The following is an 80,800-nucleotide window of genomic DNA, read 5'->3' as shown; positions in this document are numbered from 1 at the left end:
TAAAAACTACTGGCATATACCGTTTTCTCAAAACCGAAGCCATCAGCAAAGGCTACCCAGACTTCCTCTTTCTTTTCCGAAGTAGGCAGTTTTAACTGACCCGTTTGGCGATTGGCGATGAAGTACCTCTTAGGAGCTATATAATGATATATAAAACCAAAAATTGGAAGAACAATACTTCCTAAAAAATAATATAATCCCGCACCTCCTTCCCAGGGCCTCAGTGCAAGAAAAAAGACGAAAATGAGACCTCCCCAGAGCCAATCCAACGACCAGCCTTTTCCTTTTCCTTTATAGGTTCTATTTTCAATATACTCTAAGTCCGTAGCTTTAATGGCAATCATACCTGTGCCTTCACCTACTACATCTTTTCTATTTCTCTTAGGCAACGCAGAAATGCGTTTGGTCATGTGTCCTAACATAGGTTATCAGTAAATATTATCAACTCCATAAAACCTCTACCACCCCCCTATTCTTTTGCGTTCTTTCTGTTGTGCTTCTGTAAATTCAGGGGTAGGAATATTACTTGGGTATAAGGGTTTAGGAAAACCTGCCGCTTTTCTCCGCTCGAAGTCTTGCTCACGATAAGGATCAAAGGCCTTTCCGGGAGGTAAAGGCCTGTTCTTATCCATATACCATACTATAAAATTCCAATAATCTTCTGTTTCAAACAGAGCTAAACTAAACGATAAGCTCGGCTTTATTTCGGGTTTAGTTATAAAATATAAAGTGGTATAAAAACTACTGGCATATACCGTTTTCTCAAAACCGAAGCCATCAGCAAAGGCTACCCAGACTTCCTCTTTCTTTTCCGAAGTAGGCAGTTTTAACTGACCCGTTTGGCGATTGGCGATGAAGTACCTCTTAGGAGCTATATAATGATATATAAAACCAAAAATTGGAAGAACAATACTTCCTAAAAAATAATATAATCCCGCACCTCCTTCCCAGGGCCTCAGTGCAAGAAAAAAGACGAAAATGAGACCTCCCCAGAGCCAATCCAACGACCAGCCTTTTCCTTTTCCTTTATAGGTTCTATTTTCAATATACTCTAAGTCCGTAGCTTTAATGGCAATCATACCTGTGCCTTCACCTACTACATCTTTTCTATTTCTCTTAGGCAACGCAGAAATGCGTTTGGTCATGTGTCCTAACATAGGTTATCAGTAAATATTATCAACTCCATAAAACCTCTACCACCCCCCTATTCTTTTGCGTTCTTTCTGTTGTGCTTCTGTAAATTCATGGGTAGGAATATTACTTGGGTATAAGGGTTTAGGAAAACCTGCCGCTTTTCTCCGCTCGAAGTCTTGCTCACGATAAGGATCAAAGGCCTTTCCGGGAGGTAAAGGCCTGTTCTTATCCATATACCATACTATAAAATTCCAATAGTCTTCTGTTTCAAACAGAGCTAAACTAAACGATAAGCTCGGCTTTATTTCGGGTTTAGTTATAAAATATAAAGTGGTATAAAAACTACTGGCATATACCGTTTTCTCAAAACCGAAGCCATCAGCAAAGGCTACCCAGATTTCTTCTTTCTTTTCCGAAGTGGGAAGTTTTAACATACCCGTTTGGCGATTGGCGATGAAGTACCTCTTAGGAGCTATATAATGATATAAAAATCCAAACATCAATATTGCACAATATCCTAAAAAACAATATAACACCATCCCTCCCCTCCAAGGCCTAAGCACAATTAAAAAAAAGAGAAAACCTCCTCCCCATAACCAATCTAACGACCAGCCTTTTCCTTTTCCTTTATATGTTCTATTCTCAATATACTCTACGTCCGTAGCTTTAATGGCAATCATACCTGTGCCTTCACCTACTACATCTTTTCTATTTCTCTTAGGCAACGCAGAAATGCGTTTGGTCATGTGTCCTAGCATAGGTAACCTGCAAACAACATCAACTCCATAAAATCTCTACCACCCCCCGATTCTTTTACGTTCTTTCTGTTGTGCTTCTGTAAATTCAGGAGTAGGAATACTACTTGGGTATAAGGGTTTAGGAAAACCTGCCGCTTTTCTCCGCTCGAAGTCTTGCTCCCGGTAAGGATCAAAGGCCTTCCCGGGAGGTAAAGGCCTGTTCTTATCCATATACCATACTATAAAATTCCAATAATCTTCTGTTTCAAACAGAGCTAAACTAAACGATAAGCTCGGCTTTATTTCGGGTTTAGTTATAAAATATAAAGTGGTATAAAAACTACTGGCATATACCGTTTTCTCAAAACCGAAGCCATCATCAAAAGCTACCCAGATTGCTTCTTTCTTTTCCGAAGTGGGAAGTTTTAACATACCCGTTTGGCGATTGGCGATGAAGTATCTCTTAGGAGCTATATAATGATATATAAACCCAAAAATTAATACTGCACTCACACCTAAAAACAAATATAGCAGTGGTCCCCCCTCCCATGGCCTGAATACAAGGAATAAGATGAGAATCCCTCCCCCCCAGAGCCAATCTAACGACCAGCCTTTTCCTTTTCCTTTATAGGTTCTATTTTCAATATACTCTAACTCCGTAGCTTTAATGGCAATCATACCTGTGCCTTCACCGACTACATCTTTTCTATTTCTCTTAGGCAACGCAGAAATGCGTTTGGTCATGTGTCCTAGCATAGGTAACCTGCAAACAACATCAACTCCATAAAATCTCTACCACCCCCCGATTCTTTTACGTTCTTTCTGTTGTGCTTCTGTAAATTCAGGAGTAGGAATACTACTTGGGTATAAGGGTTTAGGAAAACCTGCCGCTTTTCTCCGCTCGAAGTCTTGCTCACGGTAAGGATCAAAGGCCTTACCGGGTGGTAAAGGCCTGTTCTTATCCATATACCATACTATAAAGTTCCAATAATCTTCTGTTTCCAGAGTAGTTAATTCAATTACCCGTCCTGGCTTTATTTCTGGTTTAGTTATAAAATATAAAGTGGTATAAAAACTACTGGCATATACCGTTTTCTCAAAACCGAAGCCATCAGCAAAAGCTACCCAAATTGCTTCTTTCTTTTCCGAAGTGGGAAGTTTTAACATACCCGTTTGTCGATTGGCGATAAAGTACCTCTTGGGAGCTATATAATGATATAAAAATCCAAAAATTAATACGGCACTCACACCTAAAAACAAATATAGCAGTGGGCCTCCCTCCCATGGTCTGAATACAAGGAATAAGATGAGAATCCCTCCCCCCCAGATCCAATCAAAATTAAAACCTTTTCCTTTTCCTTTATAAGTTCTATTTTCAATATACTCCACATCCGTGGCTTTTATAGCAAGTACATCTGTGTCTTCACCTACAACATCTTTTCTATTTCTCTTAGGTAACGCAGAAATGCGTTTGGTCATGTGTCCTAGCATAGTTCTTCATTTCCAGGTTTCAGGTAAAACTAGCTCTTCTTCGGTACCTACTCTAACATTTTTACCTAAATAGGCTGATAACAAATCTGAGGACATTATTCCTAGTGAAGTTCCTGCTGTGCTAGGGCTTATGGCTACACCGGCCGTTTTATAATCGGCATCAAATTTATAGGCATGATAACGTGTACCTCCTCTTTGACTGGGCCAGTACTCATGAAACTCTTCATGAATTAAGGTATTACTAAAAAATATAAACTCAGATCCAAATTTTATTGATTTCAAAATTTTCGAATTCAAATTATAGGTAATTTTTAAGGCATATAAACCATTAGAAGTATCCAGCTCTGTTTTTGTATTCAGCAAAAAGGTAGGTTTTTGTTGAGGGTGAGTCTTTATCTCCTCAGGAAAGAAAGCTAAAGCATACCTAAATTCACTCTTATCGTCATAAAATTTACGTAAAGTCACCGAAATAGTAAATGTTTTGGCAGCTTGAAGCAAAAGTCCTGATGTCGACCTTATTAAGTGTTTAATTTTATCTCCATATGAAGGATCCTCCTTTTGTTCAAGATCAACGATATCAGAAAGAGAAGGGGTATCTTCTACCTTATAGCTTATTAAAATATCATATAAATCATCTGAAGCTACTACAAAATCACGCCAACGTGCCACCTCAGTGTCTACCAACTTTTCTCTTTTGCTATAGAGTTCTTTAACATACCTATAGGGTACAGCAGTGTTACTATTCCAAAGATTTTCTTTACTTAATATATTATTTTTTATAAATTTTTCTAATGGGCTATCGGTTAAGTATAAAGCTAAACCTACCCCTGCAAATAAAGCTATAGTTAAAGCAATAGTAATACCACCAGATAAAATACCGGAAGTCCCTGCAGCTGCCGCCAAACCACCTGAAGCCACTGCATTAAACCAAGAGATAGTAAGAAAAACAGAATCAACAACCAATACTGCACTTACTAGGCCAGAAAGCCCTAAAACCACTGACGCATCATTATCATTAACCTTTAAACTATCTACCATATCAGAAAAAATCATGGCTGTAGATATTGCTCCCCCTACCGGACCCGCTACCTTACCCCCTTTACCCAAGCTAATGATAGTCTTTTCCGAACCACTGGCCGCTTTCAAACAGGCTTCTTTGTACGCCAAAACGGCAGCGGTTAAACTGGCAAGCGACCCAACAAAACCAACCCCCTCTTTTAATGACCTATTGGAAGCAGCTTTACCCTTAATAACCGTATTAACAAGCTCTATTCCTGCCATCCATTTTCTAAAGCGTGGGTGATCTATAATATTTTTAACCAGTTTTGATGTATTGCTCCCTAATCCCTGAGTAGTTAATTGTATAGATTTACCTTTAGCCGCCTGCTGTGCCAGGGTTTTAGAAGTTCTAATCTTAAGTATTCTTCCCTTGTTGCCAAATCGCACTCCTTCTTGCTCAAGCAACTGGGGGAATAACCCTTTATTAGCTTTAGACAACGCTTTCTCTAATTGTTTTGTGTTAATTTTTATATTCCAGCCATTACTATCTTTAAATGCTTTAACTGTTTTGTCTATAATCTCCGTATCCTCCACCAAATAAGCATGCCGTGTGTAAGCTGTACTTACATCTTCTAATAATTTAATGGCTCCCACAGTAAGAGAAATCCCACTATTTAATAATCTATTACTAGGGCTAATTTCATCTAAATTAATTTCTTTAGTAAACAGCTGAAAATGTTCATCCTCAGAATTAACAGAATTCGCTATAAAATCATCAAAGTCAGCATCTTCATTTCCCTTATAATCATAATTGGGGTCTATAAACCGATCTTTATGCTGTGGGTGTTCTGTTAATAAAGATAGCTGAGAAGCAATAATAGAGCGATTTTCAAAAGTATCCTGATCGCTACCCCGCTGCCCATCTACAAAAGCAGTTTTGTAGTAATCACTTTTAATAATTTCCAGGTAATCTTTACGTATAGCAGCTATGGTCTCACGCTGTTTAGCCCGGTATTCAAACCCTAAAATTTTATTGATTTTATCAAAGTCTACATGGTCCTCAAACTTATCTTTAATCTCTTCATTGCTCTGATGAATAAATTTGTGTAAAGTAAGCGCATTAGTAAAAAGAGCATTTGCCTGTTGGCCATATTCAGTGCTAATAAAATCGGACATAGTGCCAGGTTTTGTTTGTAGCCTATTGAATATTTCACTTTCACTTTCACCGGTTTGCATACTCTCTACCGTGGCCCTGTGTTTATCATGTGCTATGTTTAAAACATTCGCTACATCTTGAGCCATTCCAATAGGATCATCTAAAACAAAAAACAAGTCTTGGTATTCGTCATTATCACCATTTTTATCTTCTTGTTTTTCTTCCCGATGGATATCATCCCAAGCCTGGAGCATATCTCCTATTCTTGTATCCTCCTTATCTGGAAATACCGCATATATCTGATTATAAGGTACAGGTGCTATTTCATGTTCTTCTGTTGGTTTATTTCCTTCTTCTCCCTTTTTTATAGCTTCACACTTAATGAGTTTCATGCGCTTTTTTCGCAAATCCTCATCATTTATCATCATACTATGGTATTCTCTAGACCATTGTGTAGCGGAGTAAGCCACCCACAGCTCTTTTCCTGGAGGATCTATTCTCTTAGCCCTAACTTCTTTAGCGCTGCTATCAGGCACCCGCACATCCAGCAACTTACCACCCTTACCTTTATTTTTGCTATAGTCCCAGTTAATATGTTGTAAAACACCATCAGGATGTACATATAATTCAAAATATTCATTAAGATTATTTTTGTTTATAAGGTATATGTACCCCTCGTTTAATGAGGTTTTAGCATGATAAAAATTCTTTAGCTCGGGCAATCCTTCCAGCTTATCTCTTTTTCCTTTTACTACTACTTCATCAAGCACTATCGTTTTTGCCACATTGGCTGAATCAATTCCATTATTAGAATTAGGTGCTTGCTGAGAAGGAGTTGCTACGTGAGTATTGTCTTGTTTGACTATACTTTTTTCGATATTTAGTCCTTCTAATTGCAAGAGCAATTGCTCGTCTTTTCTTTGAGCTATTTTTTCTTCTTCACTAATGTCAGTGTCGTATTGAATATATTGCTGTTCAGTATGATCGACCGATTTATCGAACAAGCCAAAGCGTAAAAAATGCAAATAAACACCAGGCTCTTTTATCTTCATTTTAGGCTCCTCCTGCGTTACTATGTCCCCATAGCTACATTCAAAGCTTAACGTAGTCAGGATATTGTCTTTGGAATTTGTCATTGTTGTGTGGTTCAATTTTAGATTTCTTCTTCGCTTTATTAGTAATGTCAACTTCCCAAACCACTTCCACCATTTTATCCTTTACAGTACCTGCAACCTCCACTAATTCTTCATATTCGCCTGAAGAGCTATTTATATCTTCTGCCATTTTTTTAACCTTAAAGGCCACCCTTTCTCCATCTGCTATATTGTTAACAGAAGCTCGCAACGTCACCTCTTTTGAGACTTTAGAAGACGCAACCACTTTTTCCTCTTTAATCCATTGTAAATTGTAGATCTGCGGTGGTCCTTCATTATTTTCAGCGAGCTCTTTTATTTTTTCCTGGTTGGCAATTGCTTCATCAGAATTACCTGTCAACCTGTTTGTAATGGTAATTTCCGGGAAGGGAATTTTTTTGATTGGCATCACTGCAGTAGGAGATGCAGGGGTACTACTGCCTACTATTATATTGGCTTCGCCAGAAACAATTACCCCTCCATGAGCGGTCATATCTCCGACACAAGCAATCGGTTTTCCATTCACTAAAACTGTAGGATTTCCTTGTACCACCATATCAGGAGGCCCTACGCAGGTGCACATACTGCCTATAGTTGCTACAGGCTTACCGTTAAACAAAACATTTGGTTCTCCCTGGGTTATTGGGCCACCTACGTGAGGCGTGGTTCCAGTACACATAGCACAGGTATGATTACTTCCCACTGTTGCCGCTAGTTTTCCTGCCATAATTTTCTTAGAGCTTACGCTCTGCTTCATTTCTTAAGGAGCAATAGCTAGGTATACTTATCTATCACCTATAGTGTATATGCCTGCATCACTCCTATATTTCATTAATAAACCATTGATTATTAGAATCATAAGCGTTCAAAAACGAACATTATCTCAATAATCAAGCCTGAAATTTAATAATTTCAAGTATAAATGTAATACAAAGGCATAAAAAGTTTTATTGAAATGGCCTAAACCAAAATACTGGAGAAGGAAGAAGAAGGTTGATTTAACTTACACTAGCCAGAGGTCTCAGCAATAGTCTTCAGGTAGTAACAGCCGAGAGATTGCGGGAAACCAGAAAGTAACTAAGACTACTGCGCCAGTTCCCCCCGTTCTCGCCATGCTGTGCATGGTGATACTGCTTCATATCATTAGGCTTAAGGTCAACATTCTTGCAGAATCTCTTGACTACGGCCCAGTGAGCAGTATGCTTAAGGCCTCTGCCCGATATTGCAATAAATGTCGAAATCTAAATACTAAAAAGATAGATGATGGCCTGAACTAACCTAATTCTAATCATACTTTTTCAAATTTAACTATACCTAATCGGCCCCAACTGGTCGTAGCATCCGCTACTATCCAATATATTGCTTAAGCGTCGGCTCAAATTCCTTTCTTTAAGCACGAACTTGTATTCATGAAATACTGACAGTGCATTGCAGCCCCAGCAGTCCACTGATCTTATTCCGAGCAAATGCTCTTGCAAATAATAGTTCGTAGGACCGCCTCGCTTAACCTACGACCAGTGGGATGAGTAATGATTCATGAGATGGGCCTGAAGGTGGCTGATGCTATAAATTGACACCTTTTCATTTTAAACCATCACAAACAAGATATCACTAAAATGATGAAGATACTATAATAATGCCGTGTCTGAGGCAATAGTGATCATTAGCTAATCCATAATCATAGACTAACTGAGGTATTTTGTTTTGCCTGCTATTGATTTAGTTAAAAGATTGCCTGAATTCCAGTGGAGAAAGTTTCGTTTTTGTCTTAAACAGTTTACTAAACGACTGAGGTTGTTCAAACCCCAGTTCATAGGCTATTTCACTCACCGTTAAATTTGTAGTTGAAAGCTTTTCTTTGGCTTTTTCAATCAGCTTACTGTGTATATGTTGTTGAGCACTTTGCCCTATTAAAGAGCGTAGAAGGTCGCTTAAATAACTTGGAGAGATGTTGAGTTGTTTGGCAATAAATTGCACGGTTGGTAGACCATTTTTTAAAGCTTGTTCAGTGTTGAAATAATTATCCAGTATTTCTTCCAACTTCTGTAGCAAGTCGTTATTTACCGCTTTCCGAGTTATAAATTGTCTTTTATAAAATCGATTGCTATAATTCAACAATAATTCTATTTGTGAGATAATTACATCCTGACTAAAGTCATCAATTCTATTTCTTAGCTCTTCGTCTATGATCTTAAAAACAGAAAATATGGTGTCCTTTTCCTGCTCTGAAATGTGCAGCGCCTCATTGGCTGAATAACTAAAAAAACCAAATTGTTTTATTTTATGGACCAATGGGTAACCTAAGAAAAAATCGGGATGTATCAGTAATAAATAACCATTGCTAGGATTATGGTTTAATTCGAAAATTTGATTGGGCGCGGTATAAACCAACCCGCCTTCGCCAAAATCATAATAATGCTGCCCGTACTTTGCCTGTCCGCAAAGGTCTGATTTATACGAAATTTTATAAAAGTTGAGTATGTAAGCATTACCCAACTCTTCCGGCAAGACTTTAATGTCTTTCAGGTCTGTGAAACTTATCATCGGGTGCATTGGCTTTGGTAAGCCAAGCACCCGATGCAAGTCCGATAAAGACTGAAATATTTTGAAGCTATTATCTTCTTTATTCATGCTACAAATTTACAATCTGTTTGGCTGAAATTCTACCAAGGGCATTCTCCTGTTTCTGGATTATATTCTTCGCTAAAGAATTTTCCCGTGGGTCCGTCTTTCCCAATGGTGGCGTATTTTGCGATACGCGTTCTTGCTTCCTGAATGGTGCCGGTGCCACGGTGCCCATTAAAATCAGTAGCTACAAATCCCGGACAAACGGCGTTTACCTTAAAGTTGCTGTCTTTTAACTCATAAGCCAATGCAATGGTGTACATATTTAAAGCCGCTTTTGATGGCGCATACACCGCAGATTTATGATCATAGTACTTCCAGGTAGGGTCGCTATGCAACGTCAGCGAGCACCCGCTAGATGATACATTGACTATACGAGGCTGTTCTGATTTCTGCAATAAATCTATAAATGCCTGGGTCACCCTCACCACGCCATACAAATTGGTATTAAACACATTTTGTAGCTGCTCAATACTTGCATTCAACGCCTCCTGAGGCATTCCGCCATTAATGCCCGCATTGTTGATCAATACATCCAGTACATCGGTCTTTTTACCCAATTCTATTCTTGCCGCTTCTACCGAAGCAGAATCGTTTACATCTAACTGAATAAGTTCTGCTTTGGTGAGTCCTTCGTTCTTCAATTTTTCGATGGCCAGCTTTCCTTTTTCAATACTACGGCTACCTAAATAAACATAATATCCTTGTTGCAAAAGTTGCCGCGCTGTTTCAAATCCTATACTTTTATTAGCCCCTGTAATTAGTGCTTTTTTAATCATTAGCTTATTATTTTGAATTCGATTTTGTGAATCATCGATTTCAGGTTTGTTAAATTTAATGATGATAAACTGAGGCGAATTCTTTGGCAAAATCTGTAAGCTTGATTTTACCAAGTGCTGGTTTATTTTTATAGAAATCTTCGTAGAGTGTTCCGTTTCCTTGAGCGGCTTGCATGTTTACAAAACCTTTGGCCACCCATTCATTCATGCCTGCGGCAAGTAAACCATTCAGTAATTCTTCAGACTGAGCTATTTTCCATGTTAAATCCTGGTTTCCTATGGCTTCTCCTAAAATCTCAGCCACTTCATTGGGCGAAACTTCATCACTGGCTATGTAGCGAAACTTTCTACCTTCAAAAGGCTTTTCAAGTTCTTCTACAATGGCATCTGCAATATCTACCGGTGAAACCCAGGGTTCTTTCGTATCGCCACCATAACTTTGCACAATAGCTCCATCGGTTTTCATACTTTGCATAAATCTGAAAAGATTAGGATAAAAGGCAACCGGCCTCATAAATTTGATGGACACATCTTCAGGCAGTTGATTCATGACACCTTCAACACCTTTGTACACAGAGAGACTACCAATGCCTTCATCGGTATGGGCGCCAATACTACTTAAGTGCACCACCTTTTTTACACCCGATTGCTCTACGGCTTGCTTATATTTGCTGGCAATACGACTGAATTCTGTAGGAAAATCTATGTTTTTATCGAAGATGTTGCCAATAGCATCCCAGGCGATCATCAGATACACAGCATCGGCTCCTTTAAATGTGGTGGTTAAAAAATCAACATCCTGCATGCTGCCAATTGCGGCTGTTGCTCCAAGCGCTTCTATCTCATCCTGCCTTTCAGCTTTACTGCTAATTACAGTAACTGAATGACCTTTTTTTACCAAACGCTGAGTGAGCGGCTTTCCAATACGCCCCAAAGAACCCGTCAATACAATTTTCATATTTCAATTTTCTTTAAATTTTGAGATACAAATATCGCTGGGGGGTATTTGGCCTGTGTGTGCTAATTAAGGATTTTTGTAGTCAGATTGAGGATGAAATCAAAATACCAAGAGAGGTTCTAGTTTTTTCTGTATTTTGACTGACATCTACACATTACATTTATTATGAGGTATTTACTATTCCCAATACTTCAATAGTCAACTGGAATTTATCAATTTGTTTTTAATCCGCTTTACTAAACCCAATTTTCTTTTCTGATCCAGATACAAATAGCCGTCTGGATTTTCATAGGGTTTCACCTTTACAACCATATTCCAAATGATCACAGCCAGCTTCCTTGCCGTGGCACTCAATGCTGAGACTTTGCCTTATCTGAAATTGATTATGTTGAAAAAGTCCCTGAGGGGTGTTGAGTCTTTTATATTACTAGTGGAATTGGCTGCATTTCGTAAAGCTATTTTTAGTCGGTTGCTACCTTTAGGTACTTTACTGGATAATAACTTTTCTCCGCTGATTTTATTATTGGAAGCCAATCTCAGCCAACTTGAAAAATGCTTACCCAGCAGCCCCTTAAGGAAATGGAAAGAATATGAATAATCTTCTTTCCACGCTTTAAATACCTTTTTTGAATATAAATAAAAATTTTAACTACCCATTAATTGGTCTCCAGAGAATTCCCTTTGGAAATTGCCTGTATTAATCAATTTATTTTCAATTAACATCCTTGCTTAACGGGTTTCGTCCGTTAAAAAGATTTCCTAAATTCACTAGGAGAAATATTGGTTTTACTCTTAAAAAGATTGCTAAATGACTGCGGATATTCAAAGCCCAATTCATAAGCAATTTGACTTATAGACAAATCTGTGGTAGAGAGCTTTTGTTTAGCGATGTTAATTAATTTAACGTGGATATGCTGTTGTGTAGTCTGCCCGGTTAAGTGCCTCAATAAGGAACTTAAATAGTTAGGGCTTAAATACAATTGATCTGCAATATTCTTGACCGATGGAAGTCCTTGCTCAATATATTTTTCATCCTTAAAATAATCATTAATAATTTCTTCAAACCTTTCCAGAATATGATGGCTCATAGGTATCCTAGTTGCAAATTGACGTTCGTAAAAACGACTTGAATAAGCCAAAAGCGTTTCTAATTGTGTCACAATAATCTGCTGACTGTGCTTGTCTATAACAGATTGATACTCTGCTTCTATATTAGCGATGATGGTATTTAAAAGCTGTTCTTCTTTTTCTGATAAAAAAAGTGCCTCATGAGTGGCATAACTGAAAAACTCATATTTTCTAATTGACTTCGCCAAGGTCGTCCCCAATAAAAAATCAGGATGGATTAGGATCATCCAACCGGATTTTTCGTGTGAAGTTTCCTCATTTACATCGAAACTAAAAAGCTGTCCCGGTGCCATAAAGAACATAATGCCTTCATCGTAATCATATTCTTGCTGACCATAGTTCATTTTGATTGCAGATTCAAAATTCCGCTTCAATGAGATGGTGTAAAAATTGTAGGTCCAACTTTTCAAATTATCCTCTTTAGATACTTTTAATTGGCTATAATCAACAATACTAATGAGGGGATGGAGTGGTTTACCCAAACCACGAACTTTATGATATTGATGAATTGTGTTTATAGGATGAAGTTCTCTTGACATAGTACATAGTAGCTGAAGATAATGAATTTATACCCTAAATTCTTTTAAGTTTTTTCATAAAAGTCTTGACCTCCACAAAAAAATCTTCAAACAGTGAGTGTTGTCTGTTTCTAATCATTACTTCGGCAAATAACTTAATTCCTATAGCAAACTCAACAGCCTGATTTTTACCTCCAAAAGGATTCTTCTCTTTTAGGTTTTCTATAATAGTAAATATTTCATCGTGATTTTCAAATTCAAGCGTAATGGAAGGTTTCTCTATTCCTTCTTCTTTTAGGGAAAGTGCTTCAAGATTAAGCCTGTATGAATTATTTTTCTTTGCCATAATTTAACAAGATTATCAGTTAGGGAATTTTTATGAGGGTTAACGATTCACAAAAATCTATAAATCTGTCTTGTAGTTGGGTATCATTAGCGGCCGACAGGTAGTTTTTCGGTCTCTTATGGTATAAGAATTGACCTGAAATTTGAACATCTTTTTCTTCTGAAGAAGACAACCATATTTGTGTTTCGGGAGCTTTTTCCAAATCATCGGGAGCATGCGCACCACCCATTTTAGTGGCCACCCATCCTGGGGATACGACGTTGCAAAATACATCAGGCCAGCGTTTGGAAACTGCAAATGCCAATAAAATATTATGTAGTTTGGTATCGGAATATGCCTGTGCAGCATTCCATTTCTTTTTGTCCCACAATAAGTCCTCCAACTTTGTATCTCCCTGTTCATGCATACCTGAACTGGTATAGATTAACCGTTTGGGTTTATTAATCAAACACGACAAAATGTAAGGGGCAAGACTATTTATTGCAAATACATGAGGCAGTGCGTCTTCTGTTTCTTGGTATGGTTCCTTAAAACCAACCCCAGCATTATGGATTACGCTATCCATTGTTCCCAGCCGGTTTAGAGCTTCTGCGATTTTATAGGTTTGGGATATGCTGGAAAGATCCCCGGTGACAACAGCTTTTGCGTTGGGAAGTTTTTGATGGACTATTTCCGCCTTGGTTTTATTTCTTGCGTGAAGTACCACCTGATGACCCTGTTCTATAAGTTTTTCGGCAGCCATAAAACCCAGACCGTCCGTTGCTCCCGTAATAAATATTTTTTTCATCTTGATATGGTGCTAATTAGTAAAATAAAACATTTATGTTTTAAAACTGCCCCGTCATATTGGGGCAGTTATTTTAAGACTCCTTACTTAACTTAGTTAAACCCCAATGGGTTTTAGGTCTGTTAAAGCCATACCGTTTTCAAAATCCATGGGTACAGAAATATGATCATGAACGATTAGCCATTCACCATCTATTTTACGCAGTACATTAGATTCCCGAGCCCACATATCAACTTCATTTCCATCCGCGGTTGTTGCCGTAAGTCTTGTAAGGCCACGAATTGCTGCTAGATTTCCCTCCTGAAATACGGTTAGATCTTCTAGAGTTATCTTAATTTCAGCTGGGAAGAATTTAAAAAAGTTGATCCAGTTATCTCTCCACATTTTCTCACCTTCAAACTGAATTGGTGCCATCAAGTCATACGATAAAATGTCATCAACATAATAAGACATAATCGCCTCTACATCTCTGGCCTCAAAAGCCTGTCTCCACTTTTCGCGCTTTTCCAAGATGATTTTCTTTTCCTTTTCACTTTCTACGAAGCCATTAATGCTTGAAGGTTGGGAGATTTTGTTATCCTTAAAATTTGATAATTCATCCGTTGCGTCTTTCATTCTATAAAATTTAGTTTTATTAATTAATTTATTTTGATTTTTCTTGTGGTCAAGAATGATTACTAGTGATTTAAAATTTACAGGTGTTCATCAAACCATTGTAGCATCGGTTCAGGCCTTCTTTGAAATTCTAGGTAACCATCCCAGCGTGCAGTAGTATTATAAATCCATTGAAGTTTTTTATCTTTAATCGGAATGTTATCGTACATTTCCTGTACGTCATAAGGATCAGTGAGCAAATCATCGTGCACCTGATAAATAAAAGTGGGAATACATACATCTTTCGCCCATTTTCCAGCATTTCTATCTTCAATGCTAAAGCCTGTTTTAATTGTGATCTTATTATCTAGATCCTTAATGCGGTTTTTAGGAATATTTACTAGCTCTAATTGTTTAGTTAGAATATATTCTTCGCTTAAAGGTTGTGCCGCCAAAAGACATCGTATTTGTTCAAAATCTCTAGGATTTTGCTTCATTGCGTATAATGTAGCATCAGCACCCAAACAACGACTAAACAGGGCTATTTTCATGAGTTTAGTACCTTGCCTTCCTCGTACATATCGAATTGAACCCAGAACATCTCTAGATTCAAAAATTCCGGTAGAGATGAGTCCTCCATTACCTGTACCGCTATGGCCATGATTTCTCAGGTCATACGCTAGTATATTGAATCCCGCCTCATGAAGTATTTTTAAATCAGGCATAAAATTAACTTCCATATCATTTCCGCTAGCCTGCCAGATTGATTTCCAAGGTTCCAGATGTGAAGGAAGACCTGAACGGGTAAAGCCCATGGGATGATTGATTATAATCATCTTATCTGAACCCTCGGATGGTATAAACCATCCTTCTATCGGAACTCCATCTATAGAAGGGAATGTGACATCTTCGTAAGACAAACCAACTTCAGAAGGTTTGTATAGAATTGGTGAGCGGGGCAGTTTTTTAAATGCATCACTCATATTTTCCAGAATTTCGTCTATTTGAGAATCAGATAGATTTTCTTTTTTTGAATCAGACATATTTTTAATGTTTATAATTAAAGTCTCATTATTGGTTTTGCCAGAGACTGCATTAAAGAGTAAGGCATATTTTCAAGTACCGTGGTGGCCGTAGAAAAATGTTGCATAGGTCAACAAATAATATCTTGAACCTATATTCTAGAGCTCTTTTGTTTCTATGAAGCAAAGGTTGGGATAAATGAAAAGTTAGGCATAATCAAATCTATGATTGTTGTATTCAAAACTTAGATTCAACCTAATAATCAACATTTGTTACTGATTTGCAGGAAAACTTTTAGTAGTAATCCAATGTTGATAACTTAAAGTCAAGAGGGGATATTGGTGCTTCAGAAGGAAATAGTTTTTATATAACCAAAACGAAATGTGAGAATTCAAATTATTTGTATCAATGAAATTTTCATAAATGAAAATGTGTTATCGAATACTAAACTAATGATTGGTTTTCACGACCCAACTGGTTGCAGCATCCGCTACGATCCATATATTGCTTGAGCGTCCGCTCAAATTCCTTTCTTTAAGCACGAACTTGTATTCATAAAATACTGCCATTGAATTGCAGCCTCAGCAGTCCACTGATCTTATTCCGAGCAAATGCTCTTGCAAATAATAGGTCGTAGGACCGCTTCGCTTAACCTACGACCAGTAGGAGTAAACATCTCCGCCCTCATTGCCTGCCATTTTCAGAGCAGCATTTTCTGTCTTAGATAACGGACTATTTGCGTCTCCGATAACACCTTTTACAGTCATTTCTGGTCCACCTGATTTTAGTTGAACAACGTCTCCAATTTTAAAAGCCATTTTATTCGATTTTAGTGTTGATTTTTGTTTTTATTTATCCAGTCTCAAGTTTCGGCCAAAAAGGTTCAACAGAATTTTGAAAAATGGGAACATAATTCACTATGCCCCATTTTTCTTTTAATTCTCACTTTTTGCCTCCTTTGGAACTTCCGCCCTTTGAGGAGCCTCCTTTTGAAGAACCTGATTTTGGAGGATTGTTTCCTCTACCTCCGCCAGACTTGTTACCAGTCGTACTCGGAGCATTTTTTAAACCGCTTGATTTTGCCATGATAATTGATTTTAGTTAACGCCTACTTCTGTTTAAAGTCTATTGTGGGCTTATTCCGACTTTGTTACACATTGTATATAACAAAACCGTTCAATTTGGCTTATTATTTAGTTAAAAGCAAAAAAATGCCTTACCCATATTTTGGGAGGCAACAGCCGCTAAATTGAAAGGTCGGAACGGGGACAGTCTTTGGGATAATTAAAATATTGTATACGGGGTAGCTTATAGCTCCGCCAAATGGTCTTTCACAATGTCCCTATCTCCAGAATTCTGATGGGGTTGATGATTTGCACCTTACACGCCATTTAATTAATCGAGCTTTGATCCGACTTTATAAATTAACTAAATTCTTATGTTATCACTACTGCTACCTTTAGGTACTTTACTGGATAATAACTTTTCTCCGCTGATTTTATTATTGGAAGCCAATCTCAGCACATTTGAAAAATGCTTCACACTAGGAAACTTTCGAATATCTTCTGCTCCTCCCCCAACCGCTTGGTGGCAATTTCATTACAACATCTTATTTAAGGTATTGGTAACGCCACTAAAGCAAGTAATCTATTGAAAATGGCGCACTAAAGGCATTGCAAATGCCCAGGAAGGTTGCGATCGCAATATAATTGCGACCGAGCTGAAATACTTATTTTGTTTCAAGAACAGGTGTATCCAAGGGTTCGATTTCTTTAAGCCTTTCAATCACTTTATCATAAACATCAGGTATATTTTCAAAATATTCATATCCTGGAGATTTACTCAGCTCTTTGTATTGATCAAAAAAACTTTCATGGTATTTACATATATCATCAAACAGTGGATTATTAGTTAGATACGCTAGTATAATTCGTCTAAAAAGAAATCCATCGCTATTAAATATGTATTGTGTCAAATCGGGAGCAACCTCAACACTTCCATTAACTTCGTTATCTAGAATCTTTAAATCCAACAATTCATTAGCCTCAGGAATTAACTTATCCCGAATCAAAAAAGACAATACACTCTCAAACTCCTTCAAACCAGATTCAGAAATAGAAAACTTTATCCAAGGAGATTTTTCATGACTGTATGTTTGTTCAGTTAACTCTGGGAAGCAATAAACACTAGGCAATGTGAAAGTACTATGCTTTATATTTGGTATATTAAGAACACCTGAAAAATCCTCCCAAAGTTCTTCAATAAAGGAGATTCTTCGAACTAAGAAAACCACAAGTCTAAAAGTCCCTTCGAATTGCCTAACATTAATTTGTGAGGTAACAATTTCATCATAGCCCCAACTGAAGCACCGCATGTTATGTCCTTCGACAAATCCAAGTTGGCTTGAAACCCTATTCAATATAAAGCCGATGTCATTTAGGACCTTTTGTTTATTCATAAAACCTTATTGTAACTTTAAACTTAAATTCTGATCAGACGCTAGTTTCCTAGCATTGTGAATTAGAAATGGACTATCTTCTGGAACAACCATATCACCATAAGTATCTCCGATACTTTTAGTATTATCAACACGAATGACCTGAGCCAGACTGCCTTGAGACAATACATCAGCTATCTCTTGTTGCCCCGATGTAAATCTTTACATAATCTAAATATTTTAACATCAATGAATTGGTTATGTATGTTATTTCAAATGCTTTCAATATCTGCTTAGTTCTTAAGCTCTCTAAAATTTCTAACGAATTCAAAATCCATCTTTCCTATATCAGCGTACTTTACCCCTCCCAACTGGTCGTAGCATCCGCTACGATCCATATATTGCTTGAGCGTCCGCTCAAATTACTTTCTTTAAGCTCGAACTTGTATTCATGAAATACTGCCAGTGCATTGCAGCCTCAGAAATGCTCTTGCAAATAATAGGTCGTAGGACCGCTTCGCTTAACCTACGACCAGTGGGATGAGGTAGCATAGGCCATTCGTCTCTATCCAATGTTATGGTCAGTGTTTTTTTGTGTAACCTGATATGTGGTCATTATCCTATTAGCTATGGCTTCAGAATCCTTACCTATTGATAAAGCCTTTATATAGTTTTCTATTTTGGTTTTGTTTCCTGTTTTAGCGGTGAGTAAATATGGCAAAATGTATAGACTCTGTCCTTTTACTATAGAATCAACTCTGTTAAGATATTCAGTAGCAAACTGAATCAATCCCTCTCGATTCTGCTCTAGTATCTCTTGCAACTCTTTAATGTTTTTAATTTCGAAGAAATCTATCATTTCTGAATAAGGAAATTTGGATTCACTTTGATCAATTTTCACATTAATCTGCCGAGCTAGTTCTAAATCGATTTCGTTTAATAATGCGTTGTTCTTGATGAATTCATTTACAGAAGCCCTATCAATCTTTACAGTTTCCGGAGACTCTTGAATAAGCAAAGGTAATGTAGTCTCATATTCAATTAAGCGATCCCTTAAAGCTCTGAACTCTTGGTCTACCATTTCTAAGACAGCAGAGATTCTAGCAAAACTTCTTTTTTCCTGCATAGGTATTTCAGAAGATGCTTTATAGCCTAAATCGTGTTCAATTTCTGCCCATGTATGTTGAAGTATACTCCTGATTTGTACTTCAAATTTATAATTGACATAATTTTTCCACTCGGACAGAGTTAACCGTTGGTTAGATAACTCAACTACAAAATGTAGGGATTTGTATCCAAAGGAAGTTGAGTCGGTATTTCTCTTGTCAGTGGAGTTATTTTCATCAATTTCAAATTCATCTGATATTATATGAGCTATTCGGTCTACATCATCATCAAAATAGGTTATCACCCTAACTCCTAACAAGTCAGTTATTTGATTTAGGTCTGAATACTTCTCTTTTCTCCGAATTTTCTTTTTAAGGCTATCTTCTGTTTTTACTCTTGAGGTAATTTGATGAAACTGGATGGATTCATTTGCTACTAAAGTTTTTAATAGCGCTTCAAGGCGTGTGCTTAAGTCACTGAGCTTTGGTTTAAATTTCCGAAATTCATCTATCAGTTTTTCTTCGCTCATATTGGTTTAACTTCTGATCACTTATTGATCATAACATAGTAATATATTCAATTGCATATATTTGCAATATATCTTTTTCCCTAATCTAGTAAATTTTCAATATTTTTATACTTTTCAAGGCTATGTAAGTATTAATCGCTTTGGTACGAGAAGAATGACCTAATAACGTTTCAATATATCGTAAATCCACCCCTTCCTCTAGCAGGTGGGTGAACCAACTAAGAACGATATATAATGCTCTGAACTCACCTAATTCTAATCATACTTTTTCAAATGTTCAATGGGTACCTAATCAGCCACAGCCCTCAAAAATAAATGTCGTGCGGCAGAGCAAAGCTACTGCACGATTACGACCAATAGTGTTTGCTCATGGGCGATAGTATTAATTAACATAACCTCATGAAAAACATAAACCTCTGAAATAAAGACACTTATTCATATGGCATACATATTGACTATCGCTAGTCAAAATTAGAGACCCTGCTTATGCTAAAGAACTATTTCACAATCGCGCTTAGAAACATGGTAAGAAATAAGCTTTTTACTGCGATCAATATTTTGGGACTTTCTGTAAGTATAGCCTGTTGCCTGCTTTTATTTCTATATGTATCAGAGCAGCTAGGTTATGATAATCATCATGGTGAAAATGTTTATCGTGTTACGGCTTATATAACTCAAAAAGGCGGTAGTGAAATCCACGCAGCTCACTGCTCAGTGCCTGTAGCGCCAGCTATACAAGCGCAGATTCCAGAAGTAGAGGAAGCAGCTAGGGTGCTGAATACAGAGCTTTTTGGTAAGGACATTATCGATCTTGGAGAGGATTCCTATTATATTAAAGGTGGTGCTGCGGCAGATGCATCCATATTCGATATATTAAAATATGATATCATTGCTGGCAATCCTAATACGCCTTTACCCCACCCTAACGCTGTGGTATTAGAGAAAGAATGGGCTGAGAAGCTTTTCGCATCAGATAATGCTGTAGGCAAATCCGTAAAAATTAGTACCGGCATGGGCGTAACAGATTATGAAATTACTGCCGTTTATGATAAAGATTCTTATAACACCCACCTGACCCCTTCCTTCATCATCTCACTAATTAACACAGGCTGGCATGGCTTCATAGAGAATCTGTCATCTCAATGGGTGACAAACAACCTGGCCGCCACTTATGTCAGGCTTCAAAACGGTACTTCTGCAGAAACCGTGGTAGATAAGATAGACCAAATTTTCAGAAAAAATGGTGCGGAAGACATGAAAGCTTATGGAATGGATAAAAAAATGGCTTTACAACCTATTGCAGACATTCACACTAACGACAGCTACTTTGAAAGCAGTGGTCACGGAGTCAGTCTTACCTTCATCCATGTATTAATAGCCATTGGCGTACTTATTCTTACCTTGGCTTGTGTTAACTACATCAACTTATCTACAGCTAAGGCCAGTAATAGAGCTTTAGAGGTGGGCGTGAGAAAGGTAATGGGCATATCCTCAAAAGGATTGATTGGCCAGTTTTTGGGCGAATCATTCATCGTGGTGCTGATCTCGTTAATCATCAGCTTTTGCCTGGCAAGCCTCACCTTACCTATTTTTAATCAGCTTGTAGATCAACCTATTGCGCTTGATACAAAAAACACTATTCCCATCATTCAGTACATGATCATCTTCTTATTTGTAACTTCTTTTGCTGCAGGCATTTATCCGGCTGTATATTTATCATCTTTTAAGCCTACAGTGGTTTTAAAAGGCAAAAACAAAGACAAAGGAAGCGCCGCGGTACTAAGAAAAGTACTAGTAATAGGTCAGTTTGTCATTTCGATTGTGCTTATCAGCGCCATATTGGTTATCTCCGATCAGGTAGATTTTATTAAGAATAAGGACTTAGGTTTTCAGCCCGATTCAAAGATAGTCATACCCTTGGCCAATGATTTAAATAAACAAGCTCAGGTTCTAAAAGACCGATTCAAAACATTAGCGGAAGTTTCTGAGGTAGGTGGTGGAAATAATATCCCCGGAGAATTTATCTTCAGTGACATTTTTCTCTACAAAAGTGGAGAGACTGTAGACGATGCTGTTCGTATTTATCAAAATTGGGTCGACGAGGATTACATTAAGGCGCTGGATATGAATCTCATAGCTGGCAGAAATTTCAAAGCCGGAATGACAGATGACTCCTTATCATTCAGAATAATCATCAACCATGAAGCCGCTGCGCAGTTTGGCTTTACCACGGATGATGCTATAGGACAAACCTTGCACAATGAATGGAACGGCACAGAATACGCCTACCGCATAGTTGGCGTGATAGATGACATCAACCAAACCACTTTGCATAAAAATGTAGAGCCAACCATGTTGGTTTGTGGTAACGGACAAGTACCACAACTGGTAGTAAAAGCAAATACAGAAAATTATGCTACCACCAAGGCTAACTTACAGTCGATCTGGAAAGAGATCATCCCGAACACTCCTTTTGAAGCCTTTTTGCTCAATGATCATATTATAAAGCAGTATCACAGTGATTTCAAGACTTTCAATCTGATTAAATATTTCGCCATTATCTCTATTTTCATCAGTTGCATGGGGCTCTATGCGCTCTCTGTTTTCGTGGCAGAAAGAAGATTTAAAGAGATTGGGGTAAGAAAAGTACTCGGCGCCAACATTAAAAATATTTTAGTGATGGTATCTAAAGACTTATCACTATTGATCATAATAGCCTTTGTACTCTCCGTTCCTATATCCTTTTACGTCATGAACATCTGGCTGTCTAACTTTGCTTATAAGGTAGACCAGCGGCCTGTAACTTATGTAATAGCTGGCTTGGCCACCATTTTAATCGCTTGGATTACCATAGGCTACCAATCAATAAAAGCCGCCAGAACCAACCCGGTAGAGGTTTTGAAAGATGAGTAAGCTTTAACGATGTGTCTTATTTCTCTCATATCAAGGGTTTTATCTTATTGAGACAACACCCTTGATATAATATACACCTATAGTGAAGTATACAAGTCTATTGATTATCCATTTAATGGAATAGTGCCTACTATCTCCCCTTCTTGCAATACAAAAAGCATATTGGCAATTGGGGCATTTCCATAGCTATCATCTTCCCAAGCATTCTGATGCAAGCCAACGAAAGTATTCAAAAGCTCTTGTTCTGAATTTCTAGCTACCACCATCATGCACCTTCTACGTGGAATAGTAACCAATATTTCATCTGCATTGAGCATTTGATGCGCCTTCAGCATATGCTCTTTTGAAAGAATCCTTTCACTAGAAAAATCCAAGCCACTGGAAGTCAAAACCTTATTATCAAGTGCTTGTGAGTACTCAAATTCGGTATGATAATCATCTAAATTTTGATAAGCCTCTTTCAGAATCTGATTAGGATCCCTCTGTTCAAGATCTTTATGAGTAAGGAAAACAAAGTTTTCAGGTGTATCATAACCAAACCCAATAACTACTTCAGGGTTTTGCTCATCTCCCACCAACGTCTGTTTTATGGCTCCCGCCTGAATTCCTACCCAATCGCCAGGTTTAAGAATGGGATAAATTTTATAATTTCCACTTTCTGCCTGCTCCTTCATTTTCTCCACTTCCTCGCTAGACTTCTTCGGTCCAAATAATGTCTTCCACATAATTTATAAACTAATTACACATAACAATACTTCCCAAGTTTACGCATTATTTCAATATTAGACTCAAAAAACCATCTCTCTTATTGCATGAAGATTATATCTATTAAACCCTAATCGACACTCCCAATACACCAAAACCAGCATCGCTATTATGATAATTATAAAAGTAAAAGGAAATGAAGTCCATGAGTTAAAAGTGAACGCATATAGCAAATACCTAAAAGAGCGAATAAGGCTTTACTCGCAATTTTAAATTCAGAATTCATCAAAAAAAGGTTGATTTAGGGCTAATGCCAAATGTATTTTAACCTATTGAAAACCGACTAATATATTAAAAACGCCGTCTTATTCTCTTCTTTGCTTATTGCGTGTTCTAAGTTTTCTAAACAGAAAAATACCACTAACCAGCACAAGAATAAAAGGCCAGATAACTGCTAAGGCAACTAAAAATGAAAGTAAACCTTCCCATCCACTTTTAAAAGCCTTCAGCAACTTTGTACCAAATCCATCCTCTTTATATTCACTGGCTTCGTAAGGTATAATTTCATAGAACTTTAAGTGGATTGTACTATAACTTACCTGCTTGCTCAGGTAGTTAAATTGCCCCTGTAGCTGCTCAATATCTACCCTGGTCTCATTCAATTTCTCCTCTATTTCCATGATGTCTTTAATCTTAGAGGCCTTTTTTAATAATGATACGTACCTCGCTTCAAGAGCCTTTTTATTGGAGATTCTTGCCAGCAAATCATAGTACTTCATGGTAGCATCTTCTACATTAGAGTGTCTATTATCAACCCGATAAGCCAATGATGTTAAACTTGAATATAGCGTATCATAAACTGCTGATGGCACTCTTATAGTTACATCAAAAGTTATTCTATAAGGATCTTTTAACTGAGTTTCGTGCTCTATATAAGCATTGTATTTAGGAAGTAATGCTCGAATCTTCTGGTAATCTTTATCTATATCTTCAGATTGAAAATCAAGACCGCCAGTTTTAATCAGTTTTCGTGTTTTCTCCTCTGCTGGTGCTTGCTGCTGCTGTGCAGGCCGTGTAGCTCGTTCGGTTGCAGGAATTTCAAGAGCATCTTCAAATTCTACTTCAGAGTTTTCGTTCACCTCATATTTAGCAGAATTTTCCGCACTACAAGCAACAAAAAATAGGATTATTGGAATTAAGAGAACTTTCTTCATTATTAAGCTAATGATATCTAAAAAAAAGATTATAGAAAATAAAAAATATAATAAGAAACACCGCGCCTAATTTAATACATTTTCAATATTTTTTATACATAGTTACTTTTTAAAAGACAATGCCCGATGAATTTCAATAAAAACCAACAAATGATTCCGGTGTACGCTGCAACTCCTTCTTAAGAATTAACCATTAATGAGACACTACCTTCAAACCTATAATTGATAAAATTAGAGTAGTAATGAAAAATAAGCGAAGAAATGTTATCGGTTCTTTAAACACGATTATCCCTACAAGAACGGTTCCTACTGCTCCTATTCCTGTCCACACACCATAGGCCGTTCCTATGGGCAAATTCTGAGTAGCTTTTATTAAAAGCGCCATACTCATGATAAGACTAACCAGAAAACCTGCGTACCATAAGTACATCTCATTACCTGTAGCTTCTTTTGCTTTACCCAAACAAAAGGCAAAAGCCACTTCGCACAAACCAGCAATAACCAGTATAATCCAACTCATCTCTCTCTATTTTTAACAAAGATCTCAAAAGGACTGGAAGAATTATTTAAGATAAAGTGAAATCAGACAAGAAATACAAATATCAAACTATACTCTCTACTCCACCCAACGCAGAATTTCATTTTTCAAGCCCTGCAATGCTCCAGCAATAGACTGATTTTTATTGTTCTTTTTGTCTGTCCTCAACTTTTTGAGCTGATCATAAAGCTTATGAAACTCCATGAATGCTTTTAACTGGTAGTGGTCTTTAAAGTATTGGAACAATTTATCTACCGACCTTTGAATTTTATCTTCTCTGAGCAAATGTTCAATTTCAGACTTGAGACTAACTGGCATATTGGCTTCTTCCCAATGTATAATATTAGCCATAAATGATTGAGTATAATCTGCTCTGCATCTTTCTTGCTGCTTCAATAAAAATGAAAGACACTTTACCTTCTCCTGAAATGGCAATTTACTAATAACATCCTCTTGCAGTGCTGTCCTTAATTTCTGTCCGCTTTCATATCCTTCCTCAAACCCAGTTAAGTATCCGCTACGCAAATTATATTCAGATACTTCCCTTTTCTCTTTGCTTAAAACATCAGAGATTGTACCGTCGTTGGAATTATCCAGTCCTGCAATCCGTCCATTTAACCTTCCTTGTGCCTTTGGGTGTAGCATCCCTCCCATTTTAATGTAGTTTGTTTTGCATGAATTTTAGCTGCCTATTCTTTTTACGTTTTCAGGCTCAATAATTATGTTATGATAATTCTTAGTTAACCTCTCTCGAATCAAGGGCTGATCTTGTCTTTTAGTGATTATGCTTATAGAAAACGCTAAATAAACTTAAGTATTTTCATACTAAATCATTGACAGCAAGCCCAAAAAGCCTGGTGAATATTAACCAAAATAACTGAAACAGAAAGTATTAAAGTAATTCTTTCTTTAACAGGCATAATGCTAAGCATAAAAAAAGGTCGCTAAAAGCGACCTTTTAATAGAAAAGTAATGAAACAACTCCCCCTAAATAGCCTTACTAAATAGAGGCATATTGTTCTCTTTTTTACCCTGAAGTTTCTTATCAAATACAGCGCATATATTCCTTAAAAAGGCCATACCAAGATCGGTCAGTCTCATGCCATTATCGTAAAGCTTTATTAAGCCCTCTTTAGCCATTGAGTTTAACTGAAATAATGCATTGAAATCTAAAATATCAGGATTATACCCCCAGAATAGCTCACCTTTACAGGCAATATTGAGAATAAACTCTTTAATTAGTATATCTTCTTCTGTGAGGAAATGTCCTTTTTCTAATGGTAGCTCACCTTGAGCCACTATCTCTTTATATTCTTCCACAGTTTTTACGTTTTGAGCATACGCCGTGCTGGCATCTCCAATGGCACTGGCTCCTAACCCTACCAAAAGATCTGTATGATTAGCTGTATAGCCCATGAAATTTCTGTGTAATGTTTTTAATTGATAAGCCTTATACAGGTCATCTCCAGGCAGTGAAAAATGGTCCATACCTATATCATAATAGCCATTTGCTAACAATAGTGCTTTCCCTGATTCATATAATTTCCTCTTCTCAGCACTATCCGGCAAATCAGCTTCTGTATAAGCTCTTTGTCCTGGTCTTTTCCAGGGCACATGAGCATAACTATAAAAAGCAATACGCTCAGGCTTCAATTCTAGTGTTTTGGCCATGGTGTCTAACACACCTGCTTCGGTCTGAAATGGCAAACCATATATCAAGTCAAAATTAACAGAGGTATACCCTATTTCACGGGCATCTTCCGTGGCCCTTTTCACATTTTCATACGGTTGAACACGGTTTATAGCTTTTTGCACCTTTAAACCCATGTCCTGTACTCCGTAGCTTACTCTTCTAAAGCCCACTTCGTAGAGTGCCTTTAAATGATCATAAGTGGTGTTATTAGGGTGACCTTCAAATGAAAAAGCATAATCTTGGTGGAGTTTTGAGTCAGACAAAATACCTCTTATCAGCCTTTGTAAATTTTCTGGAGTGAAAAAGGTAGGTGTACCTCCTCCCAAATGGATTTCTCTGATTACTGGTGTTTTACCAAAAGTATGGCAATATATTTTCCACTCGGCCAAAACAGCATCTATATAACTATCCTCAACCTTATGGTTTTTTGAAATACGTGTATTACAAGCACAATATGTGCATAGGCTCTCACAATATGGCAAATGGATATACAGACTGATACCATTTTCATCGTTAGAGGCATTAAACGTTTTCTTTACATTCTTCAGCCACTGGGTTCTATCTACATGCTTCTCCTCCCAAAAAGGCACGGTAGGATAGCTAGTGTACCTTGGTACAGGAACATTGTATTTTGATATTAGCGTTTCCGGAATTTTCATTTGTTGTGATGTTTTTTGATTGCCTTTTCCACAAAATAGCCTGATGACTATGTTATAGGTTACAAATGTTGCCTTTTTTGCTGGCCAGCGGAATGACCCCACTCACGTAAAAAACTGACAAATATCATAATCCCTACATTTTCATTATATTTACCTCAAAATCAACTCTCTCACTCTATGAAAGCGTGGTGGATATTTCTGGTATTGCTTAGCGCCTGTGCTTCTCTTAAGGTGGAAACTTCTTATAATAGCAAGCACAATTTTAAAAATGACCGATCATGGTGCTGGCTCAATGGTTGCCAACCGTCTTATGAAGGGCCAAGGGGCCTTGTTGATTCTGCCCACATGAATATGGTGGCTAATGAAATTGCGTACCAAATGCAAGAAAAGGGCTTTATTAAGATAGACGATACCTCTGATTTACTTCTGGACTTTCACATTATACTTGCCCCTGATTCTACCAAAACGGGCTGGGTGCAGGAAGAAGACCTTCAATATCTCGATCCGTATAAAAAAGAAGATTACTACCACTTTTTAAGAGGCTCTCTGGTCATTGATATTACTGAAAGAGCTTCCGAACAAATTGTATGGCAATCTACCAGCAAACAAGTAATCTCTTTAAGAGAAGATATTACCAAGAAAGAAATGAGAAAAGTGATTAAAAAGGCTATGAAGGATTTTCCTCCAAATTAGCCTGCTGCTTCATTTTCTTTTTCTTTTTATCATCAAAGAGCACTCGCATAGATGGCGTCATGGTATCATCAAACTGGCCACTTTTTACGGCCCAGATAAACAATGATAGAAAACCGCCTGCTACCACCATACTTACTAATATCAATACAAAAATTACAGACATACTATAGTTTTAATTTTCTGGCCAGCAAATTACCGGCTATGGTTGTAAAGGCCACTACAGTGATACTACTTAAAGGCATTAATACGGCGGCAAACACCGGAGTAAGCCAGCCCGATACTGCAAAAGATAAGCCCACTACATTATAAAGAAAAGATATTATAAAACTAGCAATTACTATCTTTTTAGCTTCTGTGACGTATTGTAAAAACTCACTCAGTTTAGTTACAGAAGCCCCTTCAATAATCGCATCGCAGGCAGGAGAAAAAGCCGACACGTCTTCTGCCACAGCTATACCTACATCACTTTGACTTAACGCTCCTGCGTCATTCAGTCCATCTCCCAGCATGAGTACTCTATGGCGCTGCTGTTGTAATGATTTCACATAATTGAGCTTATCCTCAGGCTTCTGTTTAAAAAGCATAGATCGAAGCTGCGGTAATATGTTTTTTAACACCTTTTCTTCCTGATGATTATCTCCTGAAAGCAACTCAAGGTCATATTTTAAAAGAGACAAGTCCCCTACCATTTTAGTAAGACCAGGTCTGTAGTAATTAGTAACTTGAAATGAGCCTATTAGCTGATCATTTTCAGAGAAAAACACACTCCCTTCTCTCACTTTGTTATTATGCATAGTCCATGATGAAGATCCCAGCTTGTATACCTTCTTACCAAAAACAGCACTGATCCCCTTACCTACTACTTCTTTAAAATCATCAACACGAAGTAGCTCTACGCCTTCCAGTGAATCATAAATTCTTTTACTTAACGGGTGAGTAGAGTTAGCCGTCATTCCTTTCAAAATGCTTTTTTCCAAAGACTTCATAGCTGTCCCAGAATACGTCACTCTATGATCACCGGCAGTAGTTATAGTACCTGTTTTATCAAAGACTATGGTATTGACATTCGTTAATTTTTCTGCCACTTCAGCACTTTTCAGATAAAACCTATTTCTACCTAAAATTCGCATGGTATTACCATGAGTAAAAGGTGCCGATAGCGCCAACGCACATGGGCAAGCCACTATTAAAACAGAGGTAGACACCAGCCATATCTGACTCGGATCTATAAAATACCAACACACAGAAGCCACTATAGCAATAGAAAAAATAGCTATTGTGAAATATTTACTTATCCGGTCAATCATAGATACGGAATCTTTTTTCTGTAAAAAAGTATCGCTATTCCATAAACTAGTAAGATAGCTCTGAGACGTTTCCTTTGTTACTTTCAAGTATATACGTTCGCCTACTTGCCTACCTCCAGCATAGATATGATCACCCTTATTCATTTTCACGGCGCGCTGCTCTCCAGTAACAAAGCTGTAATCTATATTAGCACTATCGCTCAATAGCACAGCATCAGCAGGTATTATCTCCTGATTTCTGATGATGATTTCGTCCCCTTCCTTCACCTGCTGTATAGGCACTGGCACTTCTTGGTCTCCATCTCGCTTAAGCACTGCCAAAGGAAAATAGCTCTTATAATCACGATCAAAAGAGAGGTTTTCATAAGTCTTGTTTTGAAACCACTTACCTATTAGCAAAAAGAAAATAAGCCCTGCCAAAGAATCCATATACCCCGCTCCGGTAGCAGAAATGATTTCATAAGCGCTTCTCAAAAAAAGAATGGCCATACCGAGCGCTATAGGCACATCAATATTTACAAAACTTCTTTTTAAGCCCTTATAGGCGGAAATAAAATACTCTTTACCTGAAAAGAAAAAGGCTGGAATTACCAAAAATAAATTCAGATAACTAAAAAAGCGATCAAAATCATGAGACATCTGGTCTTTTATGCCCAGGTACTCAGGAAAACTCAACAGCATTATATTGCCAAAGCAAAATGCTGCTACCCCTATTTTCAACGATATTCTATTCCTCTTACTCTTACCTTTTTTAAGGCCATCTGCAGCATTAAATTGGGGCGGATAGCCAATGGATGATAGCAAAATAGCCAATTCTTCCAAAGAAATGTAGCGCGGATCAAAGTGAACCTCGGCCGCTCTCTTCATAAAATTGACCTTAGTCTGAATAATACCATCATGAAATTCATTCAAGTTTTCTAATACATATACGCATGAGCTGCAATGTATATCTGGCAAATCTAAATGAATTATACTATGATCAGCCGACTGAAAATTAAGGAGTTGCTCCTTGATTTCATCATTTCTTAAAAAATCATATTTACCTCTTAAATGAGGGTTAGATTTATTCCTGCTTTGATAAAGCTCTTTAAGATCATCTTCCTGAAAAAGCTCGTAGATAGATTTACATCCTACACAGCAAAAATCTCTATTATCATAATATATATGTTCATCTCGGCACTCTTCTCCACAATGATGACATAATACCTTCTCCTCCACCTGAATCATACTGTTTCTGATATGTGATAAGTCCAAATAGGATAAGATGCATGATTAACGATATCTTCTGCCAGGCTGCCATATAGCAAATGCGCCAAACCTTGCCTGCCATGGGTACCAATAGCAATCATATCTGCACCAATTTCCTCAGCAAAAGCAATAATGCCCTGCTCTTCATATTGATCATTATAAATATTTAAGGTATAATTAGTTAGCCTATACCTATCTGCTATTTGCTGTAGTGCTTGTTTCACCACAGAATCTCGTTCAAAATTGTTAGGGGTATTGATTCTTACCAGCTGTATTCTGGCATCAAACAGTTCCTGAAGTTGCTTTATCTCAGCCAATAATTCTTTAGAGATATCAGCCAAGGTAGCCGTAGCAAAAACTATATTTTTAATAGTCTTTAGGCACACTTGCCTGGTAAGTGTAATTACCGGACAGTTTGCCAATCTCACGACCTTTTCAGCATTTGACCCCACAAACATCTCCTTAATACCACTAGCTCCTTTAGTGCCCATGATTACCATATAATAGTCTTCCTCCTCTAGCTCCTCTTGTATACATTCATAGGCTGTACCCATTACTATTTTGAAGTTCACTTGCTGCGCTTGTGCTTCATTCAATGTTTCTTCAATGAAAGTTTTCATGGCTTTAGTAGCATTTTCCTTCATCACCTGCATAAGTTCAGCATCAGCTCCCATACCTACGGCCAGCCCTGTAGGGTCAAGATAGCTTTCCAATGGGTGTTCTACTGCATGTAATACAGTTACCTTAACATCTTTATGGATATCATTTAGCTCAGAGGCAAAATTTAAAGCAAATTTAGCCTGCTCTGAAAAATCGACAGGTACAAGTATACGTTTCATCACTTTCTATCTTTTAAGGATACTCAAAGGTGATGAATAAAGAGAAATGGAGTGAAGGCATACATCAAACCTATTACTGATTTTTATCAGGAAAATAGGGTAACAGGTGCATACTTAACCACTCATTAGATTTTGCTTTTTTGTATTTTATGATACATCTACTCCCATGTCTTCTACTGAAGTGGAAGGTTCTATAAACACAGCCCAATATATACCTTTTATACCTAAACTTAAATCTCTGACATGATCATGACCTGCCTGGCGTACAGCATCTTCGCCTAGTAATCTCATTATACTAGATGCTGTCAGACTGAGAATTGTCGTTTTTCAGCCACCTATTTAAAAGTATTAAACACTTCGTTTTGAGTGAACATTCTTACACTAAACATCACTTATTTATATATAATATTTTTAATATAATTTTTAACCTTTTGCGTTTCATGTCACTAAACAATTACATTATATTAATGTATTAATATGATTTTTTTGTTATATTTATTTTAGATGAAACATATATAATTCTCTTGCAGAATTATGATATTTACCTAGGCTCTTTGAAAAGAATTGTTTACCTCATGTCATACAGGAAACTCTTTAAATCCCAGATAAGATTGAGCAATTACATACCCTCCAATACCATGGCGGTAAATATGCGCATAGACGAAAGCATCTAAAAAATACTTTTGCTTCCAGACTTCATAAAGCGGTTTACTACCTTTGATACTCATGAGAGATCGATCATAAACCAAAGGATATCCAGACCAGATTTCGCAAATACCCTCCAGAAGTGGTTTATTAGGCGCCCATTTCTCTAGATCATGAAGTATAACTTGCTTCACCGCCTGATAGTAATCATTTCCTAAATACATTATTAATACATTTATAATACATCAACTATTATTTATTTCATTATTTAATTAAATTAATAATATATTATAAATATTAAAACTTATGGATGGATTCATTTCAGAAATTCGCTACTTCGGTCCTAACTGGGCCCCTCGAAATTGGTTCCCTTGTGACGGGCGCCTACTTGCCATATCTCAGTTTACTGCCTTTTATTCCCTCATAGGCACCCTCTACGGTGGAGATGGGCGAACAACATTCGCATTACCAGATCTCAGAGGAAGAGTACCTGTAGGCTCCGGAGGAGGTCCAGGTCTTACACCCAGATCAAATGGTCAAAGGGGAGGTATCCAGTCCGTAACTCTAAATATTACTGAAATTCCATCTCACTCACATAGTGCCACCACAAGTAATCCAATCGCTAATGGTGCAACTGCCACCGTTAAGGTAAATAATAGCGCATCGAACACTATTACTCCCGAAGGAAACTATCCAGGTTTATCTCAGGCAGCCCCTATTTATGAAACGTCTTCTAATGCTACTATGGCCAATGACGCAGTAGTTATATCCAACATCAGTTTTAATCCTATTCAAACTACAATAGGGTTAACTGGAGGAAATTCATCGCATGAGAATATGCAACCTTGGACGTGTGTTCTACCTATCATCTGCTATCAGGGTGAATATCCTTCTAGAAACTAATAGATATTAAAATATATGTTGGAGAAAAGAGGAAGTAAGGGTACCATCAAGATCGGGGTACTAGTACCTAGATCAAAAGAATACCCAAAAGCGGGAACTAGCGTAGTCGATGGGATTAAGCTCTATTTCACCATATTCAAAAACCACTTTGAACGTGGCAAGGTGGAGCTTGTATTCGAAGATATTGGTGTAGGCTCCTTCTCCAGTGTAAGTGAAAAAACACAAAAGCTTATATTAGAACATCAAGTGGTGGCCATTGCTGCTCATATTAATAGTATCGTAGCAGTGGAGTTAGCACAACTTCTCCATTCTTATAAGATACCACTTCTTGTATCCAATCTCGGCGAGGCTATTATTGGATCGTCCATAATACCGGAAAATCTATTTTTAAATACCTTTCAATTTTGGCAATCATACTTCCTATTAGGTCAGTACTTGTCTGAAAACTATAACTATAAATTCGCTATTATATCTTCCTTATATGATTCTGGCTATGATCCTCTTAGGGGCTTCAGGAAAGGCGCAGATAATGGAAAAATAGTAAATGAAATATTTTTAAATGCCTCTGAAGGATCTGGACTTATTTCTGAGTTAGAAAATTTCCCAATTATATCCAAAGATAGTATTCCTGCACTATTCTTCCCTCCTCGTTTACTCAACCATTTCATTGATAACACCCAATGGGAAAACCAACATTTAGTAGTGACCCCATTTTACACAAACAACAATAATCAGCCGAAATATTGGGCCATGCAGGCAGAAAGCCTGAGCTCCACCGATGAAAACCTGACTCAGGGAGCCTATGAATATTTAGAAACTAACCCTGACCTTTTTCTCATTCTAGGTTATCGATGTGGAGCATTACTTTACGCATGTGCTCAATCGCTCACAGATGATAAGCACGATTACCAAATGATATTGGATACTTGGGGTGATTTTTCTTTGAAGCTCGCAAAGGAAACATTCAGTATAAACCCAGAAAACCATGAGCTTTCCGGTGACATACATTTATACGAAGGCACCTCCTTAAGCAATAAAAAGTGTATGTCCGTAGTGCAATCTTCTCACATTTCTAATGATGTGATGCGAGAGCTATCAGCAACCAAAACAGCATTTACCAATCCTTATATGTTTTACTAACAATCAATATAGCCTATGAAAACGGTAGTATACACATGCAGTTCATGGGGCATCCCATTATTACTAGAGCTCAGTAAAAAAGGCATGTTACAGGGAGTTATACTACCAATAGATGCTCAAGAAGCTTTACCCATAGAAAGTTTTGCTAAACAACAAGGCATTCCTTTTATATATGTAAAAGAGACTGAACTAACCTCTACGCTAATGGATTGGCTAACAGCCATTTCTCCTGATTTGGCTTATTGCATAACCTTTCCTTTTCTTCTTCCCTCTCAAATTATAACACTCCCTCGATATGGAACTGTAAACTTCCATTTTGGTAAATTATCTAATAACAGAGGGCCAGATCCTCTTTTTTGGACCTTAAGTGAAGGGTCTTCTACAGCCACCATCACGGCACACCTTATGGATCAGTGCTTTGATAACGGACCAGTGATCAATGAAATTAATGTCCCTGTTTTCCCTGGTGAAAACTGGGGTCTTCTAGGCGCCAGATTGAGTATAAAGCTTTTAGACCTATTATCATCAATAGAAACAAAACTGGTAAACGGTCATGAGCTTCAGATTGAAAAACATAATGACCCTAAGCCAAGACCACAATCAGATCATATTTCCATCAGGTGGTCAGAGCAGTCTGCTGATAGCGTGGAATCACTGGTGAATGCCTGCAACCCTAAATATGGAGGGGCAGTGACGCTTTTTAGAGGCTCATTGGTGCATATACTAGAGGTCAGCCCTGCAGATGTTTCTAACAGTACACTGATGGCACCTGGCAGCATAGTTTATGCTGACAACCAAAATGGCATATTTGTTCTTTGTGCTGATTACAGATTCCTGAGAATCAATGTTATTAGAACTCCTGAAGCCTATCTTACCGGATTTAAACTTGCTGCATTAGGTGTAAAAACCAATGAAAAATTCTACTCCAGTCTTTCTTCAAAAGAAGAAAGCTTGATTATACACTGAATGAACTATTAATCACAATAACACGATTTATGAAAACAGCTTCTACTCAACAGTTAATTACCATCTTACTATTAACTTTGCTCTGGTCCTCGGCCATATCCCAACCAATCATGGGCACTACCACATTCGATGATCCTAACCTTACAAATATAGCTCCATATGCTCCTGCTCCCAGAAGTGGTACTGTACAAGGTTGGAGTATATTTGTTGATGGTGCGGGAAGTGGATCCATTAACCATAACGGTTCAACCACTCCTAGTACGGTTTCTGTATATATTGAAAATGCTTCCACCATCAATCTTGCTAGTGAAGATGGCTCTGAATTCGCTTTAAATAATTTCAGAGCACAATTTTATAATTTTGCGGGCTCATATGTAATCGATGCCTATAGGAATGGGGTATCAGTGGGGTCTGCCTCAGCTTCTGCGTCAAGCTCTTTCACGGTGGTGGACCTGTCCGCCAATACAAATTTTCAAAATATTGATGAATTTCGCTTCACTAATTTCGGTGGCAGTAACGTCACTATTATTATAGATGAAATAACCATTAGCCCTGCTGTTGCCTCAAATACTCCTCCTTCTGCCTCGAGCTTTACAGCATCAAATGGTCCTTTCGAAAATTTAACCTACACGTTTAGTACGGCAGATTTTAGTTATAATGATAGCGATGGTGACCCTTTGAATCAAATACTCTTAGAAAATATACCTACAGCAGGAACTCTTTACGTGGATGCCGATAATGACGACAGCTATGATGGAGGGGAAGAAGTTGGTGCGAATGATATGATAAGCAAAGCTGATCTTGATGCTGGAAATCTCCAATACATCCAAAATGGAGCTACGCCAACCTCTTTCCAATTTGAAGTAAATGATGGAACCACAAATAGTAATGGCAATTACATCGCTACGTTAAATATCTTAGGCGTGCCTACTGTTACACTTTCTATCAGTCCTTCTTCAAGACAGGAGTCTAACACCACTGCCTCAATTATTACAGCCACCCTTTCAAATGTATATGGCGCCACCACTGACGTAACACTAGGCTTTGGAGGCACCTCAACCCTTAATTCTGACTACACTGTTAATAGTAGCACCATTTCCATTGGCTCGGGCAACACTACAGGATCTACTTCCATGGTAAATATACCTGATGCTCTTTACGAATCGAATGAAACTGTCATTATCGATATTCTATCTGTGACCAATGGAACTGAAAACGGAACTCAGCAAGAAACATTTACGATTATTGATGACGATTCACCGCCTCTAGCATCACTGCTATTGAGGGACATATACAATCCTATAGTCGATGAAAGTGGAGGACAGGCTTATATTGTAGGGGTAATAGATGCTCCTGCCGGGATTACGGTTGTAATTCCTCTCTCTTTCAAAGGCACTGCATCAGGAGGCGGCACTGATTATTCTATAACAGGAAGTAGTATTACCCTCAGTCCAGGAGAAACTATGGACAGCATTAGATTGACCTCACAATATGATGGAATAGAAGATGGTAACGAAACAGTTATCATCGAGATGCTCAATCCTACTAATGCCACAGAAAATGGAACTCAAGAGGTTACTCTAACCATTATTGATGAAGATGCTACTCCTCCAGGCGGTTATTCCGTTAGCTTAGATCAATCTGTAATAAATAATGCTAACGAGTCATCGGTTAGCTTTACATTTGCATCTGCTGAAGTTGGTGCTACTTACAACTATACATTTAGCAGCTCCGGTGGTGGAACCAATGTGACCGGATCTGGAACCATAAATACGTCTACTGATCAAATTACAGGTATAGATTTAAGTGGTTTAAATGATGGGACCATTACCCTTTCTGCAACACTTACCGACCCATTTGGCAGTACCGGTGCAGCCGCTACCGATATCAAAGTTAAAGACACCTCGGCTCCTTCGGGTTATTCAGCATCCATCGATCAATCCGCTATTAATTCAGGCAATGAAACTACCGTCAGTTTTACTTTTGCTGGAGCAGAAATAGGCGCCACTTATAATTACACCTTCAGCAGTTCTGGTGGTGGAACTAATGTTACAGGTTCAGGCACTGTTACTACGGCCACCGATCAAATAACTGGTATAAATTTGAGCGGCCTAGGTGATGGTACGATAACCTTAACAGCTACTTTAACAGATATAGCAGGAAATGCTGGAGGCTCAGCCACAGATACCAAAACCAAAGACACCATAGCCCCCAGTGGATATACAGTATCTATCGATCAAAGCCCTATCAATAACATTAATGAAAATAGTATCAGTTTCACCCTAGCTGGCGCAGAAGTATCCGCGACATATTTTTTTACTTTAAGCAGCTCAGGGGGCGGAACCAATGTCACTGGTTCAGGTACAGTAGCCACGGCCAGCGATCAAATAACTGGCTTGGACATTAGCGGACTTAATGATGGCACCATCACTTTATCCATAACACTTATCGATGTAACAGGGAATACTGGCAGTGCTGCTACTGATACAGAAATAAAAGACACCTCCGTACCTACAGGTTATTCAGTAGCCATAGATCAGAGTTCTATTAATAGCAGCAATGAAAATAATGTAAGCTTTACATTTACTGGTGCAGAAGTTGGCACCACTTATAATTACACCTTCAGCAGCTCTGGTGGTGGAACCAACGTTACGGGATCTGGCGTCATTTCAACTTCATCAGACCAAGTTACAGGTATAAATATTAGTGGCTTAGGTGATGGCACCATCACACTATCAGTTACACTTACTGACGGGAGCGGAAACGTAGGAGCTACAGCCACCGACACCAAAACCAAAGATACCACCGCACCATCAGGCTACACAGTCTCCTTTGACCAAATGGCCGTTAACGGAAATAATTCAAATTCTATCAGCTTCACATTTAGTGGAGCAGAAATAGGCACGAATTATAACTATACCATCTCAAGCTCAGGAGGTGGAACCAACGTGACAGGATCTGGCTCTATTTTCTCTGCTACACAACAAGTAAGTGGAATAGACCTCAGCGCCCTCAATGATGGTACATTAACACTGTCCGTAACACTTACTGACAACAATAGCAATACCGGATCGGCCACCACCGATACCGTGATCAAGGACACTGTACCCTCAACCGGATATTCAGTCAACATGGACCTTTTAGGTGAAACCATTATTAATGTCATCAATCAAAATATCATTGAATTTCAGGCTTCTGGCTTAGAAACAGGTACTACGCTCAATTATTCTTTTACAAGTAACAACGGAGGCACTCCTGTTACCGGTACTGAAACCGTGGCTACATCTACTCAACAATTTAATAATAGCGGAGCAGGTTATGACTTAAGTGGACTTTCTGATGGAACTGTGACCTTAACCATATCTTTAACTGATGCAGCAGGAAATACAGGCTCCAATGCAACAGACAATGAAGCTAAAGACTCCGGTCCACCTACAGGATACTCAGTAGCATGGGATGATACCTTCATCAATTCAACGGAAGCAGCCTCTGCATCTTTCACTATATCCGGTGCAGAGATTGGAACCACCGCCAATTACTCCATATTCAGCTCGGGAGATGGTAATACCTTCACCGTTACAGGATCAAGAACCATCAACACTAGTACTCAAAGTATATCAGTAGACGTGAGTTCACTCACTAATGGTAATTTAACTGTACAGGTTTCTCTTTCCGACACAGGGGGAAATACAGGAAGCACCAGAAGTGACAACTCTGCGGTTCTAGATCAAAATGCACCATCTGGGTACACTGTCACTATTGATCAATTGATTATTAATTCAATCAATGAAGCTGCAGTCAGCTTTACCTTCTCCAGCGCAGAGATTGGAGCAACTTACAACTATACCTTTAGCAGTGATGGTGGAGGTTCAAATATTACAGGCAGCGGAACCATCAGCAGTGCCAATGAGCAGGTAACGGGTATAGACTTATCAGCCTTAGCAGATGGAACCATCTCATTGTCTGTCACCATCACAGACCAAGCCGGTAATTCTGGTCCTGCAGCTACAGACAATACAAGTAAAGACACCACTATACCCACCTTCAACTCCGTTGATGATGGAGGTGGTGATAACTCCTACACTTCTGGTGAAAGCCTTACCATCTCTGTAGACATGGGAGAATCTAGTCTAAATGTAGTCGCCGACCTTTCAATAATCAACCCTGGTTTTAGTTCAACCGCTACCTTTACCGATAATGGTGACGGCACTTATACCATAACCATTGCAGATGTAGATGCGGGTGGTAATTTAATAGAAAACCCATCTTTAAGTATACCTATCACCGTTACAGATGGAGCAGGAAACAAGGTCACCGACAATAGCCTAACCCTTAATTTAGATAAGACACCTCCCTCAGGCTATACCGTAAGCATAGACCAAAGCCTTATTGATCAAAGTAATCACCAAGCGATAAGCTTTCAAATTGGTAATGCTGAAGCAGCTTCGTTTAACTACACTATATCCAGCTCTGGGAGTGGCACACCAATAACAGGCTCTGGAAGCATCTCCTCTCCTCCTTCTCAGGCTGTAGGCCCCATTGATGTGAGCACGCTCCACGATGGGATACTTACTGTAGCTGTAACTCTAACGGATGCTGCTGGCAATACTGGCAGCGCAGCTAACGATATGGTGGACAAAGAAGCTGCTCTGATAGCATTCAACACCTCCAACAGTGAAGGATCAGAGGCAACAAGTACACCGAGCGTGACAGTAGATCTATCTATAGCTAGTGCCAACACCATTTCTGTAGATTACGCTGTTTCTTCTGGCACAGCCACTGGCAGCGGCACTGACTACACACTTGCTAGCGGCACCTTAAACATACCAGCTGGCAGTACCTCTGGTACTATTGATATTAGTATTGTCAATGACAACTTAGTGGAGGATAATGAAACCATTATTATTACACTGACTAACCCTACTAACGCTACACTCGGGGGCATCGTAGAACACACCTACACCATACTAGATGATGATCAAAAGCTTGCACAAACCATTACCTTCGCTCCTATTCCTGACAAAAGAGTAGGTGCAGATCCTATAGTGCTGCAAGCAACAGGTGGTGGTTCTAATGAACCTGTTACTTTCTCCATCACTACTTCTCCCTCCTCTGGTGTGGCTACTTTATCTAATGGCGTTATTACTATTCTTGGGGTAGGTTCGGTAACCGTAACGGCCAGTCAGGCTGGAAATGACTTCTATGAGGCCGCGGCTGATGTTTCACAAACTTTTGTAATACAGGCCGGCGAATTTTTCTTACCTACCCTTTTCAGCCCGAATAATGATGGAACAAACGACCTTTTCTTATTAAGAGGGGGAGCAGATGTTCAAGAGATCACTTTGAGCATCTATGATAGAGAAGGCAATGAAGTTTTTAGCTCCACTAACCTTAACACTCTCATGCAGCAAGGCTGGGACGGCACCAGCGAAGGCAAAGAACAGCCTCAAGGAGCTTACGTCTGGGTGATAAAAGGAACATTTTCCGATGGATCAGCACTTACCATTAATGGAAAAGACGCCGGTGTAATAAGATTAGCAAGATAATTCTACGACATTAAAAAATACAGTCATGATCAATTTTAAAAAATCATTCCTATTTTTTCTATTAATATCATTCATCGTATTGGAAACATTCGCTCAAGAAGCCAATTATTCAATGTTTCATTACACTCCATTTTTCACTAACCCTGGGCAAATAGGAACAGAGCAGGATGTGAGAGCCATGCTTAACTATAGAAATCAAAATATAGAGGCTGGTGATAATTTCAGCGCTTCCTCTTTATCTCTTTATTACCCGATATTAATTGGGAATCATCGTTTGGTATTAGCTGGGAGCTTTTTACACGACAAAGCTTCTGATTTTTTAAATACTAACGGTGGATTGCTGGGAGTTGCGTACAGCATCCGTGTTTCGGAGCATTCTGAGTTAAGCCTTGGCATACAGGGTGGATATTTCAGCAGGAAAACCGATGGTAATTTCGTTACAGATGACCAATTTGAAAATGGAGTATTTGATCCAAATATTTCTTCATCTGATGGAGTATTGAACCAAACGACTTCATATCCTACTCTTAGTGGTGGCATACACTATCTTGTTTTAGATGACTTCGGTAGAGAAAAAGCTTTCCTTGGTGCTGCCATGTTTAATGCTATAGAGCCTAATATATCACTTATAGAAGATAATAAAGATAAGCTCCCACTTAGCCTAAAAGCCACAGCAGGATACCAAGTATATCAGGGAGAAAAGTTCTCCGTTCTGCCTAACCTCAGATGGATCAATCAAGCAGGCAATAATTATTTCAACATAGGGTCTAGGTTCGGATATGAGCTAGATCGAACAGAAGAAGGTCAGAAAAAGATAGAACTAGGCCTATGGTATAACACTAATGACCTAACAGTATTTTCAATAGCCTACGAACAGCCAAACATTACCATTGGCCTCTCTTATGACTTACCTATAAGTACCGATTTAAGCGCAGGACAAAACGGAATTTTTGAACTTGCTTTTGCTTTACGTCTAAAAAAGAAGCAACGTAGAACTTACTCAAAGACTACTGAAATGGTTGAAGAAACGGAGTCTACGCAAGAAGCATTAGAAGAAGAACAAGAACGTGAGGCGGAACAGATACAAGAAGAAAGTGAAATACAAGAAGAGGAAGAAGAGATTGAGGAGGAGGAAGCTGAGGCTGCCATCATCAAAGAAGAACCCGCAGAAAGTAAACCTGATCGCCCATTAACTCCAGACGAAGTGCTTACTTCTGAAGAGAAAAAGGTTATGGCACGAACAGTAAGATTTGAGCTTGACTCAGATGACCTGGATCAAGAGTCAAAGGCATTTTTAGACCAAGTGTATTCAATTGTAAAAAAATACCCTCAATTTGATATTACTCTTACAGGACATACATGTAATCTGGGTGAAGCACCTTATAATCAGGAGCTTTCGATTAAGCGAGCTGAAATTGTGCGCAAGTACCTATCTGACAGAGGTGTAGATAAAGAGCGAATAAGAACCGTAGGCAAAGGAGAAACCTTACCCATAGCCAGTAATGACACAGAATCAGGCAGAGAAGTAAATAGAAGAGTAGAATTTGAGTTAAGAAATCAATAAAATTCACCTTAAAAGAAGAGAAGCCATAGCTAGTTATCTGTTTCTTTCGGCTTCTCTTCTTTCCATTTTTTGCTTTATCCTTTCAGCTTCCTCGGGATTATCTTTAGTATAAATATAGTATAAGTCAGCACTAGATATACCCACAAAAATTAAAGAGAATATCAAAGCAGGAATCATTCTTTTAAAAAATCGAGTATAAAAAGGATCAAGATATTGCTTTTTAAACAACATCATTAGCGCCACAAATATGGTAGTAACACTCACAGACATCACAGCCAAGATCAACATTTCATCGGCACCTGTGAGCAACAGCACCCTGAACAAAAGACCAGACATTGACACAACCATGACCAGACCCGACCAAATTGAAATGACAATTTGCCAAACTGGTGTTCCTTTAAACCCACCTTTAAATATTGATTTAGGAGACACATTGGTGAAAATTGAAAAACCAAAGAGTAAATAAATAACAAATAACATAATGCCAGACACTATTATCAGCTCATTACTCCATTCTAAAGATATGAAGCGAAGTAATATTCCATGTAGGAACAGTACCACAAAAATTATTTCTAGTTTCTTAATCATGAATTATAAGGCATAAAAAAACCCGACCAAATTGGTCAGGTTTTCAATACAGATCTGCTGGTTAGGACTTATTTTACTTTGTTTACGATAGCTTCAAAAGCTTCAGGGTGGTTCATAGCTAAATCAGCTAACACCTTTCTGTTAAGATCAATGTTTGCTTTTTTAACAGCACCCATAAATTGAGAGTAAGACATGCCGTGCAATCTTGCTCCGGCATTAATTCTTTGAATCCAAAGTTTTCTAAAATCTCTTTTCTTAGCTTTTCTATCGCGGTAAGCGTAAGTCCAACCTTTTTCGACAGCGTTTTTAGCTACTGTCCATACATTTTTCTTTCTACCAAAGAAACCTTTAGCAGCTTTAAGTATTTTTTTTCTTCTTGCCTTCGAGGCAACGTGATTTACTGATCTTGGCATTTCTTAAATGTTTTTGGTTCAGGGCGTCCTACTTTCGCAAGTACTTTAAAGCCATAAACCTGGTGAATAATTTAAAACCTGAAGTCTTAATGACTAGATGTTAAGCATTGCTTTAACATTGTTCTCATCTGACTTATGAACAAGAGCCATGTTAGTCAAACTTCTCTTCTGTTTCGTTTCCTTCTTGGTCAGGATGTGGCTTTTAAAAGCATGTTTTCTTTTAATTTTGCCAGTTCCTGTAAGCTTGAATCTCTTCTTAGCTCCTGATTTAACTTTTACTTTAGGCATTTTAATATATAATTTATCAGATCTGTATCTCTTTAATTCTATTTCTTCCCTGCCTTAGCTGCGATGAACATAGTCATACGCTTACCTTCCAGCTTCGGCATTTGCTCTACTTTACCATAATCTTCTAAAGCTTGAGCAAACCTTAAGAGTAAAATTTCTCCTCTTTCCTTAAACACGATTGTTCTTCCCACGAAGTGTACATAAGCTTTCACTTTAGCACCTTCCTTTAAAAACTTCTGAGCGTGATTCAGCTTAAAGTTAAAATCATGCTCTTCAGTGTTAGGACCAAAACGAATTTCTTTAACCACAGTTTTCTGAGCTTTCGCCTTGATCTCTTTCTGTTTTTTCTTTTGTTCGTATTTGAATTTAGAGTAGTCTATAATTTTACAAACCGGAGGGTCGGCCTTTGGTGAAATCTCCACTAAATCAAGATTTTGCTCACGAGCCATTTTCAGGGCTTGCTCAATGGGGTAGACATCTACCTTCACATTGTCGCCCACAACTCGCACTTGAGATGCGTGGATTTTCGAGTTTACTTTGTAGGGCTCTTCTACTCTCCCTCGATAGCCCCTTCTTTGAAATTTTTGTTTACTAATGTTGACCTCCTTATTTTAATTGGGAAAAACAGGTTGCAAATATCGATATATAATTTAATTTTTCAAAGGTGAACTGTACTTAAACATTAAATTTAGCACCTTCTTCTTCTGTTAAACTACTCTCACTATGAAAATGTTTAACAAAATCATATAAAGACATACTTCCAAGATCACCTTTACCGTGTCTTCTTATTGCCACTTGGTTATCTTCCTGCTCTTTATCTCCTACTATGAGCATAAAGGGCACTTTCTTCACCTCGGCATCTCGAATTTTTCTACCTATTTTTTCATCTCTGTTATCAATATAACCTCTTATGTCTTTTTCTCCCAATTTTGTATATATTTCCTCAGCGTACTGATGATATTTTTCACTTATTGGTAATACAGCTATTTGATCAGGAGCTAACCACAATGGGAAATTCCCACCACAGTGCTCTATCAATACTGCCACAAATCGCTCCAGAGACCCAAATGGTGCTCTGTGAATCATCACAGGTCTGTGCTTCTGATTATCAGATCCTGTGTATTCCAAATCAAATCTCTCAGGTAAATTATAATCTACCTGTATAGTTCCTAGTTGCCAGCTTCTACCTAAAGCATCCTTTACCATAAAGTCTAGCTTAGGTCCGTAGAAGGCAGCTTCTCCGGTTTCTCTTATAGTGGTAAGGCCGCGCTCATCTGCAGCCTCTTGTATTTCTCGTTCGGCCTTCTCCCAAAGCTCGTCTTTTCCTATATACTTAGCTTTGTTTTCAGGATCTCTTAATGAAACCTGTGCGGTATAATCGTTAAAACCTAAAGCCTTAAACACATAAAGCACAAGGTCAATCACTTTTACAAACTCTTCTTTTACCTGGTCTGGCCGGCAGAAAATGTGAGCATCATCTTGAGTAAAGCCTCTTACCCTGGTTAAACCATGTAATTCACCGCTCTGCTCATATCTATATACCGTACCAAATTCTGCTAATCTCACAGGTAAGTCTTTGTAAGATCGTGGTTTAGAGTTATAGATTTCACAGTGATGAGGACAATTCATAGGTTTTAACAAAAACTCTTCGTTTTCATTAGGAGTCTTTATAGGCTGAAATGAATCCTCTCCATATTTTTCATAGTGACCCGAGGTAACATATAACTGCTTAGAACCAATATGAGGCGTAACTACAGGCTCATACCCTGCTTTAATCTGAGCTTTTCTTAAGAAATTCTCAAGCCTCTCTCTTAAGAGAGTACCTTTTGGCAACCATAGAGGTAGCCCCATACCTACCTTTTCAGAGAAGGTAAATAGCTCCAGTTCCTTACCGAGTTTACGGTGATCTCTCTTTTTAGCTTCTTCAAGCAGCTCTAAGTATTCTTTTAGCTCTTTCTGTTTAGGGAAAGTAATACCATAAATACGTGTAAGCTGCTTTCTTTTCTCATCTCCTCTCCAATACGCTCCAGCCACGTTCATAAGCTTAATAGCTTTGATAATACCTGTATGAGGTACGTGTGGTCCTCTACATAGATCTACAAAGTTACCTTGCTCATAAAAAGTAATTTTACCATCCTCAAGCCCTTCAATCAGCTCAAGTTTGTACTCATCACCTTTTTCTTTAAAATATTGTATGGCATCGTCTTTACTGATGTCCTTACGGATAAACTGACTTTTGTTTTTAGCCAGTTCACTCATTTTCTTTTCAATCTCCGGTAAATCGTCTTCTCCAAGAACACGGTCTCCCAAGTCTATATCATAATAGAAGCCATTAGCTATAGGAGGGCCTATACCGAACTTTACGCCGGGATATAGCTCTTCCAGTGCTTCTGCCAATAAGTGAGCAGAAGAATGCCAGAAAGTAGATTTTCCTTCATCGTCATTCCAAGTTAAAAGTTGCACCGTAGCATCCTCTTCTATAGGTCTGCTGGCATCCCATACTTCTCCATTCACTTTAGCTGAAAGCACATTTCTGGCTAACCCTTCGCTAATGCTCATGGCGACGTCATAACCTGTTACTCCTTTTTCATATTCCCTAACTGAGCCGTCAGGTAATGTGATCTTAATCATACTTTATAATTATTCTTCTATTGTAACCTCTTTTTTCTCTACGGCTGCAGGAGGATTATCGCCGGTTTCTTCCTGAGACTGCTTCTCCTGCTGCAAACGCCACAAATATGCAACTTTTCTTCGCAAAACCTCCAATTCCGTCTGTGCTAAATTATTAGTAGAGTCTTTTGCTAGTATTTCTTCATAAGTTTGTATCGCTAATTGATACTGTCTCTGCTTATCCAAAGAGCGAGCTGTGATCAATCGGGCAGCTAAAAAGCTATTATCTTCTTCATAAGCCTTGTTAGACACTAGCTGTGCAGAATCATATTCTCTCATTTTATAAAAGGTATTAGCTAGATTATAAAGATCTTTTAATTCTCCCCTCTCTTCTACCAATGTCTTATAAAGTAACTTAGCGGTATCCAGCCTATCGGTATTACTCAATAGATAGGCTTTATTTTCAATGTAGGCTGTCTTTTTAGGTGAAATCTGCAGTAACTTATCGATATGATACTCGGCCTTATCATATAACTGCTGCCGGGCGTAAATATCATACAACCTCAAATGAGAAGCCGTTTCCTTACTATTTAACTTCAGTGCTTTATCATAATTTTCAATGGCATCCGTTGTATCATTCATTACCAGCATCACATCTCCTTTTAGCCGATATCCCTCTCCTGTTTGTTCTAATTGCAAAAGTCTTTCTACAGAGGCTTTCGCTTTATCCACCTGTGATTCATTAAGGTATTCTGTAGCTAAAATACGGTATAAATCAAAACTCTTCATGCCTAAGGCTTCCGCTGTTAGTAATGATTTTATAGCTCTATTGGAGTGATTAAGTTTCTGCTGCACTTTACCTTCCAGGTAGTAGTAGTCTGGGTTTCCTTCAGCCAGATTAATCGCCTTTTTTATATTATTATCTGCTGCAGCATAGTTGCCTTTTTGGTAATATGTTCTGGCCAACTGATAATAAAGCTGAGGCTCACTAGCATAATCAGACTCCAAATCTTGTAAATATTCCAGCGTTTGATCAGTATCCACTTTCATCTCCAAAGTTTCCATAGGGTCTCTGGAATACTTTACGCAAGAGCTTATTGTTATTAAGGGAATAAAAATGAGTAAAATTCGCATTTGGTATAGTTTCACTTTCGTAAAGTTATAACTATTATAATATAAACTGAAAACTAATCTTTACACCAAAATTTGAGACATCAGGATTATCTAAGTAATTGAGACGGTGTAAAAAGTCTACCCTTATAATTTTAAATATATTTTCCACACCATAGCCTACCTCTACATAAGGCTTGTTCTTTTGAAACGAGTGTATTGGTGGCATCTCTTCACCTGTAATTGTATTAGGAGGTATAAGAGCTAAATTTTTATCACTCAGCTGACCGTAAATAACATTAGCGGTGGCAAGTAAACGCCATTTCAGTTTACGCATTAAAGGAACTCTATTAAGTATAAACCCTTGAAAATAATGATTATAATTAAGAGAAACATAAGTATCACTCACAAACTCTGAATAGTTCATGAGGTTAAAAGCAGCGTTGGTATAAAAAATAGATTCGTTACCTACATGTGCTTTTAACAAGGGATATGGTAAGCTCTCAAACACATGTTCACCTGTAATTGATATGGTACTGGTACCAAAAAAGCCCATTTTTAAGTCATTAAAAACATTCAGCCCCAGCTTATTATAATTAAAATCACTGCCTAGAACACCTTTCAAACCACGGGTATATCTCATGGTAAAAATAGGCCATTTTAAAGTTCCTAGGCTTATACGGTTATTATCGTCCTGTACAAATACTTCATCCTTTGCGTATCTAGCCTCTACGATGGCCTCAGAAGTTTTAAATGCAGTGGCTAAAGGAGCATCTGGCCCAGGCTGTGTGTAATAAGCAAAATTATAAAGTGGATTAAATGTTTTATAATTAAATACTAGCTTTGGAGTGAACCCTTTAAATAACTCACGTTGAGCACTTAACTTAGCTTGCTCATATCTATAAGGTCTTATGAGTTTGCCAAATTTGGTAGCTGCAAGAAAGATATAATTACCCATAAGATCTTCTGCTGCCAGCCCTACTTGATCTATATCTTTAGTATACTCAGCTCTTATGGTTGTCCACTTACGCCGATCTATAATATTCTCCACAAAGGCCTGGTATTTAAATTGCTCATCTTCAGTACCATATGCCAACCTGCCTCCCAGTACCCACTTGTCACTAAAGTCAATATTAGTTCTGAATCCTAATTGAAATCTATGGCCTTCCACTGTGTTGTTAGCATACAAATTTAAGTATGGTCCAATATCTAACTTACCTACCTTTTTATATCCATTAATAGCCACTTTGAGAATCTCAGTGTAGGTTTTTACCACTGGGATGCTTTTCAGCGTATCGATCATTTTATAGACATTCAGCTCAGTAGATGATAGTGGTTCATGCCTGTGCTCATTCCAAAAATCATTACCATTATTAATATTAAAATCTTCCTCGATCTTAATCGGCTGGGCATAAAAGGTTTGATCTTTAGGGTCATCTACCATAATATTCCTGTTACTGGTATAGAATTTAGCCAACACACCAGCCATATTTTCGGTAACCTCTCCTATATCCAGAAGCACACGGTTTTTCACAGGAATCCATGGGCCGGCTTTAGTAGGTGCCAACTCCTGCTGAATTTTTATCTTCTCAATGTAGTTAAGATTAGCGGTTTGAGTTACTGTGGCATCCATCTGTTTTAAAGCATAATCCTTCTTGGTAATCCACATAGTACCTTTAAAAGCCAAATCCTGTTCGCTTTTTGGGAAGAAATCTAACCTATAGCAAAAGTCACTATCTACATATGCACTATCAGTAAGGTCATAATCATAATACAGTCGCCACCCATCAGCCATAGGAGATACGAACTCTTTACTTACGATATTGAGCCAGTTTTGATAAAAATTATATTCTTGAAACGAGCTTCCTATAAACTGAGATACCAGCGTACCATCTTCGATGCCTACACCGGTAATTTTGGTCTTAAGAATATTTTCATACTTCAGTTTCGGATTGTTTCTATAATAGGTTTTAGACAATGATTCGGAAATAAAAATAGGCAAAATAGGTTGACCATCTTCTCCCGCCATGCGCTCTACGCTGTCCATAACACTGATGATCTTTTGCATGATTTTACGCTTCTTGAACTTATCAGTAATGTTATCTACATCTACCTCTGTTTTAGAGTAGGTTTCATACTCATAGGCATCCAAAGAGCGCTTATCGTTCTTATCTTTATTACGTATTACATTTCTCATAATTTCATAAGCAGGGTTCTCTCCTGCTACAAAAACTACTTCCTGTAAATTCACTACATTTTCTTCAAGCTGAAAATCGAGCTTTTGCACGGTATTACTTACTGCCTTAGTTTTAGTAATATAGCCAATATAAGATACTACCAAAGAATCTACCCTTTTAGAAGTTTCTATAGTATACTGACCTTCAAAACTGGTTGTGGTACCTATGTCTGTTCCTTTAAACATAACATTAGCAAAAGGAATAGGATCTCCAGACCCAGCATCTGTAATTTTACCAGACACTACCGTTTTCTGCGCAAAGACTTGAATAAAAGGTGCAAAAACTAGCATTAACACTAGACACCGACTAAAAAAATTAACTTTCTTTTTCAATCAAGTAAAGTTTAATAAAATAATATTTGAACCTCAATTAGAAGTTCAAGGTTTCTTTTTCACCCAAAAACTTAGGCTCTTTCTTAACAATATAAAGATCCCATACAGCTAAAGTTCTGGCCAGGTACTCTCTCATCTTCACATTCATCATGGAAATAGAAATATTATCAGCTCCCATTACTACTGCCTCAATATCATAATAATTACTGATAAACAGTGCACGTAACCCATGAAAAGACTGAGTAATTATAATAATATGATCCTGACCGAAAATTTTCTTACATCTCACTATTGAATCTAACGTTCTTAGACCTGCATAATCAAGAGTAATAGCGTCTGCTGGTACTCCCAGCTTTATTAACGCCCTCCTCATTTTTATAGGCTCATTATAATACCTACTCCTATTGTCCCCACTTACCAATATATGTTTTATCTTCCCTATTTTATAGAGCTTGGCTGCGGTCTTCATTCTTTCCCTAAAGAATGGATTAGGATCTCCATTCATTAGGTAATTACTTGTGCCCAATACCAAACCCACATCTTCAGTGGGAAGATCCTGCATATCTGTATATATCTGATCTTTAGTAGCAAAGTAAATCCATAAATTGGTAACTAGTACTATTAACAGAAGAAATATAAATAAAAATGCAAAAACTTTTAAAAAAGACTTTAGTATGTTCATCCAAAAACGGCAATACTCCTACAAGCCGTTGCAGGAGTATTTTTCTCATTTGATTAAGTATGTAATATATTGAAATCCAGAATTTTAAAACAATTCGATTGTATCCCCTACTCCATGTGTATCATCATCATCCTCATCATCTTCAGCTACTTCCTTTTTAATATTTTCTCCTTCAATAAACTTCACCTTCTTAACAGTAAACTGCGACAATTTATTGCCCATAGCTTTCCAACCTTTTACATCGATTTGCTCTTCTAGTGCTAATTCTTCTGATTCTGAATCTTTTCCTTTACCTCTGATAAATTCTACTTCTATGGTAGTTTTATCGAAAGTAGAGGCTATTAAAAGCTTAGATCCTGCAGCTTCACTTATAAAGTTAAACTTCTTATTAATAGTAGTAGTTTCTATCTGGAATCGTTTAACGTAGTAATTCTTACTTTCCCCATCATAATAGATCACAGAAACTACCTTTTTAGGATCAAAACGCTCTATCAGCTGCACTTTGGCTCCTTCGTAATGATTTGTAAGTTCGTAACTGGTTAACTCATAGCTACCATCTTTATAAATCACCAGGATGTTATCATCTCCGTTAAAATTACCGATATGGATTCCTCTTTCATCCTTATTTAAGCGACCAACTGATTCATCATACCAAATATCAAGACCACTAAGTGTAGAAACCCCTTCAGATTTTAGCTCAATCTTTCTTACAGGATACCTGGTAAGTATATTACCGCCTGCTCCTCTTCCTTTGATATCAATATCTGCGAAATCAAAATCGAACACTTTTTTTCTGGCCTTTGAACCTGAAGTAAGTTTTACATTAATCACTTCGGCCTCTCCATTAGGGTTAGCGGTTAAATAAAGTACTTTAGATCCTTTATTCTTTTTAGTAAGGTCATATTCTTTATCACGCGTAACAGCCGTAACATTAAACCTTTTTATCATTGAGCGGCCGCTTTTACCATCCAGGTAAACTAAGTTATAGGTCATCCTATCGTCGCCCTTCTTCCAAATACCTACATGGAGTATGTCTTTACCCATGAATACCTTATCAGCTATTCTTGATACCACACATTTGCCATCTCTTCTGATAACAATAATATCATCTATGTCCGAACATTCACATACAAACTCATCCTTCTTCAGAGCATACCCCACAAAACCATCTTGCCTATTCACATAAAGCTTCTGGTTATTAGCCGCTACAATGGTAGTATCAATCGCATCAAATGATTTGATTTCTGTTTTTCGCTCCTTACCTTCTCCATATTTTTTTAATAAATTAGAATAATAAGCGATGGCATAATCTATAATATTAGCCAGGTGATATTCGGTTTCTTTAAGCTCTTCTTCTAGCTTACGCAAAAGCTCATCAGACTTAAATGCGTCAAACTTAGAAATACGCTTGATACGAATTTCTGTAAGCTTAATGATATCATCTTGGTTTATTTCTCTATAAAACTGAGGTTTAAAAGGCTCAAGTCCTTGATCTATAGTTTCTAATACCGCATCCCATGTTTCGCATTCTTCAATATCTCTATAGATACGGTTCTCAATAAATATTTTCTCAAGTGAAGAAAAGAGTATTTTCTCTCTTAGCTCTCCTCTTTTAATTTCCAGCTCTTGTGTCAGTAAATCTACTGTCTGATCGGTATTGATCTTAAGTATGTCATTCACTGACATGAAATGTGGTTTATCATCGATGATAACGCAAGCATTAGGCGAAATAGAACTTTCGCAATCAGTAAATGCATAAAGCGCATCGATAGTAATATCAGGAGATTGCCCTGGAGCCAGAGAAACTAAAATCTCTACATCCTGAGCGGTGTTATCAATTACCTGCTTTACTTTTATTTTACCTTTATCATTAGCCTTAATGATAGAGTCTATAAGACTGGTAGTAGTAGTACCAAAAGGTATATCTTTTATAATAAGAGTCTTTTTATCATACTCTTCTATTTTGGCCCTTACTTTTACTCTGCCTCCCCTCATTCCTTCATTATACTCTGAGAAATCAGCCATACCACCGGTTGGGAAATCTGGATATATCGAAGGGTTTTTACCTTTTAGATGATCAATGGCCGCTTTTATGATTTCGCAAAAGTTATGAGGCAATATTTTTGTAGAAAGCCCCACAGCAATACCTTCTACTCCTTGGGCTAATAATAAAGGGAATTTTACGGGGAGCGTAACAGGTTCTTTCTTACGGCCATCATATGATAGCTGCCAATCGGTGGTTTGTGGGTTATACACCACGTCCAGCGCGAACTTAGAAAGTCTGGCTTCAATATAACGAGGTGCTGCAGCACTATCGCCTGTTCTTATATCTCCCCAGTTACCTTGTGTTTCTATAAGAAGATCTTTCTGTCCCAAATTAACTATGGCATCCCCAATAGAAGCATCTCCATGAGGGTGAAATTGCATAGTGCTACCTATAACATTAGCCACCTTGTTAAATCTGCCGTCATCCATTTCTTTCATGGCGTGCATAATACGGCGTTGCACAGGCTTAAAACCGTCGCCAATAGCAGGCACGGCTCTTTCTAATATTACATAAGAGGCATAATCTAAAAACCAGTTTTCATACATACCCGATACCGGGGTTATATCATGTATGATATCATCATTTTTTTCTTGTTCGTTATTTTCAGCGTTTTCCTCGGCCATTTGTTATTTTAAAAAATTATCATCCAATATATTTTATAATCAACTGGCTATATATTATTGCCAGTGTTATAGATAAAAGGTTTCCTAATAAATAATAGTCATTGGAAATCTTATTTTCTTCATCTTTAATACGAGTGGCTATTTTCAGAGCTGCAAAAAGTGTTAAAGACTGCGTTATTCCATTTATCATAGTGAAGGTAATAAATGCTCTCTCTGCCATTCCTTTAACCACACTGCCTGTATTCACCTTATTACTACTATGTCCTTTATGGTTGATCTTGGCTAGTAACCAAAATAATAAAACTGATACCCCTTCACAACCAACAATAACAAGAATAATTAACAGGGTCATGTTCATGTGCTAAGATTAAGAATAAGTTTCCGTGCTATATTAAATTCATCAATTTTAAGACTTTTCTGCCTTCGCCACATGGTGGAAATATCCTTACTGTAGGCTTCGGCTACTTTCTTGTAATCAGGCTCTTTCATAAAGCTCCTGGCAATAGGCCTATCTTTTGAGTTCCAATCGTCATAAATCATTCTATACAGCTGAAATGCCATATTCAAGTTCTCCTGCACTCGTTTATCTATGCCTGCAACTAAAATATCGCTTTCTGCAGATTTTAACTCCCCCAAAGTACGACGTGCCACAGTGAGTCCATCACCTAGCATTTCATAAGCCTGATGTCTATTTATGGGTGTATCTATAACGCCAAAATTAATTACAAATCTCAGCTTATAGGCTTGTTCTGCCTCTAGCAGTATCTCATCCATAAGAAAGATCACTTCTACCGCTGTCTGCAATGAATTTACAATTCCCTGAAACTCATCTCCCAAAGTAATAGTAAACGGAGAAATAATCTTCTCACTAAGCTCTTCATTGACAGAAGCGACCATCTCCTTAAAGTGCTGCATTAATGATTCCCCGGCTTTGTCAGAGCTATCAATAATGTCAGCCATCACAATATAATACTTCTCTTTTTGCATTAATATTACAATAATACTTATTTTGCAATAAAAATACAAAAATCAGAATTTTGCATTATTCTTACAAAACTAAGCAACTTCCTTTCCTTCCTCAATAATATCTTTCTCCACTCTCAAGCGATCTACAATGAAATTCTGACGCTCTGGGGTATTCTTACCCATATAAAACTTAAGCAACTGATTGATAGTAGTATCTTTGGTCAAATGGATTGGAGCTAACCTGATATCTTCTCCTATGAAACCCTTAAACTCATCCGGAGAAATCTCTCCGAGTCCTTTAAATCGTGTGATTTCTGCTTTACTACCCAGTTTAGAAATAGCTGCTCTTCTCTCCTCGTCACTATAGCAATAGATAGTTTCTTTCTTATTTCGCACTCTGAAAAGAGGCGTATCTAAAATATAAACATGCCCTTGTTTAATAAGATCAGGAAAGAACTGAAGGAAGAAGGTTAAAAGTAACAACCTAATGTGCATTCCATCCACATCCGCATCAGTAGCAATAACTATTTTTTTATAGCGAAGATTTTCAATTCCGTCTTCGATATTCAAAGCATGTTGCAGCAAGTTAAACTCTTCGTTTTCATACACCACCTTCTTGGTGAGGTTAAAACAGTTTAGAGGCTTACCTCTCAAACTAAATACGGCCTGAGTTTGAACGTCTCTTGATTTTGTAATAGATCCACTAGCCGAGTCTCCCTCAGTGATGAAGATCATAGTTTCATCTACCCTATCGCCCTTCTTATCGCTATAATGTTGACGACAATCTCTCAGTTTTTTATTGTGCAGGTTAGCTTTTTTAGCACGATCATTAGCCAGTTTCTTAATACCCGCTATTTCTTTTCTCTCTCTCTCAGACTGTAAGATTCTTTTTAATAATGCATCAGCCACTTCACTATTTCTATGCAAATAGTTGTCTAACTGATTTTTCATGAAATCATTCACAAAAGTACGCATGGTGGGACCATCTGGGCCTACACTATGGGACCCCAGTTTGGTTTTAGTCTGAGATTCAAAAACGGGTTCCTGCACCCTCACAGCTACAGCCCCTACCACTGACGCTCGCACATCAGTAGCATCAAAATCCTTCTTGTAAAAATCTCTTACGGTTTTCACCAAGGCCTCTCTCAGCGCAGCCAAGTGAGTACCTCCTTGAGTAGTATACTGCCCGTTTACAAAGCTATAATACTCTTCTCCATATTGATTACTATGTGTTAAGGCTAATTCAATATCTTCACCTTTCAAATGGATAATAGGGTATCTTATATTTTCGGTATCTGTTTTTCTCTCTAACAAGTCTTTAAGACCATTTTCTGAATGGAATTTCTCTCCATTAAAATTGATGGTCAGCCCGGCATTTAAGAAAACATAGTTCCAAATAAGATCATTCAGATAAGACGGTCTGAAATGAAAATTTTTAAATACGGAAGCATCAGGTTCGAAAGCTATTAGTGTACCATTACGGCCACTGGCTTTCTTCACTTCCTCTTCCTGTACCAACTCTCCTTTATTAAACTCTGCTATTTTAGTTTCTCCATCTCTGAAAGACTGTACTTTAAAATAGTCAGACAAAGCGTTCACCGCTTTGGTACCCACTCCGTTTAGGCCTACAGACTTTTGGAAGGCACCAGAATCATATTTACCTCCGGTATTTATCTTCGACACACAGTCTACCACTTTTCCCAGTGGAATTCCTCGACCATAATCCCGAACCTCTACACGGTGATCAGTAATCTTCACATCGATGGTTTTACCATACCCCATCATATGCTCATCAATACTGTTATCTATTACCTCTTTTACCAGAACATAAATACCATCGTCCTGAGCTGATCCATCACCTAATTTTCCGATGTACATACCAGGTCTTAACCTGATATGCTCTTTCCAATCAAGCGACTTAATACTGTCTTCGGTATATTCAATTTTCTTTTCCTCGGCCATTATTGCTTTTAATTATCCATTAACACATCTAGCGAATAAACACCAAATTTCACATTTATTCAAGAGTTCAAATAGAAAGAAGTGACACGCACCTCTTCAACCAGTGCCTAGAGACACCCCTATAAAAAACTTAAAATCAGAAGCTTATAAAAACTTAACTGCAGTAATATTTAAGATGAAATCTTTTTCTTAATCAAGATCACAGGGAGAGCTATAACCCAAAGGGCTATCAACCCTAAGGCCACATATATTAAGTAGCCTGAGTTAGTATAAGCATAATGCTCACCACTATTAACTAATGATATGAAGTTCCATACGATTATAAAAAAGAAATTAAGCACAACAGCAAAGCTCAACTGCCAGCTGGTCATAATATTCTTTATGGACTCATCTTTATACTGTAATGATCTGGATACTGTATAGAGTGAAAAATTGGCAATAACAAGAATAATGAGAGAAACATAAAAGAAAGTTTCTCTGGAAATCTCCCCAACAGGATTTCCGAAGTTATCTAGTCTATAAATTACTTCTGCAGGTATAGAAGCATAAACATACAATAGTGCAGCCAAACTCACCAATAGGGAAACGAACCATCCTGCTTTTATCAAACGCGTCATAACAACAATCTCTTTGGCTGCGAATTTAGATTATTATTTCTACATGAGTAGCCATTTTCCCTTACAAATAAACCTAATTTTATATCTCTCCTCTATAACTGTTTTTTATTAGGCTCCTGATGGTGAATGATCGCCATATCACTGTAACTTTGTCACAAATGAAAAATACATGAATAAATATCTATTAAGCTTCATTTTAATTGCATTAGCAGCCTGCAATTCTAAACAAATAAATATCCCGGGTTTTGATGAAAACCTTTGGCAACAAGACACTAATGGCTGCCAAAAGATAAGAGCAGAAATGACTGATTCATTAGAACAACATAGAGACCTACTAAAAGGGTTAAGCCAGGATGAAATGATCTCTTTACTAGGCAAGCCTGATAAAAACGAGTTATACAAAAGAAACCAGAAGTTTTTCATTTATGAGATTATCGATCCTGAGCACTGCACCGCTGCCAGCAAGCAGCATATATATCTAAGCATTCGGTTTAATGCAACTGGTATGGCTAAAGAAGTGCAGATCTACAAGGAGTAGTTACCAACGCTTGTTCTTGTTTTGGGGTGATATTATTTGTATATTATTAATACACAAACCCATGAACATATGAGAAGTTTCCAATTTCACCCCAATGAGCTACTGCTTATTTATTACGATTATTCATCTAATACAAGTAAGCAAACAAGGGCCTATGCCAGGTCTGTTTCTAATAATATCAATGAATTAAACCTATCCACTGTAAAACTAACCACAACCTTATGGAAGGAAATAGTGAATATGCTGGATTTACGCCCAAAAGATCTATTGGACAAGTCTAATGCTAACTATCAAGCCAAAGTAAGAGGTAACACTTTTACTATGACAGGGTGGCTAGAGGTGCTTTGCAACAACCCTTATTTGCTAAAGGCTCCTATTGCGGTTTATCATGATAGAGCTATACTATGTCGTAAACCTACTGATATACTTAGATTAGATGTAAATAGTAGAGGATCATTTAAAGTGCCTCCACATTTAAAACCGAGAGTAGTCAATTAATATCCGGGCCTAAAATTTTAAGGCCAGTGAATAAAGAATCTTCTCTGGCTGTGATGGAAAAAATATAAGTATGGGGAGTATTAGCAGACATTTTAAACTGTTCAAATTCCCCAACTAATTTTTCATCATAATACAACAGAAACACATTCCTCCCTTTTGCTTCATAGCGTTCGTGTGTTTCCATTCCTTCTAGAAATATAGTAATAGTGTCTTTTGCTGCTTCACTTGCCCAATCTATACGCAAGCCCTTCGCATCAACCGGACCACGCTTATTTAAAATAATAGTATTGGGCAAGAGCCATAATCTGATCTCTTCTTTAAAACCATAAAGGACAGCCAGGCTTGCTAAGCAAATACCCAGTACCCAAACAAACGCCTTCATGAAAGTCTAATACCACCTTGTTCTATGGTAATAAGCCTTTCTTTATAAAGAGAACCAATAGCCTTTTTAAAAGCTTTCTTACTCATATTAAATTGCTCTTTGATGTCATCAGCATCTGATTTATCATGATAAGGCAAAAAGCCATCAGTGCTCTTCAGTGCTTCTAGAACCGCTTCACTATTATGGTCAATTGCTTTTTTTCCTTCTGCACTCAAGCTTAAGTCGATCTTGCCATCTTCTCGCAGCTTCTTAATATAGCCTTTTTTCGCATCTCCTATTCTCATAGGTTCAAAAACCTCATTTTCATAAATGAGTCCTTTATATTTCTGATTGATGACGGCAGCGTATCCTACATCAGTGCGGTTATAAATTATTAAATCTACCTCATCACCCTCCTGCAGGTCTTCATCGTGCTCACCTTTCAAAAATGCATTAATTTTTGAAACTCCAACCAGCCTATCAGACTTATAATCCATGCATATTCTCACCACATAAGTCTTGCCTTCTACAAAAGGAATATGCTGTTCACTTTTTGGTACAAAAAGATCTTTTTCAAGCCCCCAGTCCATAAAAGCACCATGATAGGTGATATCAGTGGCCTTTAATCCTACAAATTCACCAAGCACACCTTTAGGGCGCAAAGTAGTAGCTAGTAGCCTGTCTTCTGAATCTCTATGAACAAAAACATTGAGCACATCTCCTATAGCAGCACTCTCTGGAACATATTTAGTGGGCAGCAATATCTCCCCAAAATCAGACTTAAGGTAAACACCAAAGTCCAGCTCCTTCACTACTTCTAATTCGTAAAATTTACCTATTTCCATAATGCAAAGCTAAAGAAAAGATTGATCCTACTACTCTTTAATTCTATTTTGCTCCCTTATTGCATCTCTTATTTCCATAAGAAGCTGCTCCTGACTAGTGGGCGCAGCCTCTGCTGCCGCAGGTTCAGCCTTCTTTTTCTGCAAAAAATTATTATAAATCTTAGTAAGTAAAAATACAGCCAGAGCTACTATAAAAAACGTAATGACCGTGTTTATAAACAACCCATAATTGATAGTTACAGGTTGAGACGAACCATCTTCAAGCGTTCTTTCTGCTATTTTATACTTTAGTTCTGAAAAATCAATACCCGCTATGAGCTGACCAACAGGAGGCATAACTATATCATCTACAAATGATTTTACTATAGCACCAAAATAGGTAGCAAGAATAAGCCCTACTCCTAACTCTACTACATTACCCCTTGAGATAAATTTCTTAAATTCTGTAAACATTTTACAACCAAGTTTAAAGTGAAACAAATAACCTATATCACTAAGATTTGTTCGCTTAAGAGAAAGAACTTAATTTCATTACTATATTTGACAATAACAATACTCAAAACCCTATTAATCTCATGAAGAAAATTGCTGTAATTGGTTCTGGCACCATGGGTAATGGCATCGCCCATGTATTTGCTCAGAATGGCTTTAGTGTTTCTCTTATTGATTTATCAGAAGATGCACTTCAAAAGGCTCTTGCTACTATAGAGAAAAACCTAGACCGACAGATTAAAAAGGAGTTAATCTCAGAAAAAGATAAGAATAACACCTTGCAAAATATAACCACATATACTGATACTAAGGAAGGCGTAAAGGAGGTTGAACTTGTAGTAGAAGCTGCAACGGAAAACACGGACTTGAAACTTAAGATTTTTAAAGATCTCGATGCTATCTGTGATCCAAACACCATTTTAGCGTCCAACACATCTTCTATCTCTATTACTAAAATAGCTGCTTCTACATCAAGGTCGGAAAAAGTAATAGGCATGCATTTTATGAACCCGGTGCCTGTAATGAAATTGGTAGAAGTAATAAGAGGCTATAACACTTCTGACGAGACTACCTCCACTGTAATGGAACTGTCCAAAACTTTAGGAAAAGTACCTGTAGAGGTTAATGACTACCCTGGATTTGTGGCCAACAGAATACTTATGCCTATGATTAATGAAGCCATTTATAGCCTTTTTGAAGGAGTAGCGGGAGTAGAAGAAATAGATACCGTTATGAAACTAGGCATGGCTCACCCCATGGGGCCTCTGCAGCTGGCTGACTTTATAGGTTTAGATGTTTGCCTATCTATATTGAACGTGTTATATGAAGGCCTGGGCAATCAGAAATATGCCCCGTGCCCTCTTTTAGTGAATATGGTACAGGCAGGTCATAAAGGAGTAAAAACCGGTAATGGCTTCTATTCATGGAGCCATGGCACTAAAGATTTAATAGTCGCTGATCGGTTTCAAAAATAATAAGCAAAAAACAATTAAAACACAAGAGGCTGCTCATTAATGAGCAGCCTCTTGTGTTTTAATTGTTCATCTCTACAAAATCACACTACATTCATTTCTTTGGCTAAAAGGAATTTTTCCGCATCAAGTGCGCCCATACATCCTGTACCTGCTGCCGTTATGGCCTGCCTGTATACTTTGTCAGCAGCATCACCTGTAGCAAATACACCTTCTATATTTGTCTTAGAAGTACCAGGTATTACTTTTAGGTAACCTGTCTCATCCATCTCCAGAAAATCTTTAAATATATCGGTATTTGGCTTATGGCCAATAGCTACAAAGAAACCATCAATATCAATGTCTTTAGTCTCTCCAGTAAGATTATTCTTTACTCTCATACCTGTCACAGACTCTTCATCTCCAAGAATCTCCTCTGTTTCAGTATTCCAAAGTATTTCTATATTCTCTGCTTTTTCCACTCTATTTTGCATGATTTGAGAAGCCCTCATCTCATCTTTTCTCACCAGTAGATATACTTTAGGGCAAAGATTAGCTAAATAAGTAGCCTCTTCTGCAGCTGTATCTCCTCCACCAACTACAGCTACTGTCTTACCACGGTAAAAGAAGCCGTCGCAAACCGCGCAAGCAGAAACTCCTTTATTATAGTATTTTTCTTCAGACGGCAAACCTAAATATTTTGCACTGGCACCAGTAGACACTATTACCGATTCGGCAATAATTTCATATTTATCATCCACTACAGCCTTGTGAGGATAACCAGAAAAATCTACTGAAGTCACCATTCCATAGCGAATGTCAGTACCAAACCTTTCTGCTTGCTTCTGAAAATCCACCATCATCTGCGGCCCATTTATACCATCTGGATAACCAGGATAGTTTTCCACATCATTGGTAGTAGTAAGCTGTCCACCAGGCTCCCCTCCTGTAATCATTATAGGTTTCAAACCAGCTCTGGCTGCATAGATAGCAGCAGTATAACCAGAAGGACCAGAACCAATAATAAGTACTTTAGCGTTTTCTTGTGTCATTATTTATTAAGTCTTTTATTTCTAAAATATAATTTAATGAATTACTTACGGGCTTTCAACTTCATTCCCATTCCATTAGAATACAAATATAAAAAAAAGAGGCCTCATACTATTAAAAAAAAGCATGAGGCCTGATTGATTTTTACTATCCTAAGATAGTTATCCTAAATAAGGTTTCAAGGCCTTACTTCTGGATGTATGTCTTAAACGCCTAATGGCCTTTTCTTTTATTTGCCTTACTCGCTCTCTTGTCAGATTAAACTTCTCTCCTATCTCTTCCAAAGTCATAGAGTGCTCTCCATTAAGACCGAAATACAAAGTAATAACATCCGCTTCTCGCTGTGTTAAAGTAGACAAAGCTCTTTGCACCTCTCTCCTGAGAGAATCATTCATTAACTCCGAGTCTGGAGTTTCATTAAGGTCATTTTCCAAAACATCCAATAAGCTATTTTCTTCGCCCTGTACAAAGGGAGCATCCATAGATACATGCCTACCTGATATCTTCATAGTATCTACTACCTCAGCAGTAGTTACTTCCAGTACCTCGGCAAGCTCATCTGGTGATGGTTCACGCTCATACTTTTGCTCCAGTTCGGAAAAAGTTTTGCTTATTTTATTTAATGAACCTACTCTGTTTAGCGGAAGTCTCACTATTCTAGATTGCTCGGCTAAAGCCTGCAAAATAGATTGGCGAATCCACCAAACAGCGTATGATATAAATTTAAATCCTCTAGTCTCATCAAACCTCTGAGCAGCTTTAATCAGTCCTAAGTTACCTTCATTGATCAAGTCACCTAATGAAAGGCCCTGGTTTTGGTATTGTTTGGCTACAGAAACCACAAACCTAAGGTTAGCCTTAGTGAGTTTCTCTAAAGCCAGCTGGTCTCCTTCTCGGATCCGCTGAGCTAATTCTACCTCTTCATCAGGAGTTAACAGGTCTACTTTACCTATTTCCTGTAAATACTTATCCAGAGACTGACTCTCTCTGTTGGTAATCTGCTTGCTAATCTTAAGCTGTCTCATTCAAGTCTGGGTTGATTAATACTAATTGACCTTTAGGAAAACATCAATTTTATAAAATTAAGTTCCAAATGACAAGCACTTATTACCGAATAATCCTTATTTAGACTCCTTTTTTTCTGGTTTTGGCAATAATACCTTCCTTGATAGTCTAAACTTACCCGTTTTCTTGTCTATCTCAACAAGCTTAACTTTAACTTCTTCACCTACTTCCATTACTCCTTCCATATTCTCTACTCTCTCCCATTTAATTTCAGAGATGTGAAGTAAGCCGTCTTTTCCGGGCATGAATTCGATAAATGCTCCAAAAGGCATGATAGATTTTACTTTTCCATCATAGACCTCACCTATTTCAGGCTGAGCTACAATTGCTTTTATTCTCTTTAAGGCTTCGTTCATGGAATCGCCATTTACAGCAAATACACTCACCTGACCTTTGTTATCTATCTCCTCTATTACAATAGTGGCTCCGGTTTCTTTCTGAATTTCCTGAATTACTTTTCCTCCTGGTCCTATTACTGCACCAATCATATCTTTATCAATGATGAGCACTTCTGAACGTGGTGCATTAGGTTTAAGGTCAGCATTAGGAGTAGAAATAGTTTTCTTCATTTCATTAAGAATATGAAGCCTACCTTCTCTTGCTTGCTCTAGTGCTTGTTTCAGTACCTCATAAGGAAGTCCGTCTACCTTTATATCCATTTGAGTAGCAGTAATACCTTTTTCGGTACCTGTTACTTTAAAGTCCATATCTCCTAAGTGATCTTCATCTCCCAAGATATCTGAAAGAATAGCAAAATTACCGGTCTCACTATCAGAGATCATTCCCATAGCAATACCAGATACAGGAGCTTCTATTTGTATACCTGCATCCATCAGAGCTAATGAGCCAGCACAAACAGTAGCCATAGATGATGAACCGTTTGATTCTAATATATCAGAAACTACACGGATGGTATAAGAATTTTTTTCTGGCAGAACTTCTTTCAAAGCTCTCCAAGCTAGGTTACCATGACCTACCTCTCTACGCCCTGGACCTCTATTCGGCCTTACTTCTCCTGTACTAAACGCAGGGAAATTATAGTGAAGCATAAACTTGTTAGAACCTTCGTACATAGCTCCGTCTATCAGCTGCTCATCCATTTTGGTACCCAAGGTCACTGTACTTAATGACTGAGTTTCTCCTCTTGTGAACACTGCTGATCCGTGAGTTGAAGGAAGATAATTCACCTCAGTCCATATAGGTCTCACCTCGTTTAATGCTCTACCATCTAAGCGTACACGCTCATTAAGCACAAGATTACGACAAGCCTCTTTCTTAATACCTTTATAATAACGAGAAAGCATAGTTCCGTCTATTTCCTCCTCTTCAGGCAGGCTTTCTACGAAGTTGTTGAATATTTCATCAAAAGCTTCCGATCTCTCCTTCTTAGGCCTAGGTTTTCTCGCTATTTCATATACTTTTTCATAAAGTTCTTCATGCATCTTAGCTTTTAGCGCTTCATCATTCACTTCATGATTATATTCTCTTTTTTGTGCTTTGCCTACTGCTTCTTGCAATTCAAGTTGCACTTCACACTGCACTTTAATAGCATCATGTGCTACCTTAATTGCTTCAAGCATCTCGTCTTCTGACACTTGCTTCATTTCACCCTCCACCATAAGGATATTATCAATAGTGGCAGCCACTATTAAATCCATATCAGCTTCACCAGTTTGACTCATGGTAGGGTTCACAATAAACTCACCATTTACTCTAGCCACTCTCACTTCAGATATAGGGCCATTGAAAGGGATATCAGAAACCATCAATGCAGATGACGCAGCCAGGGCGGCCAAAGCGTCAGGAAGAGCATCAGGATCTCCTGATATTAATGATATAGCGATTTGAGTATCAGCGTGGTAGTCATCATTAAACATTGGTCTAATGGCTCTATCTACCAAACGGCTGATTAAAACTTCATAATCAGATAATTTTCCTTCTCTTTTAAGAAAACCTCCTGGTATTTTACCAGAAGAGGCGAATTTTTCTTGATAGTCCACTGATAAAGGCAAGAAGTCAACACCTTCTCCAGCTTCAGGTTTAGAAACCACCGTAGCAAGCAACATAGTGTCGCCCATTCTTACTACTACGGATCCATCAGCTTGCTTAGCCAATTTACCGGTTTCAATTGTTATGGATCTCCCATCGGGTAAACTAATAGTTTTGTTAATTACGTTCAATTGCATATTTGTTGAATAAAAATATTTTCTAAATTAAGGGATGCTTGGGGAGCCGCTACTTGGAAAGATACACGAAATAAGCTAAAAAAGGGAATCCTAGGATTCCCTTTTTTAAGTTTTTTTTACTTTCTCAGATTCAACTCGGCAAGAATCGCTCTATACCTTGTGATATCCGTTTTGTGTAAAAAGTTAAGTAACTTTCTTCTTTTACCTACTAACTTCAAAAGACCTTGCTGTGTAGAATAGTCTTTTTTATTTTTCTTCATGTGTTGAGTAAGATGATTAATCCTGTAGGTAAAAAGTGCAATCTGCGCCTCTGGTGAACCAGTATCCGCTTTTGACTTTAACCGACCATGATTCTCAAACAACTCTTGCTTCTTTTCGCTTGTTAAATACATGCTTAGTTAAATTAAATTGTTTTATTTTAAATCAAAGCGCAAAGATATTAAGTTAATTGATATTAACAAAATAATAACATTTCCTAGTGCTATTTTGATTTTTTGAACTTGCTAAACCAAATTTTCACCTTGTCAATCGCCACGTTATAAAAGTCAGCATCGAAGAGCCTGGCGTCATTTCTAGCTTGTCTTAAAAAGAACAAGCCAATGGGTAATAATATGAAATTGGCTGCCCATATTCCGTATGAAGGCTCTACCATATCTTGCTTCGCCCACTTCTCACCGGTCATGCTCATCACATAAAAGACTATGAAGAAAACAATAGAAATAAGTACGGGTATACCCAAGCCTCCTCTTTTAATAATAGAGCCCAAAGGAGCGCCTATCAAAAACATAATTATACAGGCAGCTGAATTAGCAAGTATTTTATGCCATTGTATGTCATACACATTTTTTTCATAATTATACCTTTCAATCCTGCTATTACTGGCCTGAATCTTATTTTTCGTTTGCCTAACCATATTAAGAGAAGACTCTATAATACTATTAGCATCTTTATTATCACGGTCCAGCTTTTCAGCCATTAGCTGCTGCACTACTGCTTCTCTTGTAATCACTGAATCCTGCTCTACAGAGTCTTGCTCTATTACCTTTACTTTGGTAGGAAGCTTCTTTTTATCAACATTTTTAGCAACTGAAGTAGCAGGTTTCATTTTATGAACTTTCTCTTTCGGTGCTACTACTGCTTTCTTTTCTTTGGGTTCATCTCTCTTTTTGTCATCCTGCGCCTTTCTACTAAGCGCCGCCTCTTCTTCCTTAGAGTTAATTTTGTTAATGCTGTCCCTTTTATTAGCTTCTATCATTGCCAATCTCTGCTGCTCTGCCTTTATTGAATCAGACTCACTCTTAAATTTTTCTAAGTAAGAAGGCATAGCTACTGGATTATCTCTCATATGATAATAGAACGCATAAGGTGCCTCTGCATATATTTGTAGCTTTTTCTCTAACATACCTTTATTTAATGAGTCTACCCCGTCTGATAGCTCCGAAAGGTTACGCATGATACGATTCCCTTTGAATAAACTCTGGTCAGTTCTATCAAGCACGAAACTAGATAAATCTAAAACAAATTCACTTCTTGAAAACTTAGCTTTACTGAAAGTTTCCTTACTAGATTTAACTCCTGCTTCGGTACCATTATCACCTTCTGTATATCGATTACCATGATATAACTCAAGTTTTAGGTACCTATCATTATTTACGGTATACATTTGACCTGAATCAGCCAGAATGACATTCTTATTTCCATTCTTCCCTCTATGATCATAAATAATTACGTCTTCTATGGTCTGTCCATCTTCATGTTTCTTATTCACTTTAATACTAAAGTCAGGTAAGCCATTATAGAAAGCTCCTTCTTTCAGGTCTAAAGCAGGCTTTTTTTGCTTTATATCATAGAGTAGACTGTAGGCCTCAAGCGCGGCTTTAGGTACAAAATAATTATTTGAATAAAAGGCAAAAACTGTTAACCCTAATACAAAAACAAAAATAGGCAGCAACGCTCTTAACAAAGAAATTCCAGCACTCTTAATGGCTGTAAGCTCGAAGTGTTCTCCTAAATTTCCAAAAGTCATTAGTGAAGAAAGCAATACTGCCAAAGGAATAGCAACAGGGGTCATAAACACAGCAAAATAGAAAAACAGCTGCGCAAGCACATCAAACCCCAAATCTTTGCCAACTATATCATCAAAATATTTGAGCATATGCTGGGTGAGTAGAATAAACACTACTACCAGAAATGTCAGAAAAAAGGGCCCCAGAAATGAGGAAATTATTAATTTATCTATCTTCTTCATTGCCTTGTTTTCATCAAAAAGGAGGCCAAAATTAATTAAAAGGTTCTATAATACTAACCTCCAACGGTTTCTTTCAAGTTTTCTACCAAGCTTTCCCATAAATCCATTAGCTCTTCAGTATCATTCATATCAGAATAATCACTTATTTTAATAAAAGTGCTTTGTGTTAAATCATTGGTTTCTAGCCTCAATTCAAAATAAGAAGCATCATCCTTATCCTCTTCATTGTCAGAAATAAATTCAAACTTCACATATTGATTAGTTCTATGTGAAACCATTTTTGCAAGATGATCCTCATCATCCCAGATAAAATTATATACTTTATCTTCATTAACATTTACATCATCGGCCATCCACTGTGCGAGACCACTGGGAGTATTTAAATAGGGAAAAAGCATCTTGGCAGATGCATTAATTTCAAAATCAGCTGTAAACAGATGTTTACTCATAATCAGATAGTTAAGTAATTTGAAATATATACGAAAAAAATGATTCGCACAATATAAATAAAAATTTCGCCATACGTTTGGAAAATAAAACACATTATGCGTAAGTTTGCGCTCCATTTAACAAACAACAAGGCAGTGTCTTGGTTAAATGTAAGAAAGTAATATTAAATATTACGCTTAAAGTAGAGAACAGTTATAAGAATTGTTCATAAATTTGAGAAAAAATGGCGGGGTAGCTCAGATGGTTAGAGCGCAGGATTCATAACCCTGAGGTCGGCAGTTCGATTCTGCTCCCCGCTACCACAAATCCCGGCAATGCCGGGATTTTTTGTTTGTACCTGCCCCAACGCTCTAACACTAATATAGAGCCGGTCTTTCTTTGAGATTCTTATATTTTATTTCTTCCAATAGACTTTCTAAAAAGAGCGTCGATAAGTGCAAATCGGATAGCAAATAGATAATTAAGAACATCACCCCCAGTTGTTTAAGGTTTTAAAACCAAAAAGGCAATGCTATTAAACATTGCCCTTTCCGGATCTATGTATAGTTTAAACTAAAGGATAATATCTCCTTCAACCTAAACTATTTTATTAACTACTTCTTAGCGTTCAAGCAGTTTATCTTTATCACTTCCATCCGCCGCCAAGGCTTCTGTAGAGATCTATATTAGCCAGAAATAACTGCCGTTTAAGGTCTACCAATTCTAATTCACTTTGTAATGCATCTTCCTGAGCACTAATAACCTCCAGGTAGTTGGCAAACCCACTTTCAAATAATAGTGAGGCATCCTGAACTCCTTTACTGGTAACTTCTATTCTCTCCTGTGCTATATTATATTCATCTTGCAATTTATCTATAGTAATTAATGCATCAGAAACATCTCCAACAGCTTCCAGAAACTTCTCTTTAAAATCAAGAATAGCCATCTCACGCTCTTTAACAGCTACTAAATAATTAGTTTTAAGCTTCCTGTTTTTAAAGATGGGCATGAGTATTGATCCATTCAAAAGAGCAAATGCAGAGCCAGAAGGATCTAAGAAGTTCTCAAATTGGAAGGAGTTTAATCCAGCTCCTCCGCTTAAAGATATAGAAGGATATCTCATGGCTTTGGTAATACCTACCCTTGCATTACTCACCACCAACTGATATTCGGATGCAGCCACGTCTGGCCTATTAGTAATAAGCTCTACAGGCACCCCAGTATCATAATCACTAGCCAGATGCACAAGATCCAACCCTTTCTCTATGCCCATGGGTTGAGGATATCTACCTAGCAACTGATTTAGCCTATTTTCAAGCACTCTGTACTCCTTTTCAAGTCTTGGAATTAAAGACCTAGCTCTAAGAATCTGGGACTCCGTCTGCTGAATCGCCAATGAGGTTGTTTCGTCAGCATCAAACTGTAACTTCACTATCTTCAGCGTTCTATTCCCCAATTCTAGGTTTTTCTCCGCCACAGCTATCTGAGAGTTGATCATCAGCATATTATAATAGATAGAGGCTATCTCTGCCACAAGAGCTGTTTTCACTGCTTTTTGAAACTCTTTTGTTTTCATATAAGAAGCTCTGGCGGCCTCTTTTTGCCATCTAAACTTACCCCAGATATCTATTTCCCAGCTAGCTGAAAGTGCTGAACTATAGGCTAGCCTTTCTGTATACAAGGTAGTTGGAGGGGAATCTCCATGATTTCTCCTGGCACGGTTAGAACCATAGTTATTATAATTCTCGGAATAATATTCACGATTGAAATCAAAAGGGGTAAAACCCAAAGTAGGATAAAAATTCGCCTTAGACTGCTCCAAGTTTTGAAAGCCAATTTCCACCTGCTTTACTGCCTTCTGCATATTAATGTTATTCACTAGTGCAGAATCTATTAGTGCTATGAGAGTAGAATCTGCGAAATAATCTTTCCAACTGATTTGAGACAGCTTCTCTCCTACATGAATACTATCTTGAGCGGTGCCATAATAATCATCAACTTTACGCATCTCCGGCCTTTGGTATTTCTCCCCTACTTTACACCCAGTGACCGAAATAATTACTAAACAGATATATATTAATTGTTTTGAAAACTTCATTACTACAATAATTCTTATTTGGTTTTGATGTTATACCTTTCACTTAGTTGTAAAAATATGAAGGTAAGTACTGGAATGATGATTACCCCAAGAATTACTCCTGAAAGCATCCCTCCCGCTGTACCTATACTTACTGATCTGTTACCTATAGCTGAAGAACCTTCTGAGAACATAAGCGGCACCAAACCTACTGTAAAAGCCAATGAGGTCATCACAATGGCCCTTAGCCTTAAAGCACTAGCATCTAACACTGCATCTAATATTTCCGCTCCAGCGGCCCTCTTTTGCGCTGCAAATTCTACAATAAGAATAGCATTCTTAGCCAATAAACCTATGAGCATTATAACACCAACCTGAACGTAAATATTATTATCTATACCAGCCAGATTAATGAAAGCAAATACTCCTAATATACCTGTAGGCAATGAAAGCATAACCGCCATAGGCAGCCAAAAACTCTCATACTGGGCAGATAAAATAAAAAACACCAATATACTACTGATGATAAACACAATAGTAGAGTCTGAGCCCGATTTCTTTTCTTCCAAACTCATACTAGTCCATTCGAAGCTAAGACTAGCGGGCAACTTACTTTCAGTAAGCTCTTCTATTCTATTCATTACATCTCCTGTACTATATCCTTTAGCTGGTGTAATGTTAATTTTGGCGGCATTATACAGGTTATAACGATTCACCACTTCAGGACCATAGGCCTGCTCCAGACGAACAATGGTATTAACAGGCACCATCTCTCCTTTTTTATTTCTCACATAAATGGAGTTAAATGCCTCCGGGCTTTCTCTAAAAGGAATGTCAGACTGCATGTACACTCCATACTGACGAGTAAACCTGTTAAAATCTCCTATTCGGGTTCTACCAAAGTTAGACTGTATGGTAAACATCATATCTTTAACACTAACACCAAGAGCTTTTGCCTTTTTATAATCAATATCTAGCTTATACTGAGGGAAATTAGTATTGTAAGAGGTAAAGGCATTTTCAATTTCATCTTGCTGAGATAGCTCTACGATAAACTCATTGACAAGATTACCAAACTCAGCAGGATCACCATCAGCAAGATCCTGAAGCATCACTTGCACCCCATCAAAGTTACCAAAACCTTGTACTGTGGGTCTGGGATACATGTTAATACTTCTGGCTTCACTTATTACGTTAAGTTTATTTAGAAGATGTCTCACCACATCATCTATCTTTTTAATATCTCCCCTCTCATCTAAATCTTTTAATAATACGTAACCCATACCGGAAGAAGGACTCTCCGAGCTGTTCACAATATTATATCCAGATACGGTATTGACACTGGCAACGGCCGGCTCTTGCCTTAGTATAGAATCTGCCTGTACTAGAGCTTCGTTAGTTCTGTGCAAGGAAGCTCCTTCTGGCATAGACATAGTGAAAATCAGGAAATTATCATCCTCAGTAGGAATGAATGCACTAGGCGTTCTATTAGCAAGAAATACCGTTATACCCACTACTGCGGCTAAGCCCAATAAACTAACCCATTTAAATTTAATGGCTTTTTTAGCCAGATTAACATAGCCCCTAGTCAATTTATCAAAAAACACATCGAACTTACGAAGTCCTTTGTTACCTATATCTCTGGCTTGCTGTATTTGCTTAGATTGCTGCACTTTAGCTACAAGCTTATTTTCAGTTGCCTTTTTGTCCTTTTTCTTATAAAGCAATATGAACAATACAGGGCCTAAGGTCAAAGCTATAATAGCAGAAATGACCACAGCAATAATAATGGTGTAAGCAAATTCCTGATAGAAAACGCCCACTGGTCCTTGTAAGAAACCAACTGGTAAGAACACCGCCGAAATTACAAGAGTAATAGAAACAATAGCACCGGTAATTTCACTTAAAGCAGACATCACTGCATCTCTCGCCGTCATGGCATGGTGCTGCATCTTCTCATAAATTGCCTCTACTACCACAATAGCATTATCCACCACAATACCTATTGAAAGTACTATAGAGAACATACTCAGTACGTTCATAGAAACCCCAATAAGCGAAAGAAAGAAGAAAGTACCCACTAGTGAAATGGGAATAGTGATAGCCGTAATAAAAGTGGCCTTAAAATCTTGCAGGAATATAAATACAACGAGGAAAACCAGGATAAAAGCTTCTATAAGCGTCTGTTTCACATGGCCCATAGATTCATCTATCTGATCCCGAACACTATATGTAATTTCATAGTTTATGCCTTCGGGGAATACCTTAGCCTGCTCTTCCAGAACGGCTCGTACATCACGATCAATATCCACAGCATTTGCTCCACTCTGCTGAACGATGTCTATGGTTACTGAAGGCTTACCATCAAGTCTGTTTTGACTGGTATAATTAGAAGCTCCGAACTCAATTCTCGCTACATCTTTAAGGTGAAGCTGTAATCCATCCTGTTCAGTTTTAATTACAATATTTTCATATTCTTCAGGCTCACTAAATCGGCCCGTATGCTTGAGCGCGATTTCAAATACCTCATCAGAATTTTCTCCAAACTTACCCGGAGCCGCCTCGAAACTCTGATCTCTTATTTGCTCATATACATCTCTTGGAGTAAGGCCATATTGAGCCACTTTCTCAGGGTTCAGCCATATCCTCATGGCATAATCTCTAGACCTTAAGATGGAGGCTTCCGCCAAACCCTCAATCCGCTTTAGTTTTCTTCTTACATTAATTCTGGTATAGGCATTAAGAAAAGTTTCATCATAAGTAGATTCTGGGCTTTCACTAAAGATATTAATAGTCATTAACGTACCTTTCATACGCTTTAAAACCGTAATACCAGCTTCTACCACCTCCGGGGGTATCTGCTGTACAACCCCAGAAATTCTGTTTTGAATATCTACCGCTGCCAAGTTAGGATCTGTACCAGGTTCAAAATATACGGTAACTCTACCCTTACCAGAGTTGGTAGCTGTAGAGTTCGCATAAGTCATATTTTCTGTTCCGTTGATTGCCTCCTCTATAGGCAGAAGAACCGATTTAGCTACTGTTTCTGCGTTACCTCCAGGGTAGTTTACCTGCACACTTACACTAGGAGGTGCTATTTCAGGAAATCTTTCAACCGGCAATTGCATCATACTGGCGGCACCAGCCAACACCAGCACTATCGAAATAACAATAGTAAGTACCGGCCTATCTATTATCTTCTTTAACATGTATCTTCTTGCTTAATTTATAAAAGAATTGAAATAAATAAGGGTAGAATTAATGATGGTAAGAAAGACTTAGGTATTATCATAACCGGATTAGAAAAGGCATATTTATCCTGATCTAAGAATGCTTGATTGCAAAAGAGATCAGGGTTACCCATCATGTTCTGATCAAAATGGATAAAAAAATTATCTATACACATTTTAAAAAAACACATATAGATAATTTTTGTTTCTGAAAAGTTCAGATTAGGCCTTTCTTACTAAAATTTATCTCTGCCCTAGCGTTCTGTTATCTAACACTAAACGTCCCACTTTCATGGGCTTCACCTTAACACCGTTAGCCAGCTTATCTAGCCCAGAAACCACTATTCTCTCTTCAGCCTCTAATGAACCAGCACTAACTATGTACTGCTTTTCTGTTCTTCCTTCGATACTGATTTCTTTTCTTACAACAGTGCTATCTGGTTTTAGAGCAAACACGAACTTCTTATCCTGAATAGAAGTAGTAGCTCCTTGAGGGACAAGGATGGCGCTAGGATAAATTTGCTCCATTATAATTTTACCGGTATTACCTGATCTCAGAAGGGTATCAGGATTATCAAACTTAGCTCTTAAACTAATTGAACCAGTAGATTTATCTATCTGACCTGAGTTAGCATCTATTACTCCAGATCTTTCATAAACAGATCCATCGGCGAGTACTAGTTTTACCTCTGTATTTAACTTTCTGGAAGTAGTATCTTTTTTCATTCTCTCATAGTACAGGTAGTCAGATTCACTCATAGAAAAGTAGACATAAACATCCTGTACATTTGATAAAACCGTTAAAGGTTCATCATCTGTCTTTTTAACTACGTTTCCGATCGATTTAGGAATTCTACCCATAAAGCCATTAACCGGGGCGTATATAGTAGTAAAATCTAGTTTTATACGCATGTTGGCAGCAAGTGCTTGAGCTCTGTCTAGGGAAGACTTAGCCACTTCGTAATCTGCCTGAGCCGTTTCCATACGCACTTTTGAGATAACTTCATTATCTATCAAAGGCCTTATTCTCTCAATTTCAGTTTTAGCCTTTCTTAATTTAGCCCTTTCCACTTGTACATTGGCCATGGCATTTTTATAATCCTCAACATAAGGCTGACTATTGATTTTAAATAAGGCCTGGCCTTTTTTAACAAAATCTCCTTCATCAACATAGATTTCCTCTAATATTCCATCTACCTGCGGTCGAATATCCACGTTATCAACACCTTCAATAGCTCCTAAATACTGAAAAGATTTAGCCGCTTTCTCCTCCTTTAATGTAATAACAGGAAGAGGTAGCCCATGATCTTTCTTTTCCTTCTCTCGGCAACTGACAAAGTTAAAAGCCACTAAAGCAACTAAACCGATTCGAAAAAACTTGTTGAAATTTATATACTTCTTACTAGTTCTATTTCTCATCAAATCAAAATTAATATTTACTGATCTCGCCAAATAAGCCAACAACTATACCATTGCATGTACTCGCAAGACAAACAATATGATAAAAACCTACTTATGAGGTATTTAATAAAAGAAATAAGTAGAAATATAATTCAACTTAAAAAAATCTATTAAACTGAAATGTAGTAAGAAGTGTGGAGTTTTTCAACACATTGTAAGTCATTGTGTGGGATTTTCCTACACTTTACAGAAAGAGAATGATATAGTATTTTGTAAATCTTAAGAAATCATAATAGATCCCTTAATAATTCAGAATCTATATGTGTTTAACTATTGTCAATTGAGGTTGACAGGATCTTATAATTACTATTTTGCAGTCCTACCTACCTAAACGTGGTAAAATCAGTTTATTGTATAACCTTATAAACTATATTAAAATTAACTGTTACCTCATCATCCGTTTTTAATACTCCAAAAACGGCCGTAGGTGGCTCTATTCCAAATTCACTCATTTTAAAGGCTATTTCACCCATAAATGTTACCTCATCAGTTGTCTTTTTCACTTCTACAGGAATCTCCATTATTTTAGAAGTACCCGCAACTGTAAGAGTGCCCGATGTAGAAAGTATTCCATCTTCCATGCCAATTATTTTTTTAAACTGATAAACTATCCACGGATGTTGCTTTGTATCAAGTGCTTCATACATATCTTTCTCCATTCCAGACTTCTCACTTTTTAAGGATTCACCTTTGAGTTTAAATGAAAGCGAATGAATTTCCACTTCACTATTCTTTACATTGATCTCAGCTTTACCAAAAACTTCATGAGCCGTTGCGTCCCAATCATGCATAGTAGAAGAACCTAGCACCTTTAGCTTAGATTTTTGATTATCCACTTCATACTTGCTTTGAGCTATAGAAGTATTAATTAGGGTTAGAACAATAACGACAGAAAGAATTACACGTTTAATCATGATTATAAAATTTTAAGCTATAACCTTAAAAACTTGAAATAGTTGCCTTATGATTAAATATTAACTTTAATTATAGATAGCATAATATTTTATATATCTAAAGAACCCAGCAGGCAATCATTAGCAGCTCTTAATCCTTCTTCATTCTCTGCTAAAATGACTAGCTTATCTTTCTCTTGTAGCTCCGTAGTACCTCTTGGAATGAGGTATGTGTCATCTCTTTTAATCATAGCAATAATAGCATTGGAAGGAAAGCCTAGCTCAACCAATTTCTTACCCGTAACCCTGCTCGAACCAGATATTTCTACTTCTTCCATTGTATTTTTTGGAAAGTCATAGACAAATCTCTCAGTAGCAGCAATTTCCTTCACTTTTTCTGGCGATACTACCTTCAGCCACTTGGCCACAACCCCTAACGAAGTACCCTGAATAAGCACAGATGTAACAGAAATAAAAAAAACCAAATTAAAGATCATATCAGCCTTTTCTACGCCGGCAAGCAAAGGATAGGTAGCAAAAACAATAGGAACGGCCCCTCTAAGCCCTACCCATGATATGTAAAATTTCCTTCTCAATTTCATCTTAAAAAAAGACATACTGATAAAAACACTTAAAGGGCGCGCCACAAAAATCAAAACGGCAGATATCAGTAAGCCAATTCCCATTACTGGTGATATTTGGGAAGGAAAAACCAAAAGTCCTAGCGTAAGAAACAGTACAATTTGCATGAGCCAGGCTAGTCCATCAAACATTTTAAGGATTGTCTTTTTCTGTATCAAATCCTGATTTCCCAGATAAACTGCACTAATATATATAGCTAAGAAACCATTCCCGCCAGCAAAATCAGTAGCTGAAAAGGTAATGAACATCAATACAATCACCAATACAGGATAAAGACCTTCAAAGTCTAGCCTGATTTTATTAATTATCCATTTAATGATACGGCCAAAACCAAAACCAGCAACAGCTCCCAAGATCATTTGCATAAAAAACATAGGGATAACTGACCACAGGCCCTTCTCTGGAGACTGCACCAAAGTCAAGAATGAAATAGTAAGTACATAAGCCATGGGATCATTACTCCCACTCTCCAGCTCCAGGGTAGGTCTTAGATTTTCTTTCAAAGACAAGCTCTTAGACCTGAGTATTGAGAAAACGGCAGCGGCATCAGTAGATGAAACAATAGAACCTAACAGTAAGCTTTCATAAATGGTGAAATCAGTAACCCACCATACAAACAAACCGATAGTGATTGCAGTAAGAAATACTCCTAACGTGGAAAGCATAATACCTTCCTTCAATACCGGTTTAATGGTTTTCCAATTGGTATCAAGGCCACCGGAAAACAGAATAAAATTTAGAGAAACTATACCTATGAATTGTGCAATATGCGGGTTATCAAAATTGATTCCCACCACGCCATCAGAGCCAGCAAGCATACCAACTGTCAAAAATAAAATCAACGTAGGAACCCCAAATTTATACGAGGTCTTTCCTGCAAAAATGCTTATTAATAAAAGTAGAGAGCCTACTAAAAGTATATTATCTATGTTTAACTGCATGTATCATATTGAAAACGGAAACAAATATAAAACGTTTTATTAAGCATTTGCTCACCGAGTCACCGCTACAGGTAAATGACTATTAGGATTGAAAAATAAATCATTATAGTATAAACAAAACATGACACACAACTAAGGGAATTACTTAGATTGAAATTCATAAAAAAAGGGATGTCCGCAAAAAACAAATAAATATTTTTAATATAATCCATTTTTTCAACCAAAATTAGTTAAATTCAGTATTAGAAATCGATTCCAACTTTCAAGATCACCTATACCGCCAAAATAATGTAAAATATAACCATTCAAATTATGGCATTTTCTTTAATTATTGATGACCGGTTACAGGAGTATAAGATGTTGGTACAAGCCGCAAAAGATGCCGGAATAAAAGATAACCTTCAATACATGCAAAACTTTAATGAGCTCAGAGAGCATTTAACCATGGGGCTCCCCGCTCCTAAGTTTATCTTCATTAGTTATGACATGCCTCTGTTAAAAGCTCATAGTTACCTCACTGCTATGAAAGAAATTCCGGCCCTATCTAAAACAAAATATGTGATTTACAGTGAAAGCATACCTCGCACTATTCAAATGATACCGATGCTTGGAGCTAATCACTTTTATTGCCAACCCAGCCGTGGAAAACATTATCAGGATATACTAAGCAGAATATTGTGCCATAAGGAAACACCATTTTTTGTAATGCCTTATCAGTACAGTTAAAGGTACAATAGAAAAGTCTTCGTGAGAATGGCTTTTATTTTTTTCAAACCATTTTCGTTGGTGGTTTTATATAGAAAAACCTGAAGACGTTTTAAGCTCTTCAGGTTTTTTCATTGGTCAAACTTGAAACAAGTAGTTAATCGTTATCTCTCCACAACTTGTAATTTTTGGCTTTGGGGCCCATATTTTTATTTCGTGAGCTTTTAGTCACTTCAATAGTTTCTTCTTTTGTCTCCGCTTTCCATATTTTCTGATTCTTGGCTATAGGCCCCTGAAGTTCATCTCCAAGTGTAGTCACGAGTGTCGCTTTAGGTGATTTGTCTTTCCAGACCTTATAATTTTTAGCTGCAGGTCCTTGTAAATCTTTTCTCTCCTTCTCTTGTGCGGCTGAGGTATTAGCGTACCCAAAAGCCAGCATCATCGTCATAATCATTAAATATTTCATAACTTTCACTCTTTTACTTATTAATACGTGGTCCGGGTGACCTCGCTGTTCAGTAAAAATTTGTAAATGTTAATCAGTATTTATACTGAGTGCTAAATCAAATCACATTTAGCTGCCTTTTTGATCATTTCAGCGCTATTTTGCACGTTCAGTTTTCTCATAATATTTACCCGATGTGTTTCTATCGTTCGGGCGCTCACATATAATTGGTTGGCGATCTCTTTAGTGGTATAGCCTTGTGCTACCAGACGTAGCACCTCTAGCTCTCGCTCTGAAAGGTTAGTTTCCTGATCTTGCTGCAGCGCCATATCAGTAACCATTAGCTGAGATACTTCTGCATTAAAATATTTCTTACCCAAGCCCACTGTCTTAATCGCCTCCACTAGCTCTGCCTGATCCACACTTTTAAGCAAATAGCCGTAGGCGCCATTTTTTACAGCTTTCACTACATATTGCCCATCTGCATGCATGGTTATTACCACACATTTAATGCTAACGTATTCCTCTTTCATCTGCTTGATAATGTCCAGACCATTTCCATCTGGCAGGGAAATGTCCATGAGCACAATATCTGGATCATACCCCTCTTTTAGCATTCGCATAAGTTCTATCTCACTACTGGCTTCTCCTATAATCTCAATATCATCAAATTGCTGCAAAATAGACCTCAATCCATCTCGAAACAGTTTATGATCATCGGTGATTATAACTTCTATCTTATTCATATTAGTGGGATTTCAATATCAATAGTAGTCCCCTTTTTATTGCTAGTAATTTCAAAAGAGCCATTAAGCAAAGCTACTCGCTCCGCCATGTTTTGCAAACCATGTCCCGTATGATTACCATCTGTATTAAAGCCCACACCATTGTCTGTTATAAACAAGGTTATCAAATCATCAAACTGAGTTATTGAGAGCCTTATTTCTGATGCTTTTGCATGTTTAATGGCATTATTTAAAGCCTCTTGGACTATACGATACAAAGAAATACTTATATCATCAGAAATATTCATAGGAGCGGTAAGCGCATTTTTATAATATATTGAAGCCTCCACCATTGGTCTAAGAAATTTAATCAAATTAGCGATGGCTTCTCCAATGCCAAAATCTTCAAGCACACTGGGCATTAGTCTATTAGACATTATTCTCACTTCACTAATAGTTTGATCTAACAAATCCAGCAGTTCTTTCTCCTTTTCACTAGACAGGTAAAGTGCCTGTATACGCAATCTCATGCTGGTAAGTAGAGGCCCTAAGCCATCATGAATCTCTTTAGCCAATCGCGAACGTTCCATTTCCTGACCTCTCAATAAGGAAAGCTGCTTTTCTGTGATCAGTTTTTCTTCCTGCTCACGATACTTCTTAAGTTGCTCTCGCATCTGTAACAATGATTTCCCAAGTTTATCTTCATTACTCAGCAACTTATACGCTACCCTAAAATTTCCATTTCCTATCATTTTAGCAAAAATTATAGTGCGCTCCATCGTTTCTACCAACTGCCCCAAGGCATGAAACATCTCCCCTATTTCATCATCTCTTGAAACCGTTTCACCAGAATGCTCCAGTACTCCCCTTGACATTTGCTGGAGCTGATTAGCCATAAGCAAGACAGGTTTCACTATTTTTCTGGCTACTAAAAAAGATATGAAAAACACTACAATGGAGGCAATAATAAAAACATATAAAATATTGGTATGCAATACTTTTAATGGAAGTAAAGCCTCATCATGATCAATTTCACTCAGTAATACCCACTGTAAACCAAACGCACTAATAGCCTCATAAGCGCTAAATACCTCCACTCCCCTATAATCTTCAAAAACCGCTGTTCCTTCACCTCCTGCCAATCCTTTTTTAACACCTTCTGTTTCAGCTTTTATAAGCAAAGGTTTTTTTTGAGGATAAAATCTGGATTGAGTTCTTAGCCTATAATCACCTCCTACAATATATGACTCTCCCGTTTCTCCAAGTCCTGTTCTTTCCATTAAAACCTGCTGTATCTCCGGTATCTGAATAATTGCCACTACATACTGTGAATCTAATTTAGTGGTGTAGGCTAGTGTAATAATACCTGAGGAATCCTGAACAGAAATATCATGTATAAGCACCTCTTCATTTTGAGGCTTTTTATCATTGAGTATATACTTTCCCACTTTATGGGGCCAGCTTTTAGAATACTCTATCTGTTGAAAAGACTCTTTTACCTCCTTTTTCTGTATAAAGAGTGAGAATTCCTGTGCCTTACGGGCCAAAGTTTCTCTCACTTGTACAATTTTGAGCATTTTAACAGATGAAAGCTGTAAAAACACACGTTCCTTCAGGGCAGCATCAAATTCAAAATAAAATATGGAAGTAAGAACTATCACTACGCCCATGCAAAGTGCTATAATGATTAAAGTTAACTTACTTCTTATTCCCATGCCTTTGTATAAAATTCACTAAATATATCTCTTATAAACTAATATAAAAGAATTGGCATAAGCATTACCTCCGATTCTATGAAGAATTTTATTTAATTAGCCATTAACTAACATCCAATTACCTATCGCATTTATGTAAACTGACTTACCTTTGAAAGATGAAAATTCTGCTTGTAGAAGATGATCAGAAATTAGGCGTATCCATACAAAAAGGACTTATAGAAGAAGGCTTTAATACAGAATGGATTACTGATGGTGTAGAAGCCAGAGAAAGGGTCTTTCAAGAACAATGGGACATTATCATCCTAGATGTAATGCTACCTGGCATTAATGGCATCCAGCTTTGTGAAATGATCCGCTTTAAAAAGAATAAGACTCCGATTATTATGCTCAGTGCTTTAGGAGAAACTGACGACAAAATAACTGCTCTGGACAAAGGAGCTGATGATTATATAGTAAAGCCTTTTCATTTCAAAGAGCTAGTTTCTCGTATTAATGCACTTCACCGCAGGTTTCACCAAAACCATGAGGAACCGAATGAAATCCTCACCTGCGACACCTTAACAGTAGATAAAAGTAAAAATAAAATCTACAGAGGAAGCGTATCTATTCAATTATCATCAAAAGAATATCAGCTTTTGTGCTGTCTTTTAGAAGAAAAGAACAAAGTGGTATCCCGTATAAGGATATTAGAAAGTGTATGGCACACCAATAAAGACACCTATACCAACATTATTGATGTTTACATTTCTTATTTAAGGAATAAAATAGATCT

At 37.6% G+C, this 80,800-nt stretch carries 73 protein-coding genes and 1 tRNA gene (1 of these 74 only partly in view); 15 read left to right on the top strand and 59 right to left on the bottom strand.

Features of this window, described 5'->3' with window-relative positions; all coding sequences use genetic code 11:
- The 10 genes from JL102_RS19215 to JL102_RS19170 form a co-directional block, all read right to left on the bottom strand.
- On the bottom strand, window positions 1-410 hold a 410-nt coding region (locus JL102_RS19215; RefSeq protein ID WP_202246080.1), incomplete at its 3' end, for a hypothetical protein.
- A 48-nt stretch (window positions 411-458) separates the two neighbouring features.
- On the bottom strand, window positions 459-1,145 hold the full coding sequence (locus JL102_RS19210; RefSeq protein WP_202246079.1) for a hypothetical protein: 687 nt from the start codon (window positions 1,143-1,145) through the stop codon (window positions 459-461).
- Between the two features lie 48 nt (window positions 1,146-1,193).
- Entirely contained in the window at window positions 1,194-1,880 is a 687-nt protein-coding gene (locus JL102_RS19205; RefSeq protein WP_202246078.1) for a hypothetical protein, read from the bottom strand.
- A gap of 48 nt (window positions 1,881-1,928) precedes the next feature.
- Window positions 1,929-2,615, bottom strand: a complete 687-nt coding sequence (locus JL102_RS19200) for a hypothetical protein (protein ID WP_202246077.1) — start codon at window positions 2,613-2,615, stop codon at window positions 1,929-1,931.
- Window positions 2,616-2,663: 48 nt separating this feature from the next.
- Window positions 2,664-3,350 carry a hypothetical protein gene (locus tag JL102_RS19195; protein ID WP_202246076.1) on the bottom strand — a complete coding sequence of 229 codons (687 nt, stop codon included), beginning with the start codon at window positions 3,348-3,350 and terminating at the stop codon, window positions 2,664-2,666.
- Between the two features lie 18 nt (window positions 3,351-3,368).
- Window positions 3,369-6,653, bottom strand: a complete 3,285-nt coding sequence (locus tag JL102_RS19190; protein ID WP_202246075.1) for a toxin VasX — start codon at window positions 6,651-6,653, stop codon at window positions 3,369-3,371.
- Window positions 6,610-7,407 carry a PAAR domain-containing protein gene (locus tag JL102_RS19185; protein WP_237390672.1) on the bottom strand — a complete coding sequence of 266 codons (798 nt, stop codon included), beginning with the start codon at window positions 7,405-7,407 and terminating at the stop codon, window positions 6,610-6,612. The genes JL102_RS19190 and JL102_RS19185 overlap by 44 nt, the downstream gene beginning before the upstream one ends.
- A gap of 962 nt (window positions 7,408-8,369) precedes the next feature.
- Entirely contained in the window at window positions 8,370-9,281 is a 912-nt protein-coding gene (locus JL102_RS19180; protein WP_202246074.1) for a helix-turn-helix domain-containing protein, read from the bottom strand.
- Window positions 9,282-9,313: 32 nt separating this feature from the next.
- Window positions 9,314-10,051 carry an SDR family oxidoreductase gene (locus JL102_RS19175; protein ID WP_202246086.1) on the bottom strand — a complete coding sequence of 246 codons (738 nt, stop codon included), beginning with the start codon at window positions 10,049-10,051 and terminating at the stop codon, window positions 9,314-9,316.
- Window positions 10,052-10,109: 58 nt separating this feature from the next.
- On the bottom strand, window positions 10,110-11,012 hold the full coding sequence (locus tag JL102_RS19170) for an NAD(P)H-binding protein (RefSeq protein WP_202246073.1): 903 nt from the start codon (window positions 11,010-11,012) through the stop codon (window positions 10,110-10,112).
- A 319-nt stretch (window positions 11,013-11,331) separates the two neighbouring features.
- Between JL102_RS19170 and JL102_RS19165 the strand changes: the two genes are divergently transcribed.
- Window positions 11,332-11,610: a hypothetical protein gene (locus JL102_RS19165; protein ID WP_202246072.1), complete on the top strand. Its 279-nt coding sequence runs from the start codon at window positions 11,332-11,334 to the stop codon at window positions 11,608-11,610.
- A gap of 148 nt (window positions 11,611-11,758) precedes the next feature.
- Here JL102_RS19165 and JL102_RS19160 read toward each other — a convergent pair whose 3' ends face one another.
- From JL102_RS19160 to JL102_RS19130, 7 genes are all read right to left on the bottom strand, one after another.
- Complete coding sequence (locus JL102_RS19160; protein ID WP_202246071.1) at window positions 11,759-12,679, bottom strand: helix-turn-helix domain-containing protein; 921 nt, start codon at window positions 12,677-12,679, stop codon at window positions 11,759-11,761.
- 34 nt (window positions 12,680-12,713) lie between these two features.
- Window positions 12,714-13,004 (bottom strand): DUF3861 domain-containing protein, encoded by a 291-nt coding sequence (locus tag JL102_RS19155; protein WP_202246070.1) that lies wholly within the window; start codon window positions 13,002-13,004, stop codon window positions 12,714-12,716.
- A 19-nt stretch (window positions 13,005-13,023) separates the two neighbouring features.
- Window positions 13,024-13,791 carry an SDR family NAD(P)-dependent oxidoreductase gene (locus JL102_RS19150; protein WP_202246069.1) on the bottom strand — a complete coding sequence of 256 codons (768 nt, stop codon included), beginning with the start codon at window positions 13,789-13,791 and terminating at the stop codon, window positions 13,024-13,026.
- Window positions 13,792-13,887: 96 nt separating this feature from the next.
- Window positions 13,888-14,406, bottom strand: coding sequence for a YybH family protein (locus JL102_RS19145; RefSeq protein WP_202246068.1), 519 nt, complete (start codon window positions 14,404-14,406; stop codon window positions 13,888-13,890).
- 77 nt (window positions 14,407-14,483) lie between these two features.
- Window positions 14,484-15,428 (bottom strand): alpha/beta hydrolase, encoded by a 945-nt coding sequence (locus JL102_RS19140; RefSeq protein WP_202246067.1) that lies wholly within the window; start codon window positions 15,426-15,428, stop codon window positions 14,484-14,486.
- Window positions 15,429-16,061: 633 nt separating this feature from the next.
- Window positions 16,062-16,226, bottom strand: coding sequence for a DUF2158 domain-containing protein (locus JL102_RS19135; protein ID WP_202246066.1), 165 nt, complete (start codon window positions 16,224-16,226; stop codon window positions 16,062-16,064).
- A gap of 124 nt (window positions 16,227-16,350) precedes the next feature.
- The gene (locus JL102_RS19130) at window positions 16,351-16,494 is read right to left on the bottom strand and encodes a hypothetical protein (RefSeq protein ID WP_202246065.1); all 144 of its coding nucleotides are present in this window, start codon (window positions 16,492-16,494) and stop codon (window positions 16,351-16,353) included.
- Between the two features lie 352 nt (window positions 16,495-16,846).
- On the opposite strand from JL102_RS19130, the gene JL102_RS19125 reads away from it, so the two are divergent.
- A complete protein-coding gene (locus JL102_RS19125; RefSeq protein WP_202246064.1) occupies window positions 16,847-17,062 on the top strand; it encodes a hypothetical protein in 216 nt (71 codons plus the stop codon).
- A 75-nt stretch (window positions 17,063-17,137) separates the two neighbouring features.
- On the opposite strand, the gene JL102_RS19120 is transcribed toward JL102_RS19125, so the two are convergent.
- On the bottom strand, window positions 17,138-17,866 hold the full coding sequence (locus JL102_RS19120) for a hypothetical protein (RefSeq protein WP_202246063.1): 729 nt from the start codon (window positions 17,864-17,866) through the stop codon (window positions 17,138-17,140).
- A gap of 544 nt (window positions 17,867-18,410) precedes the next feature.
- A complete protein-coding gene (locus JL102_RS19115; RefSeq protein ID WP_202246062.1) occupies window positions 18,411-19,481 on the bottom strand; it encodes a GTP pyrophosphokinase in 1,071 nt (356 codons plus the stop codon).
- 486 nt (window positions 19,482-19,967) lie between these two features.
- Between JL102_RS19115 and JL102_RS19110 the strand changes: the two genes are divergently transcribed.
- Window positions 19,968-22,394 carry an ABC transporter permease gene (locus tag JL102_RS19110; RefSeq protein ID WP_202246061.1) on the top strand — a complete coding sequence of 809 codons (2,427 nt, stop codon included), beginning with the start codon at window positions 19,968-19,970 and terminating at the stop codon, window positions 22,392-22,394.
- 104 nt (window positions 22,395-22,498) lie between these two features.
- On the opposite strand, the gene JL102_RS19105 is transcribed toward JL102_RS19110, so the two are convergent.
- The 5 genes from JL102_RS19105 to hemN form a co-directional block, all read right to left on the bottom strand.
- Window positions 22,499-23,119, bottom strand: a complete 621-nt coding sequence (locus JL102_RS19105; protein ID WP_202246060.1) for a hypothetical protein — start codon at window positions 23,117-23,119, stop codon at window positions 22,499-22,501.
- A gap of 345 nt (window positions 23,120-23,464) precedes the next feature.
- Window positions 23,465-24,313 carry a DUF4349 domain-containing protein gene (locus JL102_RS19100; protein WP_202246059.1) on the bottom strand — a complete coding sequence of 283 codons (849 nt, stop codon included), beginning with the start codon at window positions 24,311-24,313 and terminating at the stop codon, window positions 23,465-23,467.
- A gap of 193 nt (window positions 24,314-24,506) precedes the next feature.
- Window positions 24,507-24,833, bottom strand: a complete 327-nt coding sequence (locus JL102_RS19095; RefSeq protein ID WP_202246058.1) for a DMT family transporter — start codon at window positions 24,831-24,833, stop codon at window positions 24,507-24,509.
- Between the two features lie 96 nt (window positions 24,834-24,929).
- On the bottom strand, window positions 24,930-25,496 hold the full coding sequence (locus tag JL102_RS19090; protein ID WP_202246057.1) for a hypothetical protein: 567 nt from the start codon (window positions 25,494-25,496) through the stop codon (window positions 24,930-24,932).
- A 342-nt stretch (window positions 25,497-25,838) separates the two neighbouring features.
- Window positions 25,839-27,203, bottom strand: coding sequence for an oxygen-independent coproporphyrinogen III oxidase (hemN, locus tag JL102_RS19085; protein WP_202246056.1), 1,365 nt, complete (start codon window positions 27,201-27,203; stop codon window positions 25,839-25,841).
- 177 nt (window positions 27,204-27,380) lie between these two features.
- On the opposite strand from hemN, the gene JL102_RS19080 reads away from it, so the two are divergent.
- Entirely contained in the window at window positions 27,381-27,896 is a 516-nt protein-coding gene (locus JL102_RS19080) for a DUF4136 domain-containing protein (protein ID WP_202246055.1), read from the top strand.
- On the opposite strand, the gene ccoS is transcribed toward JL102_RS19080, so the two are convergent.
- The 5 genes from ccoS to JL102_RS19055 all read right to left on the bottom strand — a co-directional run bounded on the left by ccoS (window position 27,871) and on the right by JL102_RS19055 (window position 32,159).
- Window positions 27,871-28,059, bottom strand: a complete 189-nt coding sequence (ccoS, locus tag JL102_RS19075; protein ID WP_202246054.1) for a cbb3-type cytochrome oxidase assembly protein CcoS — start codon at window positions 28,057-28,059, stop codon at window positions 27,871-27,873. The genes JL102_RS19080 and ccoS overlap by 26 nt on opposite strands.
- Window position 28,060: 1 nt before the next feature.
- On the bottom strand, window positions 28,061-30,457 hold the full coding sequence (locus JL102_RS19070; protein WP_202246053.1) for a heavy metal translocating P-type ATPase: 2,397 nt from the start codon (window positions 30,455-30,457) through the stop codon (window positions 28,061-28,063).
- Window positions 30,427-31,290, bottom strand: coding sequence for a universal stress protein (locus tag JL102_RS19065; protein ID WP_202246052.1), 864 nt, complete (start codon window positions 31,288-31,290; stop codon window positions 30,427-30,429). Before JL102_RS19065 ends, JL102_RS19070 begins: the two co-directional genes overlap by 31 nt.
- Window positions 31,291-31,437: 147 nt before the next feature.
- The gene (locus JL102_RS19060; protein ID WP_202246051.1) at window positions 31,438-31,581 is read right to left on the bottom strand and encodes a hypothetical protein; all 144 of its coding nucleotides are present in this window, start codon (window positions 31,579-31,581) and stop codon (window positions 31,438-31,440) included.
- Between the two features lie 287 nt (window positions 31,582-31,868).
- Window positions 31,869-32,159 carry a hypothetical protein gene (locus JL102_RS19055; RefSeq protein ID WP_202246050.1) on the bottom strand — a complete coding sequence of 97 codons (291 nt, stop codon included), beginning with the start codon at window positions 32,157-32,159 and terminating at the stop codon, window positions 31,869-31,871.
- 82 nt (window positions 32,160-32,241) lie between these two features.
- Between JL102_RS19055 and JL102_RS19050 the strand changes: the two genes are divergently transcribed.
- The 5 genes from JL102_RS19050 to JL102_RS19030 all read left to right on the top strand — a co-directional run bounded on the left by JL102_RS19050 (window position 32,242) and on the right by JL102_RS19030 (window position 42,054).
- The gene (locus JL102_RS19050; protein WP_202246049.1) at window positions 32,242-32,838 is read left to right on the top strand and encodes a phage tail protein; all 597 of its coding nucleotides are present in this window, start codon (window positions 32,242-32,244) and stop codon (window positions 32,836-32,838) included.
- Window positions 32,839-32,853: 15 nt separating this feature from the next.
- Window positions 32,854-33,978 carry an ABC transporter substrate-binding protein gene (locus JL102_RS19045; protein ID WP_202246048.1) on the top strand — a complete coding sequence of 375 codons (1,125 nt, stop codon included), beginning with the start codon at window positions 32,854-32,856 and terminating at the stop codon, window positions 33,976-33,978.
- A 15-nt stretch (window positions 33,979-33,993) separates the two neighbouring features.
- Window positions 33,994-34,944: a methionyl-tRNA formyltransferase gene (locus tag JL102_RS19040; protein ID WP_202246047.1), complete on the top strand. Its 951-nt coding sequence runs from the start codon at window positions 33,994-33,996 to the stop codon at window positions 34,942-34,944.
- A 110-nt stretch (window positions 34,945-35,054) separates the two neighbouring features.
- Window positions 35,055-40,490, top strand: coding sequence for a beta strand repeat-containing protein (locus tag JL102_RS19035; protein WP_202246046.1), 5,436 nt, complete (start codon window positions 35,055-35,057; stop codon window positions 40,488-40,490).
- Between the two features lie 25 nt (window positions 40,491-40,515).
- A complete protein-coding gene (locus tag JL102_RS19030) occupies window positions 40,516-42,054 on the top strand; it encodes a PorP/SprF family type IX secretion system membrane protein (protein ID WP_202246045.1) in 1,539 nt (512 codons plus the stop codon).
- A 33-nt stretch (window positions 42,055-42,087) separates the two neighbouring features.
- On the opposite strand, the gene JL102_RS19025 is transcribed toward JL102_RS19030, so the two are convergent.
- From JL102_RS19025 to JL102_RS18965, 13 genes are all read right to left on the bottom strand, one after another.
- Window positions 42,088-42,642: a hypothetical protein gene (locus JL102_RS19025; RefSeq protein ID WP_202246044.1), complete on the bottom strand. Its 555-nt coding sequence runs from the start codon at window positions 42,640-42,642 to the stop codon at window positions 42,088-42,090.
- Between the two features lie 68 nt (window positions 42,643-42,710).
- Window positions 42,711-43,055, bottom strand: coding sequence for a 50S ribosomal protein L20 (gene rplT, locus JL102_RS19020; protein ID WP_202246043.1), 345 nt, complete (start codon window positions 43,053-43,055; stop codon window positions 42,711-42,713).
- A gap of 93 nt (window positions 43,056-43,148) precedes the next feature.
- On the bottom strand, window positions 43,149-43,343 hold the full coding sequence (gene rpmI / locus JL102_RS19015) for a 50S ribosomal protein L35 (protein ID WP_202246042.1): 195 nt from the start codon (window positions 43,341-43,343) through the stop codon (window positions 43,149-43,151).
- Between the two features lie 38 nt (window positions 43,344-43,381).
- Complete coding sequence (gene infC / locus JL102_RS19010) at window positions 43,382-43,939, bottom strand: translation initiation factor IF-3 (protein ID WP_202246085.1); 558 nt, start codon at window positions 43,937-43,939, stop codon at window positions 43,382-43,384.
- Between the two features lie 79 nt (window positions 43,940-44,018).
- The gene (gene thrS, locus JL102_RS19005; protein WP_202246041.1) at window positions 44,019-45,974 is read right to left on the bottom strand and encodes a threonine--tRNA ligase; all 1,956 of its coding nucleotides are present in this window, start codon (window positions 45,972-45,974) and stop codon (window positions 44,019-44,021) included.
- A gap of 9 nt (window positions 45,975-45,983) precedes the next feature.
- Entirely contained in the window at window positions 45,984-47,087 is a 1,104-nt protein-coding gene (locus JL102_RS19000; RefSeq protein ID WP_202246040.1) for a tetratricopeptide repeat protein, read from the bottom strand.
- A gap of 34 nt (window positions 47,088-47,121) precedes the next feature.
- Complete coding sequence (locus tag JL102_RS18995) at window positions 47,122-49,590, bottom strand: DUF5686 and carboxypeptidase-like regulatory domain-containing protein (RefSeq protein ID WP_202246039.1); 2,469 nt, start codon at window positions 49,588-49,590, stop codon at window positions 47,122-47,124.
- A gap of 79 nt (window positions 49,591-49,669) precedes the next feature.
- On the bottom strand, window positions 49,670-50,314 hold the full coding sequence (locus JL102_RS18990; RefSeq protein ID WP_202246038.1) for a SanA/YdcF family protein: 645 nt from the start codon (window positions 50,312-50,314) through the stop codon (window positions 49,670-49,672).
- Between the two features lie 84 nt (window positions 50,315-50,398).
- Window positions 50,399-52,984, bottom strand: a complete 2,586-nt coding sequence (locus tag JL102_RS18985; protein WP_202246037.1) for a DNA gyrase/topoisomerase IV subunit A — start codon at window positions 52,982-52,984, stop codon at window positions 50,399-50,401.
- A 19-nt stretch (window positions 52,985-53,003) separates the two neighbouring features.
- Window positions 53,004-53,336: a hypothetical protein gene (locus JL102_RS18980; protein WP_237390670.1), complete on the bottom strand. Its 333-nt coding sequence runs from the start codon at window positions 53,334-53,336 to the stop codon at window positions 53,004-53,006.
- Between the two features lie 2 nt (window positions 53,337-53,338).
- Window positions 53,339-53,971 carry a SatD family protein gene (locus JL102_RS18975; protein ID WP_202246036.1) on the bottom strand — a complete coding sequence of 211 codons (633 nt, stop codon included), beginning with the start codon at window positions 53,969-53,971 and terminating at the stop codon, window positions 53,339-53,341.
- Window positions 53,972-54,040: 69 nt separating this feature from the next.
- A complete protein-coding gene (locus tag JL102_RS18970; RefSeq protein ID WP_202246035.1) occupies window positions 54,041-55,912 on the bottom strand; it encodes a DNA topoisomerase IV subunit B in 1,872 nt (623 codons plus the stop codon).
- A gap of 170 nt (window positions 55,913-56,082) precedes the next feature.
- Window positions 56,083-56,529 (bottom strand): hypothetical protein, encoded by a 447-nt coding sequence (locus JL102_RS18965; protein WP_202246034.1) that lies wholly within the window; start codon window positions 56,527-56,529, stop codon window positions 56,083-56,085.
- Between the two features lie 169 nt (window positions 56,530-56,698).
- On the opposite strand from JL102_RS18965, the gene JL102_RS18960 reads away from it, so the two are divergent.
- Both JL102_RS18960 and JL102_RS18955 read left to right on the top strand, forming a co-directional pair.
- Complete coding sequence (locus JL102_RS18960; protein WP_202246033.1) at window positions 56,699-57,067, top strand: hypothetical protein; 369 nt, start codon at window positions 56,699-56,701, stop codon at window positions 57,065-57,067.
- 69 nt (window positions 57,068-57,136) lie between these two features.
- Window positions 57,137-57,565, top strand: coding sequence for an arsenate reductase family protein (locus JL102_RS18955; RefSeq protein ID WP_202246032.1), 429 nt, complete (start codon window positions 57,137-57,139; stop codon window positions 57,563-57,565).
- Here the strand turns inward: JL102_RS18955 and JL102_RS18950 are convergent.
- Genes JL102_RS18950 through mscL form a run of 3 tightly spaced genes read right to left on the bottom strand, consistent with a single transcriptional unit; the run spans window position 57,558 to window position 59,224 of the window.
- The gene (locus tag JL102_RS18950) at window positions 57,558-57,947 is read right to left on the bottom strand and encodes a hypothetical protein (protein WP_202246031.1); all 390 of its coding nucleotides are present in this window, start codon (window positions 57,945-57,947) and stop codon (window positions 57,558-57,560) included. The two genes, JL102_RS18955 and JL102_RS18950, sit on opposite strands and share 8 nt — an antisense overlap.
- Window positions 57,944-58,771 carry a CvfB family protein gene (locus tag JL102_RS18945; protein ID WP_202246030.1) on the bottom strand — a complete coding sequence of 276 codons (828 nt, stop codon included), beginning with the start codon at window positions 58,769-58,771 and terminating at the stop codon, window positions 57,944-57,946. Before JL102_RS18945 ends, JL102_RS18950 begins: the two co-directional genes overlap by 4 nt.
- Window positions 58,772-58,801: 30 nt before the next feature.
- The gene (gene mscL, locus JL102_RS18940; protein WP_202246029.1) at window positions 58,802-59,224 is read right to left on the bottom strand and encodes a large-conductance mechanosensitive channel protein MscL; all 423 of its coding nucleotides are present in this window, start codon (window positions 59,222-59,224) and stop codon (window positions 58,802-58,804) included.
- Between the two features lie 122 nt (window positions 59,225-59,346).
- Between mscL and JL102_RS18935 the strand changes: the two genes are divergently transcribed.
- Window positions 59,347-60,237, top strand: a complete 891-nt coding sequence (locus JL102_RS18935; protein WP_202246028.1) for a 3-hydroxybutyryl-CoA dehydrogenase — start codon at window positions 59,347-59,349, stop codon at window positions 60,235-60,237.
- An 80-nt stretch (window positions 60,238-60,317) separates the two neighbouring features.
- Here JL102_RS18935 and trxB read toward each other — a convergent pair whose 3' ends face one another.
- The 6 genes from trxB to JL102_RS18905 all read right to left on the bottom strand — a co-directional run bounded on the left by trxB (window position 60,318) and on the right by JL102_RS18905 (window position 67,211).
- Window positions 60,318-61,265: a thioredoxin-disulfide reductase gene (trxB, locus tag JL102_RS18930; protein ID WP_202246027.1), complete on the bottom strand. Its 948-nt coding sequence runs from the start codon at window positions 61,263-61,265 to the stop codon at window positions 60,318-60,320.
- Between the two features lie 159 nt (window positions 61,266-61,424).
- On the bottom strand, window positions 61,425-62,288 hold the full coding sequence (locus JL102_RS18925; RefSeq protein WP_202246026.1) for a sigma-70 family RNA polymerase sigma factor: 864 nt from the start codon (window positions 62,286-62,288) through the stop codon (window positions 61,425-61,427).
- A gap of 96 nt (window positions 62,289-62,384) precedes the next feature.
- Entirely contained in the window at window positions 62,385-64,514 is a 2,130-nt protein-coding gene (gene pnp / locus JL102_RS18920; RefSeq protein WP_202246025.1) for a polyribonucleotide nucleotidyltransferase, read from the bottom strand.
- 116 nt (window positions 64,515-64,630) lie between these two features.
- Window positions 64,631-64,906 (bottom strand): 30S ribosomal protein S15, encoded by a 276-nt coding sequence (gene rpsO / locus JL102_RS18915; RefSeq protein ID WP_202246024.1) that lies wholly within the window; start codon window positions 64,904-64,906, stop codon window positions 64,631-64,633.
- Window positions 64,907-64,995: 89 nt separating this feature from the next.
- Window positions 64,996-66,762 (bottom strand): LptF/LptG family permease, encoded by a 1,767-nt coding sequence (locus JL102_RS18910; protein ID WP_202246023.1) that lies wholly within the window; start codon window positions 66,760-66,762, stop codon window positions 64,996-64,998.
- A gap of 53 nt (window positions 66,763-66,815) precedes the next feature.
- Window positions 66,816-67,211 carry an START-like domain-containing protein gene (locus JL102_RS18905; protein WP_202246022.1) on the bottom strand — a complete coding sequence of 132 codons (396 nt, stop codon included), beginning with the start codon at window positions 67,209-67,211 and terminating at the stop codon, window positions 66,816-66,818.
- 226 nt (window positions 67,212-67,437) lie between these two features.
- On the opposite strand from JL102_RS18905, the gene JL102_RS18900 reads away from it, so the two are divergent.
- Window positions 67,438-67,514: transfer RNA gene (locus JL102_RS18900), tRNA-Met, on the top strand.
- Window positions 67,515-67,837: 323 nt separating this feature from the next.
- Here JL102_RS18900 and JL102_RS18895 read toward each other — a convergent pair.
- The 5 genes from JL102_RS18895 to JL102_RS18875 all read right to left on the bottom strand — a co-directional run bounded on the left by JL102_RS18895 (window position 67,838) and on the right by JL102_RS18875 (window position 76,435).
- Window positions 67,838-69,289, bottom strand: coding sequence for an efflux transporter outer membrane subunit (locus JL102_RS18895; RefSeq protein WP_202246021.1), 1,452 nt, complete (start codon window positions 69,287-69,289; stop codon window positions 67,838-67,840).
- Window positions 69,290-69,303: 14 nt separating this feature from the next.
- Entirely contained in the window at window positions 69,304-72,477 is a 3,174-nt protein-coding gene (locus tag JL102_RS18890; protein ID WP_202246020.1) for an efflux RND transporter permease subunit, read from the bottom strand.
- A gap of 264 nt (window positions 72,478-72,741) precedes the next feature.
- Window positions 72,742-73,917, bottom strand: coding sequence for an efflux RND transporter periplasmic adaptor subunit (locus tag JL102_RS18885; protein ID WP_202246019.1), 1,176 nt, complete (start codon window positions 73,915-73,917; stop codon window positions 72,742-72,744).
- 389 nt (window positions 73,918-74,306) lie between these two features.
- Window positions 74,307-74,873: a YceI family protein gene (locus tag JL102_RS18880; protein ID WP_202246018.1), complete on the bottom strand. Its 567-nt coding sequence runs from the start codon at window positions 74,871-74,873 to the stop codon at window positions 74,307-74,309.
- 89 nt (window positions 74,874-74,962) lie between these two features.
- Complete coding sequence (locus tag JL102_RS18875; RefSeq protein ID WP_202246017.1) at window positions 74,963-76,435, bottom strand: potassium/proton antiporter; 1,473 nt, start codon at window positions 76,433-76,435, stop codon at window positions 74,963-74,965.
- A gap of 312 nt (window positions 76,436-76,747) precedes the next feature.
- Here JL102_RS18875 and JL102_RS18870 point away from each other — a divergent pair, with 312 nt between their 5' ends.
- Window positions 76,748-77,161, top strand: a complete 414-nt coding sequence (locus JL102_RS18870) for a hypothetical protein (protein WP_202246016.1) — start codon at window positions 76,748-76,750, stop codon at window positions 77,159-77,161.
- A gap of 136 nt (window positions 77,162-77,297) precedes the next feature.
- Here JL102_RS18870 and JL102_RS18865 read toward each other — a convergent pair whose 3' ends face one another.
- From JL102_RS18865 to JL102_RS18855, 3 genes are all read right to left on the bottom strand, one after another.
- On the bottom strand, window positions 77,298-77,606 hold the full coding sequence (locus tag JL102_RS18865) for a hypothetical protein (RefSeq protein WP_202246015.1): 309 nt from the start codon (window positions 77,604-77,606) through the stop codon (window positions 77,298-77,300).
- A 92-nt stretch (window positions 77,607-77,698) separates the two neighbouring features.
- Complete coding sequence (locus JL102_RS18860) at window positions 77,699-78,331, bottom strand: response regulator (protein WP_202246014.1); 633 nt, start codon at window positions 78,329-78,331, stop codon at window positions 77,699-77,701.
- Window positions 78,328-80,025 carry a sensor histidine kinase gene (locus tag JL102_RS18855; protein ID WP_202246013.1) on the bottom strand — a complete coding sequence of 566 codons (1,698 nt, stop codon included), beginning with the start codon at window positions 80,023-80,025 and terminating at the stop codon, window positions 78,328-78,330. The genes JL102_RS18860 and JL102_RS18855 overlap by 4 nt, the downstream gene beginning before the upstream one ends.
- 158 nt (window positions 80,026-80,183) lie before the next feature.
- Here JL102_RS18855 and JL102_RS18850 point away from each other — a divergent pair, with 158 nt between their 5' ends.
- On the top strand, window positions 80,184-80,800 hold the 5' portion of the coding sequence (locus tag JL102_RS18850) for a response regulator transcription factor (protein WP_202246012.1). 67 nt of this gene lie beyond the right edge of the window; only the first 617 of its 684 coding nucleotides appear in the window; its start codon is at window positions 80,184-80,186; its stop codon lies off the right edge, out of view.

Origin of the sequence: Fulvivirga sediminis (genome assembly GCF_016757215.1) — a bacterium.
In the GTDB taxonomy this organism is placed as follows: domain Bacteria; phylum Bacteroidota; class Bacteroidia; order Cytophagales; family Cyclobacteriaceae; genus Fulvivirga; species Fulvivirga sediminis.
The sequence above is the reverse complement of the archived record's forward strand: the minus strand, read 5'-3'. Positions and strand labels throughout refer to the sequence as shown.

Coding starts and splice junctions, on each gene's coding strand:
- JL102_RS19155 (WP_202246070.1), bottom strand. CDS start 13,004: ATGGCAAAGAAAAATAATTCATACAGGCTTAATCTTGAAGCACTTTCC.
- JL102_RS18905 (WP_202246022.1), bottom strand. CDS start 67,211: ATGAGTAAACATCTGTTTACAGCTGATTTTGAAATTAATGCATCTGCC.
- rplT (WP_202246043.1), bottom strand. CDS start 43,055: ATGCCAAGATCAGTAAATCACGTTGCCTCGAAGGCAAGAAGAAAAAAA.
- JL102_RS18995 (WP_202246039.1), bottom strand. CDS start 49,590: ATGCTAGTTTTTGCACCTTTTATTCAAGTCTTTGCGCAGAAAACGGTA.
- JL102_RS19170 (WP_202246073.1), bottom strand. CDS start 11,012: ATGAAAATTGTATTGACGGGTTCTTTGGGGCGTATTGGAAAGCCGCTC.
- JL102_RS19110 (WP_202246061.1), top strand. CDS start 19,968: ATGCTAAAGAACTATTTCACAATCGCGCTTAGAAACATGGTAAGAAAT.
- JL102_RS18935 (WP_202246028.1), top strand. CDS start 59,347: ATGAAGAAAATTGCTGTAATTGGTTCTGGCACCATGGGTAATGGCATC.
- JL102_RS19190 (WP_202246075.1), bottom strand. CDS start 6,653: ATGACAAATTCCAAAGACAATATCCTGACTACGTTAAGCTTTGAATGT.
- JL102_RS19065 (WP_202246052.1), bottom strand. CDS start 31,290: ATGAAACGTATACTTGTACCTGTCGATTTTTCAGAGCAGGCTAAATTT.
- JL102_RS18925 (WP_202246026.1), bottom strand. CDS start 62,288: ATGAGACAGCTTAAGATTAGCAAGCAGATTACCAACAGAGAGAGTCAG.
- JL102_RS18970 (WP_202246035.1), bottom strand. CDS start 55,912: ATGGCCGAGGAAAAGAAAATTGAATATACCGAAGACAGTATTAAGTCG.
- pnp (WP_202246025.1), bottom strand. CDS start 64,514: ATGCAATTGAACGTAATTAACAAAACTATTAGTTTACCCGATGGGAGA.
- JL102_RS18895 (WP_202246021.1), bottom strand. CDS start 69,289: ATGAAGTTTTCAAAACAATTAATATATATCTGTTTAGTAATTATTTCG.
- JL102_RS18860 (WP_202246014.1), bottom strand. CDS start 78,331: ATGAATAAGATAGAAGTTATAATCACCGATGATCATAAACTGTTTCGA.
- JL102_RS19100 (WP_202246059.1), bottom strand. CDS start 24,313: ATGAAGAAAGTTCTCTTAATTCCAATAATCCTATTTTTTGTTGCTTGT.
- rpsO (WP_202246024.1), bottom strand. CDS start 64,906: ATGTATTTAACAAGCGAAAAGAAGCAAGAGTTGTTTGAGAATCATGGT.
- JL102_RS19095 (WP_202246058.1), bottom strand. CDS start 24,833: ATGAGTTGGATTATACTGGTTATTGCTGGTTTGTGCGAAGTGGCTTTT.
- JL102_RS18955 (WP_202246032.1), top strand. CDS start 57,137: ATGAGAAGTTTCCAATTTCACCCCAATGAGCTACTGCTTATTTATTAC.
- JL102_RS19030 (WP_202246045.1), top strand. CDS start 40,516: ATGATCAATTTTAAAAAATCATTCCTATTTTTTCTATTAATATCATTC.
- JL102_RS18990 (WP_202246038.1), bottom strand. CDS start 50,314: ATGAACATACTAAAGTCTTTTTTAAAAGTTTTTGCATTTTTATTTATA.
- JL102_RS18965 (WP_202246034.1), bottom strand. CDS start 56,529: ATGACGCGTTTGATAAAAGCAGGATGGTTCGTTTCCCTATTGGTGAGT.
- JL102_RS19195 (WP_202246076.1), bottom strand. CDS start 3,350: ATGACCAAACGCATTTCTGCGTTACCTAAGAGAAATAGAAAAGATGTT.
- JL102_RS19145 (WP_202246068.1), bottom strand. CDS start 14,406: ATGAAAGACGCAACGGATGAATTATCAAATTTTAAGGATAACAAAATC.
- JL102_RS19040 (WP_202246047.1), top strand. CDS start 33,994: ATGAAAACGGTAGTATACACATGCAGTTCATGGGGCATCCCATTATTA.
- JL102_RS19150 (WP_202246069.1), bottom strand. CDS start 13,791: ATGAAAAAAATATTTATTACGGGAGCAACGGACGGTCTGGGTTTTATG.
- JL102_RS19050 (WP_202246049.1), top strand. CDS start 32,242: ATGGATGGATTCATTTCAGAAATTCGCTACTTCGGTCCTAACTGGGCC.
- JL102_RS18980 (WP_237390670.1), bottom strand. CDS start 53,336: ATGACCCTGTTAATTATTCTTGTTATTGTTGGTTGTGAAGGGGTATCA.
- mscL (WP_202246029.1), bottom strand. CDS start 59,224: ATGTTTACAGAATTTAAGAAATTTATCTCAAGGGGTAATGTAGTAGAG.
- JL102_RS19105 (WP_202246060.1), bottom strand. CDS start 23,119: ATGTGGAAGACATTATTTGGACCGAAGAAGTCTAGCGAGGAAGTGGAG.
- JL102_RS18975 (WP_202246036.1), bottom strand. CDS start 53,971: ATGCAAAAAGAGAAGTATTATATTGTGATGGCTGACATTATTGATAGC.
- JL102_RS19205 (WP_202246078.1), bottom strand. CDS start 1,880: ATGACCAAACGCATTTCTGCGTTGCCTAAGAGAAATAGAAAAGATGTA.
- hemN (WP_202246056.1), bottom strand. CDS start 27,203: ATGAAAATTCCGGAAACGCTAATATCAAAATACAATGTTCCTGTACCA.
- JL102_RS18945 (WP_202246030.1), bottom strand. CDS start 58,771: ATGGAAATAGGTAAATTTTACGAATTAGAAGTAGTGAAGGAGCTGGAC.
- JL102_RS18865 (WP_202246015.1), bottom strand. CDS start 77,606: ATGAAATATTTAATGATTATGACGATGATGCTGGCTTTTGGGTACGCT.
- JL102_RS19210 (WP_202246079.1), bottom strand. CDS start 1,145: ATGACCAAACGCATTTCTGCGTTGCCTAAGAGAAATAGAAAAGATGTA.
- JL102_RS19000 (WP_202246040.1), bottom strand. CDS start 47,087: ATGCGAATTTTACTCATTTTTATTCCCTTAATAACAATAAGCTCTTGC.
- JL102_RS18855 (WP_202246013.1), bottom strand. CDS start 80,025: ATGGGAATAAGAAGTAAGTTAACTTTAATCATTATAGCACTTTGCATG.
- JL102_RS19130 (WP_202246065.1), bottom strand. CDS start 16,494: ATGGCAAAATCAAGCGGTTTAAAAAATGCTCCGAGTACGACTGGTAAC.
- JL102_RS19165 (WP_202246072.1), top strand. CDS start 11,332: ATGATCACAGCCAGCTTCCTTGCCGTGGCACTCAATGCTGAGACTTTG.
- thrS (WP_202246041.1), bottom strand. CDS start 45,974: ATGATTAAGATCACATTACCTGACGGCTCAGTTAGGGAATATGAAAAA.
- JL102_RS19025 (WP_202246044.1), bottom strand. CDS start 42,642: ATGATTAAGAAACTAGAAATAATTTTTGTGGTACTGTTCCTACATGGA.
- ccoS (WP_202246054.1), bottom strand. CDS start 28,059: ATGTCTGTAATTTTTGTATTGATATTAGTAAGTATGGTGGTAGCAGGC.
- JL102_RS18985 (WP_202246037.1), bottom strand. CDS start 52,984: ATGGCCGAGGAAAACGCTGAAAATAACGAACAAGAAAAAAATGATGAT.
- JL102_RS19185 (WP_237390672.1), bottom strand. CDS start 7,407: ATGAAGCAGAGCGTAAGCTCTAAGAAAATTATGGCAGGAAAACTAGCG.
- JL102_RS18880 (WP_202246018.1), bottom strand. CDS start 74,873: ATGATTAAACGTGTAATTCTTTCTGTCGTTATTGTTCTAACCCTAATT.
- JL102_RS19200 (WP_202246077.1), bottom strand. CDS start 2,615: ATGACCAAACGCATTTCTGCGTTGCCTAAGAGAAATAGAAAAGATGTA.
- JL102_RS19125 (WP_202246064.1), top strand. CDS start 16,847: ATGTTATCACTACTGCTACCTTTAGGTACTTTACTGGATAATAACTTT.
- JL102_RS18875 (WP_202246017.1), bottom strand. CDS start 76,435: ATGCAGTTAAACATAGATAATATACTTTTAGTAGGCTCTCTACTTTTA.
- JL102_RS19120 (WP_202246063.1), bottom strand. CDS start 17,866: ATGAATAAACAAAAGGTCCTAAATGACATCGGCTTTATATTGAATAGG.
- JL102_RS19080 (WP_202246055.1), top strand. CDS start 27,381: ATGAAAGCGTGGTGGATATTTCTGGTATTGCTTAGCGCCTGTGCTTCT.
- JL102_RS19055 (WP_202246050.1), bottom strand. CDS start 32,159: ATGTATTTAGGAAATGATTACTATCAGGCGGTGAAGCAAGTTATACTT.
- JL102_RS18910 (WP_202246023.1), bottom strand. CDS start 66,762: ATGAAGAAGATAGATAAATTAATAATTTCCTCATTTCTGGGGCCCTTT.
- JL102_RS19090 (WP_202246057.1), bottom strand. CDS start 25,496: ATGCTACACCCAAAGGCACAAGGAAGGTTAAATGGACGGATTGCAGGA.
- JL102_RS18890 (WP_202246020.1), bottom strand. CDS start 72,477: ATGTTAAAGAAGATAATAGATAGGCCGGTACTTACTATTGTTATTTCG.
- trxB (WP_202246027.1), bottom strand. CDS start 61,265: ATGACACAAGAAAACGCTAAAGTACTTATTATTGGTTCTGGTCCTTCT.
- JL102_RS19135 (WP_202246066.1), bottom strand. CDS start 16,226: ATGGCTTTTAAAATTGGAGACGTTGTTCAACTAAAATCAGGTGGACCA.
- JL102_RS18885 (WP_202246019.1), bottom strand. CDS start 73,917: ATGAGAAATAGAACTAGTAAGAAGTATATAAATTTCAACAAGTTTTTT.
- JL102_RS18960 (WP_202246033.1), top strand. CDS start 56,699: ATGAATAAATATCTATTAAGCTTCATTTTAATTGCATTAGCAGCCTGC.
- JL102_RS19060 (WP_202246051.1), bottom strand. CDS start 31,581: ATGAGATTACTAGGCGAAGATGCTGTACGCCAGGCAGGTCATGATCAT.
- JL102_RS19035 (WP_202246046.1), top strand. CDS start 35,055: ATGGGCACTACCACATTCGATGATCCTAACCTTACAAATATAGCTCCA.
- JL102_RS19180 (WP_202246074.1), bottom strand. CDS start 9,281: ATGAATAAAGAAGATAATAGCTTCAAAATATTTCAGTCTTTATCGGAC.
- rpmI (WP_202246042.1), bottom strand. CDS start 43,343: ATGCCTAAAGTAAAAGTTAAATCAGGAGCTAAGAAGAGATTCAAGCTT.
- JL102_RS18950 (WP_202246031.1), bottom strand. CDS start 57,947: ATGAAGGCGTTTGTTTGGGTACTGGGTATTTGCTTAGCAAGCCTGGCT.
- JL102_RS18870 (WP_202246016.1), top strand. CDS start 76,748: ATGGCATTTTCTTTAATTATTGATGACCGGTTACAGGAGTATAAGATG.
- JL102_RS19140 (WP_202246067.1), bottom strand. CDS start 15,428: ATGTCTGATTCAAAAAAAGAAAATCTATCTGATTCTCAAATAGACGAA.
- JL102_RS19160 (WP_202246071.1), bottom strand. CDS start 12,679: ATGTCAAGAGAACTTCATCCTATAAACACAATTCATCAATATCATAAA.
- JL102_RS19045 (WP_202246048.1), top strand. CDS start 32,854: ATGTTGGAGAAAAGAGGAAGTAAGGGTACCATCAAGATCGGGGTACTA.
- JL102_RS19115 (WP_202246062.1), bottom strand. CDS start 19,481: ATGAGCGAAGAAAAACTGATAGATGAATTTCGGAAATTTAAACCAAAG.